A 114,168-nucleotide genomic window follows, 5' to 3' on the forward strand; every position below is an offset into this window, starting at 1 on the left:
CACCTGGATCTCCACGTGGCGCGGATTCTCCAGGAACTTCTCCATGTAGACCATGTCGTTGCCGAAGGCCGCCTTGGCTTCGGTCTTGGTGGTCTGGACCGCGGCGTTGAGGTGCGCTTCGGTATGCACCACGCGCATGCCGCGGCCGCCGCCGCCGCCGGCGGCCTTGACGATGACCGGGTAGCCGATCTCGCGCGCGATCTTGATGTTGGTCGCCGCGTCGTCGCCCAGCGGGCCGCCGCTGCCGGGCACGCAGGGCACGCCCGCGGCCTGCATGGCCTTGATCGCCTCGACCTTGTCGCCCATCAGGCGGATGGTGTCGGCCTTGGGGCCGATGAAGATGAAGCCGGACTGCTCCACGCGCTCGGCGAAGTCCGCGTTTTCGGACAGGAAGCCGTAGCCCGGGTGGATGGCCTGCGCGTCGGTGACCTCGGCGGCGGCGATGATCTGCGCCATGTTGAGGTAGCTGTCGGTGGACGGCGCGGGGCCGATGCACACCGATTCGTCGGCCATGGCGACGTGCTTGAGGTTGCGGTCGACGGTGGAATGCACCGCGACCGTCCGGATGCCCAACGCGTGGCACGCGCGCAGGATGCGCAGCGCGATTTCGCCGCGGTTGGCGATGACGACTTTATCGAGCATGGGGTGTTCTCAAAGGCGGGAACGGGAAACGGGGATACAGGGAAATGACACGGGGACAGGGTGGTGTGCCCTGAGCGCCGCTCCCTGCGCCGTTCACCCGATGACAAACAGCGGCTGATCGAACTCGATCGGCTGCCCGGTCTCGACCAGGACCTTGACGACCGTGCCGGCGACATCGGCCTCGATCGGGTTGAACATCTTCATGGCCTCGATGATGCCCAGGGTCTCGCCGGCCTTGACCGACTGGCCGACGGTGACGAAGGCCGGCTTGTCCGGTGCCGGGGATGCGTAGAACGTACCGACCATCGGCGCACGCACGACGTGGCCCGGCGGCAGGTCCGAGGCCGCCTTGGGCGAGCCACCGCTGGCCGCCTCGGTCGGACCGGCCATGGGCATCACCGGCGCCGGTGCGGCCACCGGGGCGGCCTGCATCATCGGCTGGGCGACCATCGTGCCCTTGGGCGTGCGGGCCAGGCGGACGGACTCTTCGCCTTCCTTGATCTCGATTTCGGCGAGGTTGGACTCTTCCAGCAGGTCGATGAGCTTCTTGATCTTGCGCAGGTCCATGGTGGGCCTCTGGCTAAAAGGAAAACGGTTGGCGAAAAAAGGCGGGCGGGCAGCCGGGCGGCGCGAGCGCCGCAGCCGGCTTCAGGCTGCCGGTGGAGACGCGGAAGGGAGGGACGGCGCCCTTGCGAGGCGGGCCAGTGCGGCGTCGAGCGCGTAGCGGTAACTGTCGGCGCCGAATCCGGCGATCACGCCGACGGCGAGGTCGCTGACGAAGCTGGTGTGCCGGAACGGTTCGCGGGCGTGCGGATTGGACAGGTGCACTTCGATGAAAGGCAGCGCGACCGCCGCCAGGGCATCGCGGATGGCCACGCTGGTGTGCGTGTAGGCCGCCGGATTGATCACGATGAAGGCGGTGCCGTCCTCGCGGGCGGCCTGGATGCGTTCGACCAGCGCGCTCTCGGCGTTGCTCTGGAACGAGGACAGCGCATGTCCGGCCTGCGTCGCCTGCACCTGCAGCTGGGCATCGATCTGCTCGAGCGTCGCGTGGCCATAGACCCCCGGCTCGCGTGTGCCGAGCAGGTTGAGGTTCGGGCCATGCAGGACCAGGAGCTGTGCCATTGCCACCAGGGCCGAAAGCGCGGAAGGCCGGCAGTGTCGCCCATGGCGGAACCGGTGTCCAGACGTTCGGCGCCGTATCGGCGAAGTTGGGAGGAATTACACAGTTGTTGGAGCGGCCGCTCTAAATTGCCGGCCGTTCAGTCCAGCCAGGCCTCGACTTCGCCGGCCTCGAACGGGCCAATCTTCTCCTTCACCAGCCGGCCCCGCGCGTCGATCAGCGCGGTGTAGGGAAGCACGCCGCTGGGGTTGCCCAGGCGGACGCCGGCGTCGCCGGGCCCGGGGGTGTCCAGCAGGATCGGGTAGCCCACGGGCGTGGACTCGAGGAAGCGCAGGACGGCCTCGCGCTCATCCAGCGCGATGCCGATCACCTGCACGCCGGTGGCGCCCTGGCGGGTGGCGAAGCGGTCCAGCTCCGGCATCTCCCGGATGCAGGGGCCGCACCAGCTGGCCCAGAGATTCACCAGCACCGGCCGGCCGGACCATGCGGCGGGCACGCTGACGTTGCGGCCGGCCAGGTCGGGCAGGGAGAAAGACGGCACGAGCCCGCCGCGTTCGGCCACCGGCACCCCCGCCGGTGGGGCGGGCGCGGAGGCCTCGAGGACTTCGTGGAGCGCCCGCTGGCCGAGTTCGCTGCGCAGCAGGGGCCCGGGGCCGTTGAACCACAGGCCCGCCGCAGCCCCCAGGACGCCGGCTGCGACCGCGACCAGCAACACCTTCACCGTCGGCTTCATCGTGCCGGCGTCACGGAGGTGCTGCTCCGCTGACGCGGCCGGCACGTTCGACGAACTTGTCCGCCGGTTCGAAGCCGAACAGCCGCAGCTCCCGCCGTTCGCGACCCTCGACGAAGTACAGCGTCGCGGGCGGGCCGTGGATGCCCAGCCGCTTCATCAAGGCCTGGTCGGTGGCGTCGTTGGCGGTGACATCGGCCTTGAGCAGGCGGAATCCGGCGAGCGCGTCGCGCACGGCCGGCACCGGGAAGGTGTCGCGCTCCATTTCCTTGCAGGCGACGCACCAGTCGGCATAGAAGTCGAGCAGGACCGGCTGGCCCACCGCTGCGGCCTGGGCCAGTTCGCGGTCGAGGTCGGCACTGGACTTGATCGGGGTGAACGCCAGCGCCCGCGGCGGCGCCGAGCCGCGCTTGAGTCCCGCCAGCGGTTGCAGCGGGTCGTGGCTGCCGGCCAGCGCGCCGGCGAACTGCGCGGTGCCGGCAATGGCGAGCATCGCCACCACCACCCAGCCGACCGTGCGCGCGCCGTCGCGTGCGCCGGGACGCGCCACCATCAGCCCCAGCATCGCCGCGGCGCCCAGCAGCAGGGCGCCCCACAGGGCGAGCGAAATCGCGCCGGGCAGGATCCGCGACAGCATCCACACCGCCACACCGAGGAAGACGAAGCCGAACACGCGCTGCACGGCCACCATCCACGGGCCGCTGGTGGGCATGCCCTTGCCGACGGCGACGCCGAAGAACAGCAGCGGGACGCCCATGCCCAACCCCAGCAGCAGCAGCGCCGCGCCGCCCAGCACCGGGTCCTGGGTCTGGCCGATATAGAGCACGGCGGCCGCCAGCGGCGGCGCGACGCAGGGGCCGACGATCAGGGCCGACAGCGCGCCCATCGTGGCCACGCCCAGCCAGGAGCCGCCGCGCTGGCGATCGCTCACCTCGCCCAGGCGTGCCCGCAGGGCGTTGGGCATCTGCAGTTCGTACAGGCCGAAACTGGACATCGCCAAGGCGGCGAACAGCGCCGCGAACAGCACGATCACCCAGGGCTTCTGGAAGATCACCTGCAGGTTGGCGCCCAGCAGACCGGCGATGACCCCGGCCGCGGTGAACACCAGCGCATTGGCAAGCACGTACACGAAGGACATCGCGAGCGCGCGACCGGCGCCGAGCCCGGGGCCGTGGCCGGCGATCAGGCCCGACAGGATCGGGATCATCGGGTACACGCAGGGCGTGAACGACAGGCCCAGGCCCATCGCGAAGAACACCAGCAGCGTCCATAGCGGATGCTTGCCTGCCAGTTCGGCGGCCAGGCGGCTGTCTTCGGCCAGGGCGGGCGGGGCCTCGGCCGGTGATGACATTTGACCGCCGGCGTTCGGAGCGGCGCTGGTTGTCGACGCAGACGCGGCCGACGGCGTGGTCGCGGCGATCGACGTGCCGCTGCCGGAGGTGCCGTCGACGGGCGTGCCTTCTACAGACGTGCTCTCTACAGACGTGCTCTCGACAGACGCGGTGCCGCCCGGCAGCTCGGCGGCCGCCGACCCCGCGGCGGCCGTCAGCGTGCCCGCCGGCAGCGACAGTGCCACCGTGCGCGTCATCGGCGGGTAGCAGATCCCGTCGGTCTGGCAACCCTCGAAATTCGCGGTCAGCGTGACCCGCGCGGCGCCAGTGCCGGTGCGCACCAGGGGGAGCGGCAGCTCGATCGGCTGGAAGTACACGACCACCTGGCCGAAATGTTCGTCGCGGTGCGCCGCGCCGCGCGGCCAGGGCGCGCGCCCCGCCGTGATGCCCGCCTTCGCCGCGGCGGCGTCGAGCTTCAGCGAGGTCTTGTCGCGATACAGGTAGTAGCCGGGCGCGGGACTGAAGCGAAGCAGGAGCGTGTTGCCGTCGCCGACGATGGCTTCGAATCCGAAGGCCTGCTCGGGGGGCAGGGGCGCGGCGTCCACCGCTCCGGGCCCGGCGGGCGGCAGCAGGCCGCGGCCCACGGGCGGGCCCGACGCGCGGCCGAACAGGTTGGGGAATGCAGGCGAATCCGCCGCCGCGGCCGCGCCGGCGAGTGGGACGGTCAGGGTGCGGGTCTGCGGCGGATAGCAGATGCCGGCATCGGCGCAGCCCTGGTAGCGCACGCGCAGGGTGGCGGTCGCGCCGGTGGCCTTGCCGGGCAGCATCGCGACCAGTTCGTTGCGGTAGGTCTCCACCCGCCCGAAAAACTCGTCCTGGTGCACTTCGCCGGCCGGCAGCTGCAGCGCCTGTGCGTCGAATCCCTTCTCGGCCTGCACCTTGATCTGGTGGCGATACAGATAGCAGCCGGGCGCGACCTTCCAGGCCAGCCGGATCGCTCCATCGGACGGAGCGCTGGCCTGCAGGACGAAGGCCTCCTCGACCGCCATCAGGTCCTGGTCATCGGTGCAGCTACCCGCGCGCGCCGGCGTCGGCAGCAGCAGGCTGCAGGCGCTGAGGACGAAGGCGAAAGCGGCGGACAGGCGCCGGCCGGAGGTGGAGGAAACAGGCATCAGGTCAAGGTGTCGTCGTCGCGGGGGGAGGTCTGCGCCGCCACCCACGCCAGGTAATCGGGCAGGCCGGCGCGCACTTCGACCGCGACCAGCTCCGGCAGTTCATACGGATGCAGCTGGCGCAGGCGCGCGGTCAGCGCCTCCATACGTTCGCCCGTGGTCTTGATCAGCAGAAGTACTTCGCTGGCGGTTTCGACCGCGCCCTGCCAGCGGTAGGTGGATGCCACGCCGGGCAGCTGGTTGACGCAGGCCGCCAGGCCTTCCTCGACCAGCGTCCGTGCGATCGCGGCCGCGGTTTCGGCGTCGGGGCAGGTGCTGCAGGCGAGCAGGACGGTCATGGGTTGCAATTGTACGGGGATGGTCCGGGGGCGACCCGACGTGGCCATCGTGACCGCCAGTCGGCCGGAGCCGGCACCCGGCGGGGGGCGCCGGGGCCGTCATGGACGCAACCCGATCCGGGCCGAGGGTCCGCCGCCTCGCATCGGCGGATGGGGGGCCGCACCGGCGAGGGGCGGTGGCCCGGCCGGTGCGGTTCGCGTCGCGTCAGTTGAGCTGGCAACTGGCTGGTTTGGCCGAATTGAACAGCGCCGCCGTCGCCCACTCCGGGTGGTCGATGAAGGGGTTGCGGTTGCCCTGGAAGCTGTACACCACCTCGTTGCGTTCGCGCTCGTGCGCATCCGGCGGGTCCGCCTGGTGCCAGGGCCAGCAGGGTCGAGAGCAGGCCCATGTACGCCGGCGAGGCTGAGGTGATCACGATCCGGCTGCGGTCGTCGGTCAGTTCCAGATCCGGTTCGGACTGGTTGGTGTTGGGATCGCGGCCGCCTTCGTAGCGGATGGCCATGTAGAGCACGCCGCGCGCGATGTCGCCCTTGCGGTGGCCCCAGGCCTGGAACGATCCGCCGTTGCCGTCGGGCCCCTTCACCCAGTTGGAATTGCCCGGATACACGCCGCTGCCGCCGCCGAAACCGCCGTTGGCTTCGGTCACCCGCTCGCCGCAGCCCGCGGCAACGGCGCAGTCCGCATAGGGCTTGTTGCCGCGATCGGCATTCCAGGTCGTGTCGCTGAGGTAGAGCATGTGGGTGTCGGTGTACGGCGCGTACGGCAGCCCCATGTCGCCGGTCGTGCTGCCAAAGCCCAGCGAGTTGGGCCAGGTGTGTTCGCGGTTGTAGGTCAGCCCGGTACCGGTGCCGGCGCGTTCGCTGCCCTTGAGATAGCTGCGGTTGCGGTACACATCCAGGACGCGGCCCGCGTTGGCCGGATCCTCGTCGGCGATCTCCAGGATGCTCCAGGTGTTGGTGGTGCCGCCGCTGTAAGGGTAGGCGGTATGGCCGCGGATCGTGGCGTGCAGGGAGCAGCGCAGCTGGCCCGCGCTGGAGGTGTTGACGTGCGCGTAGTAGCCGGTGCCGCCACTGCTGGCGACGGTGAAGCCCACGACCCGGTCCTGCGCGAGCTTCGCGCCGCCGCTGTCGGTGACCTGCAGCGCGCGCACGGTAAACGTGCAGCTCTCGTTGCCGGCCAGCGTGGCGCCCGTGCTGATCGCGAAGCTGCTGCCGCTGGCCGGGTGGCTCAGAGGGACAGTTCCCGACTGCGTGCACTGCAGCGCGAACGCGCCGCTGGACAAGGTCACCGGCTCGCTGAAACTCACGGCCAGGTCGCTGGCCGGCGCGACACCCGTCGCCCCATCGGTGGGCGTCGTGGCGGTGATGGTCGGGGGTGGATTGGGCGCAATGAAGCCCTGGTTGCGGTTGCAGGTGCCAAACGTATGCGCCGTCGAAGCCTGCCATGCGAATTGCGCGTAACGGTTGCCGCTGCCGCCCAGTTGCAGCGACGTGCCCGCCGGCGTAGAGCCGGTTTCGGAGACGGCCAGGTTGGTGCTGGTGCGACCCGCGGCCGGGCCGCTGGCGGCCGTCACCGGGCCTTCGTAGCTGAGGAACTGCACCAGCCCGCCGGCGGCGTCGACCAGCGCGACGGCATCGTTGGCGCCGTTCTGGATGCCGTTGGCGGGGTAGCTGACGGTGGCCACCCGCACCGGCGCGCCGCAGGTCACCAGGCTGCCGGTGGGCACCGGGTCATTGTCGTAGGCCACCGCGGCCGACGGCGTGCTGCCGTTGTACAGATGGACGCGGTAGCCGGCCAGGCTTTCGCCGGCGGTGGCCACGATCTCGATGCGTTCGCCGACGTCGCCGCTGGCGGTGGCATCGTCGTAGTGGATCTCGTTGATGAAGACTTCGGCCAGGGCGCGGCCCGGCGTGGTGAGGAGAACGACGGCGCATGCGCCGGCGGCAATGCTGCGAACGATCCTGGACGACATCCCTGTAGCTCCCGTGCGGCGGAACGGGCGACTCTAGCCAGCGCGTATGACAACCCGCACGCGGCGGTGCGGCAACGCCATGGCCGCCGCCTCAGGCGCGCGTGCCGCCCGCGCGACGGCCGGTCCGCAGCGAGGCCAGCTGCTCGATAACTTCCACCAGCGGTGCCCGCGACCGGGTGGGCGCGTCGCGGAAGGCCAGGATCAGCCGCAGCTCGATGGGATCCTCGATGAGGAGTGCATCCGCCGCGGCCACCGAGTCCAGGGCCGTGTCCTCCGACAGGCTCATCTTGCCGCGTCCCGTGGCGAGCCACTCGAACTGCACGCCGCAGGCCATGGCCAGCTCGCGCATGTGGGTCACGCTGGGGTGCTTGCCGTTGTTGGCTTCCCAGTGGCTCACCGCGCTGCGCTGGACCCCGACGGCGGTCGCCAGCGCGGCCTGGGACAGCCCGGCATGGCGGCGGGCGAGGCGGATGCGTTGTTGCGAAGTCATGCCCTGGATCCCCTCCTTGAGGCCGGCACCGCAGCCAAAAGCGGCCAGAACCGGCAAATGTTACCTAAATTCACCTCGTTACCAAAAGACACCATACGACGTGCGCTCTTGGTCACCCTCGTCCAGTGTGAATCGACGCGGAATCCACAAATCATGTGGTATTGGAGGCCGCCCGATACCCAAAGTCAACAAATGAGACGTGCCTCACAGTAGACATCGCCGGGGGATCGGCGGAGATTGGACTCGTCCGGCAAGGATGTCGGCGTCGACAAGAGGTCAGGTAAGGAGACGCGGCGCAGGAGCGCGCCGAGCTGAGGACGGCCCTCTCCAAGCCAGAAAGAGCGCGAACCCCTGTCCGCGCTCTTTCTTTTTTTTGAGGGCCCCGGAAACCGCCGATTTCGGGACCCAAGGACGCCCACACGGGCCGAATAAACAGGACCGGCAAGACATTGATGTCGCCAGGCTCGGGGAAAGCGGCGCAGGACGGCGCCAGGCTGACGAGCCCTCCAGGCCAGAAAGGGCGCGAACTCCGGTTCGCGCCCTTTCTTTTTGCGCGCGCGGCCACACCTTCGGGGCTGGCCGCAGTCGCGTGGCCCCCCGGATAGCCCTTCCCGACGGCAATTTCGCCTCGGGCCCTTGAAACGCTGAACGCCGCCCCCCATCTGCTGCCAGTCCCGGCTCGCCGGGTCTTTCTACGCCCCGTTTCTGGCACTCCCTTGGGGCGAGTGCCAATTGCGGAGCATTTTTCCCGCCTTTCCAAAGACTTATGTGAGGGTTGCCATGAATATCAAGCCGCTGTTCGACCGCGTGGTCATCAAGCGCATGGAAGAAGAGAAGCTGTCCGCGGGCGGCATCGTGATCCCGGATTCGGCCACCGAGAAGCCGATCAAGGGTGAAGTCGTCGCCGTCGGCGACGGCAAGGTGTTCGACAACGGCAACGTCCGCGCGCCGAAGGTCAAGGTCGGCGACAAGGTCCTGTTCGGCAAGTACAGCGGCACGGAAGTGAAGCTGGACGGCAACGAATACCTGGTGGTGAAGGAAGACGACATCTTCGCCCTCATCGGCTGATGTCACGGGCGCAGGCGCCCGCCGGGGCCGGCACGAGCGTACCGCCGCTTGCCCGCCCCGAAGGGCTCTCCGCCGCCGCTTCGCACCTGCCTCCCCATTCCCATTTCCGCTTCTGAGGTAAACACCCCATGGCTGCAAAAGAAATCCGCTTCGGCGAAGACGCGCGCACCAAGATGCTGCGCGGCGTGAACGTGCTCGCCAACGCCGTCAAGGCCACGCTGGGCCCGAAGGGCCGCAATGTCGTGCTCGAGAAGAGCTACGGCGCCCCGACCATCACCAAGGACGGCGTCTCCGTCGCCAAGGAAATCGAACTGTCCGACAAGTTCGAGAACATGGGCGCGCAGATGGTCAAGGAAGTGGCTTCCAAGACCTCCGACAACGCTGGTGACGGCACCACCACCGCCACCGTGCTGGCGCAGGCGCTGATCCGCGAGGGCATGAAGGCCGTCGCCGCGGGCATGAACCCGATGGATCTCAAGCGCGGCATCGACAAGGCCGTCGTGTCGGCCGTCGAAGAGCTGAAGAAGATCTCCAAGCCGTCCTCGACCAGCAAGGAAATCGCCCAGGTCGGCACCATCTCGGCCAACTCCGACGCCAACATCGGCGACCTGATCGCCCAGGCGATGGACAAGGTCGGCAAGGAAGGCGTGATCACCGTCGAAGACGGCTCGGGCCTGGACAACGAACTCGACGTCGTCGAGGGCATGCAGTTCGACCGCGGCTACCTGTCGCCGTACTTCATCAACAACCAGCAGTCGATGCAGGCCGAACTGGAAGATCCGTTCATCCTGCTGCACGACAAGAAGATCTCCAACGTGCGCGAGCTGCTGCCGGTGCTGGAAGGCGTCGCCAAGGCGGGCAAGCCGCTGCTGATCGTCGCCGAGGAAGTCGAAGGCGAGGCGCTGGCCACCCTGGTGGTCAACACCATCCGCGGCATCGTCAAGGTCTGCGCCGTCAAGGCCCCGGGCTTCGGCGACCGTCGCAAGGCGATGCTGGAAGACATGGCCGTGCTGACCGGCGGCACCGTGATCTCCGAGGAAGTGGGCCTGCAGCTGGAAAAGGCCACGATCAAGGATCTGGGCCGCGCGAAGAAGGTGCAGGTCTCCAAGGAGAACACCACCATCATCGACGGCGCCGGCGAACACGTCGGCATCGAAGCGCGCATCAAGCAGATCAAGGCGCAGATCGAGGAAACCTCCTCGGACTACGACCGCGAGAAGCTGCAGGAGCGCGTGGCCAAGCTGGCCGGCGGCGTGGCCGTGATCAAGGTGGGCGCCGCGACCGAAGTCGAGATGAAGGAAAAGAAGGCCCGCGTCGAAGACGCGCTTCACGCCACCCGCGCTGCCGTGGAAGAAGGCATCGTCCCGGGCGGCGGCGTGGCGCTGCTGCGTGCCAAGGCCGCCATCAAGAACCTCAAGGGCATCAACGAAGACCAGAACCACGGCATCCAGATCGCCCTGCGCGCGATGGAAGCCCCGCTTCGCGAGATCGTCACCAACGCCGGTGACGAGCCGTCGGTGATCCTCAACAAGGTGATGGAAGGCACGGGCGCGTTCGGCTACAACGCCGCCAATGGCGAGTTCGGCGACATGATCGAGTTCGGCATCCTGGATCCGACCAAGGTCACGCGTACTGCACTGCAGAACGCGGCATCGATCGCCGGCCTGATGATCACGACCGAAGCCATGGTCGCCGAACAGCCGAAGAAGGATGAACCGGCGATGCCGGGCGGCGGTGGCATGGGCGGCATGGGCGGCATGGATTTCTGATTCCGCTCCCGCGCATTCGCGCAGTTGGAAGAGCCCCGCAGCGATGCGGGGCTTTTCTTTTGTTGGCCGCACGGCATGGGCCGTTTGTCGCGTCCGGCTCGACCGTGCGGGCCGCCATGAAACGCAGGGTTTGGCGCCTGCGCACACATCCGGCATGGAACATGCAGCGCATGGGCGCGCACGTGGATCCTGTTGGCGCGCGGACGCGCGATCATTGTCGTGAAGGCGATGTATTCGCATAAGGCCTGCCACCTGATGCGTGAAACATGCGTCGCGTTGCACCGTTCGTCGCGCGATGACGAAAGTCATGCCACTTCCGGCACTGCCTTGCATCGTTTCGCGGGCGCATAACGTCCCTGCCGATCCAAACACATCGGCTGCCCGCGACACTTCGATCATGCAGCGGGCGACGAACGTGCAATGCCGCAATGCGGCGCCCTCTTGCGATGCGCATTTCGCATCCGACGGGCATGCACACACTCAGTCGCGGACGCACAGCGTCCACCCAAACGAGGACACGCAGATGAAAAGAAAGACAACGTTGAGCCTGCTGCTCGTGCTGGCCGCTGCGGCCGCACCGGGTATCGCAATGGCGGGCAACGCCCAGGCAAAGGCGCTGGCCAAGGCTGTGGGCATCAGTGAAACCGAAGTTCGCCAGCTGATGGGCTGGTCGCCCCTCACGTACTACCAGTTCCGCCAGGACCATTCGCGCACGTCGGCGAAGGTCATTCGCGCGCTGGGCCAGGACCGCTATGACCGGCTGATGGCCGGACAGCCGATCCTGATTGAAGGCGAGATGGACGGCCGCCGGGTGGCGTTCGAAGTGCAACTGGGCCGTTGAGAGCCCCCAGGCAACGCGCACGAGCCCGCGGATGCGGATGGCGGTGACGCCCGCATCCGCGAGGCAGTGCGGAGTGAAAGACAACGAGTGAGACAAGCCCGCCACGCGCCTGGCAACCAGGACGCGTGGATCAGGCGCGCACGATGACGGGTAAGGCGCACGCTGCAGGCTTGCGGCGATCGGGGATTGGGCGCTGAGGAGTGATGGTCAGCCGGGGTGCGCAATTGCGGCTGCACCGCGTACAGCGGGCGGTCGTGTGCGAGATCGCTTCACTCCGCGTGCATCCCCTGCGTGGGTGACCCCCGCCAAAAAGATTATCGTCGGATGGCCACCCGTGTGTCGGCGCCTTCGGACCTGACCCATGGCAACACCGCGGCCGAGACACCATCGCGCCCGGATTTCTCGCTGACATCCCGTCGCCAATTGGCGTCCGTCGTCCACGCCGTGGTGCTGGTGGCGGCCCCTGCGGCGATCCCATCTTCGCGTGGCGTTGTCGATCGCACGTCGGGATCGCCCGAGGGAGTTGACTCCGAAGTGCGTCTACGTGTCCGCGATGCACCGGTCCGACCTCGTTGAATCGCCTCCTCTCTGCCGCGGCCACGCGCCGAGTACCGGTGCAGTCGCGCCATGGGTCAGGCTCGCGCCCGCGCGACCAGCAGGCACGGCCATGACCTGGCTTCATCGCCGCCTGCGCTTGGGAAGGGGGCGGTCTTCCCGGTATCCCGCCGACGGGGACATGGCGTCGCTGCGCCACCGGGGATGGCCAGCCGGTCGCGCGGTGCCCCCCGGATGGAGTTCAATGCGGCTTCCGCACCGGTGAAGGACAACCCATGGCACGCACCCCGCTTTTCAGCCTGCTCCAGCGCGCAGCCCGCATTGCCCGCGCCTCGACCCGCGTCGAAGCGCCGCTCGACGAGTTCCTGGATCGCGGCCGGCAGCTGCGGGTCGATGCCACCCGCCGGCGATTCCTGCAGGGCGCTGGCGCGGGCCTGGTGCTGACCGGTTGCGCGCAGTTGCCGCGACCCGCGGCCCCGACAGGCGACGAGGTTGTGATCGTGGGCGCCGGCATCGCAGGCCTCACCGCCGCGTGGCGCCTGCGCCAGGCCGGTGTTCGCGTGCGCGTGTTCGAGGCCAGCACGCGCGTGGGCGGCCGCATGCTCAGCCTGCGCAATCACTTTCCCGACGGCCAGGTAGTGGAACTGGGCGGCGAGCTGATCGACACCGGCCACATGCGCATGCGCACGCTGGCCAGGGAACTGGACCTGGTGCTGGACGATCTGCTCGAGGGCGACTCCGGCCACGATGCCTGGCATTTCGACGGGCGCGCGGTGGGCGAGGATGAAATCGTGCGCGCCTTCGTCCCGGTCGCGCGCGCGATCGAGCTCGACGTGGCCACGCTGGGCGACGGCGATCTGGACTATCGCGACACAAACCCGGCATTCCGGGCGCTGGACGGGATCTCGATCACGCAGTGGCTGGAGCGCAACGGTGTCAGTGGCTGGCTGCGCGAACTGATCGAGGTGGCGTACACGACCGAGATGGGCCTCGAAGCCGACGAGCAGTCGGCCTTGAACCTGCTGACCTTCGCCGGCACGGACGACCCGGACGCGTTCCGCATCTTCGGCGAGAGCGACGAGCGTTTCCACGTGCGCGGCGGCAATGACCTGGTGGTGCAGGCGATCGGGCAGCGGATGAGCGACGCGATCACGACGGGCGAGGTACTGGAATCGGTCACCGCGCGCGGAGATGGCTACGCGCTGTCGTTCCGGACCGGCACGGCATCGCGTGAAGTACAGGCGCGACAGGTGATCCTCGCGATGCCCTTCACGCTGCTGCGCGACGTGCGCATCGATGCGACACTGCCGGCACACAAGCGCCACGCGATCACGCAGCTGGCCTATGGCACCAATGCCAAGCTGATGATCGGGTACACGCGGCGGCCCTGGCGCGATCGCGGCGCCAACGGCGCGTCGATGAGCGACCTGTCGTACCAGACCACGTGGGAAACCTCGCGCAAGCAGGCCGGGGCCTCCGGCATCCTCACCAACTTCACGGGCGGACGCCACGGCCTGGAGCTTGGGAAGGGCACGGCGCGCCAACAGGCCGACGCCGCCAGCGCCGCGTTGGAGCACGTGTTTCCCGGCGCGCTCGCCGCGCGCGAGGGCGCGCGCGAAGTGCGCATGCATTGGCCCACCCAGCCCTGGGCGCGCGGCAGCTACGCCTGTTTCCGGCCCGGCGACTGGTCGAGCCTGCGTGGCGTGATGGGCGAGGCGGTTGGCGGCCTGCACTTCGCCGGTGAGCATTGCGCCCTGGAAACGCAGGGCTTCATGGAAGGAGGTTGCGAATCGGGCGAGATCGCGGCCAAGGAAGTGCTCGCGCAACGGGGCGTCGCGGTGCGAGCGTTCCCGCGCCTGCGTCGCGCGGCGGCCTGAGTAACCCCGGCAGCGCCGCGGCGCCGGGCCGCGCCGTCACGATAAGGCGACCGACAGCGCCAGCAGCACCTTGCCGAGGTAGTACAGTGGCAAGCCCCAGATCTTGTTGGCTGGGCTGGCGACGACAAAGCGTTCGCGTGCGACTGCCACGTCGGAAGCGGCGAAGGCGAGTGCGCCCGCGGCAATCCCGGCGTGGCCCGTGGCCGCGGCCGTTCCCATCGCCGTGGCCACCATCGCGCCTATGGCCAGCACGTAGGCCGGCACCGCGAGCTGGTAAACGCTGCGCAGTCGCGCCCACAGCCAGCGCAGGACGATCACCGCGACGACGGCCATGGCGATCGCGCCGCCGATCAGCCATGCCAGGTCCTGTGGCTGCAACGCGAACGCGATCGCGTACACCGCATGCGCCACCAGGAAGGTGCCCAGCCCGGCCAGGAACAGGGGACTGCGGCGCGAGAGCAGCAGTGCGTCGCCGACCGCCCCCAGGCCCAGGGCGACGAGCACGAGGCGGCCGTAGTCGCTGTCGAGCGCGCCCGCCGCCAGTGCGACGACGAGAAAGGCCGCGCTCGCTGCCAGCTTCAGCGGCGGCTGCGCGCGCGCATGGGACCGTGCATGCGCCCAGGCCAGGGCCAACGACAATGCGAGGCAGATTACGGCGGCGCTGTGGGCGGCAGGCATGGGCTGGTAGCCGTGGCAGGGGACGGGAGTATGGCCGCTTGCGTGCCGTGTCTGGAGGGGCGCGCGGCTCATGAAGCCGGCCTTTCTATACCGACAAGTATCGTTTTGCAGTGCAGCGTGCAAAAGTGATAACGGTTCCTTCACGATCGGCTCGCATCCCGACGTGGGGGAGGGAGCAAAGCCCGCTACCGGTTACGGCCGATAGCGGGCTTTTTTATGCGCGCGACATTCATGCGCGCCAACTTGGGTCGCCGTCGCCCTGCGGCCTCCCCGGCCCCCGCATGTGGACGGTGGTCCGATGCGGCAGCCCTCCGGAATGTGACGGAGTAGGCGAAGTGCCCGCTCTGCCCCTAGACTCGGCCCGGCGTGATTGGGCCCACGCATCCCGGGGACAACCAAAGGATCCAAGAACTCATGAGTAAGCTTTCCTGTGCCATCGCGATGGCACTCGCTGGTTTTGCCTGCGCCTCTTCCGCTCATGCGGCCACCTATGTGGTCCAGTCGAGGGGCAACACGTTCGACGCCCAGCTGGCGCGCAAGATCGAAGCCGCCGGCGGCACCATCACTTCCCGTCTGCCGCAGATCGGCGTCGCCTTCGTGCAGTCCAGCGACACCGCGTTCCGTGGCCGCGCCGCCAAGGTCGCGGGCGTGCGTTCGGTGGTCCCCGACATCGCCTTCCAGGCGCAGCTGCCGGAAACCGTCGACGAAATCGGCGAAGACTTCGCCAACCCGCCCAATGCAGGCGGCGAGAACGATTTCCTCTTCAACCTGCAGTGGGGCCACGCGGCGATCGATGCCGCCGGTGCCTGGAACGCCGGCTATCGCGGCGCCGGCGTGCGCGTGGCGGTGCTCGACGCGGGCATCCGTTGCAACCACCCGGACCTTGCCGGCAACCTGCTCGCGGCCGATTCGATTTCCTTCGTGCCGACCGAGCCCAGCTACTGCAACACCTCCGGCAGCAGCCACGGCACGCACACCTCCGGCACGATCCTGGGTGCCGACAACGGCACCGGCATCATCGGCGTGGCGCCTGAAGCCAAGCTCATCGCGGTCAAGGTGCTCAGCGCCGCGACCGGTGGCGGCAGCTTCGAAGGCATCATCAGCGGCATCGTCCACGCGGCCGACCACGGCGCCGACGTGATCAACATGAGCCTGGGCGTGCGCGGCGGGCTCGAGGTCGGCGGCAAGGACACCGCCGAACTGATCAACGCCACCAAGCGCGCCGTCGCCTACGCGCGGTCGCAGAATGCGATCACGATCGTGTCGGCGGGCAACGATGGACGCGACCTCGATCACGACGCGGGCGTTGCCGTGTGCGACACGGACGGCACGTGCTTCCGGGCCAACCTGCGCGCCTTCCCGGCCCAGGTGCCGGGCGTCATCTCGGTGTCGGCGCTGGCGCCGGCCGGCTGGGCGCTCAACCCGGGCGTGTCGCTGGATCCGCTGGCCAGCTACAGCAACTACGGCCAGTCGGCGATCTCGTTCGGCGCTCCGGGTGGTGACGGGCGCCTGCCGGGCACGGCCAACTGCGTGGTCGCCGGCGTCGGCGCACCCTGCTGGGCCTTCGACATGGTGCTCAGTTCGACCCTGACCGGCTGGGGCTGGTCGGCGGGCACGAGCATGGCGGCGCCGCACGTGTCGGGCGTGGCCGCGCTGGTCATCGGCAAGCACGGTGGCGAACTGGCCCCGACCGAAGTCGAGCGCATCCTGCGCGCATCCGCCGACGACCTGGGCAAGCCGGGCAACGACGACGCCTACGGCGCCGGTCGCGTCAACGCCGCCAAGGCCATGCAGTACTGATCCGGCACCATCGGTGAGTCCAGCGGCCGCCTTCGGGCGGCCGCTTTTGTTTTGCGTGCCAGAATCACCTCCATGATGGATGCCCAGTCCCTATCCAGTACGGCGATGCAGCGTCTGCATTCGATTCCCTCCTGCGCGGCGCTGCTCGAGGATGCTGACGCGGCTGAACGCGTGCGCCGGGTCGCACTGGCGAGCGACTTCGCCATCGACACCCTGCTTCGCCAGCCGGAGTTGCTGCCCCGGCTGCTGGCCGGCGCACCCGCGACGTCGCCGCCCGAACTGGGTGCGGAGAACCGCGGCGACTGGCCGGCCCTGCTGCGGCGCTATCGTGCCGCCGAATCAACCCGCCTGGTGTGGCGCGATGTGCTGGGCCTGGATACGGTGGCTGACACACTGGCCGGCACCACCGCGCTGGCCGAACACTGCCTGCAGCGCGCGCTGGACGTGCTGGAAGCCGACTTCGCGCAACGCCACGGCGTCGTGCGCGACGGCGATGGCCGGGCACAACGCATGGTCGTGTTCGGCCTGGGCAAGCTCGGCGGCGGTGAACTGAACTTCAGTTCAGACGTCGACCTGGTCTACGCCTACGAGGCCGACGGTGAGTCCGACGGCGCGCGTCCGCTGGCCGCCGAGACCTACTACGCCCGCCTGGGCCAGCAGCTGGCCAAACTGCTCGACGAGGTGACCGCCGACGGCTTCTGCCATCGTGTCGACCTGCGCCTGCGCCCCTACGGCAACGTCGGGCGCGTGGCGTGGTCGTTCCCGGCCATGGAGCAGTACTTCCAGCACGAAGGCCGCGACTGGGAGCGCTACGCGTGGCAGAAGGCCCGTCCCGTGGCCGGCGATGCGGAGGCCGGCGAACGCTTCCTCGCCACGCTGCGTCCGTTCGTGTACCGGCGTTACCTCGACTACGGCGCACTCGACGGCCTGCGGGCGATGAAGGCGGCGATCAGCGCCGAGGTTGCGCGCAAGGAGCTGGCCGACGACATCAAGCGGGGTCCCGGCGGCATCCGCGAGATCGAGTTCCTCGTGCAGGCGTTGCAGCTGATCCGCGGCGGACGGGAAGCCGAGCTGCGCGAGCGACGCCTGTTGCCGGCGCTGCAGGCGCTCGTGGCGGCCGGGCACGTGTCTGGGGAAACCGGCGAGGCGCTCGCGGCGTCGTACCTGTCGCTGCGAAAGCTGGAGAACCGCCTGCAGATGCTGCGCGATGCGCAGACCCACGCCCTACCGGACCGCGAGACCGATCGCCTGCGCGTGGCGCTCGGACTGGGCCATCCGGACTGGACGGCTCTGCGCGGGGAGCTCGATACGGTGCGCGCGCGCGTCACCGGCGAATTCGACGCCCTGCTGGCGCCGCGACGGGCTACGACAGCGCCCGACGCCCTGGCCACGTACTGGCGCGCATTGCCCGAGGCAGGCGATGTCACGGCGCTGGCGCAGGCCGGGTTCGCCGACCTGGAGACCGCCGACACCCTGCTCCGCGACCTGGCCCGCAGCCCCGGCGTCAAGGGCCTGTCCGACGCCACGCGCGCGCGCATGGATCGGGTACTGCCCGCGTTGCTGCAGGCAGCGGCCGGCGCGCGCGATCCGATGCTCGCCCTGCGGCGCCTGCTGGCGCTGCTGCAGAACATCCTGCGCCGCAGTGCCTACCTGGCGCTGCTCGACGAACAACCCGTCGCGCTGCAGCGGCTGGTGGACGCCGTCGCCCACAGCGCGCTGCTCGCCGAGCGCCTGGCCGCCTATCCGCTGCTGCTCGACGAGCTGCTCGATGCGCGCATCGCCGGCACGCTGCCCGGGCGCGACGCACTGCACGCCGCCTGCGCCCAGGTGCCGGTCGATGACGACACCGAGTCGGTGCTGCAGGCGCTCAACGAAGTACGGCAGGCCCTGAGCTTCCGCATCGCACTGGCCGCGCGTGACCGCCGGCAGAGCGCGGTCGATTCGGCGCGGCAGTTGGCGTGGCTGGCCGATGCGGTGGTCCAGAGCGTGCTGCGGGTGGCCGAGCACGAGGTCACCGGTACGCATGGCAGCATCGACGGCGCGCGGTTCGCGGTGCTGGGTTACGGCAGCCTCGGGGGCGAGGAGCTGGGCTTCGGTTCGGATCTCGACCTGGTGTTCCTGTACGACGCGCCGGCGCAGGCGCATTCCGACGGCGCGCGTCCGCTGGACGCGGCGCGCTGGTTCGCGCGCCTGGCGCAGAAGATCGTCGGCCTGCTCGGCGCGGTGACCGGTGCCGGTCGCCTGTACGAAGTGGACGTGCGGCTGCGGCCGGACGGAGCGAAAGGCCTGCTGGTGTCCTCGCTGGCCAGCTTCAGCGACTACCAGCGCGAACGCGCCTGGACCTGGGAGCACCAGGCCCTGGTGCGCGCCCGCTACATCGCCGGTGACCCCGGCCTGTGCGAGGACTACGAACAGGTGCGCGCGCAGACGCTGGCGCGGCCGCGTGAACCGGCGCGCGTTCGCGAAGACGTCGCCGCGATGCGCCAGCGCATGCGCGCGGAGCTCGATCGCAGCGATGCCTCCGCGTTCGACCTCAAGCAGGGCGAAGGCGGCCTGGTGGACCTGGAGTTCCTGCTGCAGGCGCTGGTGCTGATGCATGCGCATGCGCACCCCGGCCTGACCGGGCCGCGCAACACGCTGGCCCTGATCGACGCACTCACCGACGCCGGCCTTCTGCCGGTCGATATCGCGCACGCGCTGCGCCAGGCCCATGCCACGCTGCTCGCGCGAGGGCTGGACTGCACGCTGGATCGGCGTTCGCGGCGCGTGCCGCTCGATGCGGACGTGGAGGCCGCTCGCGCGGCAATCAAAGCGGCGCTGCGCGAGCTCGATCTGGTGCTGGCACCGGCGGCCTGAGGCCGTGGCGCGCAGCGCTGGATCTAACCGGGGGCGGGCATGCCCAGGCGACGACACACTTCGGCGGCCACGCGCGGGGTCTCGCGCAGCGGTGCAACCGCATAGGGCGCCAGGTCACTGGCAAAGGGCCGCGCACGGCCGCTGTCCAGCAGGGCATCGACGAAACGCCGGGGACGGCCGGCGACGCGATCGATGCCGGCAACGAACAGGGGCACGCGGGTGGCGGCCGCTTCGCTCAGCAGGTTGACCGACTCGGCGGTGCAGACAATGCGGTCCGCCCATCCCAGCAGGCCTGCGTAGGGATTGCGGCCGTCCTGCTCGCCGCGCCAGAACTGCCCCGGCCAGCTCGCCAATTGCCCGTGGATGGTGTCCAGCGGGGCCACGGGCGTGCGCCGTGACGCCGTCGCCAGCAGGCTGCCTCCCTGCCCGTGGAGGATGTCGCACAGGTCTCGCGCCAGTTGCAGGAAGAAGGCCTCGTCCAGGCGCGCGTGCGCGCTGGGCCCGCCCAGCAGCAGCGCCGTGCGTGGGCCGGGCAACTGCCCGAAAACGGGGAAGGCCTGGCGGCCCGCCGCCAGCCACTCATCGTCTACCGGGTGCAGGCTTCCCTGCAGCGTGATGACGTTGTCGCCGCGCAGCGCGTCGTGCGCGGGCGCGATCACCAGGTCCCAGTGCCGAGCGTCGATCCGCGGATCGAGAATCTGCACCGCCCGCGAACCGCGCTCGCGCATGAGGCGGGTCGCGAGCGCGCCCTGGCGGCCACAGCCGATCGCGACCACGTCGCGCAGGTCCGCCGTCCTCAGCACCTGGCTGAATGCGTCGTCGAACGCGCCGTCCGCGCCAGGGACGATCCGCGGCGCGAACCAGCGCCACGGAGCGCGCGTGCGCACGATCCATTCCTGCGCGGGCCAGCCGGCGGCGTGCGCGAGGGCCTGGACCTGCCGCAGGTTGCCGGCATGTCCGTCGCTCAGGAGCCAGGCGTCGAGGCGTTGTTCCGTCAAGGGTTCGATCCGTTCCGGCGCCGTCGCGCGCTGATTGACGCGGCAGACTCTACACTTCCCCGTCTTGGCCCACAGGCCTGCACGGAGATCATCGATGGCCCCCACCCCGCCGGCGCAGCCCTTGCCCGGACCTTCGCTCGACCGGCTGTTCCGCACCGCGCGCACCCACAACGAGATCCTGGGCGAGGTGAGCGACGCACAGCTGCATGCGCTGTACGACCTGCTCAAGTGGGGGCCCACCACGGCCAACTCCTGTCCCGCGCGCTTCGTCTTCGTGAAGTCGGCCGAAGCCAAGGCGCGCTTGAGCCCGGCGATGGACGAGGGCAACCGCGCCAAGACCCTGGCCGCGCCGGTGACCGTGATCGTGGCCTACGACATGGCCTTCTACGAGAAGATGCCCTACCTGTTCCCGCACACCGATGCGCGTTCCTGGTTCGACGGCAAGTCGCAGGAGGACCTGCGCACGATCTGCCTGCGCAATGGCAGCCTGCAGGGCGCCTACCTGATCCTGGCCGCGCGCGCGCTGGGCCTGGATTGCGGCCCGATGTCCGGCTTCAACAACGCGATGGTCGATGAAGCCTTCTTCGCCGGCACGTCCTGGAAATCCAACTTCCTGGTCAATCTGGGCCACGCCGATCCGGCGAAGATCTTCCCCCGCTCGCCGCGGCTGGCCTTCGACGAAGTGGCCCACATCGCCTGATCGCAGACGCATGCACCTACGCCGGCGCGACCGCGCCTGCCCTACACACACGGAGCCCCCCATGTTCAACAAGCTGATCCTCACCGCCGCACTGGCGCTCGCCGCCGGCCAAGCCTTCGCGGCGCCGGTGTCGTACAAGATCGATCCGAACCACACCAACGTCATCGCCACCTGGGACCACTTCGGCTTCTCCAAGCCGTCCGCGCACTTCGGCAAGGCCGACGGCACGATCGTGTACGACGCGGACAACGTCGGCCAGTCGTCGGTCAAGGTGACCCTGCCGCTGACCGGCATGACCGGCTTCGTCGCTGATTTCGACGAGCACCTGCGCAGCAAGGATTTCTTCAAGACCGATGAATTCCCCGATGCGACGTTCGCCAGCACGAAGGTGGAGGCCGCCGGCGACAACAAGTTGCGTGTGACCGGTGACCTGACGCTGCGTGGTGTGACCAAGCCTGTCGTGCTTGATGTGACGCTCAACAAGGCCGCCGCCGGCCGCGACGGCCAGCCGCGCATCGGCTTCGACGCCGCCGCGACCATCAAGCGCAGTGACTTCGGCCTGGGCCTGTTCGCCCCGAAGGTCAGCGACGAGGTCGCCCTGCGCATCACCACGGAAGCCGGCGTGCCCAAGGCCGAAGCGGCCCCCGCGAAGTAAGCGTCGTGATCCTCGACCGCCCGGCCGGCGCGCGCGGTGAAAGCCGCGCCGACTGGCTCGAAAGCCGCCACGCCTTCTCGTTCTCGCGCTACTACGACCCGGCGTGGATGGGCTTCGGCCCGCTGCGCGTGATCAACGAAGACGTGGTGGCGCCCGGCGCGGGCTTCGAACCACACCGGCACGCGAACATGGAGATCCTCAGCTACGTGCTGGACGGCGAACTGTCGCACCGCGACGACAGCGGCGGCGGCGGTGTGATCCGCGCCGGCGAACTGCAATGGATGGGCGCCGGCCACGGCATCGAGCACAGCGAGTTCAACGCCAGCCCGACGCGGCCGGTGCACTTCCTGCAGGTGTGGATCCAGCCCGACCGCCTCAACGCCACGCCGGCCTATGCACAGCGTGCGGCCGCGTCGACGCCGGGCTGGACGCTGATGGCCTCGCCCGATGGCGCGCAGGAGAGCCTGGCGATCCGCCAGGACGCGTGCCTGTGGCTGGCGCGTCCTTGCCCGGGCGAAGTCATGGGCGTTCAGTTGCTACCCACGCGCCGGTACTGGTTGCAGGTCGCGCGCGGCCGGGTGCGGTTCGCGGGGCGCGAGCTGAACGCGGGCGACGCGGTCGGCCTGGTGGAGGAGTCGGGCGAACCCGAGCTGCGGGCGCTCCAGGACAGCGAAGTCCTGTTCTTCGACCTGCCGCTGTAACGCTGCCGGGCAGACCCGGCGCCCGGCGGCTTCTGCCCCGGCCGCGCCGCGCCTACAATGGCGGCCCCGCGCCCGCATCGGCGCCCGTCGCCGCTTCCGCGCCCCGAGTACCCGCGCCATGACCGCAGCATCCGAGCATCCCACCCAGGCCAACGCCGAACGCCGCTACACCGTGACGCGCGCGGACCTGCCGCTGAGCTGCCCGCTGCCGTCGATGGCCCTGTGGAACTCGCATCCCCGCGTGTACCTGCCCATCGAAGCCGAGGGCCAGTGCCAGTGCCCGTACTGCGGCGCGCAGTTCGTGCTGGAAGACTGACGGATCGCCGCCCTTGAGGCGCCCGGACCGTCGCGATCGCGCGCGCCGATGCGCCGCCTGACCGTCGTCCAGTTGCTGCCCGCCCTCGAGTCGGGCGGCGTGGAGCGTTCCACGCTCGAGATTGCGCAGGCCCTGGTCGAAGCCGGGCACCGCGCCATCGTCGTCTCCGCCGGGGGGCGGCTCGTGCCGCGCCTGCTGGCCCTGGGCGCCGAACACGTCGCGCTCGACATCGGCCGCAAATCCCTGCTGACGCTGCGCCATGCGGGCCCGCTGCGCGCGCTGTTCGCGCGCGAAGGAGCGGCCATCGTCCACGCGCGTTCCCGGCTGCCTGCGTGGCTTGCGGTCCGCGCGCTGCGCGCCATGCCCGCGGCGAGACGTCCCCGTCTGGTGACCACCGTGCACGGCTTGAACTCGCCCTCGCGCTACAGCGCGGTGATGACCCGCGGGGAGCGGGTGATCTGCGTGTCGCAGACCGTGCGCGATTACGTGTGCGCGCACTATCCAAAGGTCGACCGCGAACGGCTGCGTGTCATCCCGCGGGGCATCGATCCGGCGGCTTTCCCGCGTTCCCCGCATCCGGACGCCGATGCGCGCGCCTGGGCCGCGCAGCAGCATCCGGCCATCGCCGGCGACGGCCCGCTGTTGCTGCTGCCGGGCCGCGGCAGGCGACTGAAGGGGCATGCCGATGCCCTGAAGCTGCTGGCGAACCTGCAGCGCGAAGGCGTGCGCGCGCGCCTGTGGCTGCCCGGCGCACGTGAGGCCGGCCGCGAGGCCTACATCGCCGAACTCGAACGCGAGGCCGCGCAGCTGGGCATCGCCCAGGCCATTGCATTCACCCCGCCCACCGACCAGATCGCGCGCGCCTACGCGGCCAGCGACCTTGTCCTGCAGCTTTCGCGCAAGCCAGAGTCCTTCGGCCGCACGGTGATCGAGGCGTTGTCGGTCGGGCGGCCGGTGCTGGGCTGGGCGCATGGTGGCGTGGGCGAACTGCTGGCGCAGCTGCAGCCGCGCGGCGCGGTGCCGCTCGGCGACCACGAACGGCTGCTCGACGCCGCGCGCGACATGCTGGCGCAGCCGCCGGAGCCTGCGGCTACCATTGCCTACACACTGCGCGCGATGCAGGAGGCCACACTTGCCGTCTACGCCGAACTTGTCGACTGAGCCGCAGGCCGCGGTCCCCGCCATGACGCCGGTCGCGGGCTGGCGTTGGGCGCCAGCCTGGGTGCTGGCCTACGTCGCGCTGTGGCCGGCGCCGGGGATCGCCGAAGGCGTGCTGGTGCTGGGCGCGCTGATCGCGCTGGGCAAGCTGGTGTTCTCGCGTTTCCGTGGCGGCGGGCAGCTCCTGAGCCACCAGGCCTGGGCGTTGACCAGCGTGCTGTTCTGCGCCTACTGGGTGCCGGAACTGGTCTCGGCGCTGGACGCCGTGGACAGTGCCCGCGCCCTCAAGGAAGCCGCCGGCGACCTGCGCTACCTGCCGTTCCTGTGGCTGGCTGCGGCGGCGGTCGGCGATGCGCGCGGACGGCGGGTCACCTTCATCGGCCTGGCGGTCATCGTCGGCGTGTGGACGCTGGACGCGCTGTTGCAGGCAGTCGCGGGCACCAGCCCGCTGTTCTTCGGCCTGGACGCGGTCAAGCAGGCGATCAGCCACCGCCCGATCTGCCCGCCCGAGGAGATTCTTGAAGCCAATCGCCTCAGCGGCATTCTGGGGCCCTGCAATCCCAAGCTCGGCCAGGTGCTGGCCAGCCTTTCGCCGTTTGCGCTCTACGCCGTCGCCCGTCGTTTCGACGGACTCGGCTGGGTGCTTACGGCTGCCGCGATCGGCGTGGTGATCCTGCTGACCGGCTCACGCGCGTCATGGATCACCTACGCGCTGGTGCTCGCGGTGTCGGGATGGCGCCTGCTCGGCGGCAAGCGGCTGCTGGCGGTATTCGCGGCGGGTGCGGTGGTGCTGGTGGTGCTGGGCCTGACTTCCGCGCAGGTGCGCGAGCGCCTGCAACGCACCACGCATGCCCTGAGCGCCGACACCCAGGGCGTCGACGCCGCGCTGTCGGGTCGTGCGCGCATCTGGGGTGCGGCCCTGTGCATGGCGAAGGAGCATCCGGTCAATGGCGTGGGCGCACGCGGCTTCCGCCATGCCTTCGCGGCCTGCGACCCGGATCCCACGCAGCCGCCGGCCTGGGGCGCGGGACCGGCGCTGCACGCACACCAGATCCTGCTCGAGATCCTCAGCGAGACCGGCGCGTTCGGCTTGCTGCTGTGGCTCGCAGGGGCAGCGCTGGCGTGGCGCGCCTGGCGCTACGCCGACGAGGCATCGCGCGAACAGGCCAAGCCCGCCATGCTGGCGCTCGCCGTCACCGTGTTTCCGTTCAACACGCACCTGGCGTTCTATTCGACCTTCTGGGGCGGCCTGACCCTCCTGCTGGCCGCGCTGTACGCCGGCAGCCTGCTGGCGCGCCGGCATGTCTGAGCCGGGCCGCGTGCCCTCGACCGGGGCGCGCTGCTGGCTGTTGGGCCCGGCAAACGTGCTGGCCGCCGGCGTCGCGCGCCTGCCGCAACGTGCGCTGCTGGCGGCGGGCACGCTGCTGCATGCGCTGGCCGCGCCGGTACTGGCCGGCCGACGGCGCATCGCCGCGCGCAACATCGCCCTGTGCTTTCCCGCGCTCGACGCCGCGGCGCAGTCGCGCCTGCTGCAGTCGACGATGCGCGACAACGTCACCGGCCTGCTCGAGTCGCTGCGCGGCTGGTTCGGCCGCGATGCCGACCTGCACGATCTGGTCGCGATCGAAGGCCTGGAACACCTGCGCGCGGCACGCGCGGGCGGCCGCGGTGCGCTGCTGGTCACCGGTCACATGCCGCACCTGGAGCTCGGCGGCCGCATGCTGGGACTGGCGCTGCGCGAGCCGCTGGCGATCGTCGCGCGACGCAACAACCGCGGCTGCCTGCAGCGCTTCCTCGAGGGCGCGCGGGCGCGTGCCTTCCACCAGGTCATCGACAAGAAGGACGCACGCGGACTGCTGCGCACGCTGTCGCGCGGCGGCGTCGTGGCGTGGGCGGGCGACCAGGACTTCAACTACCAGAGTGCGTTCGTGCCGTTCTTCGGCGTGCCCGCCGCCACCATCAGCGTGATGTCCCAGCTCGGGCGCCGCGCCGATGCGGCGGTGCTGCCGTACGGCTTCCAGCGCGAGGCCGACGGCCGCTATCGGCTGTGGATCGAACCGGCGTGGGAACCCCTGCCGCCGGCGCAGGATGCCGCGCGCTACATGGCCTGGCTGGAGCGCGTCGTGCGCCGCCATCCGTCGCAGTACCTGTGGGTGCACCGGCGCTTCAAGACCCGGCCGCCCGGCGGGCCGGATCTCTACTCCGGACAATGAACCCCGTCAGCGGTATAGCTCGCCGCGTCCGTCGGGCTGCCGCTTGAAGCGGCGATGGATCCACAGGTACTGCGCCGGCGCCGCGCGCACCATCGTCTCGATCGCGGCCATGACGCGCGCGGTGTCGGTGGTGGCGTCGTCGCTGGGGAACCCTTCGAACGCTGGCATCAGCCGCAGCGTGTAGCCGCCGTCGTCGCGCCGCTCGTGCGCGAACGCGAGCACCGCCGCGCCCGACAGGCGCGCCAGCTGGTGCGTCGAAGTCAGGCTGTAGGCGGGGCGGCCGAAGAAGGGCACGAACACGCTGTCGCCGCGTCGGGTGTCCTGGTCCGGAGCGAACCAGAGCAGGCCGCCCTGCTTGAGGTGGCGCAGTGCCGGGCGCAGTTCCTCGCGGCCGAACATCGCCGTGGCGTAGCGCAGGCGGCCGCGCTTGACTGCCCATTCCATCGCGCCCTGGTCGTGCGGCCGGTACATGCCGGCCAGCGGTGCGTAATCGCACATCAGGCGCGCAGCGATCTCCAGCGTGGTGAAGTGCCCGGAAACCACGATCACGCCCCGGCCGCCGGCGCGCGCTGTCTCCATGTGTTCCAGGCCTTCCACGCGCAGGCCTGCGCGCAGCGGCCCCACTTCGCCCCACCACGCGCGCGCGAACTCGAACAGCCCGATGCCCAGCTGCGAGAAGCTTTCGCGCAGCAGGGCCTGGCGCGCGCGGTCATCCAGTTCGGGAAAGCACAGCTCCAGGTTGCGGGCGGCGACCCGTCGCCGGGCGGGCAGCGCGACCCGCAGCAGCGTGCCCACGGCCCGTCCGAGCACGCGTTGTGCCGGCCATGGCAGTCGCGCCAGCAGCCACGCACAGCCGATCCCCAGCCACGCCGGCCACTGGCGCACGCCACGCGGCGGCGGGCCGGGGTCGGGCGGACTGGAGGCAGCGGGGGAGGCGTCGCGGGGCGTGCTCGACATGGCGGAATTCTAGCCGGCGCCGGCATGCTGGCCGCGCGACGGGGAGGAAGTCGTCAACTTCGTTATCCTTTGCCCATGCCACCCACGCCACGGATCGACGTCTTCGAGCGCCTGTTGCGCGGCCTGTACTCGGCGGCGCTGTACGCCCTGGCGCCGATCACGATCTACCACCTGATCTGGCGCGGGTTCCGCCAGCCGGCGTATTTCCAGCGCTGGCACGAGCGCTACGCGATGTACCGGGACGCGCCGCAGACGCGCACGCTGTGGGTGCACGCCGTCTCGGTGGGCGAGGTCAACGCCGCCCTGCCGCTGGTGCAGGCGCTGCGCCGTGGCCGCCCGGACCTGCGCCTGCTGGTGACCACCATCACGCCGACGGGCTCCGAGCGCGTGCGCAGCCTGTGGAAGGACGAGATCGAGCACGTCTACCTGCCGTACGACCTGCCCGGCGCGGTGGGTCGTTTCCTCGATCACTACCAGCCGATGGCCGCGCTGATCATGGAAACCGAGTTGTGGCCGAACCTGCTGTTCGGGTGCCGCGACCGCGGCGTGCCCAGCTTCATCCTCAATGCGCGGTTGTCCGCTCGCTCGCTGCGCGGCTATCAGGTCCTGGCGCCGCTGATCTCGCGGGCCCTGCGCACGGTGCGCACGGTCGCCGCGCAGAGCCATGCCGATGCGCGGCGGTTCATCCGGCTGGGCGCGCGCGCCGGGCAGACGGTGGAGACCGGCAACCTGAAGTACGACGTCAGCGTGCCCGAGGCCCTGCCGGAATTTGCCGCACAGTGCCGCCTGCACGCGGCGGGACGGCCGGTCTGGATCGCGGCCAGCACGCACGAGGACGAGGAGGCGGCCGTGATCTCGATCCACCGCCACCTGCGTGCGGCGCATCCCGACCTGCTGCTGCTGTGGGCCCCGCGTCATCCCGAGCGCTTCCGCGCGGTGGCCGAGCATGCGCGCAGCGCCGGCTGGCCGGTGTCGACCCGTTCGCGCGCGCGATGGCCGCAGCCCAGCGACGCGGTGTTCGTGATCGACACGCTCGGCGAGCTGATGAACTTCTACGCCTGCGCCGACGTTGCCTTCGTGGGCGGCAGCCTGCAGCCGGTCGGCGGCCATAACCTGCTCGAGCCCGCGGCCACCGGGACGGCGATCGTCACCGGCCCGCACCTGCACAACTTCGCCGAGATCGCCCACCGTCTCGAGCACGCCGGCGCGCTGCGCGTGGGTGCCGACGCGGACGCGGTGGAACGGGACCTCGCACAGCTGCTCGCCGATCCGGCGGCGCGCCAGCGCATGGTCGAGGCCGGGCAAGCCCTTGTGGAAACCGGGCGTGGCGCCCTGGCGCGCACGATGGCGCTGCTGGAGCCGGTGCTGACCGGACGCGCGGAATTGCGGTCGCCCTAGCTGCCGCGGCGCGCTCCGGGTTGCAGCGGGGAGTGCCAAAAACAAGGGCGGCCCGGAGGCCGCCCTGTCTGGGACCGCATACCGGCGTTCGGTCAGCGCTTGGGCGCCACGCTGGCTTCGGCGTTGACAGTGAGCAGGCGATTGATGTCCTGCACGTCGTTGACGTCCAGCGTCCCGGCGGCCTGTTCCAGCAGCAGCCGCGCCTGCAGGAAGTTGTAACGGGCCAGGGCGTACTGCTGCGATGCGGTGAACAGGTTGCGCTGGTTGGTCAGTACGTCGAGCACGGTGCGCGTGCCCACTTCCAGCCCGACCTGGGAAGCGTCGTACGCGGCCTGCGCCGACACGACGGCCAGGCGGCGGGCTTCGACTTCGCTGATGCCGGCGACCAGGTTCTGGTAGGCGTTGCGGGTATTGCGTTCCAGCGCGCGCTTCTGCTGCTCGTACTCGTCCTGTTCCAGGTCGCGGCGGGCCAGCGCTTCGCGCACGCCCGACTGGATCGCACCACCGGAGAAGATCGGCACCGAAAGGGTCACGCCCAGCTGCGGGCCGCGGCCGTGTTCCTCGCCGTCACCGGGGATGTCGATGCCGGCGAATTCACTGGAGCCCCAGCGCTTGGTGTCGCCGTAGCCGCCGTTGAGGTACAGGGTCGGCAGGTGGCCGGCGCGCGCCGTCGAGACGTTGGCCTCGGCCGACTGCACCTGGAACTCCTTCGCCTTCAGGTTCGGGTTGTTCGCGATGGCGGCCTGCACCCACTGCTCGACGCCGTTGGACTCGGGCAGCTGCGGCTGGAAGTCCACCGGCAGGCCCTGGATGTTGGTCACCGGGGTGCCGGTGATCTCGCGCAGGGCCTCGTAGGCATCCTCCACCGTGGTCCGGCTCAGGATGACGCCGGCGCGCGCGCTTTCGTAGGTGGCGCGTGCTTCGTGCACGTCGGTGATCGGCGCCAGGCCGACCTCCAGCCGCTTGGAGGCGAAGTCGAACTGCTTCTTCAGCGCGGACTCGGCGGCCTCGGCGGCGGCCAGGGTCTCCAGCTGCACCAGCACGTTGAAGTACGCGGCCGACGTGCGGGTGATCAGGGTGTCGCTGGCCGACTCGAGCTGGAAGTCGCTCGCGCGGCTCAGTGCATTGGCGCTGCGAAGGCGGGTGATGTTGCTGTGGTCGTAGATCATCTGGCGCACGCTGACGCCCATGTCGCGGGTCGTCGATTCGCTCTCCAGCGATCCGTTGATGGCGCCCGAGGGGCCGCCGGCGCCGTCGGGATCGAACAGCGTGTCGTGCACGCTTTCGTTGCGCGAACGGGTCAGCGTGGCTTCGCCGGCGATCTGCGGCAACAGCGCCGCGCGCGCCTGCACGGAACCCTCACGGATGGCCAGTCGTGCTGCTTCGGCGCCCGACAGCTGCGGATCGCCGGTGCGCGCCAGCTCGTAGGTCTGCAGCAGGTCTTCGGCCTGGGCGACCGCCGGCATCAGGGCGGACGTCGCGATCGCTGCGGCGAGGGCAACGACGAGGGGATGGCGGCTCATGCAAAGTCCTTTGATTACAGCTCGAAGGTAGGCGCCGGCGCAGCGCCGGCGAGGTAGGGGAGGTCGGTCTCGAACAGGGATTCGATGCGCGCCGTGCCCGAAGGGTTGCGTACCAGCACGGCTTCCATTGCCGGCGAGCGGCCGCGAACGATGAACATGCGGCCGTCGGGCTGCAGCCATTCCAGGAAACGCGGCGGAATGGCGCTGACCGCGCCGGTCACGCAGATGGCGGCGAAGCGGCGCGTGTTCTGCCAGTCGAACGCATCGGCGTGGATGACGTTGACATTGCCGCTGGCGCGCGCGGCCAGCCGGGCGCGGGCGGTGTCGGCCAAGTCGCCATGGCGTTCCAGGCTCACCACTTCGCGGGCCAGGCCGGCCAGGCAGGCCGTCAGGAAGCCGCTGCCGGTGCCGATTTCCAGCACGTCGTCGCCGGGGGCCAGTTCCAGCGCCTGCAGGGCGCGGCCTTCCACGACCGGCTTCATCATCTGCTCGCCGTGGGGCAGGGGCAGGGGCAGGTCGGTGTAGGCCAGGTTGCGGTGCTCGTGAGGCACGAAGGCCTCGCGCGGCGTGGCCGCCAGCACGCTCAGCACGCGCGGGTCGAGCACGTCCCAGGGTCGAATCTGCTGTTCGACCATCAGTTCACGGGCCTTGGCGTAATCGAGCGTGCTCATGGTGTCGGTGTCTTGGAGTTGCGCGGGGCGCCAATTCTACCGGGCCGGACGGGCTCTGGCCCGGGGCTCCGGCCGTGACGGCCGCGGCGGCAAGGATCGCCGCGGGGCCTGTTTCAACTGAGTGCCAGAAGTAACCGAGACTGACGTCGCCGGCCCGGGCGTTCGCCCGGACCGCCGTGATTCATCGCCGTCGCGAGCGCGCCGGCGCCACTGCGGCAGGCGGATCGCCCGGGCGGGCGTACGCGCGCAGGAACATGTCGATCGTCCCCTGTACGTGCGCTTCCACTTCCTCGGCGGCGAAGCCTGCGTTGCAGCCGCACAGCAGGCGCATGTGCAGCTCGCCCTTGAGCAGGCAGAAGAACTGCGAAGCGGCGCGGTGGACGTCCGGGACCTCCAGCGCACCGGCGGCGACTTCCTCGCGCAGGAAGCCCTCGAAGGCCTCCTGCACGCGCCGCGGGCCCGCGTCCCAGAACAGCTGGCCCAGCTTGGCCGGTGGCGGCTGGGTGGTCACCACGCGGTGGATGGCCAGCGCTTCCTCGCTGGCGATCAGCGCGAAAAAGCCGCGGCCGATCTCCAGCAGGCGCTCGCGCAGGGGCGTGTCCGCGTCGATCGCGAACAGCCCGGTAGAAAGCTGCTCTTCGCACTTGGCGCTGATGGCCTCCGAGAACAGGGCCTCCTTGTCGCCAAAATGGCTGTACACCGTCAGCTTGGAGACCCCGGCCTCGGCGGCAATCTGGTCCATGCTCACGCCTTCGAAGCCGTGGCTGACGAACATGCGCTTGGCGGCCTCCAGGATCGCGGCACGCTTGCCCAGGTCCTTGGGCCGGCCGGGGCCGGACGGGCGGGGGGGCGGAGGGGTCTTGGAAGGGGTGGAGCTCATGTCGGGGAATACTAGACTAACCGGTTCGATAAATATACAGTACCCGCTGGTTCATTAATGACAGCCCCCATGGCGGTCCCCATGCGCACTCATCCCCGCACCTTTTTCCGGCCCGCCGTGCAGACGTCGGCCCTCCTCGCAACCACGGCGCTCGTGCTGGCGCTGGCCGGCTGCGGCGCCGAGGCGACCCCGCCCGAGCCGGCGCGCCCGGTGCTGGTCACCCGGCCCGGCGGTGGCGCCGAAGCGGCCCTGGCCGCCTATGCCGGCGAGATCCGCGCCCGCGAGGAAAGCCCGCTGTCGTTCCGCGTCGGCGGCAAGCTGCTGCGGCGCGAGGTGGACGTCGGCGCACACGTGCGCCAGGGCGACCTGCTCGCAGTGCTGGACGCCGGAGACCTGAGCGCCCAGGCGCGCGCCGTGCAGGCCCAGCTGGCCGCCGCGCAGGCCGAGCTGGCCCGCGCCAGCGGCGACCAGGCCCGCTACGCCAAGCTCGCCGCGCAGCAGCTGGTCAGCCGGTCCGTGCTCGATGCGCAGAACGCCGCCGTCGCCGCCGCACGCGGGCAGGTCAACGCCGCCCGCGCCAACCTCGATGTCGCGCGCAACCAGACCGCCTACACCCAGCTGCGCGCGCCGCGCGACGGCATGATCGCCACCCGTTCGGCCGAAGCCGGACAGGTGGTGGGCGCCGGCCAGCCGGTGTTCTCCATCGCGGCCGATGGCGGCCGCGAAGTCGCCATCGCCCTGCCGGAAAGCCGGATCCGCGAGTTCACCGTGGGCCAGCCGGTCCTGGTCGAACTGTGGAGCGCCCCCGACCGTCACCTGCCCGGCACCATCCGCGAGATCTCCCCTGCCGCCGATCCGCAGGCACGCACCTACGCGGCGCGGGTCAGCCTGGTCGGCGCGGCCGCGGAGGCTGTCGACCTGGGCCAGAGCGCGCGCGTGTACGTGCAGGACAATGGACAGCGGGCCGCGCTGACGGTGCCGTTGTCGGCATTGCAGCGATCGCCGACAGGCGAGGCGGCGGTATGGGTGGTTGATCCGGCCACGCAGACGCTGCACCTGGCCCCGGTCAGGCTGGGTGCCTTCCGCCAGACGACGGCGCCCCTGCTGTCGGGTGTCGCGCCCGATGCCTGGATCGTCGCTGCCGGCGGCCACCTGCTGCGCGAGGGCCAGAAGGTGTCGCCAGTGGACCGGCAGAACCGGCCGATCGAGAAAATGCCCGGCAACCCCGTCGCCGCAAACGCGCCCTGACCGGCGCTGGCCAGCGCGCCCCGACCGGCGCGCCTGGATCGCCGATCCGCGTCCTGCCGCTTCCCGTTTCCTGAACTCCCCGCCCGCGCGTCGATCGCCGACGCCCGGCGCGGCCTGGCATCCCCTTCCACGCCTCCCGGCAGCGGGCAGGCGCCGCGCATGAAAGGCCACCAATGCGTCGTTTCAATCTCTCCGAGTGGGCGCTCAACAACCGGTCCCTGGTCGTCTACGCCATGCTGATGCTGGCGCTGATCGGCGCCTGGTCCTACCGGCACCTCGGCCAGTCCGAGGATCCGCCCTTCACCTTCAAGGCGATGGTCGTGCGCACGCTGTGGCCGGGCGCCACCGCCGACGAGGTCGCGCGCCAGGTCACCGAGCGCATCGAGAAACAGCTGATGCAGACCGGCAAGTACGAGTTCATCCGCTCGTACTCGCGGCCCGGCGAATCGCAGGTGATCTTCATCGCCCGCGACTCCCTGCGCAGCAAGGAGATCCCGGACGTCTGGTACCAGGTGCGCAAGAAAATCGGCGACATCCGGCCCAACCTGCCGCAGGGCGTCGTCGGGCCGTTCTTCAACGACGAGTTCGGCGACACCTTCGGCAACATCTACGCGCTGACCGGCAAGGGCTTCGACTACGCGGTGCTCAAGGACTACGCCGAGCGCGTGGAACTGGAGCTGCAGCGCGCGCCCGACGTGGGCAAGATCGAGCTGGTCGGCCTGCAGGACGAGAAGATCTGGATCGAGGTCAGCAACACCAAGCTGGCCACGCAGGGCATCCCTCTTTCCGCGGTCAAGGACGCGCTGGAACAGCAGAACGCAGTCGTTCCCGCCGGCTTCTTCGAGGCGCCGACTGAGCGCGTGCAGCTGCGCATCACCGGCGCCTTCCAGTCGGTCGAGGACATCCGCAACTTCCCCATCCATTCCGGCGACCGCACGGTCCGCCTGGCCGACGTGGCGACGGTGACGCGCGGCTTCAGCGACCCGGCGGCGCCGCGCATGCGGTTCATGGGCGAGGACGCGATCGGCATCGCCGTGGCGATGAAGGACGGTGGCGACATCCTCAAGCTGGGCCAGACGCTGGAGCAGGAGTTCAAGCGCCTGCAGCAGAGCCTGCCGGCCGGCATGGAGCTGCGCAAGGTGTCCGACCAGCCCGCGGCGGTGCACGAATCGGTGGGCGAGTTCATCCGCGTGCTCGCCGAGGCGGTGGTGATCGTGCTGCTGGTGAGCTTCTTCTCGCTGGGCTTCCGCACCGGCATGGTGGTCGCCGTGTCGATCCCGCTGGTGCTGGCGATGACCTTCGCCGTCATGCACTACTTCGGCATCGGCCTGCACAAGATCTCGCTGGGCGCGCTGGTGCTGGCGCTGGGCCTGCTGGTCGACGACGCGATCATCGCGGTCGAGATGATGGCCATCAAGATGGAGCAGGGCTTCTCGCGCCTGAAGGCCGCCAGCTTCGCCTATGAAACCACCGCATTCCCCATGTTGACCGGCACCCTGGTCACGGCCGCCGGCTTCCTGCCGATCGCGACCGCGGCGTCGAGCACCGGCGAGTACACGCGCTCACTGTTCCAGGTGGTGACCATCGCGCTGATCGTGTCGTGGATCGCGGCGGTGCTGTTCATCCCGTACCTGGGCGACCGCATGCTGCCGGACCTGCACCAGCCGCAAGCGCCCAAGCCCGGCTCGCCGGTGGCGCGCTGGCATGCGCTGCGCGCGCGCGCCGCCGACCGCTGGCCCGCCTTCGCCGGCCTGCTGGCACCGCCGGCGCACCACGATCATGCACACGATCCGTACGGAACCGGGTTCTACCTCGGTTTCCGCCGCGTGCTCGATGCCTGCCTGCGCCGCCGCTGGCTGGTGATCGGCATGACCGTGGCCGCGTTCGTGGCGTCGGTCCTGCTGTTCCGCTTCGTCCCGCAGCAGTTCTTCCCCGATTCCACGCGTGTCGAACTGATGGTCGACATGGAGCTGGCCGAAGGCGTCTCGCTGCGCCAGACCCAGGAGCAGGCGAAGAAGCTGGAGAAGCTGCTGCAGGGCCACGAGGGGATCGACAACTACGTGGCCTACGTCGGCACCGGTTCGCCGCGCTTCTACCTGCCGCTGGACCAGCAGCTGCCGCAGGCCAATTTCTCGCAGTTCGTGGTGCGGGCGAAGGACACGCAGGCGCGCGAGACGCTGCGTGAGTGGCTCATCGCGAAAGTCGCGCCGCAGTTCCCGGAGCTGCAGTTGCGCGTCACCCGCCTGGAGAATGGCCCGCCGGTCGGTTATCCGGTGCAGTTCCGCGTATCGGGCGAGCACATCGACCGCGTGCGCGCGCTGGCCAGGCAGGTCGAGGCGAAGGTGCGCGAGAACCCGAACGTCGCCAACGTGAACCTGGACTGGGACGAGCCGAGCAAGGTGGTGAAGCTGGTCGTCGACCAGGACCGCGCCCGCGCGATGGGCATCAGTTCGGCGCAGCTGGCCAGCTTCCTGTCCGGCTCGCTGTCGGGGCTGAGCGTGAGCACGTACCGCGAAGGCAACGAGCTGGTGCAGATGCTGCTGCGCGGGCCGGAAGACGAGCGCGCACGCATCGACCTGCTGGGCAGCCTGGCCGTGCCCACCGCGAGCGGCAAATCCGTGCCGCTGGCGCAGATCGCGCGGCTCGACTACGTGTTCGAGGATGGCGTGATCTGGCATCGCGACCGCCTGCCCACGGTCACCGTGCGCGCCGACATCCGCAACAAGCTCACCGCCCCGACCGTCGTGGCGCAGATCCTCCCCACGCTGGAGGACGTCCGCGCGCAGCTGCCCGAGGGCTACCTGCTCAGGACCGGCGGCACCGTGGAGGATTCGGCGCGCGGGCAGAACTCGATCAACGCCGGCATGCCGCTGTTCCTGCTGGTGGTGGTGACGCTGCTGATGCTGCAGCTGCGCAGTTTCTCGCGCACGATGCTGGTGCTGCTCACCGCGCCGCTGGGACTGATCGGCGTGACCTTGTTCCTGCTGGTGTTCCGCGTGCCGTTCGGCTTCGTCGCGATGCTCGGCACGATCGCGCTGGCCGGCATGATCATGCGCAACTCGGTGATTCTGGTGGACCAGATCGAGCACGATATCGCCGCCGGCGCCGACCGCTGGCACGCCATCATCGAAGCCACCGTGCGCCGCTTCCGGCCGATCGTGCTGACCGCGCTGGCGGCGGTGCTGGCGATGATCCCGCTCACCCGCTCGGCCTTCTTCGGACCCATGGCGGTGGCGATCATGGGCGGACTCATCGTCGCGACCGTGCTGACGCTGTTGTTCCTGCCGGCGCTCTATGCGGCGTGGTTCAAGGTGAAGCCGTCGCCGTCGCCGTCGGCACCGCCGCCGCACGCGTCGGCCGCGCATTGAGGCGCTACACGCCGACCATCTGACTTTCCCTTTTCGCGGCCGGGCCGACCTGCGGCTCCCTCCCCCCTCCCGGTTGCCCGGGCGGCCCGGTTCGCGAACCTCTCCGACCTGCGCGCCTGGCGCGCAGGTCCGTCCCGACAGGTCGTGTGATCCCCTCCGTCCCGGTTCCGGCGGTTGCGGCTAGTCGCGCAGTTCCGCCACCTGGCAGTCGCCCTGCAGCTGTTCCAGGACCGCGTGCGCGGCTGCCGTCGTGCCCAGTGGCGGGCGGTCATGGGCAAGGTCGGCGGTGAGCGCCCCGGCGTCGAGCGCCTGCGACACCGCAGTCTCCACGCAGCGCGCCTCGTCTTCCAGGCGCAGCGAATGGCGCAGCAGCAGCGCCGCGCTGAGGATGGTGGCGTACGGATTGGCGATGCCGCGGCCGGCAATGTCCGGGGCCGAGCCATGGATCGGTTCGTACAGGCCTACGGTGCCTTCGCCCAGTGACGCCGAGGGCAGCAGGCCGAGCGAGCCGGCCAGCATGGACGCTTCGTCGGTGAGGATGTCGCCGAACATGTTCTCGGTGACGATCACGTCGTACTCGCGCGGCCGGGCGATCAGGTGCATCGCCATGGAGTCGACCAGCTGGTGCTCCAGCCTCACGTCGGGGAACTCGTCGCGGACCACGCGCGTGGCTACTTCCCGCCACAGACGCGAGGTTTCCAGCACGTTGGCCTTGTCGACACTGGTCAGCCGGCCGCTGCGTGCGCGCGCCAACGCGCCCGCGCGACGCACCACGCGCTCCACTTCGGCGACGCTGTAGGTGCACACATCGCGGGCGAGGTCGGCTTCGCGTCGCTTCTCGCCGAAGTAGATCCCTCCGGTCAGTTCACGCACCACCATCAGGTCCACGCCCTGCAGCAGGTGCGGCTTGATCGGCGAGGCGCCGAGCGCGGCCGCGTGCGGGCGCACCGGGCGCAGGTTGGCGTACAGGCCGAGCGCCTTCCGGATCGCGAGCAGGCCCTGTTCCGGACGCACGCGCGCGCCGGGATCGGACCATTTCGGCCCGCCGACCGCGCCCAGCAGTACCGCGTCGGCGCCACGCGCGGCCGCCAACGTCTGCGCCGGCAGTGCATCACCGGTGGCGTCGATGGCGGCGCCGCCGATCAGGCCCTGGGTGAATGCGAACGTGTGGCCGTACCGCTGCGCGACCGCCCGCAGCACCTGCACCGCCGCGGCGGTGACTTCGGGCCCGATGCCGTCGCCGGGCAGGACAAGGATCTCAGCATGCATGGGTGGCGGGCTCCGGTTGCAGGTAGGTCAGGTGCCGGCGCGCGGCCTCGAAAGCGCTGATCGCGTCGGCCTGCCGCAGCAGGTAGCCGAACTGGTCCACGCCTTCGAGCAGGCAGGTGCGGGCGAATGCGTCGAGCTCGAACGCCACCGCCGCGCCGCCGGGCAGCGTGACCGTGCCGGCCGCAACATCGATGGCCAGTTCAATGCCGGGCCGCGCCAGCAGGTCGTCGACGACCGCCTGTTCCAGCACGATCGGAAGCAGGCCATTCTTGAGCGAATTGCTGCGGAAGATATCGGCGATCTGACTGCTGATCACCGCGCGCAGGCCCAGGTCGAGCAACGCCCAGGGCGCGTGCTCGCGCGAGGAGCCGCAACCGAAATTGCGCCCCGCGACCAGGATGCGTGCACCGGCGTTGCCGGCCTGGTTGAAGGGAAAGGCCGGGTCGGGGGTACCGTCGGGCAGCCGTCGCCAGTCGCTGAAGGCGTACTGGCCCAGGCCCCTGCGCTCGGTAGTGGTGAGAAAGCGCGCGGGGATTATCTGGTCGGTGTCGATGTTGCGCTCGGGCAGCACGACAGTGCGCGATACCAGGGAAGTCAGGCCGGACATGTTCAGGGTCTCCGGTGGCGGGAAGTCAGTGGCGCGCGGCTCATGCCGCCGCCGTCGCGAGGAACGTGCGCGGGTCGGTGACCTCGCCGGTGACCGCGCACACGGCCGCGGTCAGCGGCGAGGCGAGCAGGGTGCGTGCGCCCGGACCCTGTCGCCCTTCGAAATTGCGGTTGCTGGTCGACACCGCCAGTTGCCCCGGCCCGACCAGGTCGCCGTTCATGGCGATGCACATCGAGCAGCCCGGTTCGCGCCATTCGGCGCCGGCCTCGCGCACGATGCGGTCGATGCCTTCGGCCTCCGCCTCCCGCTTGACCTGCTCGGAACCGGGCACCACCAGCATGCGCACGCGCGGGTGCACGCGACGGTCGCGCAACACGCCGGCCGCGGCGCGCAGGTCGCTCAGGCGCGAATTGGTACAGCTGCCGATGAACACCACGTCGACCAGGCGTCCGGCCAGCGCCGCGCCGGCCTCCCAGCCCATGTAATGGCGGGCCTTGGCGACGTCCTCGTCGCCGTCCGCCGGCACGCGGCCGTCGACCGGCACGACCTGGCCCGGATGCGTGCCCCAGCTGAGCGTGGGCGCCACGTCGCGCGCATCGATGTGGACTTCGCGGTCGAACTGCGCGCCGGGGTCGCTGTGGAACTGGCGCCAGTACGCCACCGCGCGCGCGAACGCGTCACCCCGTGGCGCGCGCGGCGTATGCGCGAGATAGTCGAAGGTGACCTGGTCGGGTGCGATCAGACCCGCGCGTGCGCCGGCCTCGATCGACATGTTGCACACCGTCATGCGTTCTTCCATCGACAGCGCGCGCACGGTGGAGCCGCGGTACTCGATCACGTGCCCGGTGCCGCCGTTGACGCCGATCACCCCGATCACGTGCAGGACCAGGTCCTTGGCCGTGACCCCTGGCCCCAGCGCGCCGTCGATGTTCACCGCCAGGGTGCGCGGCTTGCGCTGCAGGAGGCATTGCGTGGCGAGCACGTGCGCGACCTCGCTGGTGCCGATGCCGAAGGCCAGCGCGCCGAACGCGCCATGGGTGGCGGTGTGGCTGTCGCCGCAGACGATGGTCATGCCGGGCTGGGTGAGTCCCAGTTCCGGTCCGATGACGTGGACGATGCCGCGATGGGGGCTTTCGAAGTCGAACAGCTCGACACCGAAACGCGCGCAGTGGCCCCGCAGCGTCTGGACCTGCGCCCGCGCCTGTTCACTCGACCAGGACAGCCGGCCCGACGCATCGGCCGGCAGCGTGGGCGTGGCGTGGTCGAGCGTGGCCTTGGTGCGGGCAGGTTGGCGCACCGGCAGGCCGCGGGCGTCGAGTTCGGCGAAGGCCTGCGGCGAGGTCACTTCATGCACCAGGTGCAGGTCGACGTAGAGGACCGCGGGCGCGTCGGGGCGTTCGGGCGCGACCAGGTGCGCGTCCCAGAGCTTGTCGAGCAGGGTTCTGGCAGACATCGGGATGGTTCTCCAGGCAAGGCGAGTCCGCGCGCAGGCGCGGCGGGAAGGGATGGGGGTCAGGCCAGGGCCGCGACGGCCCGCGGCCGGCGTGCGCGCACGGCGCGGTTGGCCACGTCGAGCCAGGCGTGCGCGCTGGCCTCCAGGATGTCGGTGCTGGTGCCCGAGCCGGTGAATTCAACGCCGTCCACGCGGGCCGTGAGGCTGGCCTGGCCCTGCGCGTCGTCGCCGGTGGTGACGCTGGATACCTGGTAGCTCTCGATCTCCATCTCGAGTGCGGTGGCGCGGGCCAGGGCGGCGAACAAGGCATGCACGGGGCCATCGCCCACCGCGGCTTCGTCGATGCTGACGCCGCTGGTGTCGATCAGGCGCACGCTGGCGGTGGGCAGGCTTTCAGCGCCGACGCCGGTGCTCACATGCCAGCGCGCCAGGCGGTAGCCGCGCGTGGCCGCGGCATCGGCGCCCAGCACCAGTGCTTCCAGGTCGGCGTCGAAGATTTCGCGCTTCTTCTCGGCCAGCGCCTTGAAGCCGGCGAACACGCCGTTGAGCTGCGCCTCGTCCAGGGTGAAGCCGAGCGATTGCAGGCGATCGGCCAGCGCGGCCCGCCCGCTGTGGCGGCCCAGCACCATCTGCGACTGCTGCCAGCCCACATCCTGCGGCCGCATGATCTCGTAGGTGCCGCGGTGGCGCAGCATGCCGTGCTGGTGGATGCCGGACTCGTGCGCGAAGGCGTTCAGGCCGACGACTGCCTTGTTGCGTTGCACCTGCATGCCGGTGATGCGCGAGAGCAGGCGCGAGGTCGGCACCAGCCGCCGCGTGTCGATCCGCGTGCGCGCGCCGAACCAGCCGCGGCGGACGTTTAGCGCCATCACCAGCTCTTCCAGCGCGCAGTTGCCGGCGCGCTCGCCGATGCCGTTGATCGTGCATTCGACCTGGCCCGCGCCGCCCTCGATTGCCGCCAGCGAATTGGCCACCGCCAGGCCCAGGTCGTCATGGCAGTGCGCGCTGAACACCGCGCCTTCGGCGCCTGGCACCTGCGCGCGCAGATATTCGAACAGCGCGCGGATCTCGGCCGGCGTCGTGTAGCCGACGGTGTCGGGGATATTGAGGGTGCGCGCGCCTGCCGCCAGTGCGGCGCCGCAGACCTGCGCCAGGAAGTCGGGCTCGGTGCGCAGCGCGTCCTCCGCCGAGAACTCCACGTCGTCGGCATGCTGGCGCGCCAGCGCCACGCCCATCACCGCCCGTTCGATCACCTCGTCGCGGCTCAGGCCCAGCTTGTGCTCGCGGTGCAGGGGACTGGTGGAAATGAAGACGTGGATGCGCGGCGAATGGGCGTGTTCGAGCGCGCGGGCGCAGGCTTCGATGTCGCCGGCGTGGCAGCGGGCCAGCGTGGCGATCGTCGCGCCGCGCACGTCGCGCGCGATCGCGGCCGTGGCCTGGACGTCGGCGGTGGAACTGGCGGGGAAGCCCGCCTCGATGATGTCCACCCCCAGGTCGGCGAGCGAGTGGGCCAGGCGCAGCTTCTGCGAGGCGGTCATGCTGCAGCCGGGCGACTGTTCGCCGTCGCGCAGGGTGGTGTCGAAGATGCGGATCGGGCGCGCGGGCGTGGCTTCGGCCGCGGTCGGCGCCATGGCGCCGGAAGTCGGATCGTTCACGTCAGGCATTCCTTGGTTTGGCGTGGAGGCAGGGAGGAATCGCGTCGGGCGGCGGGCGGCTGCCCGGGTCATCCGCGGACGCGGACGCCACCGGGGCAGCGCGCGTAAGTCGGCCGCTCTCCATGACACGACGGTGGTTGCCGGACACCGCCGGCACGCGCGGGGATAGTTCGGGCCGCAGCGGCACGACCGTGGTTGCGACGGTCGGTACGGCGACGGCTTCACCGGGGGCGCCATCGCGGGTGCGGCGCCGCGGCTTGCGCGGGGCGCGCGGACGCTCGCTGCCCAGCAGCGCGGCCAGGACGTCCGCGTCGAGATTGCCGCCGGAAACCACCGCGCACTTGCGGCGCCCGGCAACGCGGCGGCCGGCCGCCAGCGCCAGCGCGCCGGCGCCCTCGGCGATGACATGTTCTTCCAGTGCCAGCCGCACCAGCGTCTCGCGCAGCTCCGCCTCGCGCACGATGACGATGTCGTCGAGCAGGCTGGCCAGCAGCCGACGGGTGATCTCACCGGGCTGCTTCACACGCACCCCATCGGCCAGCGTCGCGGCCGGTTCGCGCGGGCGCAGGTCGCCCCGCAGGGCGCGGGCCATCGCGTCTACGTTCTCGACCTGCGCGCCAACCACGCGCACGCCCTGCGACTTCAGCGCCAGGGCGACGCCAGCGGCCAGGCCGCCGCCGCCGATCGGCACGATCACCACGTCCGGCATCAGCGCGGCCAGTTCCAAGCCGACCGTGCCCTGGCCGGCGATGACATCCGGGTCGTCGAACGCGGGCAGCAGGCGATAGCCGTGCTGCACGGACAACTCGGTGGCGAAAGCGCGCGCTTCGTCGTAGCTGTCGCCGTGCAGGCGCACGGTCGCGCCCCAGTGCGCGACGCCGGCGATCTTGGTCTGCGGCGCACTGCGCGGCATCACGGTGATCGCCGGCAGGCCCAGCCGGTAGGCGGCCCAGGCCAGCCCCTGCGCGTGGTTGCCGGCGGAGGCAGCGATCGTCGGCCGCGTGTCGCCGCGCTCGCGCGCCGCGAGCAGTGCATTGAGCGCGCCGCGTACCTTGTACGAACCCGTGCGCTGCAGGTTCTCCAGCTTCAGCCAGCAGCCGAAGCGCTCGGCGTAGTGCAGCGGCGTGGGCAGCAGGTAGCGGCGCAGCCGCGCCTGCGCGGCCAGCAGGTCGCTGGCGCCCACCGTCACCCCGGCGTCCACATCGGGGACGGCGGGGGTCGGGTGCACGGGGGGCGGCGCTACGTCGCTGTCCATGGCTCAGACCTGCGTCAGCCAGTGCGCCCGCGCCGGGTCCTGCCCGCGCACGACGCGCCGGTAGGACTGGGCCAGTTCGCGCGTCACCGGGCCTTCGCCGAACACGCGGCCGTCGAGCTCGGTGATCGCCGTGACCTCGGCCGCCGTGCCGCACACGAAGACCTCGTCGGCGTCGAGCAGCTCCTCCAGGCTCACGGGCCGCGCGCGCGCGCCGGACAGGGCCATGACGGTGTCGCGGGTGATGCCAGGCAAGGCGTCGGCGTGCTCCACGGCCGTGATCGCGCCGTCGCGCACCAGGAACACGTTGGCGCCGGTGCACTCGACCACGCGGCCCTGCCCGTCGACGAACAGTGCCTCGTCGAATCCGCGCTGCCTGGCCTCGTGCTTGGCCAGGATCGAGTTGACGTAGGCGCCGCAGAGCTTCAGGGGCGGCAGCGACGTGGCCGGGTTGCGCCGCCAGGGGGAAGTGGTCAGCCGCACCCCCGCGCCGGCCAGGTGCACCGCGGTGGCGAAGGTCGCCACCATCAGGTGCTGGCTCACCGCGGCGACATCCAGCCCGATGGAACCGGCGCCGCACCAGGCCAGCGGCCGGATGTACGCGTCGCGCAGGTCATTGCGGCGCAGCACGGCCAGCGTCGCCTGCGTGCACCGGGCTTCGTCGAACGCGATGCCCAGCAGTTCGCAGCCGCGGCGCATGCGCGCCAAGTGCTCGGGCAGGCGGAACACCGCGCTGCCGCCGTCGGCGGTGGCGTACGCGCGGATGCCCTCGAACACGCCGCTGCCGTAGTGCATCGCGTGACTGGTCAGCGGCGCGCAGGGCGCATCGGCGTCGACGAAGCGGCCGTCGAACCACAGCTGTGGCGGCGCGTTGCGAACCACCGGCGCCGCCACCGGGCTGGCGGCGGGAGCCTCGGTCACCGACACGGCGACACCTCCACGGCGAGGCAGTCGTAGAGCTTGGCCAGCTGGCTGCGCAGGGTTTCGGGTTCGCGCTCGCTTTCCACGGTCATGCGCAGGTGCCAGCGGTCGCCGTCGGCCTGGGCTTCGCCATCGACGCTGATCGGCTGGAAGCCACGACGTTCGGCGGTGCCCAGTACCCGGGCCAGGGCGCCTTCGGCCTGGCGCAGGGTCAGTTCAAGCTGGTATCGCATCGGCGTCCTCCTTCTGGTCGTGGGCAGTGGGTGGGTGCGGCGCGACGCCGTCCGCAACCTGCGGATCGAGCATCTGCGCGTTGTTGTGGTTGGGCGGCACCAGTGGCCAGACGTTCGCCGCCTGGTCGATGGCCACGTGCAGCAGCGCAGGGCCCGGGATGGACAACAGCGCCTGCAGTGCGTCATCCACCTGGTCGGCGCGCGACACGTGCAGCGCGTGGACTCCGAACGCGGTGGCCAGCGCGCAGAAGTCCGGGTTGTCGGACAGGTCCACCTCGCTGTAGCGCCGTTCGAAAAACAGCTCCTGCCACTGCCGGACCATGCCCAGCGCCTGGTTGTCGAGCAGCACGATCTTGATCGGCAGCCGGTAGCGCGCGACGGTCGCCAGCTCCTGCACGTTCATCAGGAAAGAACCGTCGCCACTGACGCACACCACGCAGGCGTCCGGATCGGCCAGCTGCGCGCCGATCGCCGCGGGCAGGCCGAAGCCCATCGCGCCCAGTCCGCCGCTGGTGAGATGGCGGCGTGGATGGTCGAACTGCCAGTGCTGGGCCACCCACATCTGGTGCTGGCCGACGTCGCAGCTGACCACGGCCTGCGGCACTTGCTGCGACAGCCGGCGCAGCAGCGCGGGTGCGTAGACCGTGTCGCCCGGCGCGTCGTAACGCGGGGCGTGTTCGCGTGCGCGTTGCAGGCAGGCGTCGCGCCAGCGCCGGCGCGCGCCGCCGTTGCGGCCGCGCAGCTGCGCGCTGCACGCCGGCGCGAGCGCCTGCAGCGAAGCCCGCAGATCACCGACCACCGCGACGTCGGCGTGCCGCAGCTTGCCGACTTCGCACGCATCCAGGTCCAGATGGACCACGCGGGCGCCAGGCGCGAACTCGGCCAGCTTGCCGGTGGCGCGGTCGTCGAAACGGGCGCCGACCACCAGCAGCAGGTCGCATTCCTGCACCGCCAGGTTCGCCGCGCGCGTGCCGTGCATGCCCAGCATGCCCAGGTGCAGCGGGTGCCCGGCCGGCAGCGCGCCCAGGCCCTTGAGCGTGAGCACGGTGGGAATCTGCGTGCCCTCGACGAACGTCCGGAACGCCTCGACGGCATCGCCCAGCGCGATGCCGCCGCCGCCGTAGATCACCGGGCGGCGCGCGTGCGCGAGCAGGGCGGCGGCGGCGTGGTAGCCGCTGGGCGGCGCCCGCGGCACTTCGTCGACGGCGGCCGGCACGTGCGCCGGCAGTTGCGTCGCGTCGGCCAGCTGCACGTCCTTGGGCAGGTCGATCAGCACCGGTCCGGGACGGCCCGAACGGGCCAGCCGGAAGGCTTCGCGCGTCACGTGCGGCAGCTCGTCGACCCGTCGCACCAGGAAGCTGTGCTTCACCAGTGGCAGGGTCATGCCGTACACGTCGATTTCCTGGAAGGCATCGGTGCCCATCAGCGCGGTGCCGACCTGCCCGGTCAGCACCACCATCGGCACCGAGTCCAGCATGGCGTCGGCGATGCCGGTCACCAGGTTCGACGCGCCCGGTCCCGAAGTCGCCACGCAGACGCCCACCCGCCCGCTGGCGCGCGCATAACCGTTGGCCGCGAACGCAGCGCCCTGTTCGTGCCGCACCAGCACGTGCTTGAGGGTGGCGCCATGCAGGGCGTCGTAGAACGGCATGATCGCGCCGCCCGGATATCCGAACAGCGTGTCCACGCCCTCCGCGGCCAGTGCCTGCACCAGCCAGGCGGCGCCGTTCATGCGACGGCCTGCTCGGGCGTGGGCGCGGCGGGGGCCTTGGCGGCGGTGGCGCCGTCGAGCCATTTCATGCCGGCGCGCAGCTTGCGGCCCACCGCTTCGATCGGGTGGTCCAGGTCGCCCTGCTTGAGCGCCTTGTACTGCGCGTTGCCGGCCTGGTACTCGGCGATCCACTGGCGGGCGAAGGTGCCGTCCTGGATCTGCGCCAGCACCTGCTTCATCTGCGCCTTGGCATGGTCGTCGACCACCACCGGGCCGCGCGTGAGCGCGCCGTACTGGGCAGTCTCGCTGATGAATTCGTGCATGCGGGTGACGCCGCCTTCGTAGAACAGGTCGACGATCAGCTTCAGTTCGTGCAGGCATTCGTAATAGGCGACTTCAGGCTGGTAGCCGGCCTCGACCAGCGTTTCCCAGCCCAGTTGCACCAGCCTGGTCGCGCCGCCGCACAGCACGGCCTGCTCGCCGAACAGGTCGGTCTCGGTTTCCTCCTTGAAGGTGGTGCGGATCGCATTCTGGCGCGCGCCGCCGATGCCGCCGCAGTAGGTCAATGCATGCTGCTCGGCCCGCCCGCTGCGGTCCTGGTGCACCGCGTACACCGAAGGCACGCCGCGGCCGATCTCGTACTCGCGGCGCACCAGCGCGCCCGGGCCCTTGGGCGCGACCAGCACCACGTCGAGGTCGTCGCGCGGCGTGATCTGGCCGAAGTGCACGTTGAAGCCGTGCGCGAACAGCAGCACCGCGCCGGCGCGGATGTTGGGTTCGATGACGTCGCGGTACAGCTGCGCCTGCACCATGTCGGGCGTCAGCACCGCGACCAGGTCGGCGCCCTTGACCGCGTCGGCAGGCGCCTTCACCGCGAAGCCGTCGGCGCGGGCCTTCAGTTCGGTGGGGCCGCCCGGGCGCAGGCCGACGGTCACGTCGAAGCCGGAGTCGCGCAGGTTGAGCGCATGGGCGCGGCCCTCGCTGCCGTAGCCGAGCAGGGTGATGCGCAGCGAAGTGGGAGTAGTGCTCATCGGATAAGTCCTTTTGCAGGGGAGGGAAGCGCGACGACATTCGCCGGCGCGTGGAAGAGGTGGGCCGTCAGGCGATCAGGGCGGCCGCGATGGGGCGGGGTGCGGCGGGCGAGGCGACGTCGAGCGGCCCGGGTGCGGTGACCGCGCCGCGCGAGGCCGAGCCCACATCGCGCGCGTACTTGGCGAGCACCCCGGTGCGCACGCGGGCTTCGCGCCGTGCGGCCACGCGCGCGTCGAGGTCGGCGTCCACCTCCAGTCGGCGCGTGGCGACATCGATGCACACGCGGTCGCCTTCGCGCAGGCGCGCCAGCGGGCCGCCGCGCGCCGCTTCGGGTGCGATGTGCCCGACCATGAAACCGTGGGTGGCGCCGCTGAAACGTCCGTCGGTGATCAGCGCGACGTCGTTGCCCAGGCCCTGGCCGACCAGGGCGGCGGTGACGGCGAGCATCTCGCGCATGCCCGGCCCGCCGGCGGGGCCTTCGAAGCGGATCACGACCACGTCGCCGGCGCGGACCTGCCGCGCCTGCACGGCGAGGAAGGCGTCCTCCTCCGAATCGAACACGCGCGCCGGGCCTTCGAAATGCTCGCGGCCGTGGCCGGCGAGCTTGAGGATGCAGCCCTCCGGCGCGAGGTTGCCGTACAGGATCGAATAGCCACCGCGCGGCTTGATCGGATCGTCGATGCTGCGCACCACGTCCTGCGGCGGCACCGCTGGCAGCGCGTCGAGCCCGGCGAACAGGTGCGTGCCGGTGACGGTGGCGATGTCATGCAGCAGGCCGGCGCGGCGCAGCTCGTGGGCCACCAGCGCGCTGCCGCCGGCCAGGAACATCTCGGCCGCGGTGTAGCGGCCGCCGGGCTTGAGGTCGGCGATGACCGGCGTGCGCGCGGCTGCCTCGAATTCCTCCAGGTCGAAGGCGACACCGGCTTCGTGCGCGATCGCCAGCAGGTGCAGCGCGGCGTTCGTCGAACCGGCGGTGGCCGAGACGGCACGCGCGGCATTGCGCAGGGCCTCGAGGCTGAGGATGTCGCGCGGCGTCGGGCCACCGCGGCGCAAGGCCTCCATCACCAGCAGGCCGCAGTCGCGCGCCGCGCCGGCCTTGGCGGGATGGGTGGCGGGGATGTCGTTGAACTGCAGCGGCGACAGCCCGAGGAAGGTCAGCACCATCGCCATCGTGTTGGCGGTGAACTGGCCGCCGCACGCACCGGCGCCAGGACAGGCGTGCGCCTCGATGTCAGCCAGTTGCGCGTCGTCGATGCGGCCGGCGCCGTGGGCGCCCACCGCCTCGAACACGTCCTGCACGGTCAGCATGCGTTCGCGCATCTGGCCGTGCTCGTCGCGCACGTGGCATTGGCCGGGCTGGATGGTGCCGCCGTAGAGGATCACGGTCGGCAGGTCCAGGCGCGCGGCCGCCATCGCGGCGGCGGGGATGGTCTTGTCGCAGCCGACCAGCATCACCACCGCGTCCAGGCAGTGGCCGTCGACCGCCAGTTCGATGGAATCGGCGATCGTCTCGCGCGAGGCCAGCGACGCGCGCATGCCCGGCGAGCCCATGGCGATGCCGTCGGTGACCGCGATGGTGTTGAACTCGATCGGCGTGCCGCCGCCCTCGATCACGCCGGCTCGCACGTGCTGCGCCAGGTCGCGCAGGGTCAGGTTGCACGGCGACACGTCCGACCAGGTGTGCACCACCGCCACCAGCGGGCGGGCGATGGCCGCGTCGTCGAGTCCGGTGGCGCGCAGCATCGCGCGCGCCGGAGCGCGGGCGGGTCCGTGTTTGATCGCGTTGCTTCTCACGGTCTGGAAATCCCTGGTGGCGCGGCAATGGCCGCGCGGATCGGAAAAATTCCAGGTGCAAAAACAAAAACCCCGCGCCTTTTCGGGCGCGGGGTCCTGGATTGACCTGGGGGTGTGTGCTGCTACTTACACAAACCCGTACTCCGCGCTGAGTGGCCCGGTAATAAGTACGAGTACGGTAATAAGCGTGCTGATGGCGAGCGCGGTGACCAGCGCGTAACGCGACACAACCGGCGACGCAGCCGCGCGGGCCGCGGTGTGCGGCACGTGGGCGTTGCGGAGCTGGTTGTTGCGCTGCGTCATGACCTCAGGAAACCACGCACTTGCAAAGCGTGTCAACCGCGGATCCGTGCAGATAACCAATGGTCATCACACGCAGCGAAACGCCCCGGTTTCATGCCGTGAAGGCATGTCACCGCGGGTCTCGTCCCAGTTCATCAGTTGCTCGCGTAACCAACTCGCATCGGCGGGCATGGCCTCGGCATGAGCCGGACGCGACAGCCAGCGGGCGAGCCCGGGCGGCGGCACCACCGTGTGGCCCACCCGTGGTTCGACCACGGTGTCGAACTTCGCGGCGTGCGCGGTGGCAACCACGGCCCATGGTCGCCTGTCGCCCTGCGCGCGCAGCGTCTCCAGCACATGCAGCCCCACCGCGGTGTGCGGACACGGCACCACGCCATGGCGGGTGGGTGCCGAAGCGATGGTGCCGCCGATGGTGGCGTCGTCGACGCCGATGGCGCGCATCGACGCCCGCACCTGGCCGTCGTCCGCGTGCAGTGCGCGCAGCCGCTCGAAGTTGCTGGGCGCGCCGACGTCCATCGCGTTGGCCAGCGTGGCCACGCCCGCCGACGGCGCGTAGTCGCCACCGGCGAAGAAACGCGGCAGCACGTCGTTGGCGTTGCAGCCGAGCACGATCTCGCCGATCGGCAGCCCCATCCGCCGCGCCAGCCAGCACGCCAGCGCATTGCCCAGGTTGCCGGTGGGCACGATGAAGTTGAGCGCCTGGCCGTGCTGTTGGCGGTAGGCCAGCGCGGTGTGCGCGTAGTACGCCATCTGCGGCAGCAGCCTGCCCAGGCTGATGCTGTTGGCCGATCCCAGCGGCAGGCGGGCGCGCAGTGCGGCGTCGCCCAGCACCTGTTTCACGATCGCCTGGCAGTCGTCGAAGCTGCCCTCGACGCGGAAGCAGCGGACATTGCCGCCGAAGCAGGCCAGCCCGTGCGCCTGCCGCGGTGAGACACGGCCATCGGGGTACAGGATCGCCACGCGGAAACCCGGCCGGTTGTGGAAGGCCGCGCCCACCGCCGCGCCGGTATCGCCGGAGGTGGCTACCAGGATCGTGGTGGGCGGCTGTCCGTCGTCCTCGCGCAGGCCGGCCAGGCATTGGGCGAGGAAGCGCGCGGCATAGTCCTTGAAGGCCGCCGTGGGGCCGTGGAACAGCTCGAGCAGGTGGTCGCCCTCGCCGGCCAGCTCGCGCAACGGCGCCGGGAAGTCGAAGGCACTACGGCAGATGCGTGGCAGTTCCTGCCGCAGGCGGGAACCGGCGAAGTAGGGCGCAAGCAGCTGCTGCGCGGTGTCGGCCAGCGTCGGGCCGGGATGGGTGAGCGTGGCTGCGGGAATCGTGCGGGGAATGTAGAGGCCGCCGTCCGGCGCCAGGCCCGCGACCAGCGCGACATCGATGCCGACGGCGTCGCCGCCCCGGGTGCTGATGAAGTCCATCGATCAGCCCTCCACCAGCTCGGCGCGCGGCCCGTTCACCGGCGAGACGTGCATGTCGCTGGGAAGGTCCACCTGCGCGAACGCCGCCTGCATCGCCAGCGCGGCTTCGTGCGCCTGCGCTTGCGTGTCGAACCAGCCGAACACGGTCGGACCGGCGCCGGAAATGCTCGCCCCGAGGGCGCCATGGTCCAGCGCCGCCGCCTGTACCTGCGCGAAGCCCGGGATCAGCGGCGCGCGGCGCGGCTCGACCAGCACGTCGCGCAGGCCCTGCGCGATCAGCGTGCGGTCGCCGCGCGCCAGGCCGGTGAGGAACAGCGCGAGGTGCTCGCTCTGGCGGACGAACTGGGACAGCGCGTACGGCTCGCCCAGCGCGGCGCGCGCGCGCCGCGTCTCCAGCACGAAGTGCGGATGCACCGCCGCGCAGTACAGGTCGGGCGCCGAGAGCGGAATGGCCTGGGTGGCGGTCGCCAGCACCACGCCGCCGAACAGCATCGGGGCGACGTTGTCGCCATGCAGGCTGCCGCTGGCCACGGCTTCGCCGACCAGCGCCAGCGGATACAGCTGGGCGCGCGTCAGCGGCTGGTCCAGCAATGCGTTCGCGGCCACCAGCGCGGCCACGCAGGAGGCCGCCGATCCGCCCAGGCCCGATCCCAGCGGAATGCCCTTGCGCAGGCGCAGCGAGAAGCCGTGCGTGATGCCGTGGCGTTCGCGCAGTTCCATCAGGGCGCGCCCGGCGGTGTTGGCCGCGGCGTCCAGCGGCAGCAGCGCGACGCCATCGACGTCGCCTTCGATGGCCTCGATGCGCACGACGGGCGCATCCACGCGCGTCACCACGGCGTGGTCGCCCAGTCCCGCGAGCGTGTGCCCGAGCAGGTCGAAGCCCACGCCGATGTTGCCGACGCTGGCGGGTGCAAAGGCGGTGGCCCGTGCGGCGATCATCGAGATTCCGGTTCCCTGCGGGGTGTGCGCCACCGATCCTCGTGCATCGGCCGGGGGCGCGACAAGCGCGCCGTTCGCCTGGGCGACGTCGGACTGCAGGCTCGCCGCACCGTTCACAGGCGTGCTCCCAGGGCCTGTGCGATGGCCAGCACGTCGCCGAACACGCCGGCGGCGGTGACCTCCGGCCCGGCACCGGGCCCCTGCACCACCAGCGGATTGTCGGCGTAGCGCCGCGTGCGGAACTGGATGAGGTTGTCGGTCAGCGCGCCGTGCAGGCTGGCATGTCCCGGTTCGGGCGACACGAGCCCGACACGCGCGCGGCCCTGCGCATCGAGCTGCGCCAGGTAGCGCAGCGACCGGCCCTGGGCCTGGGCGGCCGACAGGCGCGCCTGCAGCGGGGCGTCGAGCTCGTCCAGGCGGGCGAGGAACTGCTCGCGGCTGACCGTGCGCAGCGCCGGTGGCACCAGGCTTTCGATCTCGACGTCCTCCATCGCCAGCTCGCGGCCGGCCTCGCGGGCCAGGATCACCAGCTTGCGCGCCACGTCGATGCCGGACAGGTCGTCGCGCGGATCCGGTTCGGTATAGCCGCGCTCGCTGGCCTCGCGCACCAGCTGGGAGAACGGCTGGCTGCCGTCGAAACGGTTGAACAGCCAGGCCAGGGTGCCCGACAGCACGCCGTCGACGTGGGTGAGTTCGTCGCCGGTGTCGAGCTGGCAGCGCAGCGTCTGGATCACTGGCAGCCCCGCGCCGACGGTGGCTTCGTAACGGAAATGCCCGCCGTGGCGCGTGGCGGCGCGGATCGCGCGGTAGCGCTCCAGCGGGCCACTGCCGGCGTGCTTGTTGGGGGTGACCACGTGGATGCCGGCGGCCAGCCATTGCGGGTAGTGCGCGGCGACCTCGTCGCTGCCGCTGCAGTCCACGATCAGCGCATGCGGCAGGTGTTCGGCGCGCACGTGCTGGGCGAAGCGGGTGAGATCCAGCGTCTGGCCCGCGTCGAGCCCGTCGAGTGCGCCGGCCGGGTCGAGCGCGCGTTCGGCCAAGTGCATCTGGCGGCTGTTGGCGATCGCGCGCAGGCGCAGGTCCAGGCCACCGCCATTGGAATAACGCGGCTGCAGCTGCGCCAGCTGGCCCAGCAGGGCGCGCCCCACCTTGCCCGGCCCGATCAGGCCGACCGATAGCGTCTGCGGCGACAGCCAGAACGCCGCGTGCGCCGCGCGCAGGCCGCGCACCGCGTCCTGCGCATCGACCACCACCGAGATGTTGCGTTCGCTCGCGCCCTGCGCGATCGCGCGGATGTTCACCCGCGCCTGCGCCAGGCCGTGGAACAGCCGCGCGGCGACGCCGTGCGTGCCAACCATGCCATCGCCCACCGCCGCCAGCACCGCGACATCGCGGTCCACGGTGACGCCTTCGACCTGGCCGTCGGCGATGGCTTCGGCGAAGGCCTGCGCCACCGCGACGCGCGCCGCTTCGGCTTCCTCGCCCCGCACCAGGCAGCAGATGGTGTGCTCGCTAGAGCCCTGGGTGATCATCGTCACCGAAACGCGCGCTTCGCGCAGCGCGGCGAACAGGCGCTCGGCGGTGCCGGGCACGCCGATCAGGCCGGCGCCGCTGAGTTCCAGCACCGCCATCGCGTGCACCAGGCTCAGTCCCTTCACCGGCGATGCCGCCGGGGCCGACTCGCGTGCGATGCGCGTGCCGGGCGCGGCGGGATTGAGCGTGTTGCGGATCAGGATCGGCAGCCCGGCCTGCATGGCCGGCGCCATCGTCTGCGGATGCAGCACCTTGGCGCCGAAATAGGCCAGTTCGCAGGCTTCCGCGTAGGACATCGACGCCAGGCAGACCGCGTCGGGCACCAGCCGCGGGTCCGCGCTGAGCACGCCGTCGACGTCGGTCCAGATGGTGAGTTCGCCCGCGCCGAACAGCACGGCGAAGATCGCCGCGGAATAATCGCTGCCATTGCGGCCGAGCGTGGCGATGCGGTCCTCGCCGTCGCGCGCGATGAAGCCGGTGATGACGACGTTCTCCTGCGGATGCGCGGCGCGCCACCGCGCGAGCCGGGCCTGGCTGCGGTCCCAGTCCACGGCCATGCCCAGTTCGCCCGCATGCACGACCAGCACGTCGCGGGCGTCCAGCCGCGCCCAGCCCGCCGGCTCAGCGCCCAGGACGGCATGCAGCAGATGCGAGGACAGCACTTCGCCCAGCCCCTGCACGGTGGCGTGCCAGTGCGGCTCGGGGGACGGGGCCTGCAGCAGGGCATGCAGGGTGTCGAGTTCCACCGCCAGGCACTGGCCGAGCACGCCGGCGGGGTCGAGCGACTGCGCCGTGGCCAAGTGCCGGTCCCGCAGCGCCTGGAAATCGGGGAGCCAGGCCTCGTCGGCCAGTGCGGCGTTCGCCAGGGCCGTCAGCGCATCGGTGATGCCCTGCATCGCCGAAACCACCACCACGCCCGGGCCCCCGGCGTCGGCCAGCAAAGTGGCTACGTTCCGGAAGCGGGCGGCGTCGGCCAGGCTGCTGCCGCCGAACTTGTGGGCACTGCGCAGGCGGAGGGAAGCAGGCGGGGCGGGCCGTTTTTCGGCCTGCGGCAGTGCGGGGGCGACGAGTGACATGGCAAGGCTCCTTGAGAGCCCCGCAGCGACCGGACCGGGAGCGCCCCGCATCCGGTTCGGATGCGGGACGGGGTGGTGGATTCCTAGTCCGACACGCCCAGCCGCATCCGCCACCTGGTGGTGGTCGTAGTGCGGGTGGTGGTAATCGCACGCGCGCCGGTCTGCGCGGGAGCGCAGCGGAAGTGGGCGGAGCGGGCGAAGGTGACGGGCATGGGCTAGTGATAGCGGGCGGCGCGGGGGGAAGTCAAATGACGATTTCGTGGCGCCCGCCCCCGGAACGCCGGCCGTGGAGCCCGGCGGACGTGCGCGCCGTCCATGTCCGAAGCAACGCGCGTGGCCCATGCGCCCGGCCATCGGAGAAGCCCGCCCGCGCCTTGTGGTCTAATGTGCCCCGAAGCGGGGGTACCGCGGGCGCCTGGCGCCGCGGTTGAGACAGACCCTTCGAACCTGATGCGGGTCACGCCGCCGTAGGGAGCTTCGCCGGACACGCCCCCGCGCCTGCAGGGCACGTCCGCGCGCCGCCGCTTCGTCGCGCCGCGATGATCTTCCGGCTGCCACAGATTCCACCGCGCCCCGGCGCGTCGGGAAGCTCCGCAGCCGGGATCGTCCGCAGTCCACACGCAACGAACCGGGACGAATGCCATGAATGCGGTGCCCCATCTCCTCCAGCAGGCCGAGCAGTTGTCGGCCGACGTCACCCGCCCGATCCCCGGTTCGCGCAAGATCCACGTCGAAGGCTCCCGCCCCGACCTGCGCGTGCCGATGCGCGAGATCGCGCTGGCGCGCACGCCCACCATGTTCGGCGGCGAGGAGAACGCGGCCCTGGCCGTGTACGACTGCTCCGGTCCCTACACCGATCCGGAAGCCACCATCCACCTCGCCCGCGGCCTGCCGCCGCTGCGCGCGCAGTGGATCGGCGAGCGCGGCGACACGCAGCTGCTCGACGGCCTGTCCTCGGCCTTCGGCCGCCAGCGCGAGGACGACCCGCGCCTGGACGCGGTGCGCTTCGGCCACCGCCCGCAGCCGCGCCGTGCACTGGCCGGCGCCAATGTCTCGCAGATGCACTACGCGAAGAACGGCATCGTCACCCCCGAGATGGAGTTCATCGCCATCCGCGAGAACCAGCGCATCGAGGCGATCCGCGAGGCGCACCTGCTGCGCCAGCACGCCGGCGAGACCTTCGGCGCCAACATCCAGAAGGTCATCACGCCCGAATTCGTGCGCGACGAGGTCGCCCGCGGCCGCGCCATCATCCCCAACAACATCAACCATCCCGAAAGCGAGCCGATGATCATCGGCCGCAACTTCCTGACCAAGGTCAACGCGAACATCGGCAACTCCGCGGTGTCCTCGGGCATCGCCGAGGAAGTGGAGAAGCTGGTGTGGGCGATCCGCTGGGGCGCCGACACGGTGATGGACCTGTCGACCGGCAAGCACATCCACGAGACGCGCGAGTGGATCCTGCGCAACTCGCCGGTGCCGATCGGCACGGTGCCGATCTACCAGGCCCTGGAGAAGGTCGACGGCCGCGCCGAGGAACTGACCTGGGAGATCTACCGCGACACGCTGATCGAGCAGGCCGAGCAGGGCGTGGACTATTTCACCATCCACGCCGGCGTGCTGCTGCGCTACGTGCCGCTGACCGCGCGGCGCGTCACCGGCATCGTCTCGCGCGGTGGCTCGATCCTGGCCAAGTGGTGCCTGGCGCACCACAAGGAAAATTTCCTCTACACGCACTTCGAGGAAATCTGCGAAATCATGAAGGCCTACGACGTGGCCTTCTCGCTGGGCGACGGCCTGCGCCCGGGCTCGATCGCCGACGCCAACGACGCGGCGCAGTTCGGTGAACTGGAAACCCTGGGCGAGCTGACGAAGATCGCCTGGAAGCATGACGTCCAGACCATGATCGAAGGCCCCGGCCACGTGCCGATGCAGCTGATCAAGGAGAACATGGACAAGCAGCTGCGCGAGTGCGGCGAAGCGCCGTTCTACACGCTCGGCCCGCTCACCACCGACATCGCGCCCGGCTACGACCACATCACCTCGGCCATCGGCGCGGCCATGATCGGCTGGTTCGGCACCGCGATGCTGTGCTACGTCACGCCCAAGGAACACCTGGGCCTGCCCAACAAGCAGGACGTGCGCGAAGGCCTGATGGCATACAAGATCGCCGCGCACGCCGCCGACCTGGCCAAGGGCCATCCGGGCGCGCAGGCGCGCGACAACGCGATGAGCAAGGCGCGCTTCGAGTTCCGCTGGGAGGACCAGTTCAACCTCGGCCTGGACCCGGAGCGGGCGCGCGAGTACCACGACGAGACGCTGCCCAAGGACGCGCACAAGACGGCGCACTTCTGCTCGATGTGCGGTCCGCACTTCTGTTCGATGAAGATCACCCAGGACGTGCGTGACTACGCCGCCGAACACGGCATGAGCGAAGAAGCCGCGCTGAGCGAGGGCATGGCGGAGAAGTCCAAGGAGTTCCTGGAGCAGGGCGCGCAGGTCTACCACAAGGCCTGAGCCTGATCCGTCCACGCACGGTCGCCAGCCGGATCCCACTGGCGGCCGTGGGGCCATCGCGCACGGGGCGCACCTTCCGGGGGGCGCCCGGCGCCGTCCGCGGTCGTACACTGGCGCCTCGATGACCACAACGCCCGACCTCCCCCGCGAACGATGGAGCGCCCGCGCGCGCCGCCACCCTTCCGCGTTCCTGCTGGCCGCGCAGCTGCTGAGCCTGCTGCTGTTCCCGGTGCTCGACGGGCACGAAGGCCGGGTGGTCTTCGGAGGCTTCAGCGTGCTGGTGCTGGTGCTGGCCGTGTGGGTGGTGAACCGCACGCCCTCGGTGAACTGGATCGCCTGGCTGCTGGCCGCGCCGGCCTGCGTGCTGTCGCTGCTGTCGGTGCTGTTCGACAGCCAGACCCTGCTGGTGTGGTCGTCCGCCTTCGAGGCCGCGGTGTACTTCTACGCGGCGGTCAGCCTGATCGTCTACATGATGAGCGACCATCGCGTCACCACGGACGAACTGCTCGCCGCCGGCGCGACGTTCACGCTGCTGGCCTGGGGCTTCGCCTACCTGTTCGTGGTGTGCCAGCACTGGTATCCGGACAGCTTCGCCGGCGCGGTGATGCCCGAGCGTCCCCGCACCTGGCTGGAGCTGCTCTTCTTCAGTTTCACCAATCTCTCGGCGACCGGCCTGGGCGACATCGTGCCGCTGTCGCCCGCCGCGCGCGTGCTGACCATGTTCGAGCAGCTGGCCGGCGTGGGCTACGTGGCGGTGGTGGTCTCGCGCCTGATCGGCTTGTCCATCCTGCGCGCATCCAAGCGCTAGGCCCGCTCAGCCCCTTCCCCGCTCCGCGGGTGAGAGGACGCGCTTGCGGACCACGGGGCCGCGGTCGAAGCCAGCTGGCTGTGCCTGCTGGCCGGGGCTGTGGGGATGGGGGACAACGATCGCCGGGCAGCCCTGGCGTGCCGCGATCAGTCCGTCCCGCGGCCTGCTCCTGAACCCGCGTTCATCCGTAAACACAGTCGCGGCGCCCCCTGCGCCTAGAATTCCCCCGCATCGACGGCGGTCCTGCGCTTCCGCCGCCCGTGATTCATCACCGCCGGCAGCCGGGACATCGCGGCCGGCGGCCCGCGTGCCCCGCGGGACGTCCACGTCCATTGGCACATCCGGCCGTCAGCGGTCGCAGTCCATCATTGCCGGCTCATGCAGACCAGTCCTCCGTCCACCGCCACGATGCCCGCCGGCCGGCTCCGCGTGGGCGAGTGCACGGTCGACTTCGCCCTGCGCGAGATCCTCGCGCCGTCGGCGCGGCGTCCGCGGCGCGTGACGCCCAAGGCGATCGCCGTGCTGGGCGTGCTGATCGAGCAGGGCGGACGCGTGGTGAGCCGCGACGCGCTGCTGGCCCAGGTCTGGCCCGGCACGCTGCCCACGAACGACGTGGTGACCCAGGCCGTTACCCAGCTGCGCAAGGCCTTCGACGACGAGCGCGGCAATCCCAGCTACATCGAGACCATCGCCAAGCATGGCTACCGCCTGCTGGCCGAAGTGGAAGCGCTGGAGGAACTGCCGCCCGCGCCGGTGCTGATGCCACGGGTGACGGGTGAAGTCGCCTCCCTGCCGGCGCAGGCGCCGGTGCCCCCGCTGCCGCCGCCGCCGCGCGTGCCGGTGCCGCCCACGCCGCCCGTCGTGCGCGGCTCCTGGCGCGCCATCGCGGCGGCGCTCGGGGTCGCGGTCGCGGTGGCGGCCGCGGTGCTGGGCTGGGCGACGCTGCGCGAGCCGTCGCCGCCCGCGCCCGTGCCGGCGCCATCGGCGGCCACGCGGTCGCTGGCGACGCCGGCGGTGCAGATGATCACCTCGGTCCCCGGCGCCGAGACCAGCCCCACGCTGTCGCCCGATTCGGCGCTGGTGGCCTACGTGGCGGTACCGGCGGGCGAGCGTCGGACCGCGATCCTGGTCCAGACGACCAGCCCCAGTCCGCCGCGCCAGCTCACCCATCCCGGTGACGACGCCGCCGACCAGTCCCCGGCGTGGTCCCCGGACGGGCGCGACATCGCCTTCCTGCGCGTGGTGCCTGATCGCGAATGCCGGGTGCTCGTGGTGCCGGCCAGCGGCGGCAACGAGCGCAACGTCGGCGTGTGCGATCCGCGCAACCCGCCCAGTTTCGACTGGACCCACGACGGTCGCGGCCTGGTCTTCGGCAGCCGCGGCGTCCCCGGGGGTACCGCCGGCCTGCGCGTGCTCGACCTGGCCAGCGGCGCCTGGCGCCCGATCGAGTACGGGGCGACCGCGCAGGATGTGGACTACGCCCCGCACTATTCGCCCGACGGGCGCTGGATCGTGTTCGTGCGCAATGCGCCGGCCGGTGACCTGTGGCGCATCCCGGCCACCGGCGGCACGCCGCAGCGGCTCACCCGCATGCACGGCGACATCCGCGGCTGGGACTGGACGCCGGACGGCCGCGGCATTGTCCTGGCGCGCTGGCACCACAGCGAAAGCCGCCTGCTGCGGCTGGACCTCGCCAGCGGCCTGCTGCAGGACCTGGGCCTGCCCGATTCGGTCGAGCCGGTGATGGCCGCCGCCGGCACGCAGGGCCTGGCCTTCGTCGAGGCGGTCAACTACTACGGCGTGCACCGCGCCCCGCTGGACGACCAGGAGGCCACCGGCGGCGAGCATCTGTTCGCCTCCTCAGGCCGGGACCGCCTGCCCGCCGTCGCGCCCGATGGCCAGCAGCTGGTGTTCACCTCCAGCCGCGCGGGCAGTTTCGGCCTGTGGTGGGCGGACCTGCGCGCACCCGAGTCGCTGCGGCTGATCGAAGGCCTCCAGCCGGAGTCCTGGCACCTGCCGGACTGGTCGCGCGACAGCCGGCGCCTGCTGGTGGTGGGCGAAGGCCCCGGCGGCCAGGGCGCCTTCGAAGTCACCCCCGCCAGCGGGCGGGTGGTGCGGCTGCCCATCCCGGCGGCGAACATCATCCAGGCGATGTACGTGCCCGACGCCCCGGGGCGCCTGCTCGTGCTGGCCGCCGGCGATACCGGCCGGCTGCGCCTGCACCTGTACGACCGCACCGTGACGCCCTGGCGGGAACTGGCCGGCCTGGACGGCGTCGCCGTGGCCCGCACCGACCCGCGCAACCTGCGCGTCCTGTTCACGAGGGCCGGCGAGCCCGGGCTGTGGCAGGGCGGCCTCGACCTCGCGCCGGCCAGCCTCCGCCAGCTCGACCCGCTGCGCCCCGAAGTCTCCCGTTTCCGGGCCTGGGGCGTGGGCGAGGACGGCAGCGTCCTGCTCCTGCAGCGCACCCGCGACTGCGCCAGCGCCATCCGCCGCCTGGGCGACGATTCGGCCCCGGTCTGCGTCGACCGGCAGCGCCGCGCAGGGCCCCAGGGATTCAGCGTGGCCCCGCGCGGCGATGCGATCTTCATCACGGTTTCCCTGTGGGACGGCGGCGACATCGGCTACCTCCCGCTGCCCAGTCCGCCCGAGGAAGCCGGCCCCGGCTGACCGCAACTCCTTGGCCGCAAAGGCAAAACGCCTTTCGTAACTCCATCGGAAAGGCTTTCGTGCCGATTTCGCACATTCCTCCGCCAAATTTCCTGAAGCCTGGGCCCGTCAAGGGCACAACCACCGGACACATCAGGCAAACGGTGGAGCAGACCAATGGAAGTCACGCAGTGGGCCGACCGCGGCCAGCAGATCCAGCCGCACGCGGCTGACGTTCTTCCGCAGGGCGCCACGGCCGGCTCGGCCGGCTGCATCGGCGTGGCCCGCCTGGGCAGCGTCCAGGTCGACGGCGGGTTCTCGATCTGGGTCCAGGTGCGCGGCACCGCCTGGGTGGAGGCGCGCGAAGGCCGCTTCCAGCTCCGCCGCGGCGAGTGGATCGCGTTCGAGAAGGACTCGCGCCCGCAGCTGCAGACCGACCGCCACGGCCTGTGCCTGGGTCTCCAGCTGGGCACCCAAGCGCTGCGCGCCCTCGCCAGCTTCGCCGACCTGGGCCTGTACGCCGGCCGCGGCCGGATGTCGCTACACGACCTGCGCCTGGCCATGCGCCTGTGGCGCGAGGCCGGCCTGCGCGCGGCCACCGCCGAGCCCGGTCCCGACGCCGCGGTGCTGCGCCCGCTGCTGATGCACCTGGCCAACGTGCAGAGCGCGCTGGACGAACACATCACCCGCTGCCCGGGCCGCTCGCGCAGCCGCAAGCGCCAGGTGTTCGGCCGCCTGCAGCGCGCGCGCCTGTACCTGGAAGGCAACAGCGACCGGGTCGTGCGCATCAGCGAGCTGGCCGAACTGACCAGCTTCTCCAACTGGTACTTCTCCAAGACCTTCCAGGGCCTGTTCGAGGAAAGCCCGCAGGCCGCGGCGGCGCGCCTGCGCGTGGAGCGCGCGGCGCACCTGCTGGACACCACCACCATGATGGTCGGCGAAGTCGCCGCCGCGTGCGGTTTCGACAACTGCTGCAGTTTCGCGCGTGCATTCCGCGCGCGCTTCGGCGTTTCGGCGACGCGCTACCGCAAGGCATCGGCAACCCAGGCGGTGACGCCGATCTCCGCAAAGGCATTGGAGGCGCCGGGCAAAGCGCCTCTGCGCACGGGGACGTAATGTGACCTTCACGTACTGAAGGGTTTCGACATCGGGCGCACGATGTTGCTGGAAGTACACGAGGTAGCAACGATCGCTCTGTGATCACGCGACAACACGGCCCCGCGAGGGGCCGTGTTTTTTTGTGCCCGTTGAGCGGATCGGCTCCTTCCCCCGCTTCGCGGGGGTGAGAGGACGCGCTTGCGGACCACTGGTCCGCGCGGCATCGAACGCCAGCAGGCTGTGCCTGTCAGCTCCTTCCCCCGCTTCGCGGGGGAAGGTTGGGATGGGGGAAGCAGGTCGCGAGGATCAGCCCCTTCCCCCGCTCCGCGGGGGAAGGTTGGGATGGGGGCCAACGATCGCCGCGACTCAGCTCCTTCCCCCGCTCCGCGGGGGAAGGTTGGGATGGGGGCCAACGATCGCCGCGACTCAGCTCCTTCCCCCGCTTCGCGGGGGAAGGTTGGGATGGGGGCCAACGATCGCCGCGACTCAGCTCCTTCCCCCGCTTCGCGGGGGAAGGTTGGGATGGGGGCCGCAGGTCGCCAGAGTGCCTGCTACCAGCAACTGCATTTGGAGAAGCACGCAGAGCGCAATTGCAGAGCGCAATTTACAGGCGCGAACTGTAGGCGCGGAGTGCAACACTGCAGCGCAATCGCCAAGCCGAAGCCGAAGCCGAAGCCGAAGCCGAAGCCGAAGCCGAAGCCGAAGCCGAAGCCGAAGCCGAAGCCAAAGCCAAAGCCAAAAGCGAAGCCGAAGGTCAAAGGCTTTCGCGCCTTTGGCGCGAGTTACTTTTCTTTGCTTGCCCAAAGAAAAGATAACCAAAAGAAAGGGCACCCCGGGGCTGCGCGCCCTGCACGCTGCGCGCGCAGGGTCCGCGAACGGGCCGGGACTTTTCGACAGTACATCCCTGTACTGTCGAAAAGCGGGCGGCATCCATGCCGCCCGCCCCTGCGGGGTCTGATCCGTCCCGCTCGCCGCTGCGCTACGGGGGCCCCGGAAGGTCAAACCCTGCAACGGCAACGGCAACGGCAACGGCAACGGCGACGGCAACTGCAACGGCAACTGCAACTGCAACTGCAACTGCAACTGCATCCGCATCCGCATCCGCATCCGCATCTGCATCTGCATCTGCATCTGCATCTGCCACCGCGACTGCATCACGCAGCGGCCGTCATCGCGTCGGTCGACGCGGCCCGCCAAAACAAAGAGCCGCCCGGAGGCGGCTCTTCATAGCCAAGCGCGATGCCCGAACTCAGAAGTTCGGCTTCTCGCTCTGCGCGTTGTAGCGTTCGATGGACTCGACCAGCACCTGCTTGGCTTCGGCGACGTCGCCCCAGCCGTCCAGCTTGACCCACTTGCCGGCTTCCAGGTCCTTGTAGTGCTCGAAGAAGTAGCCGATGCGGTCGCGCCAGTGCTGCGGCACGTCGGTGAGGTCCTGGATGTGGGCGTAGCCCGGATAGACCTTGGTGACCGGCACGGCGAGGATCTTCTCGTCGGCGCCGGCTTCGTCGCTCATGCGCAGCACGCCGACGGGGCGCACGCGGATCACCGAGCCGGGGATCAGCTGCAGCGGCATGAGCACCAGCACGTCGGCCGGGTCGCCGTCGCCGCACAGGGTGTGCGGGACGTAGCCGTAGTTGCACGGGTAGCGCATGGGCGTGGACAGCACGCGGTCGACGAAGATCGCGCCGGAGGCCTTGTCGACCTCGTACTTGACCGGCTCGGCGTCCTTCGGGATTTCGATGATGACGTTGATCTCTTCCGGCGGGTTCTTGCCGGTGGGGACGAGGTCCAGACCCATTGCACTGCTCCGAGGTTCTGCGCCCCGCGCGGAGGCGGCGGAGGCGGGTGGGGGATGAGGGCGCGCATTTTACGTGGTCGCGTGCTGCGGCGCAGCAGGACGGTCCTGCGCCTCTGCCCCTTCTCCGCCCGGCGGGGGAGAAAGGAGGTCGCACTTGCGAACCAGCCCCTTCCCCCGCTCGCGGGGGAAGGCTGGGATGGGGGCGGCAGGTCGCATCGCGGCTACGGCACGAAGGAGGCCTGGCTCCATTGCGCGGACCCGTGGTCCGCAAACGCGTCCTCGGACCCCCGCAAGCCCCGCCTGCCAGCGCCCTGCGCCTGGGCTTCTGATTCCGGTAGCGGGTGTCCGGGATCCAGACGCGAGCGGCCGAATTCCGGACGCGAGCGTCCAATTTTCGGTCTCGAGCGTCCAAATTCCGCCCGCGAGTTAGTGATTTTTGGACGCGCGCGTCCCGATTTCAGACGCCGCCGGGTGATTTTCGGACGCTCGCGTCCAAATTCTGGTCGTCGCCGGGTGATTTTTGGACGCTCGCGTCCAAATCCGGGACGTCGCCGAGTCTTTTTTGGACGCGCGCGTCTCTTTTTTGCCCGCCGCCGTGCAAAAAAGGGACGCTCGCGTCCCGTTTTTGGTAGCCGGGCCGATGTGTGCACGCTCGCACCCCCTCCCAGGGACGCCGGCGGGCAGTTTCGGGGGCGCTCGCGCCCTGCCTGGACGCTGGCCGGCGTGGTCCAGGCCGTCGCCGCGCCCAGCCCTGGCGGCACGCTCTGCGTCACCGCCTGCCGGCCCGCGCTGTCCATCGCCGGGCACCCTCCAACGAAAACGGCGGCCCGGAGGCCGCCGTCGTCGCTTGCTTTGGCACGGGTACGCGGAAGGATCGCCTTACAGCAGCGGCACCATCAGCAGCGCCACGATGTTGATGATCTTGATCAGCGGGTTCACGGCGGGGCCGGCGGTGTCCTTGTAGGGATCGCCCACGGTGTCGCCGGTGACGGCGGCCTTGTGCGCTTCCGAACCCTTGCCGCCGAAATTGCCGTCCTCGATGTACTTCTTCGCGTTGTCCCAGGCACCGCCGCCGGTGGTCATGGAAATCGCGACGAACAGGCCGGTGACGATCGTGCCGATCAGCACGCCGCCCAGCGCCTTCGGGCCCAGCAGCAGGCCGACCACGACCGGTACCGCGACCGGCAGCAGCGAGGGCACGATCATTTCCTTGATCGCCGACTTGGTCAGCATGTCGACCGCGCGCGAGTAGTCCGGCTTGCCGGTGCCTTCCATGATCCCCGGGATCTCGCGGAACTGGCGGCGCACTTCCTCCACCACTGCGCCCGCGGCGCGGCCCACGGCTTCCATCGCCATCGCGCCGAACAGGTAGGGGATCAGGCCGCCGATGAGCAGGCCGATGATCACCATGTGGTCGGACAGGTCGAAGGCGTAGGTCACGCCCGGATTGTTGGCCTGCAGGTTGTGCGTGTAGTCGGCGAACAGCACCAGCGCGGCCAGGGCGGCCGAACCGATCGCGTAGCCCTTGGTCACCGCCTTGGTCGTGTTGCCCACCGCGTCCAGCGGGTCGGTGATGTTGCGCACCTCCGGCGGCAGGCCGGCCATCTCGGCGATGCCGCCGGCGTTGTCGGTGATCGGGCCGTACGCGTCCAGCGCCACGATCATGCCGGCCATCGAGAGCATCGAGGTCGCCGCGATCGCGATGCCGTACAGGCCGCCGAGCGCGTGGGCCGTCCAGATCGCGGCGCACACCGCGATCACCGGCAGCGCGGTCGACTTCATCGACACGCCCAGGCCGGCGATGATGTTGGTGCCGTGGCCGGTGGTGGAGGCCTGCGCGACGTGGCGCACCGGCTTGAACTGCGTGCCGGTGTAGTACTCGGTGATCCAGACGATCGCGCCGGTCAGCACCAGTCCGATCAGCGCGCACCAGTACAGATTCATCGCGCCCAGGCTGCTGTCGGCCATCAGCTGGGTGGTGATCGGGTAGAACGCGATCGCCGCGATCACGGCCGAGACGATCACGCCCCGGTACAGCGCGCCCATGATCGAGCCGCCTGCCTTCACCTTGACGAAGAACGCGCCGATGATCGAGGCGATGATCGACACGCCGCCGAGCACCAGCGGGAAGAGCACGGCGTTGTGGCCGGCTTCCGTCAGCATCATGCCGCCCAGCAGCATCGTGGCGATGATCGTCACCGCGTAGGTCTCGAACAGGTCGGCCGCCATGCCGGCGCAGTCGCCGACGTTGTCGCCCACGTTGTCCGCGATCACGGCCGGGTTGCGCGGGTCATCCTCGGGGATGCCGGCTTCGACCTTGCCCACCAGGTCCGCGCCGACGTCGGCGCCCTTGGTGAAGATGCCGCCGCCCAGTCGCGCGAAGATCGAGATCAGCGACGAACCGAAGGCCAGGCCGACCAGGGCGTGCAGCGCCTCATCCATGGGCAGGCCCAGGTGGCGATAGAGGATCACCCAGTAGCCGGCCACGCCGAGCAGGCCCAGGCCGACCACCAGCATGCCGGTGATGGCACCACCGCGGAACGCGACGTCCATCGCCTTGCCGATGCCGCTGCGCGCGGCCTCGGCGGTGCGCACGTTGGCGCGCACCGACACGTTCATGCCGATGTAGCCGGCCGCACCCGACAGCACCGCGCCGATCAGGAAGCCGATCGCGGTATGCCAGCTGAGGAAGAAGCCGATCACCAGGAACAGCACAACGCCCGCCACGCCGATCGTCGTGTACTGGCGATTGAGATAGGCGCGCGCGCCTTCCTGGATCGCGCCGGCGATCTGTTGCATGCGTTCGTTGCCGGCGGGTTGCGCGCTGATCCAGCGCGCGGAAACGACCCCGTAAAGGATCGCGATGACGGCGCAGACCAGCGCCAAGGCCAAACCGTACTGCTCCAGCATGAACCCTCCCCCGAGTGGACAATTATGGAATTTCTGGGAAAACCGCAGGTTTTTTTGCAGGTGCGCCCGCGAGGCTTCCACGGGCGCAACGGCCCGACTATGGCACATTTCGGCGGCCGCAACGGCGCGGGGCCGTGACTGCGATCACGCGGCCGCGCGTCGCGCCGGGGTGGCCGCAGCGGCCCGTGCCAGGCCCCGATGGCGTGTCGTGAAAGCGGGATTCAGCCCGCGCATGCCAGCCTGCATCGGCTGCCGCGCGTGGTCCCGGCGGCACCCATGGCCACGCGAACCGCGCGTGGCGTCCACGCCGGGCCCGGTGGCCCGAGCCTGTCACCACGGAGTCGCCCCATGCTTCGATCGTTGCTTGCGCTGTCACTGCTGCCCGCCTTCGCGCTGGCCGCGGCACCCCAACCCGAGATCACCCGCCAGGCCGGCAAGCCGCAGGCCGTCGGCGTGGTCCACACCGTGCGCGGGATTCCCGAGGCGTGCGCCCGTTTCGAAGGCGTGTTCACCGGGCAGGCCGCCGACCCCTACCGGATGACACCGGTCAAGACGCACCCGCAATGCCAGCCGCGCGCGCGCCTGGTGTCGTTCGAGAAGGCCAGGCCGTCGGTGGAGAAAGGCTGGAAGTTGAACGAGCGCATTGTCGTCACGCGCGAGGGATGTCCCGCGCAGCAGGCGGTGGTGCAGGTGTGGCGCCGCACCGGCGCCGCGGCGCCGCCCAAGCTCGATGCGCAGGGGCGTTCGCGCATCTACCTGGAAGAGGCCAAGGCGCAGATCCAGGCCGGCGCCACGCCGGATGTCACCGTGTTCGCGGTCGGCATCGACGTGGCCAAGGGCGCCTGCCCGTAGTCCGCGCGCAACGCTCGTGCGGTCCGCCTTGCCGGGATGGCGAGCCGGTCGCCGACCGACAAGACGCTGCGAAAAACGAAGGCCGCGCAAGCGGCCTTCGTCATTGATTCGGGTGCGGCAGGCGATTCACTGCGCTGGCGGCACCGGCGGCAGCTTGCCGGGCGGGACGTGCAGCACGCTTTGCGCGATCTCGCGCGCGCAGTGCCACGCCAGCTGGTCCGATGCCACGCGGATCACGCGGGCCTGGTCGGCACCGAGGCGTTCCAGCGTGGGCGCATCCGCCTGCAGCCGCGTGTCCGGATGGCAGCGCTGTTCGGCGATCACCCGCCGGTCGCTGCTGCGCACGACCTTGATCTCGACGCCCTGGTGCACGTAGTAGCGTCCCGGCATGCGCGCGTTCGGCGCGAAGCCCCAGCGGTAGGTCTGCAAATGGAATTCGTAGTCCCGCTCCGTGCCCCGGACGGCGACCGCGCCCTGCGTGGCGGCGAGGATGTCGACCAGGCGGGAGGCGACCACGACGGCTGGATCGGCCAGCGGGGGCAGCGGGGGCTGGTCCTTGGCCAGCAGGTAGCCGAAGGGCTTGCCGTCGACACCCAGCTGCACCTTGTCGTCGACGTTCTCGCGGAATGCGGCCGGCGCGCGCACATACACGTAGATGCGCTTGCCCGCGAAAATCGCGGGGTCGATCTCGTCGACCGCAGTGGCGCGGGCGGGCACCATCGCCGCCAGCAGCGCGCAGAACAGGATCAGTGGCTTCAAGGCATTCCCCGTCGTGAAGTGCGCCCGCACCAGCCTGCGGGCGTGCCGGCGAGTATAAGGGCGCGTTCGGCAGGGCTGGCAATGCAACGCGCGCCATCGCGGTCCCCGCCGGCCCTCGCGCGCAGCAGGCGCCGGCGCCGGCGCGGCATCGGGGAGAGGACGAGAATGAAGCCGCACAGATGCGACGAAGGCCGCTTGCGCGGCCTTCGTCACCTGCGCGCCGGCGCCGCGTGTCGCGGTCGCCGGACGACATGGGCGGATTACTCCGCCTTCTTGAGCTTCTTCGACAGCGACATGAAGGTCGCTTCGTCGGACGGGCCCAGGTTCGGACGGCCTGCGACGATGCCCATGCCCAGCGTGCCCTGCACGTAGTAGGTTTCGCCGGCTTCGACTTCCATGGTCAGCTCGTCCTTGGTTTCGCCGTGCACGTTGTAGACGTGCGTGCCGGGCTCGACCACGGCCACGAAGTACTTGCCGCTGCGCAGCTTGCCCAGCTCGGTCTCGCCTTCGCGAACCTTGAAGCCGATGGCGGCGCCCATCATCTTCGACGGACGGAAGAACACGATCTGGCCCTTGTCGGCCGGAGCGGCGGCGATGATGCCGTTGGCGGCCGGCGCGGCGGCGACGGTGGCGGCGGCCGGGGCCGTGGCTTCCTGGGCGGCGGCGGTGGCGCCGGAAATCATGAGAAGGGCGAACAGCGCGGTGCGGTACGACAGGGACATCGACTTACTCCTGGTGATGGGTGGTGCCTTGGGTGGATCCGGAGACGTCGGACGCGTTGCTGTCCGCCGTCGGGGATGGGGTGGTCGGTGCGCTGGCATCGACCGCTGCCGACACCGGCGACTCGGCCGGCTTGGTGGCCGCCGACGCCGCTGCCGCGGCAAGGGCCTGCGCATCGAACTGCGTGTCCTGGGCCAGCTTGGCGTCGACCGCGGTGCCGGCCGGCACTTCGATCTCATGGCCGCGCACGAACATCGCGAACGGGCCCACGGCGTAGGCCAGGCCCAGCGAAAGGCCATAGGTGTCACGGCCACTGGTGCTGACCTTCAGGCCACGCAGGGGCAGCTGCTGGCCCGCGAACTCCAGATAACGGCCGGCCAGGAGCAGCTCGCCCGGCTTGCCGCCGCCGCGTGCCGGCATCGCATGCACGATCTCGCCCACACCGGTCGTGCCGGCGGGGACCACGACCACATCGCCCACCTTGATCGGCGAGCGCAGGCGCAGCGGGAACTTGTCGCCGCGCTTGTGGCGCGCGGAGTTGATGATCTCGCCGATCTCCAGTTCGACCAGCGTGCCCTGCGGCAGGCGGCAGCAGGGAGCCTCCGGCGCGACGGCTGCGGCGGGCGCGGCCTGCGGCGCCGTGGCATCGGCCGGCGGGATCGCCGCTTCGGACGGAGCGGCCGGTGCGGCAGCGTCGCCGGGCGACTGTGCCCAGGCGGGCGACAGCGCCAGCACGCCGGCCAGCACGGACAGGCGGAGAGTGATGTTCATCGGTGGCCTCGATCGCGGGAAAGGTGCGGGGCAGGAAGGTGCGGGCACGCGTCCGCGCCGGACGAGGCCATGGCGGTCGTGGCGTGCGGGCATGACGTGCGGGTCACCAGCCGGTGCCCGGCATGCCGCGGCGACAAGCGCGCGGCCCATTGCAGATGTTGCAAGCAGATCCCCGAAACGTTCCGCGGGACAGCGTGGCAATCCCCATCGCCAGGCTGTCGGGTGGTGTAGCGCAGCACTCCGGCCGACCCGGGAAGTATATCGGCTGCGGCACCGGGTTCCATGCGCCGTCGCATGGGCCGCGCTGGCACGCGCCTTGCAGAATTCATTCTGTGATTGTCACTGGCCGATCGCGCCGGGCACCCGCCCGCCGGCGGCGCCCACGCGTCCGCTGCGCGGGTCAGCCCTCGAAAGCGGGCAGGCGCGCCGGCACCAGGATGTTCTTGAGCGTCACGTAGCGGGGCAGGCCGTCGCGGCCATACGGCGGCGGGGCCTCGCCGCGGATCAGCGGCTCCAGGTACTGGCGCGCGGCGTCGGTGATGCCGTAGCCATCCTTGCGGATGAAGGCCTTGGGCATCTTCTTCTCGTGGTTGGCGATCCGGTCCAGCGGCGCGGCTTCGACCTTCCAGCGATAGGGCGCGTCGCTGGTGCGCGTGATCACCGGCATCACCGCGTTCATGCCCTTGAGCGCGTAGTCGACCGCGGCCTTGCCCACGGCCAGCGCCTGCGCCAAGTCGGTCTTCGAGGCCAGGTGGCGGGCCGAGCGCTGCAGGTAGTCGGGCAGGGTCCAGTGGACCTTGAGCTTGAGTTCGTCCTTGACCCGCCCGGCCAGGAAGGACGCGACGCCGCCCAGCTGGGTATGCCCGAACGAGTCCTTGCCGCCGCCGGCGTCGGCGACGAAACGCCCGTCGGCGGTCTGGATGCCCTCGCTGGCCACGACCACGCAGTAGCCCACGCGGTCGACCACCGCCTGCACGCGGCGCAGGAAGTCGGCCTCCACGTAGGGACGTTCGGGAAACAGGATCAGGTGCGGCGCGGCATCGGGGCCATTGCCGGCCAGGCCGCCGGCGGCGGCCAGCCAGCCGGCGTGGCGACCCATGGCCTCGTAGACGAAGACCTTGGTCGAGGTGTCGGCCATCGCCGCCACGTCCAGCGCACATTCGCGCACGCTCACCGCGGTGTACTTGGCGGCCGAGCCGAACCCGGGGCAGCAGTCGGTGACGGCCAGGTCGTTGTCCACCGTCTTGGGCACGCCCACGCAGGTCAGCGGATAGCCGTATTCGTCGGCCAGCTGGGAGACCTTGAGCGCGGTGTCGGCCGAATCGTTGCCGCCGTTGTAGAGGAACCAGCGCACGTCGTGCGCGCGCAGGACGTCGAGCAGGCGCTCGTAGCGCGGCCGGTCGGCATCGAGGGACTTGAGCTTCACCCGGCAGGAGCCGAAGGCGCCCCCCGGGGTATGGGCCAGCGCGGCGATGGCCGCGGCCGACTCGCGGGAGGTGTCGATGAGCTCCTCGCGCAGGGCGCCCAGGATGCCGTTGCGGGCGGCCAGGACCTTGACCTTGCGGGCCCGGGCGGTCTGGATCACGGCCGAGGCGGTGGCGTTGATGACGGCGGTGACACCGCCGGACTGCGCGTAGAGCAGGGTTCCCGAGGCCATGCGAATCAATGCTCCAGACTGGATGCGGTAAGCTGGCCGCCCCGTCCGGGCCGGGCGCGCAGACCTCTCTGGTCGGGTCCGGCCGCCGGGTGGCGTGCCGGGGCAGTGTAGCGCCGCGAGGCGCCAGGTCCTGTCATCCCGAGCGCGGTTCGGTCGGGGGTGTCCAGTCGGATGCGTCCATCGGGCACGTCCAGCGGGACTCCCGTCGGGCACGATCCAGTCGGGCAGTCGGGCACGATCCCGTGCACGATCCAGCCGGTGTACTGCACCGGTGTCCGGCGCCCCCCTGCGGAGCGCGCTGGGGATGACATAACCCAGGAGTGACGTTGATGCGATTGGTATTGCTCGGTGCCCCCGGTTCCGGCAAGGGCACGCAGGCCGCGAGGCTGAAGGACCACCTGCAGGTGCCGCACATTTCCACGGGCGACCTGCTGCGCGCCGAAGTGGCCGCCGGCAGCCGGCTGGGCCTGGAGGCCAAGGAAGTGATGGCGCGGGGCGAACTGGTCAGCGACGCCATCCTGCTGGGCATGCTCGAGGACCGCTTCTCGCGGCCGGACACCCACGGCGGCTTCATCCTGGACGGCTACCCCCGCAACCTGGCCCAGGCCGACGCCATGGGCAAGCTGCTGGAGCGCATCGGCCAGCCGATGGACTACGCCGTGCAGCTGGACGTGCCCACCGACCTGCTGGTCGAGCGCATCGCCGGCCGCGCCAAGGCCGAAGGCCGCGCCGACGACACCCCGGAATCGGTGCGCACTCGCCTGCAGGTGTACGACACCCAGACCGCGCCGGTCATCGACTACTACCGCCAGCACGGCCAGCTGACGGTCGTGAACGGCGTGGGCTCGCTCGACGACGTGTTCGCCCGCATCGTCGAGGCGATCGTGCCGGCGCACGAGGTGGGCTGAAGTCGGCGCCCGGCGGGTCGTTTCCGCCTCCGCTGTCCTGCCGAAACACCAGCGCCCCGGAAATCCCGGGGCGTTGTGCATTCGGGCTTCGGGCGCCGGCCTGCGCATTGGCTTGATCGGTGCCATCGATCTCGACGTCCGGAGAGTTTCGGGCAACTGGCGAGTGAGACCCGCACCTGAAAACGCGGGATGGAACGACCTGGGATGAGAAATCCCCGGAGGAAATCGGGGACAATCGCGGGATGAGCAGACTCCATATCCTGGGTATCGCCGGCACCTTCATGGGCGGCGTGGCGGCGTTGGCGCGCGAGATGGGCTTCGAGGTCGAAGGCAGCGACCAGAACATCTACCCCCCCATGTCCACCCAGCTGGAGCAGCTGGGCATCGCGCTGCGCCAGGGCTATGCGCCGGAGCACATCTCGGCGGACTGCGTCGACATCGTGGTCGGCAACGCGCTCTCGCGCGGCAACGCCGCCGTCGAGCAGGTCCTCGACGACGGCCGGCGCTACACCTCCGGCGCGCAGTGGCTGGCCGAACACGTGCTGCCGGGCCGCGAGACGCTGGCCGTGGCGGGCACGCACGGCAAGACCACGACCACCACCATCCTCACCTGGCTGCTCGAATCGGCCGGCCGCGCGCCCGGTTTCCTGATCGGCGGCGTGGCCGAGGATTTCGGGGTGTCGGCGCGCCGCGGCCAGGGCCGCGAGTTCGTGGTCGAGGCCGACGAGTACGACACCGCCTTCTTCGACAAGCGCAGCAAGTTCGTCCATTACCGGCCGGTGGTGGCGATCCTGAACAACCTGGAGTACGACCACGCCGACATCTTCCCGGACGTGGCCGCGATCCAGCGCCAGTTCCACCACCTGGTGCGCACGGTCCCGCGCCGCGGCCGCCTGATCGTCAACGGCGAGGACCGGCACCTGGCCGAAGTGCTCGCGATGGGCTGCTGGACGCCGGTGGAAACCTTCGGCCTGGATGCCAGCCTGTTGCCGCAGGCCGCCCAGCAGGAACTGCACGGCGACCGCGCCGATGCCGGCGCCGCCGCGCGCGCGCGGCCTTCCACTGGACGGCGCGCATGCTGCACGAGGATGGCAGCGCGTTCGTCGTCGTCCATGACGGCGTCGAGGTGGGTGAGGTGCACTGGCCGCTGCTGGGGCGGCACAACGTGATGAATGCCCTGGCCGCGCTCGCGGCCGCGAACGCGGTGGGCGTCGACGTGCGCACGGTGCTGCCGGCGCTGGAGCGTTTCCGCAGCGTCAAGCGGCGCATGGAAGTGATCGGGCAGGCCGACGGGATCACCGTCTACGACGACTTCGCCCACCATCCCACCGCCATCGCGACCACGCTGGCGGGCCTGCGCGCGAAAGTGGGCGACGCCCGGATCGTGGTGGCGATGGAACCGCGCAGCAACTCGATGCGCCTGGGCGCGCATGCCGACGCGCTGGCCCCTTCGCTGGACGGCGCCGACGCCGTGGTGTTCCTGCACCGGCCGGAACTGGCCTGGGACGCGGGCAAGGTCGTGGGCGGACTACGCGGCGAAGGCGTGGCCGCACCCGATGTCGACCGGCTGATCGCGCTGCTGCGCGAGCGCGTGCGGGCGGGCGACCATGTCGTGTTCATGTCCAACGGTGGTTTCGACGGCGCGCCGCGGCGGTTCCTGGCCGTGCTGCAGGGCTGAGGTGGCCTGCCCATTTTCCCGTCCCGACGGGCGGATGCCGTTGACGCGCGCGGGGACACGGCCGCGCGTACCGGGCGGGTAGACTCCGGCCATGGCCGATGAAACCCTCGGACTGTTTCCCCTGCACACCGTCCTGCTGCCCGGTGCCGCGCTGTCGCTGCGCGTGTTCGAGGCGCGCTACCTGGACCTGGTGCGCGAGTGCAGCCACCACGGCCGCGGCTTCGGCGTCTGTGTGATCCTGCAGGGCGAGGAAGTCGGCGCGCCTGCAGGCGCCGCGGCCTTCGGCACCGAAGCGGTGATCGAGGATTTCGGCCAGACCGACCAGGGCCTGCTCACGCTGCGCGTGCGCGGCGCGCGTCGCTTCCATGTCGAGCGCACGCGCGTGCGCGACAACGGCCTGCAGGTCGCGCAGGTGCGCTGGTGCGCGCCCGACGCCAGCGACGCCGTCAGCCCCGAGCACGGCCTGCTGCCGGTGCTGCTGGAGGCGATGGTGGAGAAGATCGGCGGCGAGCACGCGCGCGCGCCGCGCGCGGCGTTCGACGACGCGGCCTGGGTCGGCTGGCGCCTGGCCGAACTGCTGCCGCTGCACGACACGCAACGGCAGGCGCTGCTGCAGCTCGACGATCCGCATGCGCGGCTGGACCGGCTGCTGGAACTGGTGTCGTAGGACAGCCGCACCCGGCGGTCATTTGTGCGCACGGGGAAACACCGTGCAACCGCGAGGCGGGTCATCCAGCGAAGTGCCTGCGAACCGATCCTGGCACCCGCCGGGCGCGAACCTAATGCGTCCTCAGCCGCAGCACCGGCGCGCCGCCGTCGGGATGCGCGTTCTCGCGCGGGGCGAATGACTGCAGCGCCGCCCGGACCTGGGCATGCGCGTGGCCGTCGTCGGCCACCGGCAGCCACAGCGACGCGGTGTGCAGCGGCTTCTCGTACTGCAGCGTCTGCGCCGTGCCGATCCACAGCGGCGTGCCATCGGACAGGCGCGCCGGCGCGGGCCACAGGCGCAGGACCACCTGCTGGTTCGGGCGTCGCCCGGAGCGCAGGAACAGCAGGGCCTCCGGATGCGCGTCCAGGGTGGCCGGCAACACCACCTGGGTGATCGGCGGGGCGCTGACGTCGAGCAGGCCCAGGGTGTGCACCCAGTCCGCCTGCGGCTGGACGCGCCAGCCCTCGCCCTCCAGCGCACGCCGCAGCGGCGCCAGCGGGCCCGCCACCTGCACATCCAGCGCCCAGCGTCGACGGATGTCGCGTTCGTTGCGCTGCGGCGGGAGCGTGGCCCAGTCATGCTCCCACCACGCCTGCGCGGCGAGGGTCGTGGTCGGCGCGGCGGCGTGGAACTTGGCCAGCAGCCGGTCGGCGTGGCGCGGCGCGTGCCACAGCGCGGCGGCGACGAAGGTGGTGTAGAAGGCCCAGGCCAGCGGCCGCATCCAGAACGAGCGCACGAAGTGGCGGCGGTAGGCCAGGCCCAGCACCAGCAGCCACAGGATGCCGAACAAAGTCCCGCCGATGAGGTCGCTCGGCCAGTGCGCGCCCAAGTACAGGCGCGCGAAACCCACCACCGTGGTCAGCACGCCGGCGACCAGGTACGGCCACACGCGGTTGCGCCCCGGCAGTTCGCGCGCGATCAGCACCGCGAAGAATCCGAACACGATCGTCATCATGGTGACCGCCACCGACGGGAAGCCGAAGCCCTCCGGCGCGGTCGGCGGGCGTGGCATGTCGATGACCGCTTCCAGCAGCGAGGTGAACACCAGGCCGAACACGATCGCGCCGATCCAGTGCGCGGCGGCCATCCAGCGCTTGCGCCACAGCAGGTAAGCCAGCGCGACCAGGGCCGCGGGCCCCAGCACCTCGGCTTCGCCCAGGGTGGCCAGGCCCGCCATGAGCCGGTCGGCCAGCGGGTTGCGCACGCTCCACATGAACTCATGGACCGTGTGGTCCAGCGCCAGCGGGCCGCCATTGGCCAGCAACGAGGCCAGCAGGGTGAACCACAGCCAGCTGATGCCCAGCAGGCACACCGCCAGCACGACCAGCGACGGCGACTCGGGCCGGTTCGGGTCCACCAGCGCGATCACGTAGCGGCCCAGGCGCGGATGCGCGCGGGTCCAGCGCAGTGCGCGCGCCAGCAGGTTGTCGGCATGGCCGGCGAACCAGCGCCAGGTGTACATCACGCCGAGGAACACCAGCGCCACCGCCGCCACCAGTCCGCCCAGCACCAGCGCCAGCCGGTCGGCAACCGCGGCCACCGCGTCGTAGGACGCACCCAGGGCCCAGCCCGGCGCGAGGAACACCGCCGACCACAGCAGGCACGCCACCATGCTCGGCGGGATGTAGCGGCGCAGCGGCATGTGCACCATGCCGGCGATGGCGGGCACGAAGGGCCGCACGGCACCGATGAAGCGGGCAATGAAGATGCTCTGCATGCCCTTGCGGCGGAACAGCGCCTCGCTGCGATCCAGCCATTGCGGATACCGCGAGAACGGCCAGCGCTGGCGCAGCTGCACGCCCCAGCGGCGTCCCACCCAGAAGCTCACCGCATCCCCGCAGAACGCGCCCAGCGTGGCGGCGGCCAGCGCGTAGGGCCCGTTGACGTGCCCCAGTCCGATCATCGCGCCGATGGCGAACAACAGCGGCAAGGCGGGCACGAAGAAGCCCAGGATCACCACCGCGTCGCAGAACGCGATCAGGAACGTGACGGCACCGGCGGCGAAGGGATGCGCGTTGAGCCACGCAACGGCGCTGTCGATCCAGGTCGGTTCCATCGGCCGATTATGGGGGCGGTCCCGGAAAAACGAATGGCCCCGGCGACGTTTTTTCCCGCCGCCGGCGGCCGCGCGCGGCCCACCGCGTACACTGGCCCGATGTCGACGCACGCGCCCCCGGTCGCCACCACACCGCAGGAAGTCGCCGCGCTCAAGGCCGACAGCTTTGGCCGGATCGCCCTGATGCGCGGGCCCAAGGGCCTGTTCGTGCGACGGGACCTGGCGCACGTGCCGCCGTGGCTGCGCTTGCCAGCCTGGTGGCTGGCCCGCCGCGAGGCGCTGGCCCTGCGCCGCATCCATGGCATGCCGGCCACGCCGCAGTTGCTGGCCTGGACGGGCCGCGTGCTGGACCGCAGCTACCTGGAAGGTGCGGCGATGCACCTGCGTCCTCCGCGCGGCGATGTCGCCTATTTCCACCAGGCCCGCCGCCTGTTGCAGGAACTCCACCGCCGCGGGCTGGCCCACAACGACCTGGCCAAGGAAGCCAACTGGATGGTGCTGCCCGACGGCCGTCCCGCCCTGATCGACTTCCAGCTCGCCACCCGGGGCCACCCGCGCGCGCGCTGGATGCGGCTGCTGGCGCGCGAGGACCTGCGCCACCTGCTCAAGCACAAGCGCACCTACTGTCCACAGGCATTGACCGCGACCGACCGTCGCGTGCTCAAGCGCCATTCGTGGGTGCGCGAGGCCTGGTTCGCCACCGGCAAGCCGGTCTACCGGTTCATTACGCGCCGGGTGCTGAAGTGGGAAGACAACGAAGGACAGGGGCCGAAGGCCTGAAGGGCGAAGTGATGAAATACCTCCACACCATGCTTCGCGTCCGCGATCTCGACGCTTCGCTGCGCTTCTACTGCCAGGGGCTGGGCCTGATCGAGAAGCGGCGGATCGACAATCCGCAGGGCCGGTTCACCCTGGTCTTCCTGGCGGCGCCCGAGTCGCCCGACGCCGAGATCGAGCTGACCTGGAACTACGACGACGAGGACTACGGGAGCGCCCGCAATTTCGGCCACCTCGCCTTCCGCGTCGAGGACATCTACGCGACGTGCGCCCACCTGCAGGCGATGGGCTACACGATCAACCGGCCGCCCCGCGACGGGCACATGGCCTTCGTGCTCTCGCCCGACCTGGCCTCGGTGGAACTGCTGCAGGACGGCCACCTGCCGCCGGCGGAACCGTGGGCGTCCATGCCCAACACGGGTCGCTGGTAACCGCGCGCGGCGCACGCCGGGCGGGCCCAGACTCGCCCCTTGCCCGCACCGCTGCGACTCACGCGGCAAGGTGCGGCCGCCGTCGATGGGCGACAATGCGCGTCCCCCAGGAACGTCCATGTCCATGAGCCCCGCGCCCACGCCATCCGATCCCGCCGACCCTGCCAGCTCCGGTCCTGCCGGCTCCGGCTCTGGAGTGACTGCGTCCGCCGGCCTGTTCGCGCTGGGCGAACGCTATTACCTGCCGGTGTACCGGCCCCGGCGCGCCATCCTGGCGCGCGGCGAAGGCTCGCGGGTATGGGACCTGGACGGCCACGAATACGTGGATTTCGGCGCCGGCATCGCGGTCAACGCCTTGGGGCACGCGCATCCGGCGCTGGTGGCGGCGCTGACCGAGCAGGCCGGCCGGCTGTGGCACACCAGCAACGTCTTCGTCAGCGAACCGCCGCTGCGGCTCGCACAGGAACTGGTCGAAGCCTCGCGTTTCGCCGAACGCGTATTCCTGTGCAATTCCGGCACCGAAGCCAACGAGGCGGCGATCAAGCTCGTGCGCAAGTGGGCCAGCGCGCAGGGGCGCGAACCCGCGCGGCGCGTGGTGCTGAGCTTCGAAGGCAGTTTCCACGGCCGCACCCTGGCGGCAGTCACGGCCACCGCGCAACCCAAGTACCACGAGGGATTCGAACCGCTGCCGCCGGGTTTCCGCTACAGCCGCTTCAACGATCTCGACGCGGCGCGCGAAGCGATGGCGGCGGGCGACGTCTGCGCGGTGCTGGTCGAACCGGTCCAGGGCGAGGGCGGGGTGACCCCGGCCACGCGCGAGTTCCTGCAGGGCCTGCGCGCGCTGTGCGACGCCCACGGCGCGCTGCTGGTGTTCGACGAGATCCAGTGCGGCATGGGCCGCACGGGACAGTTGTTTGCCTGGCACGGCGACGAGTCCATGCCAGACGAGGTCAGGCCGGACGTGGTCACGCTGGCCAAGGCGCTGGGCGGCGGCTTTCCGATCGGGGCGATGCTGGTGGGCGAGAAGGCCGCGCAGACGCTGCAGTTCGGCGCGCATGGCACCACCTTCGGCGGCAACCCGCTGGCCGCCGCCGTGGCGCGTGCCGCGCTGCGCGAGCTGTCCTCGCCGGCCCTGCTGGCCAACGTGGCGCGGCAGTCAGCGGCGCTGCGTGCGGCGCTCGCCGGTATCGATGCGGAGCTGGGCCTGTTCGCGGAAGTGCGCGGTCGCGGGCTGATGCTCGGCGCGCAGCTGCGGCCGCGGTTCGCCGGTCGCGCCGCTGAAATCCTGGATCTGTGCGTCGCGGAGGGGCTGCTGTTGCTGCAGGCCGGCCCGGACGTGCTGCGCTTCGTGCCGGCGCTCAACATCGGCGATGCGGACATCGCCGAAGGCCTGCAGCGCCTGCGTGCCGCGCTGGGACGCTTCGTCGCCGGCTGAAAACGACCCGGCTGGCAGCAGTTTCCTGCTCGAAGCAGGCGCGCCGGGAGCGGCGCGCCCGCACCACCCTGCCTCAGCCGCGCACGAGCGCGAACGACTGCCGGGCGGCCTCGAGGGTGTGGGCGATTTCCGCCTCGCCATGCGCGCTGGACATGAAGCCGGCCTCGAATGCCGACGGCGCCAGGTACACGCCGCGTTCCAGCATCGCGTGGAAGAAGCGGTTGAAGCGCGCGGTGTCGGACTGCTTGGCCTGCTCGAAGGTTTCCACCGGCCCTTCGCGGAAGTACAGCCCGAACATGCCCGGCGCGCGCGTGGTGCTGAAGGCCACGCCCGCCTCGCGAGCCGCCGCTTCCAGTCCGTCGCACAGTGCGTGCGTGCTGCGTTCCAGCGCGTCGTGGAAGCCGGGGACGCGGATCAGGTCGAGCGTGGCCAGGCCGGCGGCCATCGCCACGGGATTGCCGCTGAGCGTGCCCGCCTGGTAGATCGGGCCGCTGGGCGCCACCTGGCTCATCAGGTCGCGGCGGCCGCCGTAGGCGCCCACCGGCATGCCACCGCCGATGATCTTGCCGAAGGTCGACAGGTCGGGCGTGATGCCGTAAAGCGCCTGCGCGCCGCCCAGGGCCACGCGGAAGCCGGTCATCACTTCGTCGAAGATCAGCACCGTTCCGTGCCGCGTGCACAGCGCGCGCAGGTGCTGCAGGTAGCCATCGCGCGGCAGGATGCAGTTGGCGTTGCCGACGATCGGTTCGATGATCAGGCCGGCGATGTCGCCACCGACTTCATCGAACAGCCTGGTGGCGGCGTCGAAGTCGTTGTAGGGCAGGGTGAGGGTAAGGTCGGCCAGTGCCGCCGGCACGCCGGGCGAATTGGGCAGGCCGAGTGTCATCACGCCACTGCCGGCCTTCACCAGGAAGCTGTCGCCGTGGCCGTGGTAGCAGCCCTCGAACTTCACGATGCGCGTGCGGCCGGTGGCGCCGCGTGCGACGCGGATCGCCGACAGCGTGGCCTCGGTGCCCGAGTTCACCATGCGCACCATCTCGCAGCTGGGCACGATGGTCGTGATGGCCTCGGCCATCGTCACTTCCAGCGCGTTGGGCACGCCGAAGCTCAGGCCGTCGCGCATGGTGCGCGCCACCGCGTCGAGCACTTCCGGGCGGGCGTGGCCGGCGATCATCGGGCCCCAGGAGCCGACGTAGTCCACGTACGCGTTGCCGTCGACGTCGAAGATGTGCGCGCCCAGCGCGCGCTGCGCGAAGAACGGCTCGCCGCCCACCGACTTGAACGCGCGCACGGGCGAATTGACCCCGCCGGGGATCAGTTCGCGGGCGCGGGTGAAGAGGTCGTGCGAGCGTGCATTGTTCATCGGGTCACTTCGGGAAGAGGGAAAGGTAGGCGCGGGTGGCCGCCGCCGGATCGGGGTCGTCGAACAGGCCGCTGATCACGGCGACCAGGTCGGCGCCGGCGGCGATCAGGGGCGCCGCATTGTCCGGGGTGATGCCGCCGATCGCCACCCGCGGCACGCCCAGCGCGGCGGCTTCGCCCAGGATGGAAACCGGCGCGGGTGGGGCGCCCGGCTTGGTCGTGGAGGGGTGGAACGCACCGAAGGCCACGTAGTCGGCGCCGGCGAACACGGCCTGGCGGGCCAGGCGCAGGTCGGCATAGCAGGAGGCGCCGATGATGGCCTCGGGGCCCAGTTCATGCCGCGCGAGCGCCACCTCGCCGTCGTCGCTGCCCAGGTGCACGCCGTCGGCGCCGATGGCGGCCGCCAGCGCCCAGTCGTCGTTGACGATGAGCGGGACGCCCAGGCCCCGGCACAACGCCTGCAGCGTGATGGCCTGCTCGGCGCGCAGATCCTCGTGGGCACTCTTGTTGCGGTATTGCAGCCAGGTCGCCCCGGCCCGGAGCACCGGCTCCACCCTTGCGAGCAGGCGGTGGGTGTCGGGTTCATCCGGGGTGATGGCGTACAAGCCGCGGCGAGGCCATCTCGCATTCATGCTTGAGCATCCTCCTTCCGAGCGGGACAATGCCGGTCCCGCAGTATGCGCACGAATCATTATCGACCCATGAGCGAAGTTGCCGCGACCACTGTCTACCGCACCTGGATGTGCGTTGTCTGCGGCTTTGTCTACGACGAGGCCAAGGGCCTGCCGGAAGAAGGCATCGCACCGGGCACGCGCTGGGACGACATCCCCGATACCTGGACCTGCCCGGACTGCGGCGTGACCAAGGACGACTTCGAGATGATGGAAGTCTGAGGTCGTATCAGGGGCCGCCGCCGATGCCCGGCCCCAGCGTGAGGACCATCCCTTCGCTGAGATTCATGCGCTCGGCCTGGCCGGCGTTGAGTTCCAGCACGTAGCGCGCCGGCGCATTGCTCGGGTATGGCGGGCAGCCGTTGCCCAGCGCGCAGGGCGGCACATCGCGCTGCTGCGAGACCAGCCGCAGCTGGCTGTCGAAGTACAGGATGTCCAGCGGGATGTGCGTGTTCTTCATCCAGTAGGCCTGCGGCTCCTCGCTTTCGTGCACGAACAGCATGCCGTGGTCGGCCGCCAGTTCGTCGCGGAACATCAGCCCACGCTCGCGTTCGCTCTCGTCGTCGGCCACTTCCACCGAATACCGCTGCCCGGCCAGTTCCACCCAGGACGCGGCGCTGGTGGCGCAACCGGCAAGCAGCCAGCAGGCGGCGAGGGCGAGACCGGAACGCGCGAACGACAGGGGCATCGTGTTTTTCTCCTTGGTGGCGGGGCGGGAGGACCATCGGCGAGGCCGCCGGCGGACGTCAAGTCGAAAAAATTTTCGCAGACCCCTTCCAAATCCGATTGTGCGTGTGCACAATGCGCGCCCCGCTGATCGGGACGCCCTGAGGGGCTGAACGGGAGGCGGGGGCGGCGGTAAGAAAGGGTGTTTGAAGGTGTTGACGGCCCTGAAAATCGCTGTATGATGTGCGGCTCCCTCGGGCACTTTGGTGCGGCGGGGTGGAGCGAAAAAGGGGTGAGGCGCTGAGGCCGATCCTGCAGATCTTTGACAGTGTGCGCAGGTAACTTGTGCGGACGTCTGGCCGGTGGAAACTGTCCATAAGCAGACGTTCGTAACAGAGCAACAAATGAATCAAATGCAGAAATGCAAGCGAGTAATTTGAGTTCTGGAACGGGCTCTGCATTCAAAAGATTGGATCTTCGGATCCTGTAATTTTAAGTGAAGAGTTTGATCCTGGCTCAGAGTGAACGCTGGCGGCAGGCCTAACACATGCAAGTCGAGCGGCAGCGCGGGGGCAACCCTGGCGGCGAGCGGCGGACGGGTGAGGAATGCGTCGGAATCTGCCTTTTTGTGGGGGATAACGTAGGGAAACTTACGCTAATACCGCATACGACCTACGGGTGAAAGTGGGGGACCTTCGGGCCTCACGCAGAGAGATGAGCCGACGCCGGATTAGCTAGTTGGCGGGGTAAAGGCCCACCAAGGCGACGATCCGTAGCTGGTCTGAGAGGATGATCAGCCACACTGGAACTGAGACACGGTCCAGACTCCTACGGGAGGCAGCAGTGGGGAATATTGGACAATGGGCGCAAGCCTGATCCAGCCATGCCGCGTGTGTGAAGAAGGCCTTCGGGTTGTAAAGCACTTTTGTCCGGAAAGAAAAGCCTAGGGTTAATACCCTTGGGTTATGACGGTACCGGAAGAATAAGCACCGGCTAACTTCGTGCCAGCAGCCGCGGTAATACGAAGGGTGCAAGCGTTACTCGGAATTACTGGGCGTAAAGCGTGCGTAGGTGGTTCGTTAAGTCTGATGTGAAAGCCCCGGCTCAACAGGAATGGCATTGGATACTGGCGACCTAGAGTGCGGTAGAGGGTGGCGGAATTCCCGGTGTAGCAGTGAAATGCGTAGATATCGGGAGGAACATCCGTGGCGAAGGCGGCCACCTGGACCAGCACTGACACTGAGGCACGAAAGCGTGGGGAGCAAACAGGATTAGATACCCTGGTAGTCCACGCCCTAAACGATGCGAACTGGATGTTGGGTGCAACTTGGCACTCAGTATCGAAGCTAACGCGTTAAGTTCGCCGCCTGGGAAGTACGGTCGCAAGACTGAAACTCAAAGGAATTGACGGGGGCCCGCACAAGCGGTGGAGTATGTGGTTTAATTCGATGCAACGCGAAGAACCTTACCTGGCCTTGACATGTCTGGAATCCTTTAGAGATAGAGGAGTGCCTTCGGGAACCAGAACACAGGTGCTGCATGGCTGTCGTCAGCTCGTGTCGTGAGATGTTGGGTTAAGTCCCGCAACGAGCGCAACCCTTGTCCTTAGTTGCCAGCACGTAATGGTGGGAACTCTAAGGAGACCGCCGGTGACAAACCGGAGGAAGGTGGGGATGACGTCAAGTCATCATGGCCCTTACGGCCAGGGCTACACACGTACTACAATGGGAAGGACAGAGGGCTGCAATCCCGCGAGGGTGAGCCAATCCCAGAAACCTTCTCTCAGTCCGGATTGGAGTCTGCAACTCGACTCCATGAAGTCGGAATCGCTAGTAATCGCAGATCAGCATTGCTGCGGTGAATACGTTCCCGGGCCTTGTACACACCGCCCGTCACACCATGGGAGTTTGTTGCACCAGAAGCAGGTAGCTTAACCTTCGGGAGGGCGCTTGCCACGGTGTGGCCGATGACTGGGGTGAAGTCGTAACAAGGTAGCCGTATCGGAAGGTGCGGCTGGATCACCTCCTTTAGAGACTAAAGACAGGCCAAGCCTGTCAGGCGTCCGCACAAGTGACCTGCATTCAAAGTTCCCGGTGGGGCATCTCACTGCGGGAGCGTCCCGTTTCGCGATGGGGCTTTAGCTCAGCTGGGAGAGCACCTGCTTTGCAAGCAGGGGTCGTCGGTTCGATCCCGACAAGCTCCACCACACCAGTTGGGCCCGATTTTTGGGTCTGTAGCTCAGGTGGTTAGAGCGCACCCCTGATAAGGGTGAGGCCGGTGGTTCGAGTCCTCCCAGACCCACCACTCCCGACGTGAACTTTGAACTGCGCACACATGAAGATTTGAAGCGGATGCGGCGTTGAGGCCGGATTCGCGTTCTTTGAAAATTGGGAATGTAGCGAGCGTTCTGAGACAATCGGTCTACAGACGTGTCGTGAGGCTAAGGCGGGACCCCGCGCGCAAGCGTGAGAGGTCCTAACATTTGAAATGTCGTTGATATTCGCGCCGGGGCTTTGTACCCCCTGGCACAAGACAAATCCCGAGGCGACTTGGGGTTATATGGTCAAGCGAATAAGCGCACACGGTGGATGCCTTGGCGGTCAGAGGCGATGAAGGACGTGGCAGCCTGCGAAAAGTGCGGGGGAGCTGGCAACAAGCATTGATCCCGCAATGTCCGAATGGGGAAACCCACCTCGCAAGAGGTATCTTCAGGTGAATACATAGCCTGTTGAAGCGAACCCGGAGAACTGAAATATCTAAGTACCCGGAGGAAAAGAAATCAACCGAGATTCCCCCAGTAGTGACGAGCGAACGGGGACCAGCCCTAAGCTGGGTAAGGTTTAGCAAAACGAGTTGGAAAGCTCGGCCATAGACGGTGACAGCCCGGTATGCGAAAGACCTCATCCAGTGAAATCGAGTAAGGCGGGGCACGAGAAACCCTGTCTGAATATGGGGACCATCCTCCAAGGCTAAATACTCCTGACCGACCGATAGTGAACCAGTACCGTGAGGGAAAGGCGAAAAGAACCCCGGGTGAAGGGAGTGAAATAGACCCTGAAACCGTGTGCGTACAAGCAGTAGGAGCCCTTCGGGGTGACTGCGTACCTTTTGTATAATGGGTCAGCGACTTACTGTTCGTGGCGAGCTTAACCGTATAGGGGAGGCGAAGGGAAACCGAGTCTGATAAGGGCGCATAGTCGCGGGCAGTAGACCCGAAACCGGGTGATCTAGTCATGCCCAGGGTGAAGGTTGAGTAACATCAACTGGAGGCCCGAACCCCTCCGTTGCAAAGGTAGGGGATGAGGTGTGATTAGGAGTGAAAAGCTAATCGAACCCGGAGATAGCTGGTTCTCCTCGAAAGCTATTTAGGTAGCGCCTCGCGTGAATCTTCTTGGGGGTAGAGCACTGTTATGGCTAGGGGGTCATTGCGACTTACCAAACCATGGCAAACTCCGAATACCAAGACAGACTGCGCGGGAGACACACGGCGGGTGCTAACGTCCGTCGTGAAAAAGGGAAACAACCCAGACCCACAGCTAAGGTCCCAAATTTATCGCTAAGTGGTGAACGATGTGGAAAGGCACAGACAGCCAGGAGGTTGGCTTAGAAGCAGCCACCCTTTAAAGAAAGCGTAATAGCTCACTGGTCGAGTCGGTCTGCGCGGAAGATTTAACGGGGCTAAGCGATAAACCGAAGCTTGGGGTGCATACTTTTAGTATGCGCGGTAGAGGAGCGTTCCGTACGCCGTTGAAGGTGGATTGAGAAGTCTGCTGGAGGTATCGGAAGTGCGAATGCTGACATGAGTAACGATAATGCGGGTGAAAAGCCCGCACGCCGAAAGCCCAAGGTTTCCTTGCGCAACGTTAATCGACGCAGGGTGAGTCGGCCCCTAAGGCGAGGCAGAAATGCGTAGTCGATGGGAAGCTGGTTAATATTCCAGCACCTCGCGTAAGTGCGATGGAGGGACGGAGAAGGTTAAGCAGGCGGGCGTTGGTTGTCTGGTGAGAGAGTTGAGGCGGTCCCCTTAGGCAAATCCGGGGGGCAACGTTGAGACTAAGGACCGGCCCATTAGGGCTAGGCTGCTGATATCACGCTTCGGGAAAATCTCCTAAGCTTCAGCTTACGCAGACCGTACCGTAAACCGACACAGGTGGGCAGGATGAGAATTCTCAGGCGCTTGAGAGAACTTAGGTGAAGGAACTAGGCAAAATAGTACCGTAACTTCGGGAGAAGGTACGCCCTCCATGGTTAATAGCTGAGGAGGGCCGCAGAAACCAGGCCGCTGCGACTGTTTATCAAAAACACAGCACTCTGCAAACACGAAAGTGGACGTATAGGGTGTGACGCCTGCCCGGTGCCGGAAGGTTAATTGATGGGGTCAGCCGCAAGGCAAAGCTCTTGATCGAAGCCCCGGTAAACGGCGGCCGTAACTATAACGGTCCTAAGGTAGCGAAATTCCTTGTCGGGTAAGTTCCGACCTGCACGAATGGCGTAACGACAGCGGCGCTGTCTCCACCTAAGACTCAGTGAAATTGAAATCGCTGTGAAGATGCAGCGTTCCCGCGGCAAGACGGAAAGACCCCGTGAACCTTTACTATAGCTTTACACTGAACGTTGAGTTCGTCTGTGTAGGATAGGTGGGAGCCTATGAAACCGAGGCGCTAGCTTCGGCGGAGGCAACCTTGAAATACCACCCTGATGTGCTTGACGTTCTAACCTAGGTCCGTAATCCGGATCGGGGACCGTGTATGGTGGGTAGTTTGACTGGGGCGGTCTCCTCCCAAAGTGTAACGGAGGAGCTCGAAGGTACGCTCAGCGCGGTCGGACATCGCGCACTGTGTGCAAAGGCATAAGCGTGCTTGACTGCAAGATCGACGGATCAAGCAGGTAGGAAACTAGGACTTAGTGATCCGGTGGTTCTGTATGGAAGGGCCATCGCTCAACGGATAAAAGGTACTCCGGGGATAACAGGCTGATACCGCCCAAGAGTTCATATCGACGGCGGTGTTTGGCACCTCGATGTCGGCTCATCACATCCTGGGGCTGTAGTCGGTCCCAAGGGTATGGCTGTTCGCCATTTAAAGTGGTACGCGAGCTGGGTTCAGAACGTCGTGAGACAGTTCGGTCCCTATCTGTCGTGGGCGTTGGAGATTTGAGAGGGGCTGCTCCTAGTACGAGAGGACCGGAGTGGACGAACCTCTGGTGTTCCGGTTGTCATGCCAATGGCACGGCCGGGTAGCTATGTTCGGAAGCGATAACCGCTGAAAGCATCTAAGCGGGAAGCGCGCCTCAAGATGAGATCTCCCGGGACTTCAAGTCCCCTAAAGGAACCATCAAGACCAGGTGGTTGATAGGCAGGGTGTGTAAGCACAGCAATGTGTTGAGCTAACCTGTACTAATGATCCGTGTGGCTTGACCATATAACCTCAAGTGGCCTTGGACTCGCGATTACGTCGCAGACCAACCAGGACCAACTCGCTACGTTCCCAAACCTTTACGCCCGCAGGGGGCATCCCCTTCGTGCAACAAGACGCAAGCAGGCGCCAAAAGCGCTGCTTCAACCAGCTTGCTCAGTGACAATAGCGTTGTGGAACCACCCGATCCCTTCCCGAACTCGGAAGTGAAACGCAACCGCGCCGATGGTAGTGTGCATCCGCATGCAAGAGTAGGTCATTGCTGAGCATTTACACCGAAGCCCCGACCCAAAAGGTCGGGGCTTCTTCTTTGCGCGAAACTAAATCCCAGACCCCTCGGAACTAAATGGACCGGCAGCGCCCGGCTGCATTGGACCGAGCACGTGTGAAATGGCGCCAGACCTGCCGCCGGCCGCGGATCGCGCGGCCAGATGGGGCCTCTGGAGGCACGGGTTCGCACGCGAAATCAGGCTCAGGCAGCGCAAATGCGCGTGACGGACTTCGATGCCGATGGCATCCCTTCGCCGACCAGGAAAAGCGGGCGCCGGCGGAGCATCCCGCCAGAAGCAGCGCCGCTCAGCCGCCGGCGCGGAAAGTCACCACCAGCACATCGCGCCAGGCCGGCAGCGCCGGATCGAGCGGGGCGACCGGGGTCACGCCGTGATGCACGCGCGCATCGTCCACCAGCGCGGCATCGAGTGCGGTGGCCAGGGTGAAGCTGCCGAGCAGGGTGCCGTCGGGCGAGTGAATGGTGGTCGTGCCGCTGGCGATATTGCGCCGCTCCACCATGAGCACAAGAACGTAATCGACGCCGTCCCGGTGGACGCCTTCCGGCGTGGGCTCACCGGGCTCGTCCGCGCGCGCCTCGATGCGGAACTGATGCACTTCGATGCGCCACGAGTCCACGGCAGGCGCGAGTCGCGTGAACAGTCCGTGGCAACACCGCAGGACTGTGCCCATCGTGGCGCCATTGCCCACCTCGGGAAGAATGGGCTCGAACCAGCGCTCGATGTCGCCCTGCAGCCGGTTGTAGTCGCTGGACTGATAGTGCGGCTGGTGTTCCGCCCGTTCGATGATTCCCTGCGCGCCTGCGCGATAGACGCCATGGCGCCGCAGCCTCCGGCGACCGGTCTGGGCCAGGTAGGGATCGGGCCCCAGTGCATTCCAGCTTCCTGCAAAAGCATCCCAGTCCTGGAGCGTGCCGCAGTGTTCCAGCAGTCCGCGCATAGTCTGCGCGTGAACGAATCCGAAGCCATCCCGGCGCAGCGCATCAATCGCGCTGCGAGTATCGGCGTCCAAGTCTGGCTCGAGCATCGCAGGCCGCGCCGGCTAGAGAACGATCGGCGGTTCACCGCCGACGATGACGACGTCAGCGGCGCGCCGGGCGAACAGCCCCACGCTCACCACGCCAGGAATCTGGTTGATCGCCGATTCCATGGCCACCGGATCGGTGATCGCCAGGCCGTGGATGTCGAGGATCCAGTTGCCGTTGTCGGTGGTGGTGCCCTGGCGCCACACCGGCTGGCCGCCGGTCATGGCCAGCAGTTCGCGCGCCACCAGGCTCCGCGCCATCGGCACGACTTCCACCGGCAACGGGAAGCGACCGAGTACGTCGACGCGCTTGGCCGGGTCCACGATGCAGATGAACCTGGCACTGGCTTCGGCAATGATTTTCTCGCGCGTCAGCGCCGCGCCCCCGCCTTTGATCAGGCGCTTGTGCGGGTCGCACTCGTCCGCGCCGTCGACGTAGAGCGAGAGCGGCCCGGTCGTGTTGAGGTCCATGACCTCGATGCCGTGCGACTGCAGGCGCTGCGTGCTCTGTTCGGAGCTCGAGACCGTGCCGGCGATACGGTGCTTGATGCGGGCCAGCGCATCGATGAAGAAGGCCACGGTCGAACCCGTGCCCACGCCCACGATCATGCCGTCCTCAACGTAATCGATGGCCTTCTCGCCGGCCAGACGCTTGGCTTCGCTCATCTGCATCATTCCAGGGAAAGGAGAAGTTTCCATTGCGCCGCGGTCACCGGAATGACGGACAGGCGCGATCCGCGCTGGATCAGCGAGAAGCCCTCGCCCAGCGCGTCGGCCTGGTCGCGGATTTCGTTGAGCGCGATGGTGCGCTTGAGCTTGCGCTCGAAGCTGACGTCCACCAGGTCCCAGCGAGGCTGTTCCTGCGTGGCTTTGGGGTCGTAGTAGTCGGACTTGCGGTCGAACTGGGTAGGGTCCGGGTAGGGTGCGCTGGCCACGGTCGCGACGCCGACGATGCCCGGCACGTCGCAACTGGAGTGGTAGAACAGCACGCCGTCGCCCACCTGCATTGCGCGCATGTGGTTGCGTGCCTGGTAGTTGCGCACGCCCGTCCACGGCTCGGTGCCGACACGCGCCAGGTCGTCGATGGAGAAGGCATCGGGCTCGGACTTCATGAGCCAGTAGCGTCGGCGCGAACTCATGCGGGCTCCGTCTTGGACAGGTGGGTGGTGGACTCCGTGCAGACGGCATCCATTCGCACGTCCCAGGCCTGCGCGCCCACTCCATCCACTTGCTGGATGTCGAACGCGGCGCCGACCAGGTGAGGCGGAGGCAGCCGCTCGTGGCGGAACGCGAGGGTGCGATCGTACCAGCCGCCTCCCATGCCGAGCCGATGCCCGCTTTGATCGAAGCCCACCAGGGGCAGCACGATCAGCGCCATGGCTTGGGCATCGAGCAACGACGTGGGCGCCAGGTCGGGTTCGGGAATGCCGAAACGATTCGTGACCAAGGGGTCGCCGGGACGCCAGGGGGCGAACCGCAGGCGCTGGTCTTCGCCGAGCACGGGCAGGCAGTAGCGGCAGTCGCCGGGAAGGCGCAACTGCCACGCATGCAGGGCGATTTCACCGTCGCTGGCCCAGTAACCGGCCACGTAGCCCGAGGTGGGAGCGAACGGCAGCGTCAGTAACTGCCCGGCCAGCGCGTCGGCGGCCTGGATGCGCCGCGCCGCGGGTAGTGCGCGACGCGCCTCGCGCAGGACCTGCCGCTGCGAGCGGCGCGAGATGGCGCTGTCGGTGCTCATGCGGCGACGCTCATGCGCAGCAATCCGGGCGAGGGGCCGCCAATTGTACGTGAGCGCCGGGGTGGCTTCCTGGCGCGGTGCGCGTCAGCCCATGGGGCGACGCGGGTGCGCCGGATTGCGAGAAAGAAAGTCCTCCGCCGTGTGCGATGCCTGCGAAACGACCTTGAACCCGGGGTTCAAGTGGGAACGCTTGGATGCCTTCGGGCTTCCCGCTACGAGGCGGACTTGCGCGCCTGGCTTCCGCTGCATCCCCATGGTCGTCTATAAGGGACAAGGCGAATGTTTGCGCACGCTGTCGCGCACAGCAGAGGACGTGGAAGAAGTATAGCGCGCACGATACGGTGACGGGGCCCGCTCGTCGGCACGAGTGACGTGCGATTCACGCGCGTTGCTGAAACTGCGACGGAGCGCGGCCTTACGCGCTGGTTCAGCGCCCGGCGGGATCGAACAGGCCGTCGAGCTTGCGATGCAGGTCACCGAGCGTGCGCGTGAGTTCGCGATCGCGTCCTTCGCTTTCCTGGCGTGCCTGCTGGAGTTCATGGGCAAAGTTGAGTGCCGCCAGCACCGCGACGCGATCAAGCGCAGCCATCCGGTTGTTGCCGCGGATCTCACGCATCTTCTGATCGAGCAGGCGGGCCGCGGCCATCAGGCTGTCGCGCTCGTCGGGCTCGCAACCGATGGTGTACTCGCGATCGAGCAGCCGGATGATGACCGGCTCGCTGGTGCTGGAACTCACGTGTGCTGCTCCAGCGACTTGAGCCTGGCGATCATGGCCTCGACCCGCGTCCGGGCCTGTTCGTTCTTGGCCAGCAGCGTGGAGCGCTCGGTCGCCAGTTGTTCCTGCTGCGCCCGCAGGCTCCGGTTCTCCTCGGAGAGCCGGCGCGCCTGCGCACCCAGGTCGTCCAGGCGCGCGGACAGGGTCTGCAGTTCGGCGATGAGCTGGTTGCGGTCCATGGCGCGATGGTGGGGGTCGGGCTGGGGCGGGTCAAGGAGGTGGCGACGGGCGAGGGCGCGCCCGGATGGGCGGCAAGGGCCGGTCAGAACGAGGTGGCGTGCCGGCTGGTCGCGGATGCCGCGACGGCCCAGCTGCGCAGGAAGTGCAGGCACTGGTCGGCGCCCATGGGCTGGGCCAGCCAGTAGCCCTGGATCTCGTCGCAGCCATGCTGGCGCAGGAACTGCACCTGCGCGTCGGTTTCAACGCCCTCGGCCACCACGGTCAGGTCCAGCGAGTGCGCCAGCGCGATGACCGCGCTGGTGATGGCCTCGTCGTCCGCGTCCCGGGTGAGGTCGCCGATGAACTCCTTGTCGATCTTCAGGGCATTGATCGGCAGGCGCTTGAGATAGGCCAGAGAGGAATAGCCGGTGCCGAAATCGTCCACCGCCAGGCCGACGCCCAGGTCCCGGATGGCCACCAGCGTGGCCGCCGTCTGCTCGGCGTTGGCCATGATCACGCTCTCGGTGAGCTCCAGTTCCAGCCGCTGCGGGGGGATCGTGCTGGCGGCCAGTGCGCGCTGGACCACGTCGGGCAGGTGGCCGCGCAGCAGCTGCAGCGCCGACACGTTGACCGCCATCGAAATCTCATCCAGCCCCTGCTCGCGCCAGTCGCGCAGGGTGAGGCAGGCCTCGTTCATGGCCCACTCGCCGATCTCCAGGATCAGGCCGCTTTCCTCGGCCAGCGGGATGAAACGGTCCGGCGGGATGTCGCCGTACTCCGAGCTGTGCCACCGCAACAGCGCCTCCACCCCCGTGACCTGCATGCGGGTCAGCGACAGGCGGGGCTGGAACATCAACTGCAGTTCGCCGCGGTCGAGCACCTTGCGCAATGCCGCAGAGATGTTGGCGCGCTCGCGGATCTCCACGTCCATCTCGTCGGTGTAGCGCATGAACGTGCGCCGGCCCGCCGCCTTGGCCTGGTACATCGCGGTGTCGGCGTGCTTGAGCAGATCGGTGGGGATCTGCGCGTGGTCCGGGTAGAGGCTGATGCCGATGGACGGCGAGATCGCCACGTCGTGGCGCTCGTCGATGTCCAGCGGCTGTTCGAAGGCGCCGATCACGTCGCGCGCGATCTGCTCGGCCTGCAGGGCGGTGTCGATGTCCTCGAGCACGACGGTGAATTCATCGCCCCCGAGCCGGGCCACCGTGTGCTGCGGGCCCACCGTCGCCTGCAGTCGCGTGGCGGCGGCGCGCAGGATCCGGTCACCGGCGGCGTGGCCGAGCGAATCGTTGATGTCCTTGAAACGGTCCAGGTCGAGGAACAGCACCGCGATCCGCTTGCCCTGCCGCCGCGCGCGGACGATCGCGCGCGACAGCCGTTCGGACAGCAGCGTGCGGTTGGGCAGGCTGGTCAGGGTGTCGTAGTTGGCGAGATAACGCAGCTCCTGCTCGGCCCGCTTCTGGTCGGTGATGTCGCTGAGCACCGCCACGTAATGGCTGCGCTGGTTGGTGGCGTCGAGCACCGCGCTGGCCTGCACCCAGCACAGGAATTCCTGGCCGTCCTTGCGTTGCTGCCACACCTCGCCGGACCAGCGGCCGTCGCGCTCCAGGCGCTGGCGCATCTGGCGGTAGAACTCCGGGTCGTGCTGCGCGCTGTCGAGCAGGTGCGTATCGCGGCCGATCACCTCCACGTCGCTGTAGCCCGTCATCCGGGTGAACGCCGGGTTGATCGAGATGAAGGAGAACTCGCGGTCGAACACGCACACCGCCTCGGCCATGCTGCGCAGGACCTCGCTGGCGATCCGGCGCTCGCGCTCGGCGTTGCGGGTGCCGGTCACGTCGCGGGCGGTCCCGGCGATGCGCAATGCGCGGCCGTGCGTGTCGCGTTCGACCACGCGGCCACGGGCGAGCATCCATGCCCAGTGCCCGTCGGGCAGGCGGACGCGGTGTTCGGACAGCAGCACGGGCGTGCGGCCCTTGAGGTGCTGGCGCAGCAGGTCCTCGACGCGCGGCCAGTCGTCGGGATGGACTTCGTGGCGGGTCACCTCGTCCATGTGGACGTAGCCGCCAGGGTCCTGCATGCCCTGCTCGTCGATGCGCATGGCGTGCATGCGCCCGCGCTTGAAGTCGTAATCCCAGAACACCTCGCCCGAGCCCCACAGCGCCAGCTTGAGGCGTTCCTCGCGTTCGCGGATGGCCTGGTTCAGACCCCGCTCGCGGCGGATGGCGCGGTGGCGGCGCCAGCCGAGCGTGAGCACCACCAGCAGTGCGGCCAGTACCTGGGCCGCGATGATCTGCGGATGCCGCCACCACGGGGGCGCGACATGCACGGGCAGGACGAGTTCGCCCGGGCTCCACACGCCGTCGCGGTTGGTGGCCTGCGCACGGAACGTGTACTGGCCCGGGGGCAGGCGGGTGTAGGTCACCTCGCGCTGGCGGCCGTTCTCGATCCAGCCCATGTCGAAACCGTCGAGCCGGTAGCGATACTGGATGTCCGCGGCAGGCGCGTAGTCCAGCGCGCCCACGCGCAGGCGCAACAGCTGCACGCCAGCGGGGATCTCCAGCGTCGCCGGCTGCCACCAGGCGGCCTGGGCATCGGGCGCTTCGCCGCCGGCCTGCGCCGACAGCAGGCGCAACGGGGGGCGGTAATCCGAATCGGCGATGGCGAGCGGATTGAAGAGGTTGAGCCCGCCCACGCCGCCGAACGCCAGCCGGCCGTCGGCAAGCCGCGCGACCGCGCCGCCGTTGAATTCCAGGTCCTGCAGGCCATCGGCCAGGCCGTAGAAGCGGTAGCGCCGCGGCTCGGGGTCGAAGCGCACGATGCCGCTGTCGGTGCCCAGCCACAGTCGTCCACGCGGCGACTCTCCGATCGTGAACACCACGGGCACGCTGCGGTTGCGCATGGCATCGGCCAGCGGATGGGCGAAGCCGATCCGGCCGTCCGCGCCCTCAACCACGCGACTCAGGCCGGCGTGGGTCCCGACCCAGATCGTGCCGTCGCTGCTTTCATGCAGCGCGCGCACCAGGTTGCCCGGCAGGCTGCCCGGCGCGTCGGTCGCATGGCGGAACTGGCGCAGCGTGCCGGTGACCGGATCGAGCAGCGCCAGCCCGTCGCCGGTCCCCAGCCAGATGCGGCCGCGCCGGTCCTGCAGCAGCGCGTGGACGGCCGGGTGCGGCAGGTGTCGCGTCGAACCGTCGCGGTAGGGGTAATGCACCACGCGGCTGGTTTTGGTCTGCAGGTGCAGGGCACCCTGTGCGCCCATGCCGAGCCAGATGTCGCCGGACCGGTCGACAAGGACGCTGCGCATCGAGCTGAGTGTGTGTGGCCCGAGCGCGACCAGCGTGGTTGCCCGGGTGCGCGGATCCAGCCGCAGCAGCCCGTGACTGGTGGCCAGCAGCAGCGTGCCGCCGGCCTCGCGCGTCAGCGCAAGCACGCGGCGGCGCGGTGGGCCGCCCGCGGGCGGCGGCGGCAGCGCCGCGGTCACGTCTTCGAAGTGATCGCGTGCCAGTTCGTAGCGGAGCAGGCGTGAATCGTCCGTCGCCAGCCAAAGCACGCCCTGCGTGTCCTGGACCATGCCGCGCACACTGTTGTCCAGCGAGGGGTTGTGCCCGCTGTCCAGGTCGAGCGCGTAGGTGAATCGCGTGCCGCGCGGGTCGGTCACCGCCACGCCGCGGAACTGCCCGCCCAGCCACAGCATCCCGCCGCGGTCGACCATCAGCGTGTTGATGCCGTCCTCGGGCAGGGCCGAGAGCACGCCGGGCTGATGGTGGATGACGCGCGTGCGTTGCGTGGACGGATCCAGCCGCACCACGCCATGCGAGCCCAGGGACAACCACAGCTGGTGGTCGGGGGTCTCCACGATCGAGCGGATGTCGGCCGCCGGCTGGTCCGGCGCGGGCCATACCCGCAGCAGGGAGTGATCGTCGGTCGCCAGGCGGTAGAGGCCGCTGCTGGCGCCGATCCACAACTGGCCGCGATGGTCGCGCATGAGGCTGCGCACCGACAGCGCCGGCCGCATGCGTTCCACGCCGCCGCGCGGGCCAACCCGGTACAGCCCCGCGGCGTTGCCGTACCAGACCGCGCCGTCGTTGCCGGCCGCCAGTGCCTGCCACGGGCTGGCGCGCAGCAGCTGCGGATCCTGCGTGATCACCGCATCGCGGGTGCCGGTGCGCGGGTCCAGTCGTTCCAGGCCGGCGACCGTGCCGACCCAGACCGTGCCGGCATGCGAAAGCAGGGCCATCACCTGGCGCTGCGCCTCGCCCCCGCCGGACACCTCGTAGCGACGGATCCCGCCATTGGTCAGGTCGACGCGGGCGACGTACTGGGAGTAGGAGCCGACCCACAGGGCCTGTTCCCCGTCCAGTGCCAGCGCGGTGATGTAGCTGTCGGGCAGGCTGGCCGGATCGCGCGGGTCGTGGCGGTACTGCGCGTAGCGCTGACCGTCGTACCGGTGCAGTCCCCCTTGGGTGCCCACCCAGACGAAGCCCTGTCCATCCTGGGCCAGAGCGTTGACCGTGTTCTGCGCCAGCCCGCGCTCGCCGCCGAGCCGCTCGAAATAGAAATCACGCGTGGCGGCGCCAGCACTACCCGCGAAGGCGAGGCAGGAGGCGACGACGACACCGAAAAATCGGGCTGGGAAAATTGGGGAAGGGCGCACGGACCCCGATCCGTATTGCTCCGGGCCAGTGTACGGCACCGCGCGTCTGCCGCCACCGGCGGGCCAGCCGCTAAACTGCGGTCACCCCCCGTCTGGCCGATCCCCGTGTCCGAAACGCCCCTGCCCCCTCAATCCGCCGTCGAGGCCGAAATCCGCCGCCTGGGCCTGTCGATGTCCCCTTCAGAATTCCACGGCAGCGTCTGCGGCTGGCTGGCCGGCGGTGGCGAGGCGGGGCCGGACTGGCTGGCCCGGGTCATGGCGGACGATGCCTTGCAGGCCGTCCCCGCCGACAGTCCCCTGGACCTGCTGCGTGCGGCCAGCGCGGCGCAACTGGCGCATCGCAGCTTCGAATTCGAGCTGCTGATGCCGGGCGCCGATGCCGGCTTGGCCGAGCGCAGCGGCGCGCTGTTCGACTGGTGCCGCGGCTTCGTCGGCGCCTTCGGCCTGGCCGCGGGCGACAAGGCGCTGCTCTCCGAGGACAGCCGCGAGGCCCTGGCCGACCTGGTCCGCCTCGCCGGCGCGCAGGCGCAGGACGAGGGCGACGAAGAGGACGAGGAAGCCCTGATGGAAATCGAGGAGTTCGTGAGGGTCGCGGTCATGCTGCTGCACGGCGATTGCGTGCTCGCGCCGCGCCACCGGCAGCAGTTCAACTGACGGCCACCGCCCGCTCATGTCCCTGCACAAGCCGCTCGCGATTCCCGCCCGCAACCACGTCCGCCGCCGCCGCCAGCTCATGCGCATGGCAGGCAACGACGCGATCCTGATCCTGCCCGCCGCCAAGGAAGTCGTGCGCAGCCGCGACACCCACTACCCGTACCGGCAGGACTCCGATTTCAACTACCTCACCGGCTTCCCCGAGCCCGAGGCGGTGCTGGTGCTGGTGCCGGGCCGCGCGCACGGCGAGACCCTGCTGTTCTGCCGCGAGCGCGATCCCGAGCGCGAAGGCTGGGACGGGCCGCGCTACGGGCCGGAGGGCGCGGTGGATGCGTTCGGACTGGACGATGCGTATCCGATCACCGACCTGGACGACATCCTGCCGGGCCTCCTGGAAGGCCGCTCCAGGGTCTACTACCACTTCGGTCGCGACCAGGAGTTCGACCTCAAGCTCATCGGCTGGCTGAACCGTGTGCGCGCGATGGTCCGCATGGGCGCGCAGCCGCCCCACGAATTCCTCGAACTGGGCCACCTCCTGGACGAAATGCGGTTGTTCAAGGATCGCGACGAACTGCGGCTCATGCAGCGCGCCGCCGACATCAGCGTGCGCGCCCACGAGGCCGCCATGCGCGCGGTGCGCGCGGGGATGCACGAGTACGAACTGCACGCGCAGGTCGAACGCGTGTTCCGCGAGCACGACGCCGAGCCGGCCTACGGCAGCATCGTCGGCGCAGGCGCCAACGCCTGCATCCTGCATTACCGGGCCAACAACGCGCGCGTCCGCGACGGCGACCTGGTGCTGCTGGACGCCGGCGCCGAATACCGCGGCTACGCGGCCGACATCACCCGCACCTTTCCGGCCAACGGCCGCTTCAGTCGCGAGCAGCGGGCCCTGCACGACCTGGTGCTGTCCGCGCAGCAGGCGGCGCTGGCGCAGGCGCGCCCGGGGGTGGCTTACGAAGAGGGGCACACGGCTGCAGTGGCCACGCTCACCGAAGGCCTGCTGCGGCTCGGCCTGCTCAAGGGCAAGCTCGAACGCAACATCGCCGACGGCCACTACCGGCGCTTCTATCGTCACAAGACCGGCCACTGGCTGGGCCTGGACGTGCATGACGTCGGCGAGTACCGCTTCGATGGCGACTCGCGCCTGCTCGAGCCGGGCATGGTGTTCACCATCGAACCGGGGCTCTACATCTCGCCGGACGACACCAGTGTCGAGGCCCGGTGGCGCGGCATCGGCATCCGCATCGAGGACGACGTGTGCATCACCCGCGACGGCCACGCCGTGCTGACCGACGCCCTGGCCCGCAGTGCCGACGAGATCGAATCGCTGATGGCCGCGTGATGCCGGACGGTCAGCCGCTCCGCCGGAGCCGGTGAGGGCGGCAGGCGCAGCGACGCCTGGCCCAGCACGTAGCGCCATCCATCCTGCTGGCGCACCCAGGTGTCGCTGAACCACAGCATGTAATCGAAGCGCTCGCCCTCGCGCGTCGAGCCCTTGAGCCACAGCTTGGCCGTCACGACCGCCGTGTCGCCCCACACGCGCACATCGCGGGCCAGTTCGTCCTGGCGCTCGTACGTACGCGAGGCGCGGCGCGCTTCGGCCAGCAGCGCCTCGCGGTCGAAAGTGCGGCCGTCGCCCAGGACGAGCACGAAGTCGTCCGCCAGCAGTCGGCCCATGGTGTCGGCATCGTTGGCTTTCACCGCGGCCTGGTAGCGGCTGTCGAGGGCGGCGACCTCGGCGGCGGCCGCAGGGGAGCCCGGCGGCACGGTCGCGCCAGCCAGGATGAAGAGCAGGGTGAACGGAGCCAGCACGGCCATCTGGGCACTCCATGGGACGGGGAGGCCACCATCAACGTCCCGCGGCCCCGCTGCTCGCCGGAATCGGCCATCGTTCCCCGGCCGCCGATGGTGGGTAAACCATCCGCACATCCCGCACTAACGCCGGATGCCTAGACTGGCGCCCATGTCCGCGCCCCGCGTCCTCGCCGTCCTGGTCCTGCTGCTGAGCATTGCGCTGCCCGCGCAGGCGCGCACGGTGTACCGCTGCGTGCGCGACGGCACGGTCAGCCTCGCCACCGCGCCCGAACCGGGTTCACGCTGCCAGGCCAGACAGATCGCTGACGACGCGGTGAAGCTGCCCAACCTGTGGGGCGCTCTGGGCGTGGTGAATGGCACGCTGTACGAACGACAGCAGGATGGCAAGACCGTCTACAGCACCCGCAACCTGCCCGGTTCGGTGAAGGTGCTGTCCTTTACCGTGCAGACGCCGCCCGGCGAGCCGGCGCATACCGGGCTGGGCGACGTCGGCAAGCCGCGGCTGGACCGCTTCGCGAAGCAGTTCCAGGCCGCGGCCCGCAGTACCGGGCTCGACGATGCCTGGCTGCGCGCGATCGCGCACGCCGAAAGCGGCTTCGACGAAAAGGCGTTGTCGCCGAAGGGCGCACAGGGCGTGATGCAGCTGATGCCGCAGACCTCGCGCGAGTACGGCGTGAGCGAGCCTTTCGCCGCCGGACAATCCATCGATGCGGGCGCGCGGCATCTGCGCACCCTGCTGCGCCGCTACAAGGGCGATCTGACCCTCGCGGCTGCCGCGTACAACGCCGGCATCGGCGCGGTCGCGCGCTACGGCGGCGTGCCGCCTTACCGCGAAACCCAGGCCTACATCGCCAAGGTTCAGGCCCTTCACGCCAGGTACCGCGAAGCGCTTGCGGCGGCCGCGCCGCGCAAGGGCCGGAGCATCGCCCGCTGAGGCGGTTCACGTGCTTGCCGCGCGATCACCGCGGCGCACGATGCGTGCAGGCAGCGTCGATCGCGACGTTGCCGAATCATTCAAGCAATGAACAGGCGATTCGTTGCGTCGCAGCCGACACAGCGTGAAAGCAGCGTTACCGCGCCCCTTCTCCTCACGACGCATACAGGCCGCAAGCGGCAGGGTTCGCCTGTCCCGCAGACACGTGCTGAAGCAGGTGCCGCCGCGGGCTTCGTCTTTGCACCCACAGGAGAAACACATGAAGACCCGTAATCGAAACCTGCTGACCATTGCCCTCGCCACCGCGCTGCTGTCGCCGGCCGCGTGGGCCGAGAAGGGTGGCAACCAGGGCGCGGGACAGGTGGTACGTGATACCGCGCGCACGACCGGATCGACCGTGAGTGACACGGTGCGCGATACCGACCAGGCGGCCCGCGATAGCGCGAACCAGGCGGGCAAGACCGTCAGCGAAACCGCGCGCGAAGCCAACGCGACGACCCAGGACACGACCACTCGCACGATGAATGATGCGAGCACCGACGAGCCCAAGACCAAGCCGGAACGCACCGCGAGCGAGCGCATGGTCAACAATCCGACCAATACCGAAACCGAGGACATGGAAAAGCCCACCTCGCCGGTGCCGCCCACCCAGTCGCAGGGTGCGGCCAATGCCCAGGCGCATGCCTCGGTCACGCAGCGCGAACTGTGGGGGCGTCTGGATACCGACCACGACGGCCAGATCAGCGCCGCCGAGAGCCAGGTCGACGCGGAGTTCAACGCCGGCTTCCAGGCGATGGATACCAATGACGATGGCCTGCTGACCGACGCCGAATACCAGGTCGCCGCCCGTGCCGACATCGGCGGCGCCGCGCAGGGCGGCGTCAATGCCGCATCGCATTCTGCGGTTTCGGTGCGTGACCTGATGGGACGTCTGGATGCCAACGCCGACGGTTCCATCAGCGCGACGGAGGGCCAGGCGGACGCTGGCTTCACCAGCAGCTTCTCGACCATCGATGCCAACAGCGACGGGATGGTCAGCAGCGACGAGTACCGTGCCTGGTCGAAGGACCAGCGCAAGTAAGCGCCGCTGCGGCAAGTCCGCGACAGCGCAGACCGGAAGGACGCCCTCGGGCGTCCTTCCTTTTTACGTCGTGGCGGAAGCCGCTAGCGGATCAGCGCGGTCGGCGCATCGAAAGGCAGCGACGACGCGCCGGTGCGGGTCACGGCGACTTCGACGGCGGGCAGCAGTTCGGCCGCGCCGTCCACCAGGACGAGGATCCGGCCGGCCTTGATCTCGCCGTCGAATTTCTGCCGCACCGGGTCGGGCAGGGAGGAGCCCACCAGGGAAGAAGCGAACATGCCCACCAGGGCGCCGGCGAGCGCCACCAGCCCGGTGCCGGCCCAGCTCATGCCCACCGAGGGGAACACCAGCACGGTGATCGCGCCGGCCAGCAGACCTGCCAGCCCACCGAACAGCGCGCCGCGCATCGCCGCGGGTACGAAGTCGCTGTCGGCTTCCTTGCGCTTGTTCGGGATATGGCCGACCTCGATGTCCGAACGCGCGACCAGCGAAATGTCGTCGTCGTGGATACCGGCTTCGCGCGCGGCCTGCATGGCGGCGCGGGCGGTGACAAGGTCAGGGGTGCTGAAGACTCGGCGGGTTTTCATTGACGCGCTCCTGCCTGCTACGACCGCGAACGGGCGTTTCCAAGCGCGCTACGCGGTCCCCAGCGCGACAGGGCCAGCTTTGCTCCGGAAAGGTTAGAGGCGCGTGATGGCTCGGCTGTGCGTCTCCGTGACGGGCCGCGCGCTACCTTGGGGTCTCCATTCCGCAGGCCCCCGCCATGCTGACCACGGTCCGAGTGCATTGTCCCTATTGCGGTGAACCGCTCGACCTGGGCGTTGATCAGTCCGTCGACCAGCAGCACTACGTCGAAGACTGCGGGGTGTGCTGCCAGCCGATCGAAGTGTCCGTCGCCATCGATGCCGCGGGTGAAGTGCTGATCAGCGTGATGCGCGACAGCGACGCTTGACGCATCCGAGGGCGAAATCTCCGCGCATTCGTAAACGTTGTGTTGCATTCAGGAATCTGCGCGGTGCGTGATGCGAACTGAATCACGGTTTTTGCCGATGCAGCGTGAGGGCCTAGTCGCAAACGTGTTGGCGTTGGTTAAGGCCGTGTCGACACGCGTGACAGCGACCGTCCCTCCGTTCATCCACACAGCGGCAAGGTGCTCGGCGTGCGGCATCCCCCGACATCCCCCGATGTTCGCCGCGCATATCACCTTAAGGAGATCAACCGATGAATCAGCTGTCCCGCAAGTCGCTGCTGGGGTCTTTCGCCCTCGTCGCCATGCTGTCCGCCCCGCTGGCCTTCGCTCAGGAAACCTCCACCACCACCGATCCGGCGCAGCCGCCGGCGGCCGACGCCCAGGCGCAGCCGACGACCACGTCCAACGATGCGTCCGCCGCGACGACTGCGGGCGACCCGGCCGCCAAGAAGAGCTGGGCCGACGTCGATGCCGACAAGGACGGCAAGCTGAGCAAGGCCGAGGCTGACAGCGTGCCCGCGCTTGCCACGGTGTTCGGCCAGGCCGACGCCGATGCCGACGGCACGCTCACCGCCGACGAATACAAGGCCTACGTCGCCAAGAACCAGGAAGGCGCCGAGAAGAAGGACGCCAAGCAGTAAGCTGCCCGGCACGCGATCGCAAAGAGTAGTACCGCCGGCTCCTGACCTCGCCGGCATCCCGCCACGCGGCCTCCGCGTTGCGGTCCCCCACCAACGGGCGGCCCTAGGGCCGCCCGTTGTCTTTGGGTCCGGACGCAGCTGTCCTGCAGGATTTCGCGCCGATTCATTCGCCCGGACGGGGCTTGGGCCCACCCACTGCCGCGGGCGATACTGTGCGCATGAATCGCATCTCGACCCGATCCACTTCCCCTATCGCGCTGGTCGGCTTCGACGGTGACGACACGCTGTGGCGCAGCGAGGACTACTACCGCACGGCGCAGAAGGATTTCGAGGCGATCCTGCAGGACTACGTCGACCTGGGCGATGCCAGCACCCACGATCGCCTGTACGCGGTGGAGCTGCGAAATCTCGCCCTGTTCGGCTATGGGGTCAAGAGCATGACCCTGTCGATGGTCGAAGCGGCGGTCGAAATCACCGACGCCCGCATCAGCGCTACCGACCTGCACCGCATCGTCACCCTGGGCAAGGAACTGCTGACCCATCCGGTGGATCTGCTGCCCGGCATCCGCGAAGCGGTGGAGGCGATCGCCGCCGACCACGACATCGTGCTGATCACCAAGGGCGACCTCTTCCACCAGGAGCGCAAGGTCCAGCAATCCGGCCTGGCCGACCTTTTCCAGCGGATCGAGATCGTCAGCGAAAAGGACGCCGGCACCTACGCCCGCGTGCTGTCGGAGTTCAACCTGCCGCCCGAGCGCTTCGCGATGATCGGAAACTCCCTGCGCTCGGACATCGCGCCCGTCCTGGAACTGGGCGGCTGGGGTGTCTACATGCCCTACCACGTGACCTGGGCCCACGAGACCGAAGCGCATGTGGACGTCGCCGAGCCCCGCCTGCGGCAGGTGGCCACGCCCTCGGAGCTGCCGGCCGCCGTGCGCTCGCTCACTGAAGCGCAACCGGCCTGAGCGCAGGGACCAGGGCGGCGCGTGCGTCCGGCCGCCTGATTGACGATTGACGACGATCTGGGCGGTGGCCGCGCATCCCGCAGCCCTTCGAACTCGCCGCCAAGGGCGCCCGGAGTGCCGTGAGTGCGGTTGTCTCTCCGTGGGGTCGGACATGGCAAACGGCGCCTGAGCGGCCTGGGTGGTTCACGCAAAAATTACGACGGCATTCACCCTCCCGATCGCATCGTCGCACCGTGCCCGCCACGGTGGCGGGTCCAGAGGAGAGAACAAGATGGCCACTCTGCTTCGATGGCTCGCGTCGGCGGCCCTGGCGGCCGGACTGGGGATGGCGGCGATGACCCCGGCTCCGGCGCACGCGCAGGACGGCTACCAGCTTGCGCGCGTCGTGGTTGACGTCGCCGACGTCATCTTCCGTGGCGGGTATCCGTACTACCGGTACGGCAACGGTTACGGCTACGACGATCGCCTGATCGTCGCGCGCGACCGCTACGGCCGCCCGGTCTATTACCGCCAGGTGGCGCGCGACTACCGCGGCGGTCCTCCGTACGGCAATGCCTACGGCTACCACCGCAACCGCAGTGGTTACAACAACGGCTACAACTACGGTTACGGAAATGGTTACAGCAACCGCTACAGCAACCAGTACAGCCAGCGTCGCGTGACCTGCGACCGAGCCGGCCGTTGCGTCACCCGGTACTACGATCCGCGCTACGACCGCCGCTACAACAGTGGCTATGGCGACCGCTATTACAGCGACCGCTACGACCGCTACGACCGCGCCGAGCGCTACTGGGATGGTTACCGCTGGCGGATTCGCAACGACTGACGCGCGGGCGGCGCGCGTGGGCGGGAAGGCGGCGCTGTCACGACAGCGCCGCCTTTTTTGTCGCCAGATGTCCTCGGCGCCGACGACATTGCACTGCGCCGCCAGGTGCTAGCCTTGGCCCATCCGGACGGAGATCCCCTATGACCAGACGCTTCACTACCACCTTCCTCGCCCTGCTCGTCGGCGCCTGGGCGCCGGTTGCCCTGGCCGCCGGACCCATCGACTGCCGCATGCAGTTCGACCTGTCGGGCTGGTCGCTTTTCTACAAGACCGCTTCGGGCGCGGGCACCGTCAGTTGCGACAACGGCCAGAGCATGCCGGTGAGGATCCGCGCCAAGGGCGGCGGCATCACGGTTGGCAAGTCGAGCATCCGCGACGGCACCGGCGAATTCTCCGGCGTCTACAGCATCGACGACGTGCTGGGTACCTACGCCAGCAGCGAGGCCCACGCCGGCGCTTCGCGTTCGAGCAAGGCCATGGCGATGACCAAGGGCAGCGTCTCGCTGGGCCTGGCCGGCAAGGGCGAGGGCTGGGACCTGGGCGTCGCCTTCGGCAAGTTCGTCATCGAACGCTGAGGTCACGGCGGGCCGGAGGCCCTCCGCGCGGCCTCCGGTCGGCCCGCCCGCGCCGTTGACGCCGCCACGGCTGGTGGAATCCGCAACCGCAGGTAAGTGTTCGATCGCCTGAGGCCCCGGCCTCACAAGTGATTCATCGCCCCGCGGCGAGCATCCAGTCGTTCCGCGGGGCGCCTGTCGTAGCGCGCCGGTGCATCCCACGTTTTTTCCAGGAGTCGCTGCATGTCTGCCACACGATCCAACCTGAAGTCTGGCGCGCTGGTGCTGATGCTGGCCCTGGCGGCCGCATCGCCCGCCGTCGGCGCCCAGGACCTCACCGTGTCCTGGAACCCCCGCAGCGGCGACGTCTGGGTCGACACCTTGCTCAACGACGTGAACCGTTACGGGTATGAATACCGCGAGCCGTTCATCGACGAAATGGTGCGCTACCACGCCGCGCCCCGTCCGCTCGTGGTCGAGCTCATCGAGCGTCGGCGCTGGGCGCCCGGTGATGTGTATTACGCCTGCTCGATCGCCGCGATCATCGGACGTCCGTGCCGGCACGTGGTCGACATGTACGAAGCCGACCGGGGCCAGGGCTGGGGCGTGATCGCGCAACGCCTGGGCATCAAGCCCGGTTCGCCCGAGTTCCACCAGCTTAAGAAGGGTTTCGTGCCCACCTATGACCGCTGGGCGCGTCCCATCGACCTGGATGACGACCTGCGCCGCGCCTTCCCGGGCCGGGCCAAGGGCGGCAAGGGACCGGGTGGCGGCGTGGTCCATGCCGGCGACCACGGCAAGTCCGGCGCCAAAGGGGCCGCCCACGGCGGATCCAAGAGCGCGGGCCACGGCAAGGGCGGTGGCAAGCCGGCCGGCCAGGCCACCCACAAGGGCGGCAGCGGCAAGTCCGCCAGCCACGGCGGCGGCAAGGGCGGCGGTGGCAAGAGCGGTGGTGGCAAGGGCGGCGGTGGCAAGAGCGGTGGCGGCCAGAAGGGCGGCAACAAGGGCGGCGGCAAGCACTGAGCCCGTGCGCGGGAGCGGCATACTGAGCGGATGAACTCCGCTCCCTCGCTCATCGTCCACAGTGGCGGCTGCCATTGCCGCCGCGTGCGTTTCCAGGTGCAGGCGCCCGCCGAGCTGGATGTGCTCGACTGCAACTGCTCGGTCTGCCGGATGACCGGCTTCCTCCACCTCATCGTGCCGGGCAGCCGGTTCGAGCTGCTCAGCGGCCGCGAGGACCTGACCGAATACACCTTCAACACCGGCACTGCCCGGCACCTGTTCTGCCGCCACTGCGGCATCAAGAGCTTCTACGTGCCGCGGAGCCATCCGGACGGCTTCGACGTCAACGCGCGGTGCCTGGACGCCGGCACGGTGACAGCGCTCCACGTCACGCCCTTCGACGACAACGACCGCGAGGCCCAGACCGCGGCCATCGCCCACCTGACCGACGACGCGTCCACGGCGCCTGCGTCCGGAACCCATCGTTCCACCCTGGGCGGGTCCTCGCCGCCCGAACCGGGGCAGGCTGCGGCCATGGACACCCCCCGCCTGCGCGTCACCGATTTCGATCCGCGCTGGCGCGGGGATTTCGCCCGCCTCAACATCGAGTGGCTCGAGCGCTGGTTCACCGTCGAGCCCATTGACCGGGAAGTGCTGGGCGATCCGGAATCGCACATCCTGGCCCAGGGCGGCCGCGTGCTCTTTGCCGTGCTCGACGACGGCGTCGCGCCGGCGCGGGCCGTGGGCACCGTGGCGCTCAAGCACGAAGGCCAGGGCGTGTACGAGCTGACCAAGATGGCGGTGGAGGAAGGCCACCGCGGCGCCGGCATCGGTCGCGCCCTGATGGAAGGCGCGCTGCGGGCGTACGGGGAAATGGACGGACGCGAACTGTTCCTCGAATCCAGCCTCAAGCTGGCGCCGGCGCTGGCGCTGTACGAAAGCGTCGGCTTCCGCCACCACCCGGCTCCGCGGCCGGGTTCGCATTACGCGCGCGCTGACGTGTACATGGTCTGGGAGCCCGACGGCGACGCCTGAGCGTGCGCACCGCGCGACCGGACGACGAACGTCGCGAGCGCCTGTGTCGCCGGGCCGCCGCTGGTCGCGGTGCCCAGGCCACCACCGCCGCCCACAGCAGGACCAGGCTGACCGCAAAGCCGCGGCGCGTGGGCGGGTGGGGCAAGTCGCTCATCGTTCGGATTTCAGGGCGGGAACACCTGTGCGTCGCTCTTTGTCACGGACGCCATCCCGGGCGCGGCTCCCCATAGGAAACAACGCGGCGCATGCGCGATCACGGACAGGCACCACGCGGCCGCACCCGCCGCGCGGACGTACAATCGGCGCCGATGAGCATCCCGCCCGCCATTCCGCCTTCCCAGCTGCGCCTGTCGGTCGCCCCGATGATGGACTGGACGGATACGCACTGCCGCGCGTTCCACCGCGTGCTCGCGCCGCATGCGCGCCTGTACACGGAAATGGTCCACGCCAACGCGGTGATCCACGGCGACCGCGCGAAGCTGCTGGCAATGGATCCGGCCGAGCATCCCGTGGCACTGCAACTGGGCGGAAGCGAGCCTGACCTGCTCGCGCAGGCCGCGGCGATCGGCGCGGCGCATGGTTTCGACGAGATCAACCTCAATTGCGGCTGCCCGTCGGACCGGGTGCAGGCCGGCCGTTTTGGCGCCTGCCTGATGCGCGAACCCACGCTGGTGGCCGCATCGGTGGCCGCGATGGTGGCCGCCTGCAACGTGCCGGTTACGGTCAAATGCCGGCTGGGCGTCGACGACGACCACGACTGGGACCACTTCCTGGCCTTCATCGACACGGTGGCCGCCGGTGGCTGCAGGATGTTCGTCGTGCATGCGCGCAACGCCTGGCTCAAGGGCCTGTCGCCGAAGGAAAACCGCGAAGTCCCGCCGCTGCGCTACGACTGGGCCTGGCGCCTGAAGCAGGAACGTCCGCAGCTGCAGGTGATCGTGAACGGCGGCATCGCCACGAGTGAAGAGGCCACCGCGCACCTGGCGCACGCCGACGGCGCGATGCTGGGCCGCGCGGCGTACCACGATCCCTATCTGCTGCACGCACTCGACGCCGCCTGGTTCGGCGGGCCCACGCGCACCCGCGCGCAGCTGCTGCAGGCCTATCGGCCCTACGTGGAGGCGCAGCTCGCGCGCGGCGTCTCCCTCAAGCACATCACGCGGCACATCCTGGGCCTGTTCGCCGGCGAACGGGGAGGCCGGGCCTTCCGCCAGGTGCTCAGCGAAGGTGCGCACAAGCCCGGCGCCGACTGGTCACTGGTCGAGCGCGCGCTGGCGCTGACCGAATCGTTCTCCACCTCCGATCCGCAGGCCGCATGATCACGCGCGACATCAACGCCTTCATGGACTTCGCGCGCGGCTGTCCGGCCGATTTCGGCCCGGCGACGGCGCGTGCCGCCTTCCTCGTCGCCCCGGATGGCTTTGCCCTCGCGCACGAGTCGGCACAGGACAACCGCTACATGGCGCAGGCCGACGGTTTCGATGCCGCGCGCGCCAGCGCGCAGCACCGCGCGCTGCACCGCGCGTTCGCCGCCACGCTGCCCACGATCTGCTTCGCCGGCGACCCGGCCACGCCCGACGCGCTGTTCCCCAACAATGTCTTCGGCACGGCCGCGGGACGCTACGTGGTGGGGCGCATGCGCCATCCCGTGCGCCAGCGGGAAGCGGACCGCGCCGACATCCGCGGCTTCTTCGCCGGCGTGCTCGACTACGCGGAGATCGACCTGTCCGGCCAGCCGCACGCGTGTGAACTCACCGGCGCGCTGGTGATCGACCGCGCCCGCGGCCTGGGCTTCGTGGGCCTGTCCGAGCGCTGTGACGAGGAAGGCGCGCGCCTGATGCACGAGGCCTTCGGCCTGCGGGCCAGCCTGCTGTTCGACCTGGCGCCCGGCGAATACCACACCAATGTCGTCCTGGCCGTGCTCGCGGGCCGCGCGGCCATCGTGTGCCCGCAGGGCTTTGCCGATTCCGCCGTCCCCGAGGCCATTGCCGGGTTGTACGCGCCCCATGGCGTGCGATGTTCGGCCGCCGAGCACGCCGCCTTCGTGGGCAATGCGATCGCGCTGACGCCGGACACGGTGTGGATGAGCGCGCAGGCCGGCCGCGCGCTGCAGCCGGCGCATCGCGGCATCCTGGAGGCCGCCGGTTTCACCGTGGCGACGGTCGAACTGGACGCGATCGAGGCGGGTGGCGGCTCGCTGCGCTGCTGCGTGGGCGAGGTGTTCTGAGGCGGCGCGCTGAACGACGACCGCGATGTGAAGGAAAAGTTCAGACCGGATTCACCGCTACGTTCCAAGAATTGCTCCCACACCGATACTCCCCGCCCGCCTCACCAGGCCAGCCAAGAACTTCGCGTCCCCCATGATTGCTTCCCTGCCCCGCCTCGCCTCGCTGCTCCTGCTGTCCGCGCTCGCCGCGACGGCGGGCACGGCGGTGGCGAAGGACCCGCGCGGGCAGGTGGGCCGGCCGGAGATGGGCCGTCCCGAGATGGGCCGCCCGGAGCCGGGCAACCAGGGTCGCGGTGGTGTGGAGCGTATGGACGGCGCGCGTGGCGGCAACCGCCACGACCGCGGCCAGGACCACCGCGAGCTGTCCGACGCGGTCCGCCGCGTGGAGCGCAGCACCGGCGGGCAGGTCCTCAGCGCCGAGCGCGTGCCGTTCGACGGTCGCGACGTCAACCGGGTCAAGGTGATCGATTCCAGCGGCCGCGTCCGGGTGTACATGGACGACCCGCAGCGCGCCTCGCGCAAGGCCCGCGAATCCGTGCCGGCGACGCCGCCCCCGGCGGAGTAGTTCGTCGCTCGGGAGCTCCCGGCGCGAAGCTGAACGGATGGGCCCCCCGGGCACCTCCTACACGCGCCGCCCACAACCTGAACGACTAACCTGAATGCACCCGGCCGCCAGGGCCACATGTTCAGGAGCCCGCCCATGCGCATTCTTCTCGTCGAAGACGAAGCCCCCCTGCGCGAGACCCTCGCCGCCCGCCTGAAGCGCGAAGGCTTCGCCGTGGACGCCGCCCAGGACGGCGAAGAAGGCCTGTACATGGGGCGCGAGGTGCCGTTCGACCTGGGCATCATCGACCTTGGCCTGCCCAAGATGTCCGGCATGGACCTCATCAAGGCGCTGCGCGAGGAAGGCAAGAAGTTTCCCGTCCTCATCCTTACCGCGCGGTCGAGTTGGCAGGACAAGGTCGAAGGCCTCAAGCAGGGCGCCGACGACTACCTGGTCAAGCCGTTCCACGTCGAGGAACTGCTCGCCCGCATCAATGCGCTCGTCCGGCGCGCGGCCGGCTGGAGCAAGCCCTCGCTGGAGTGCGGCCCGGTAACGCTGGACCTGGCGGCTCAGACCGTCAGCGTCAGCGGCGGCAATGTCGACCTCACCAGCTACGAATACAAAGTGCTCGAATACCTGATGATGCACGCGGGCGAGCTGGTCTCGAAGGCCGACCTCACCGAGCACATCTACCAGCAGGATTTCGATCGCGACTCCAACGTGCTGGAAGTCTTCATCGGCCGCCTGCGCAAGAAGCTGGACCCCGATGGCGCGCTCAAGCCGATCGAAACGGTGCGCGGCCGCGGTTACCGCTTCGCGATCCCGCGCAGCGGCGACTGACCCGCGGGCGCGATGCCCCCGGGGACAACGCAACCGGCGCGCAGGCCACGCCTCCGCGACCGGTTATCCTCGCGCATCCCCATGATCCACGCGCCCGTGCCCCAAGCCCTGCCGAGACCTGACCGGTGAGTTGGGGCCAGCCGCGTTCGCTGCAGATCCGCCAGTTGATGGCGGCCAGCCTAGGCCTGGTGGCTTTCCTGGCGCTGGCCGGTTACGCGCTGGACCGCGCGTTCCTGCAGACGGCCGAGAGCAGCCTGCGCCAGCGCCTGGAGAACTACGCGCTGGCCTACGCCGACAAGAGCGACTTCGCGCGCAATGGCGAGTTCATTCCCCCGTTCGATTCGATCGAACCGCGGTTCGAGCGCCCCGGCAGCGGCCTGTATGCCGAGGTCGTGCTGCCCAACGCGCACTGGGACTCGCATTCGGCGCAGGGCCCGGTGCTGCCCGCGGATGCGCCGCTGCTGGCGCCGAACGAAGAACGCTTCGAGGGCCCCTTGCCGCTGACCCAGATCAAGGGCATGCCGGGCGAGGTGTATCGCTACGGACGCGGCTTCATCTACAGCGTGGCCGGCGACCGCCGCGCGGAGTTCCCGTACACCATCTACATCCTGGAAGACACCACCGCGCTCAGCCAGCAGGTGACGGTGTTCCGCGCCGCGCTGTGGCGCTACCTGGGTGGCGCCGGCGTCATCCTGCTGCTGCTGCAGATGGTCATCCTGCGCTGGAGCCTGCGCCCGCTGCGCAACGTCATCGATGAACTCAAGCGCGTGCAGCGGGGCATCGCGTCGCGGATGAGCGAGCGCCACCCGCGCGAGCTCGAACCGCTGACCGAGAGCATCAACGCCTTCATCGAGAGCGAGCGCGAGAACCTGGACCGGCAGCGCAACACGCTGGCCGACCTGGCGCACAGCCTGAAGACGCCGCTGGCCGTGCTGCGCGCCCGCCTGGAGCATCCGGGGCACGAACACGAACCGCGCGAGCACGAACTGCGCGAGGAAGTCGACCACCAGCTGCGGCGCATGAGCGACCTGGTGTCCTACCAGCTCGCCCGCGCCGCGCGTTCGGGCCACCAGCTGTTCGCCGCGCCGATCGCGATCGAACCGCATGCCGAGCAGATCGTGCGCGGGCTGGAAAAGGTCTACGTGGGCAAGGGCGTGCTGTGCGAGTTCGAGATCGAACCCGGCGCCCAGTTCCACGGCGAGCCCGGCGACCTGCAGGAGCTGCTGGGCAACCTGCTGGAGAACGCCTTCAAGTGGGCGCGCTCTCGCGTGCTGCTGACCGTCGCGCCGGGCGAACGCACGGAAAACCGCCGGCCGGGCCTGCTGATCGCCGTCGACGACGACGGCCCGGGCATCCCGCCGGAAAAGGTCGCGCTGATCCTCCAGCGCGGCGTGCGCGGGGACGAGCGCGTGCAGGGACACGGCATCGGGCTGGCGATCGTGCAGGACCTGGTGCGCGGTTACCGCGGCACGCTCGACGTGGGTGCTTCGAAGGAACTGGGCGGCGCCCGCTTCGAGGTGAAGCTGCCGCCGGGCCTGTAGTCAGCCCGCCAGGCCCGCGAACGGCGACACGCCGTAGAAGCGCTCCAAGTGCGCGGCCACCTTCGGCATGGCCTCGCGCAGGACCGCCGGCGCGCTGAAGTGGTACTCGCTGGCGACGGCGAAGAATTCCTCCGGCGAGTCCGCGGCGTAGGTATCCATCGTCATCGCCTCGCCCCGGTCCACGCGCGCCGCGAAGGCGTCGTATGCGGCCTGGAAATCCCGCGCCCACCCGCGCTGCCACGCCGGCGGCAGCAGGGGCGTGCCGTCGAGCTCGCCATCGAGGATGTCGAGCTTGTGGGCCATCTCGTGCACCGCCACGCAGAAGCCGGCGTCGGGGTCCTCGCATTCGGCCAGCACGTCGGCCCACGACAGGATCAGCGGGTGGCCGGCTTCGCCGATCACTTCCTCCTCCCATTCGTGCAGCACGCCGGCGGCGTCTATGTGCGACTGGTTCACCCGGAAGGCGGCGGGGTAGACGATCAGCTGCGACCAGCCATGCAGCCCATTGGGGCCGTACTCCAGCAGCGGCAGGCAGCAGGCGGCGGCCAGCAGCGTGCGCTGGCTGTCGTCGAGCGACAGGCCCTGGACCGGGGTGATGGTCTTGTCGTGCAGGAACCGCGCCGACAGTGCGGCCAGGCGGGCATCGCGCGCGGCGTCGAGGGCGGCCAGCCACGGCAACTGGCCGCGCACGGCGGCCCACAGGTCGGGATCGATCGTGGCCGGCGTACGGCGCCGGCGCAGCCAGCCGAACAAGGCGTGGCTTAGCGGAACATGCCCGGCAGGAAGCGATGCCAGCGCACCGAGGGCACGCGGCCCGGCGCTACGTCGGAATCACCACCGCCTCGCGGCGACACCTTGGTCTTGTTGGCCGGCGGCAGCGAGGGCGCCGCCTCGCGCGCGGTCGCGCGCTCCGTGGTCTGGCGCGGGTTGTGGCCCGGGCAACCACCGTCGTCGGCCGCGCTCAACTTGCTTTCGCGCGCGACAGCGCCAGTACTGGCGATGGCGATCAGCAGGCAAAGTGCGGTGCGGCGCATGGACAGGGTCCTCACCCGGGAGTCCGGGCAACGCCAGACTATAGCCTAAAGAGGCAAGCTGCGAGCCCGGCTGGAGCTGGCGTCTTGTGGTGCGCCGCAGCAGCCGGGGCCCGCATAATCAGCTGAATATGGACGACCGCGCCCTGCTCGAGCACCTCCTCCGTGGCCCCGCGACCGGCGATGCGCTGGCCCGCGCGGCCGGCCAGACCCGCGCGGCCGTCTGGAAGCGCATCCAGGCCCTGCGGCAGGCCGGCGTGGAGATCGCCGCCCAGCCCGGCCGCGGCTACGCCCTCGCCCAGCCGCTGGACCTGCTCGACGCCGACATCATCCTGAAGAATTTACCGACGCCCGCGCGCGCCATGCTGGCCGGCCTGGAAGTGGCCTGGACCCTGGATTCCACCAACAGCGAGCTGCTGCGCCGCCCGCCGGCGGCCCACGGCGCCCAAGTGCTGCTGGCCGAGCGCCAGACCGGGGGCCGCGGCCGGCAGGGCCGGGTCTGGGCCTCGCCGCTGGCCGCCCACGTCTATCTGTCGGTGGCCCGCGGCTTCGCCGGCGGCCTGGCGCGGCTGGGCGGGCTGAGCCTGGTCAGCGGCGTGGCCGTGGCCGAGGCGCTGCACGCGCTGGGCATCGGGGCGGTGCGCCTGAAATGGCCCAACGATCTGGTGGTCGTGGAGACCCAGGGCCTGCGCAAGCTTGGGGGATTGCTGGTGGAAGGCGCCGGTGAACACGCCGGCCCCGCGCGGGCGGTGATCGGCCTGGGCCTCAACGTGCGGATGCCGCCGGCCGCCGCGGCCGCCATCGACCAGCCCTGGTGCGACGTCGCCGGCCTTTCCGGCACCCACGTCCCGGCCCGCAATGAAATCGTCAGCGCGCTGCTCGCGCACCTGCTGCCCGCGCTGGAGGTCTTCGACGAACACGGGCTGGCGCCCTTCCTGGCCCGCTACGCCGCGCTCGACGCGCTGCAGGGGCAGGCCGTCACCCTGGTCTCGGGATCGCAACGGCAGGACGGCCGCGCGCTGGGCGTCGCCGACGACGGCGCGCTGCGCCTGCAGTTGCCCGACGGACGCGAGCAGCACGTGCATGCCGGCGAAGTCAGCGTGCGCCGCGCCGCGGTGCCCGCATGACGGCCTGGCTGTTCGACCTGGGCAACACGCGGCTCAAATGCGCCGCCCTCGTGCAAGGCGACGCGGGTGCCGCGGTCGGCGAAGTCTTCGCGCTGCCGCACGCCGAACACGACCTCGCGCAGGCGCTGGCGGGCGTGCTGCCGTCCGGGCGCATCGAGGTCGCCCACGTGGCGAGCGTGGCCGATCCGGCGCTGCGGGTCGCGCTGCTGACCGCCTTGGCCCCGCGCTGCCGTCGCATCTCGTTGGCCCGCACGCAGCCGCGCCTGGCCGGCGTGCGGATTGCCTACGCGCAACCGCACAAGCTCGGCGTCGACCGCTTCCTGGCCCTGGTCGCGGCGCACGCCAGCAGCCCGGCGCCGGTGCTGGTCTGCGGCGTCGGCACGGCCCTCACGCTCGACCTGGTGGAAGCCGACGGCCGCCACGTCGGCGGACGCATCGCCCCGTCGCCGACCCTGATGCGCGAAGCCCTGCACGCGCGCGCCGCGCAGCTGCCCGAGGAAGGCGGCGCCTACGAGGTCTTCGCGCAGGACACCGAAGACGCCCTCGCCTCGGGCTGCCTGGGCAGCGCCGTGGCGCTGGTCGAACAGACGCAGCGCGAGGCCCGTGCCCGATGCGGCGCCGAGCCCGTACTGCTGCTGCATGGCGGTGGCGCGCAGGCGCTGGCACCGCACCTGCCGAGCGCGACGCTGCGGCCCTCGCTGGTGCTCGAAGGTCTCGCCCTCTGGGCGGCCGACGACCGGGGCCATTAAGATCGGCCCATGCTTGTCCGCGCCCTGCTTGTCCTGATGATCGTGCTCAACGCCGGCGCCGCCGCCTGGTGGATCGCACGCGACCCGACGCCGCCACCGGCGCCGGTCGAACCGCCGCCGGGCGTGGCCCGCCTGCAGCTGGTCAGCGAACGCGCGGCGTCGCCGGTGTCCGCGGCGGCCACGCCGGCGCCCGCACCCACCGCGCCCGTCGCATCCCAGGCCGCCACCGCCGATGCCGCGACGCCGCCGCAATGCTTCAGCCTGGGGCCCTTCGCCACGCGCGCGGCCGCCGACGCCGCCCTGGCCAAGGTGCGTCCGCTTGCGCAACGCGCGGCGGTGCGCACGCCGGTGACGCAGGCGCCCGCGCGCGGGTGGCGCGTGGTGATGCCGCCGCAGGCGTCCACCGCCGAGGCCGAAGCGCTGGTCGCCCGCATCACCGCGGCCGGCTTCAGCGACCTGCTGGTCGTCCGCGAGGGCGCGCAGGCCAATTCCATCGCCCTGGGCCTGTATCGAAACGAAGACGGCGCACGCAGCCGCGCGCAGGCGCTCAACGCCGCCGGCTTCGCCGCCCAGGTCGAACCCATCGACGGCGAGGCGACCGGCCCGCTGTGGCTGGAAGTCCGCGCCGACGCCGCACTGCCGCCGGCACGCGCGCAATCGGTCGCCGGTGCGAACCAGCACCGCCCGCTGGACTGCGCTTCGGTGCGCTGACGCTGCAGGACACGCAGGCTAGAATGGCCCCGCGCGTCGCCGACGCCCCTTCTCCACGCCGGCTTAGCTCAGTTGGTAGAGCAACCGCCTTGTAAGCGGTAGGTCGTCAGTTCGATTCTGACAGCCGGCACCAGAGCCCTCGATCACGACTTGCGGACCGGCCATTTCGGCTAAATGCGATCGCTCCGGACCGCGAACGGCGCCTCGCGCCCTCCCGACCAGCGCCATGGGATCTAGGTCCCATTCCAACGCCGTCAAGTCGAACCTAGGCTCGGCAGATCCGGCCATGCCGGTGTAGTCGACGGGAGTGGGCCATGCGCGCGATCCATTGGCTGTCAGGGCTTGCTTTGCTCACGGTCGCGTTGCACGCGCAGGCTGCCGTGGGACAGCAGGTGTATCCGGCAAAGGGGCA

The 114,168-nt window shown here is 69.7% G+C and carries 94 protein-coding genes, 3 tRNA genes, 3 rRNA genes, 1 other RNA gene, 4 pseudogenes and 1 riboswitch (2 of these 106 running past the window's edge); of the genes and pseudogenes, 55 read left to right on the forward strand and 50 right to left on the reverse strand.

Annotated features, from left to right (window positions below; genetic code table 11):
- The 8 genes and pseudogenes from accC to I8J32_RS06325 all read right to left on the reverse strand — a co-directional run.
- Positions 1-642 carry the 5' portion of an acetyl-CoA carboxylase biotin carboxylase subunit gene (gene accC, locus I8J32_RS06290; protein WP_200616122.1) on the reverse strand. Its footprint begins 726 nt before the window's first position, so the window shows 642 of its 1,368 coding nt (coding positions 1-642); its start codon is at positions 640-642; the stop codon falls past the left edge of the window.
- Between the two features lie 93 nt (positions 643-735).
- Positions 736-1,209, reverse strand: coding sequence for an acetyl-CoA carboxylase biotin carboxyl carrier protein (accB, locus tag I8J32_RS06295; RefSeq protein WP_200616121.1), 474 nt, complete (start codon positions 1,207-1,209; stop codon positions 736-738).
- A gap of 81 nt (positions 1,210-1,290) precedes the next feature.
- Complete coding sequence (gene aroQ, locus I8J32_RS06300) at positions 1,291-1,767, reverse strand: type II 3-dehydroquinate dehydratase (RefSeq protein WP_200616120.1); 477 nt, start codon at positions 1,765-1,767, stop codon at positions 1,291-1,293.
- Between the two features lie 137 nt (positions 1,768-1,904).
- A complete protein-coding gene (locus tag I8J32_RS06305) occupies positions 1,905-2,498 on the reverse strand; it encodes a TlpA family protein disulfide reductase (RefSeq protein ID WP_200616118.1) in 594 nt (197 codons plus the stop codon).
- Positions 2,499-2,508: 10 nt separating this feature from the next.
- On the reverse strand, positions 2,509-4,998 hold the full coding sequence (dsbD, locus tag I8J32_RS06310) for a protein-disulfide reductase DsbD (protein WP_207526828.1): 2,490 nt from the start codon (positions 4,996-4,998) through the stop codon (positions 2,509-2,511).
- Positions 4,998-5,336, reverse strand: coding sequence for a divalent-cation tolerance protein CutA (gene cutA / locus I8J32_RS06315; protein ID WP_207526829.1), 339 nt, complete (start codon positions 5,334-5,336; stop codon positions 4,998-5,000). The genes dsbD and cutA overlap by 1 nt, the downstream gene beginning before the upstream one ends.
- A 205-nt stretch (positions 5,337-5,541) precedes the next feature.
- Positions 5,542-7,309 (reverse strand): annotated as a pseudogene (locus I8J32_RS06320) (endonuclease).
- Positions 7,310-7,400: 91 nt separating this feature from the next.
- Entirely contained in the window at positions 7,401-7,799 is a 399-nt protein-coding gene (locus tag I8J32_RS06325) for a helix-turn-helix transcriptional regulator (protein ID WP_200616112.1), read from the reverse strand.
- A 780-nt stretch (positions 7,800-8,579) separates the two neighbouring features.
- Here I8J32_RS06325 and groES point away from each other — a divergent pair.
- The 4 genes from groES to I8J32_RS06345 all read left to right on the forward strand — a co-directional run bounded on the left by groES (position 8,580) and on the right by I8J32_RS06345 (position 13,909).
- A complete protein-coding gene (gene groES / locus I8J32_RS06330; RefSeq protein ID WP_200616111.1) occupies positions 8,580-8,867 on the forward strand; it encodes a co-chaperone GroES in 288 nt (95 codons plus the stop codon).
- 128 nt (positions 8,868-8,995) lie between these two features.
- Positions 8,996-10,636: a chaperonin GroEL gene (gene groL, locus I8J32_RS06335; RefSeq protein WP_200616109.1), complete on the forward strand. Its 1,641-nt coding sequence runs from the start codon at positions 8,996-8,998 to the stop codon at positions 10,634-10,636.
- A gap of 541 nt (positions 10,637-11,177) precedes the next feature.
- Entirely contained in the window at positions 11,178-11,477 is a 300-nt protein-coding gene (locus I8J32_RS06340; RefSeq protein ID WP_200616108.1) for a hypothetical protein, read from the forward strand.
- Between the two features lie 830 nt (positions 11,478-12,307).
- Complete coding sequence (locus I8J32_RS06345; protein WP_200616106.1) at positions 12,308-13,909, forward strand: flavin monoamine oxidase family protein; 1,602 nt, start codon at positions 12,308-12,310, stop codon at positions 13,907-13,909.
- A gap of 36 nt (positions 13,910-13,945) precedes the next feature.
- Here I8J32_RS06345 and I8J32_RS06350 read toward each other — a convergent pair whose 3' ends face one another.
- Positions 13,946-14,587 (reverse strand): lysoplasmalogenase, encoded by a 642-nt coding sequence (locus I8J32_RS06350; protein ID WP_207526830.1) that lies wholly within the window; start codon positions 14,585-14,587, stop codon positions 13,946-13,948.
- 414 nt (positions 14,588-15,001) lie between these two features.
- Here I8J32_RS06350 and I8J32_RS06355 point away from each other — a divergent pair, with 414 nt between their 5' ends.
- Positions 15,002-16,387: a S8 family peptidase gene (locus I8J32_RS06355; protein WP_200616103.1), complete on the forward strand. Its 1,386-nt coding sequence runs from the start codon at positions 15,002-15,004 to the stop codon at positions 16,385-16,387.
- Between the two features lie 105 nt (positions 16,388-16,492).
- Positions 16,493-19,243: a bifunctional [glutamate--ammonia ligase]-adenylyl-L-tyrosine phosphorylase/[glutamate--ammonia-ligase] adenylyltransferase gene (glnE, locus tag I8J32_RS06360; protein ID WP_245156436.1), complete on the forward strand. Its 2,751-nt coding sequence runs from the start codon at positions 16,493-16,495 to the stop codon at positions 19,241-19,243.
- A gap of 23 nt (positions 19,244-19,266) precedes the next feature.
- On the opposite strand, the gene I8J32_RS06365 is transcribed toward glnE, so the two are convergent.
- Positions 19,267-20,241 carry a mitochondrial fission ELM1 family protein gene (locus tag I8J32_RS06365; protein ID WP_200616100.1) on the reverse strand — a complete coding sequence of 325 codons (975 nt, stop codon included), beginning with the start codon at positions 20,239-20,241 and terminating at the stop codon, positions 19,267-19,269.
- Between the two features lie 94 nt (positions 20,242-20,335).
- On the opposite strand from I8J32_RS06365, the gene I8J32_RS06370 reads away from it, so the two are divergent.
- The 7 genes from I8J32_RS06370 to I8J32_RS06400 all read left to right on the forward strand — a co-directional run bounded on the left by I8J32_RS06370 (position 20,336) and on the right by I8J32_RS06400 (position 25,984).
- Positions 20,336-20,941 carry a malonic semialdehyde reductase gene (locus I8J32_RS06370; protein ID WP_200616099.1) on the forward strand — a complete coding sequence of 202 codons (606 nt, stop codon included), beginning with the start codon at positions 20,336-20,338 and terminating at the stop codon, positions 20,939-20,941.
- Between the two features lie 61 nt (positions 20,942-21,002).
- Entirely contained in the window at positions 21,003-21,596 is a 594-nt protein-coding gene (locus tag I8J32_RS06375) for a YceI family protein (RefSeq protein ID WP_245156437.1), read from the forward strand.
- 5 nt (positions 21,597-21,601) lie between these two features.
- Positions 21,602-22,297: a pirin family protein gene (locus I8J32_RS06380; protein ID WP_245156438.1), complete on the forward strand. Its 696-nt coding sequence runs from the start codon at positions 21,602-21,604 to the stop codon at positions 22,295-22,297.
- 118 nt (positions 22,298-22,415) lie between these two features.
- Positions 22,416-22,613: a zinc-finger domain-containing protein gene (locus I8J32_RS06385; protein WP_200616096.1), complete on the forward strand. Its 198-nt coding sequence runs from the start codon at positions 22,416-22,418 to the stop codon at positions 22,611-22,613.
- Positions 22,614-22,661: 48 nt separating this feature from the next.
- Entirely contained in the window at positions 22,662-23,774 is a 1,113-nt protein-coding gene (locus I8J32_RS06390; RefSeq protein WP_200616094.1) for a glycosyltransferase family 4 protein, read from the forward strand.
- Between the two features lie 22 nt (positions 23,775-23,796).
- Positions 23,797-25,080: an O-antigen ligase family protein gene (locus I8J32_RS06395; protein ID WP_207526831.1), complete on the forward strand. Its 1,284-nt coding sequence runs from the start codon at positions 23,797-23,799 to the stop codon at positions 25,078-25,080.
- Positions 25,073-25,984, forward strand: a complete 912-nt coding sequence (locus I8J32_RS06400; RefSeq protein ID WP_200616091.1) for a lysophospholipid acyltransferase family protein — start codon at positions 25,073-25,075, stop codon at positions 25,982-25,984. Before I8J32_RS06395 ends, I8J32_RS06400 begins: the two co-directional genes overlap by 8 nt.
- 6 nt (positions 25,985-25,990) lie before the next feature.
- Here the strand turns inward: I8J32_RS06400 and lpxL are convergent, their stop codons facing one another.
- On the reverse strand, positions 25,991-26,941 hold the full coding sequence (gene lpxL, locus I8J32_RS06405; protein WP_200616089.1) for an LpxL/LpxP family Kdo(2)-lipid IV(A) lauroyl/palmitoleoyl acyltransferase: 951 nt from the start codon (positions 26,939-26,941) through the stop codon (positions 25,991-25,993).
- Positions 26,942-27,016: 75 nt separating this feature from the next.
- Here lpxL and waaA point away from each other — a divergent pair, with 75 nt between their 5' ends.
- Entirely contained in the window at positions 27,017-28,339 is a 1,323-nt protein-coding gene (gene waaA / locus I8J32_RS06410) for a lipid IV(A) 3-deoxy-D-manno-octulosonic acid transferase (RefSeq protein ID WP_200616088.1), read from the forward strand.
- A 92-nt stretch (positions 28,340-28,431) separates the two neighbouring features.
- On the opposite strand, the gene I8J32_RS06415 is transcribed toward waaA, so the two are convergent.
- From I8J32_RS06415 to I8J32_RS06425, 3 genes are all read right to left on the reverse strand, one after another.
- Positions 28,432-29,862: a TolC family outer membrane protein gene (locus I8J32_RS06415; protein WP_200616086.1), complete on the reverse strand. Its 1,431-nt coding sequence runs from the start codon at positions 29,860-29,862 to the stop codon at positions 28,432-28,434.
- Between the two features lie 14 nt (positions 29,863-29,876).
- Positions 29,877-30,533 carry a protein-L-isoaspartate O-methyltransferase family protein gene (locus I8J32_RS06420; protein WP_200616084.1) on the reverse strand — a complete coding sequence of 219 codons (657 nt, stop codon included), beginning with the start codon at positions 30,531-30,533 and terminating at the stop codon, positions 29,877-29,879.
- Positions 30,534-30,714: 181 nt separating this feature from the next.
- On the reverse strand, positions 30,715-31,413 hold the full coding sequence (locus I8J32_RS06425) for a TetR/AcrR family transcriptional regulator (RefSeq protein WP_200616082.1): 699 nt from the start codon (positions 31,411-31,413) through the stop codon (positions 30,715-30,717).
- A gap of 81 nt (positions 31,414-31,494) precedes the next feature.
- Between I8J32_RS06425 and I8J32_RS06430 the strand changes: the two genes are divergently transcribed.
- Positions 31,495-32,661, forward strand: a complete 1,167-nt coding sequence (locus I8J32_RS06430) for an efflux RND transporter periplasmic adaptor subunit (RefSeq protein WP_200616081.1) — start codon at positions 31,495-31,497, stop codon at positions 32,659-32,661.
- A gap of 173 nt (positions 32,662-32,834) precedes the next feature.
- Positions 32,835-36,029 carry an efflux RND transporter permease subunit gene (locus tag I8J32_RS06435; protein ID WP_200616079.1) on the forward strand — a complete coding sequence of 1,065 codons (3,195 nt, stop codon included), beginning with the start codon at positions 32,835-32,837 and terminating at the stop codon, positions 36,027-36,029.
- 180 nt (positions 36,030-36,209) lie between these two features.
- Here the strand turns inward: I8J32_RS06435 and leuB are convergent, their stop codons facing one another.
- From leuB to thrA, 14 genes and pseudogenes are all read right to left on the reverse strand, one after another.
- Positions 36,210-37,298 (reverse strand): 3-isopropylmalate dehydrogenase, encoded by a 1,089-nt coding sequence (gene leuB, locus I8J32_RS06440; protein ID WP_200616078.1) that lies wholly within the window; start codon positions 37,296-37,298, stop codon positions 36,210-36,212.
- Positions 37,288-37,905 carry a 3-isopropylmalate dehydratase small subunit gene (gene leuD / locus I8J32_RS06445; RefSeq protein WP_200616077.1) on the reverse strand — a complete coding sequence of 206 codons (618 nt, stop codon included), beginning with the start codon at positions 37,903-37,905 and terminating at the stop codon, positions 37,288-37,290. The genes leuB and leuD overlap by 11 nt, the downstream gene beginning before the upstream one ends.
- 40 nt (positions 37,906-37,945) lie before the next feature.
- Positions 37,946-39,364: a 3-isopropylmalate dehydratase large subunit gene (leuC, locus tag I8J32_RS06450; protein WP_200616263.1), complete on the reverse strand. Its 1,419-nt coding sequence runs from the start codon at positions 39,362-39,364 to the stop codon at positions 37,946-37,948.
- A gap of 53 nt (positions 39,365-39,417) precedes the next feature.
- Complete coding sequence (locus I8J32_RS06455) at positions 39,418-40,989, reverse strand: 2-isopropylmalate synthase (protein ID WP_200616264.1); 1,572 nt, start codon at positions 40,987-40,989, stop codon at positions 39,418-39,420.
- Positions 40,990-41,155: 166 nt separating this feature from the next.
- Positions 41,156-42,268 (reverse strand): annotated as a pseudogene (locus I8J32_RS06460) (threonine dehydratase); the annotation flags it as partial.
- Between the two features lie 3 nt (positions 42,269-42,271).
- Positions 42,272-43,186 carry a branched-chain-amino-acid transaminase gene (gene ilvE, locus I8J32_RS06465; protein ID WP_200616075.1) on the reverse strand — a complete coding sequence of 305 codons (915 nt, stop codon included), beginning with the start codon at positions 43,184-43,186 and terminating at the stop codon, positions 42,272-42,274.
- A complete protein-coding gene (locus I8J32_RS06470) occupies positions 43,183-43,419 on the reverse strand; it encodes an ACT domain-containing protein (RefSeq protein ID WP_200616074.1) in 237 nt (78 codons plus the stop codon). Before I8J32_RS06470 ends, ilvE begins: the two co-directional genes overlap by 4 nt.
- Positions 43,403-45,151 (reverse strand): acetolactate synthase 2 catalytic subunit, encoded by a 1,749-nt coding sequence (gene ilvG, locus I8J32_RS06475; RefSeq protein WP_245156439.1) that lies wholly within the window; start codon positions 45,149-45,151, stop codon positions 43,403-43,405. The genes I8J32_RS06470 and ilvG overlap by 17 nt, the downstream gene beginning before the upstream one ends.
- Complete coding sequence (gene ilvC, locus I8J32_RS06480; protein WP_207526832.1) at positions 45,148-46,161, reverse strand: ketol-acid reductoisomerase; 1,014 nt, start codon at positions 46,159-46,161, stop codon at positions 45,148-45,150. The genes ilvG and ilvC overlap by 4 nt, the downstream gene beginning before the upstream one ends.
- A gap of 67 nt (positions 46,162-46,228) precedes the next feature.
- Complete coding sequence (gene ilvD / locus I8J32_RS06485; RefSeq protein ID WP_245156440.1) at positions 46,229-47,905, reverse strand: dihydroxy-acid dehydratase; 1,677 nt, start codon at positions 47,903-47,905, stop codon at positions 46,229-46,231.
- Between the two features lie 177 nt (positions 47,906-48,082).
- Positions 48,083-48,259, reverse strand: a complete 177-nt coding sequence (locus I8J32_RS06490) for a hypothetical protein (protein ID WP_200616070.1) — start codon at positions 48,257-48,259, stop codon at positions 48,083-48,085.
- A 66-nt stretch (positions 48,260-48,325) separates the two neighbouring features.
- The gene (gene thrC, locus I8J32_RS06495) at positions 48,326-49,672 is read right to left on the reverse strand and encodes a threonine synthase (RefSeq protein WP_200616069.1); all 1,347 of its coding nucleotides are present in this window, start codon (positions 49,670-49,672) and stop codon (positions 48,326-48,328) included.
- Between the two features lie 3 nt (positions 49,673-49,675).
- Positions 49,676-50,611 carry a homoserine kinase gene (locus I8J32_RS06500; protein WP_200616068.1) on the reverse strand — a complete coding sequence of 312 codons (936 nt, stop codon included), beginning with the start codon at positions 50,609-50,611 and terminating at the stop codon, positions 49,676-49,678.
- 113 nt (positions 50,612-50,724) lie between these two features.
- Positions 50,725-53,220, reverse strand: a complete 2,496-nt coding sequence (thrA, locus tag I8J32_RS06505) for a bifunctional aspartate kinase/homoserine dehydrogenase I (RefSeq protein ID WP_200616067.1) — start codon at positions 53,218-53,220, stop codon at positions 50,725-50,727.
- A 393-nt stretch (positions 53,221-53,613) separates the two neighbouring features.
- Positions 53,614-53,699: riboswitch (TPP riboswitch) on the forward strand.
- Positions 53,700-53,862: 163 nt separating this feature from the next.
- Here thrA and thiC point away from each other — a divergent pair.
- From thiC to I8J32_RS06530, 5 genes are all read left to right on the forward strand, one after another.
- Positions 53,863-55,737 carry a phosphomethylpyrimidine synthase ThiC gene (thiC, locus tag I8J32_RS06510; RefSeq protein ID WP_200616066.1) on the forward strand — a complete coding sequence of 625 codons (1,875 nt, stop codon included), beginning with the start codon at positions 53,863-53,865 and terminating at the stop codon, positions 55,735-55,737.
- A 121-nt stretch (positions 55,738-55,858) separates the two neighbouring features.
- Positions 55,859-56,545 carry a potassium channel family protein gene (locus I8J32_RS06515; RefSeq protein ID WP_200616065.1) on the forward strand — a complete coding sequence of 229 codons (687 nt, stop codon included), beginning with the start codon at positions 55,859-55,861 and terminating at the stop codon, positions 56,543-56,545.
- A 378-nt stretch (positions 56,546-56,923) separates the two neighbouring features.
- Positions 56,924-59,215, forward strand: coding sequence for a winged helix-turn-helix domain-containing protein (locus I8J32_RS06520; protein WP_200616064.1), 2,292 nt, complete (start codon positions 56,924-56,926; stop codon positions 59,213-59,215).
- A 156-nt stretch (positions 59,216-59,371) separates the two neighbouring features.
- Positions 59,372-60,310: an AraC family transcriptional regulator gene (locus tag I8J32_RS06525; RefSeq protein WP_200616063.1), complete on the forward strand. Its 939-nt coding sequence runs from the start codon at positions 59,372-59,374 to the stop codon at positions 60,308-60,310.
- A gap of 612 nt (positions 60,311-60,922) precedes the next feature.
- Positions 60,923-61,522 (forward strand): hypothetical protein, encoded by a 600-nt coding sequence (locus tag I8J32_RS06530; RefSeq protein WP_200616062.1) that lies wholly within the window; start codon positions 60,923-60,925, stop codon positions 61,520-61,522.
- Positions 61,523-61,541: 19 nt separating this feature from the next.
- Here I8J32_RS06530 and ppa read toward each other — a convergent pair whose 3' ends face one another.
- Both ppa and I8J32_RS06540 read right to left on the reverse strand, forming a co-directional pair.
- On the reverse strand, positions 61,542-62,090 hold the full coding sequence (gene ppa / locus I8J32_RS06535) for an inorganic diphosphatase (protein WP_200616061.1): 549 nt from the start codon (positions 62,088-62,090) through the stop codon (positions 61,542-61,544).
- An 879-nt stretch (positions 62,091-62,969) separates the two neighbouring features.
- Positions 62,970-65,000 (reverse strand): sodium-translocating pyrophosphatase, encoded by a 2,031-nt coding sequence (locus tag I8J32_RS06540; protein WP_200616060.1) that lies wholly within the window; start codon positions 64,998-65,000, stop codon positions 62,970-62,972.
- Between the two features lie 348 nt (positions 65,001-65,348).
- On the opposite strand from I8J32_RS06540, the gene I8J32_RS06545 reads away from it, so the two are divergent.
- Positions 65,349-65,852 carry a hypothetical protein gene (locus I8J32_RS06545; RefSeq protein ID WP_200616059.1) on the forward strand — a complete coding sequence of 168 codons (504 nt, stop codon included), beginning with the start codon at positions 65,349-65,351 and terminating at the stop codon, positions 65,850-65,852.
- Between the two features lie 126 nt (positions 65,853-65,978).
- On the opposite strand, the gene I8J32_RS06550 is transcribed toward I8J32_RS06545, so the two are convergent.
- The 4 genes from I8J32_RS06550 to I8J32_RS06565 form a co-directional block, all read right to left on the reverse strand.
- Positions 65,979-66,611 carry a hypothetical protein gene (locus I8J32_RS06550; protein WP_200616058.1) on the reverse strand — a complete coding sequence of 211 codons (633 nt, stop codon included), beginning with the start codon at positions 66,609-66,611 and terminating at the stop codon, positions 65,979-65,981.
- A gap of 260 nt (positions 66,612-66,871) precedes the next feature.
- The gene (locus tag I8J32_RS06555; protein WP_200616057.1) at positions 66,872-67,333 is read right to left on the reverse strand and encodes a DUF2846 domain-containing protein; all 462 of its coding nucleotides are present in this window, start codon (positions 67,331-67,333) and stop codon (positions 66,872-66,874) included.
- Between the two features lie 4 nt (positions 67,334-67,337).
- Positions 67,338-68,102, reverse strand: a complete 765-nt coding sequence (locus tag I8J32_RS06560) for a cupin domain-containing protein (RefSeq protein WP_200616056.1) — start codon at positions 68,100-68,102, stop codon at positions 67,338-67,340.
- Positions 68,103-68,502: 400 nt separating this feature from the next.
- Entirely contained in the window at positions 68,503-69,759 is a 1,257-nt protein-coding gene (locus tag I8J32_RS06565) for a 6-phosphofructokinase (protein ID WP_200616055.1), read from the reverse strand.
- Between the two features lie 329 nt (positions 69,760-70,088).
- Between I8J32_RS06565 and I8J32_RS06570 the strand changes: the two genes are divergently transcribed.
- The 3 genes and pseudogenes from I8J32_RS06570 to I8J32_RS06580 all read left to right on the forward strand — a co-directional run bounded on the left by I8J32_RS06570 (position 70,089) and on the right by I8J32_RS06580 (position 73,012).
- Positions 70,089-70,667 carry an adenylate kinase gene (locus tag I8J32_RS06570; protein ID WP_200616054.1) on the forward strand — a complete coding sequence of 193 codons (579 nt, stop codon included), beginning with the start codon at positions 70,089-70,091 and terminating at the stop codon, positions 70,665-70,667.
- A 242-nt stretch (positions 70,668-70,909) separates the two neighbouring features.
- Positions 70,910-72,345: pseudogene (locus I8J32_RS06575) on the forward strand (Mur ligase family protein).
- A 91-nt stretch (positions 72,346-72,436) separates the two neighbouring features.
- Positions 72,437-73,012 (forward strand): LON peptidase substrate-binding domain-containing protein, encoded by a 576-nt coding sequence (locus tag I8J32_RS06580; RefSeq protein ID WP_200616052.1) that lies wholly within the window; start codon positions 72,437-72,439, stop codon positions 73,010-73,012.
- Between the two features lie 112 nt (positions 73,013-73,124).
- On the opposite strand, the gene I8J32_RS06585 is transcribed toward I8J32_RS06580, so the two are convergent.
- Positions 73,125-75,110, reverse strand: coding sequence for a bifunctional DedA family/phosphatase PAP2 family protein (locus I8J32_RS06585; protein WP_207526833.1), 1,986 nt, complete (start codon positions 75,108-75,110; stop codon positions 73,125-73,127).
- A gap of 99 nt (positions 75,111-75,209) precedes the next feature.
- On the opposite strand from I8J32_RS06585, the gene I8J32_RS06590 reads away from it, so the two are divergent.
- From I8J32_RS06590 to I8J32_RS06600, 3 genes are all read left to right on the forward strand, one after another.
- Positions 75,210-75,890 (forward strand): protein kinase family protein, encoded by a 681-nt coding sequence (locus I8J32_RS06590; RefSeq protein WP_200616050.1) that lies wholly within the window; start codon positions 75,210-75,212, stop codon positions 75,888-75,890.
- Between the two features lie 11 nt (positions 75,891-75,901).
- Complete coding sequence (locus I8J32_RS06595; RefSeq protein WP_200616049.1) at positions 75,902-76,318, forward strand: VOC family protein; 417 nt, start codon at positions 75,902-75,904, stop codon at positions 76,316-76,318.
- A 196-nt stretch (positions 76,319-76,514) separates the two neighbouring features.
- A complete protein-coding gene (locus tag I8J32_RS06600) occupies positions 76,515-77,753 on the forward strand; it encodes an acetylornithine/succinylornithine family transaminase (RefSeq protein WP_245156441.1) in 1,239 nt (412 codons plus the stop codon).
- Between the two features lie 73 nt (positions 77,754-77,826).
- Here the strand turns inward: I8J32_RS06600 and hemL are convergent, their stop codons facing one another.
- Positions 77,827-79,116: a glutamate-1-semialdehyde 2,1-aminomutase gene (gene hemL, locus I8J32_RS06605; RefSeq protein ID WP_200616048.1), complete on the reverse strand. Its 1,290-nt coding sequence runs from the start codon at positions 79,114-79,116 to the stop codon at positions 77,827-77,829.
- Positions 79,117-79,120: 4 nt separating this feature from the next.
- Positions 79,121-79,747 carry a thiamine phosphate synthase gene (gene thiE / locus I8J32_RS06610; RefSeq protein ID WP_200616047.1) on the reverse strand — a complete coding sequence of 209 codons (627 nt, stop codon included), beginning with the start codon at positions 79,745-79,747 and terminating at the stop codon, positions 79,121-79,123.
- Positions 79,748-79,792: 45 nt separating this feature from the next.
- On the opposite strand from thiE, the gene I8J32_RS06615 reads away from it, so the two are divergent.
- Positions 79,793-80,008: a rubredoxin gene (locus I8J32_RS06615; RefSeq protein ID WP_245156442.1), complete on the forward strand. Its 216-nt coding sequence runs from the start codon at positions 79,793-79,795 to the stop codon at positions 80,006-80,008.
- Between the two features lie 7 nt (positions 80,009-80,015).
- Here the strand turns inward: I8J32_RS06615 and I8J32_RS06620 are convergent, their stop codons facing one another.
- Complete coding sequence (locus I8J32_RS06620) at positions 80,016-80,468, reverse strand: DUF192 domain-containing protein (protein ID WP_407061018.1); 453 nt, start codon at positions 80,466-80,468, stop codon at positions 80,016-80,018.
- 477 nt (positions 80,469-80,945) lie between these two features.
- On the opposite strand from I8J32_RS06620, the gene I8J32_RS06625 reads away from it, so the two are divergent.
- The 5 genes from I8J32_RS06625 (at position 80,946) to rrf (ending at position 86,134) form a co-directional block, all read left to right on the forward strand.
- Positions 80,946-82,481 (forward strand): 16S ribosomal RNA (locus I8J32_RS06625).
- A 102-nt stretch (positions 82,482-82,583) separates the two neighbouring features.
- Positions 82,584-82,658, forward strand: a tRNA-Ala gene (locus tag I8J32_RS06630).
- A gap of 21 nt (positions 82,659-82,679) precedes the next feature.
- Positions 82,680-82,756: transfer RNA gene (locus tag I8J32_RS06635), tRNA-Ile, on the forward strand.
- Positions 82,757-83,013: 257 nt separating this feature from the next.
- Positions 83,014-85,872 (forward strand): 23S ribosomal RNA (locus I8J32_RS06640).
- A 149-nt stretch (positions 85,873-86,021) separates the two neighbouring features.
- A 5S ribosomal RNA gene (rrf, locus tag I8J32_RS06645) occupies positions 86,022-86,134 on the forward strand.
- The 16S, 23S and 5S rRNA genes sit together here with 2 tRNA genes alongside, the layout of an rRNA operon.
- Positions 86,135-86,442: 308 nt before the next feature.
- On the opposite strand, the gene I8J32_RS06650 is transcribed toward rrf, so the two are convergent.
- From I8J32_RS06650 to I8J32_RS06685, 8 genes are all read right to left on the reverse strand, one after another.
- Positions 86,443-87,165: a 2OG-Fe dioxygenase family protein gene (locus I8J32_RS06650; protein ID WP_407060994.1), complete on the reverse strand. Its 723-nt coding sequence runs from the start codon at positions 87,163-87,165 to the stop codon at positions 86,443-86,445.
- 30 nt (positions 87,166-87,195) lie between these two features.
- On the reverse strand, positions 87,196-87,843 hold the full coding sequence (rpiA, locus tag I8J32_RS06655; RefSeq protein WP_200616378.1) for a ribose-5-phosphate isomerase RpiA: 648 nt from the start codon (positions 87,841-87,843) through the stop codon (positions 87,196-87,198).
- 5 nt (positions 87,844-87,848) lie between these two features.
- Positions 87,849-88,316, reverse strand: a complete 468-nt coding sequence (locus I8J32_RS06660; RefSeq protein WP_200616376.1) for an EVE domain-containing protein — start codon at positions 88,314-88,316, stop codon at positions 87,849-87,851.
- Complete coding sequence (locus I8J32_RS06665; RefSeq protein WP_200616375.1) at positions 88,313-88,915, reverse strand: 5-formyltetrahydrofolate cyclo-ligase; 603 nt, start codon at positions 88,913-88,915, stop codon at positions 88,313-88,315. Before I8J32_RS06665 ends, I8J32_RS06660 begins: the two co-directional genes overlap by 4 nt.
- 127 nt (positions 88,916-89,042) lie before the next feature.
- Positions 89,043-89,229: non-coding RNA, 6S RNA (gene ssrS / locus I8J32_RS06670), on the reverse strand.
- 113 nt (positions 89,230-89,342) lie between these two features.
- On the reverse strand, positions 89,343-89,651 hold the full coding sequence (locus tag I8J32_RS06675; protein ID WP_200616374.1) for a cell division protein ZapA: 309 nt from the start codon (positions 89,649-89,651) through the stop codon (positions 89,343-89,345).
- Positions 89,648-89,869: a TIGR02449 family protein gene (locus tag I8J32_RS06680; protein ID WP_200616372.1), complete on the reverse strand. Its 222-nt coding sequence runs from the start codon at positions 89,867-89,869 to the stop codon at positions 89,648-89,650. Before I8J32_RS06680 ends, I8J32_RS06675 begins: the two co-directional genes overlap by 4 nt.
- Positions 89,870-89,952: 83 nt before the next feature.
- Positions 89,953-94,506, reverse strand: coding sequence for an EAL domain-containing protein (locus I8J32_RS06685; RefSeq protein ID WP_207526834.1), 4,554 nt, complete (start codon positions 94,504-94,506; stop codon positions 89,953-89,955).
- Positions 94,507-94,677: 171 nt separating this feature from the next.
- Here I8J32_RS06685 and I8J32_RS06690 point away from each other — a divergent pair, with 171 nt between their 5' ends.
- Both I8J32_RS06690 and I8J32_RS06695 read left to right on the forward strand, forming a co-directional pair.
- Positions 94,678-95,160, forward strand: coding sequence for a UPF0149 family protein (locus I8J32_RS06690; RefSeq protein ID WP_245156492.1), 483 nt, complete (start codon positions 94,678-94,680; stop codon positions 95,158-95,160).
- 16 nt (positions 95,161-95,176) lie between these two features.
- Positions 95,177-96,505 (forward strand): aminopeptidase P N-terminal domain-containing protein, encoded by a 1,329-nt coding sequence (locus I8J32_RS06695; protein WP_200616368.1) that lies wholly within the window; start codon positions 95,177-95,179, stop codon positions 96,503-96,505.
- Positions 96,506-96,612: 107 nt separating this feature from the next.
- Here I8J32_RS06695 and I8J32_RS17575 read toward each other — a convergent pair.
- Positions 96,613-97,092 (reverse strand): annotated as a pseudogene (locus I8J32_RS17575) (nuclear transport factor 2 family protein); the annotation flags it as partial.
- Positions 97,093-97,126: 34 nt separating this feature from the next.
- Between I8J32_RS17575 and I8J32_RS06700 the strand changes: the two are divergent.
- Together I8J32_RS06700 and I8J32_RS06705 are read left to right on the forward strand one after the other, a co-directional pair.
- A complete protein-coding gene (locus I8J32_RS06700; RefSeq protein ID WP_200616366.1) occupies positions 97,127-97,912 on the forward strand; it encodes a lytic transglycosylase domain-containing protein in 786 nt (261 codons plus the stop codon).
- A 259-nt stretch (positions 97,913-98,171) separates the two neighbouring features.
- Positions 98,172-98,993 carry an EF-hand domain-containing protein gene (locus I8J32_RS06705; RefSeq protein ID WP_200616364.1) on the forward strand — a complete coding sequence of 274 codons (822 nt, stop codon included), beginning with the start codon at positions 98,172-98,174 and terminating at the stop codon, positions 98,991-98,993.
- A gap of 83 nt (positions 98,994-99,076) precedes the next feature.
- On the opposite strand, the gene I8J32_RS06710 is transcribed toward I8J32_RS06705, so the two are convergent.
- A complete protein-coding gene (locus I8J32_RS06710; protein WP_200616363.1) occupies positions 99,077-99,580 on the reverse strand; it encodes a hypothetical protein in 504 nt (167 codons plus the stop codon).
- A gap of 176 nt (positions 99,581-99,756) precedes the next feature.
- On the opposite strand from I8J32_RS06710, the gene I8J32_RS06715 reads away from it, so the two are divergent.
- The 12 genes from I8J32_RS06715 to I8J32_RS06770 all read left to right on the forward strand — a co-directional run bounded on the left by I8J32_RS06715 (position 99,757) and on the right by I8J32_RS06770 (position 110,138).
- The gene (locus I8J32_RS06715) at positions 99,757-99,945 is read left to right on the forward strand and encodes a CPXCG motif-containing cysteine-rich protein (RefSeq protein WP_200616361.1); all 189 of its coding nucleotides are present in this window, start codon (positions 99,757-99,759) and stop codon (positions 99,943-99,945) included.
- 269 nt (positions 99,946-100,214) lie between these two features.
- Complete coding sequence (locus I8J32_RS06720) at positions 100,215-100,604, forward strand: EF-hand domain-containing protein (RefSeq protein ID WP_200616360.1); 390 nt, start codon at positions 100,215-100,217, stop codon at positions 100,602-100,604.
- A 218-nt stretch (positions 100,605-100,822) separates the two neighbouring features.
- Entirely contained in the window at positions 100,823-101,569 is a 747-nt protein-coding gene (locus I8J32_RS06725) for an HAD family hydrolase (RefSeq protein WP_200616359.1), read from the forward strand.
- Positions 101,570-101,840: 271 nt separating this feature from the next.
- Entirely contained in the window at positions 101,841-102,395 is a 555-nt protein-coding gene (locus I8J32_RS06730; protein ID WP_200616357.1) for a hypothetical protein, read from the forward strand.
- Between the two features lie 140 nt (positions 102,396-102,535).
- Positions 102,536-102,970, forward strand: coding sequence for a hypothetical protein (locus I8J32_RS06735; protein WP_200616355.1), 435 nt, complete (start codon positions 102,536-102,538; stop codon positions 102,968-102,970).
- 222 nt (positions 102,971-103,192) lie between these two features.
- Entirely contained in the window at positions 103,193-103,972 is a 780-nt protein-coding gene (locus I8J32_RS06740; protein WP_207526835.1) for a hypothetical protein, read from the forward strand.
- 30 nt (positions 103,973-104,002) lie between these two features.
- Positions 104,003-104,986 carry a GNAT family N-acetyltransferase gene (locus I8J32_RS06745; RefSeq protein WP_200616352.1) on the forward strand — a complete coding sequence of 328 codons (984 nt, stop codon included), beginning with the start codon at positions 104,003-104,005 and terminating at the stop codon, positions 104,984-104,986.
- A 308-nt stretch (positions 104,987-105,294) separates the two neighbouring features.
- The gene (gene dusA, locus I8J32_RS06750; protein ID WP_200616351.1) at positions 105,295-106,305 is read left to right on the forward strand and encodes a tRNA dihydrouridine(20/20a) synthase DusA; all 1,011 of its coding nucleotides are present in this window, start codon (positions 105,295-105,297) and stop codon (positions 106,303-106,305) included.
- Positions 106,302-107,213, forward strand: coding sequence for an arginine deiminase-related protein (locus tag I8J32_RS06755; protein WP_200616350.1), 912 nt, complete (start codon positions 106,302-106,304; stop codon positions 107,211-107,213). Before dusA ends, I8J32_RS06755 begins: the two co-directional genes overlap by 4 nt.
- 244 nt (positions 107,214-107,457) lie before the next feature.
- Positions 107,458-107,778: a hypothetical protein gene (locus I8J32_RS06760; RefSeq protein ID WP_407061019.1), complete on the forward strand. Its 321-nt coding sequence runs from the start codon at positions 107,458-107,460 to the stop codon at positions 107,776-107,778.
- A gap of 135 nt (positions 107,779-107,913) precedes the next feature.
- The gene (locus I8J32_RS06765) at positions 107,914-108,597 is read left to right on the forward strand and encodes a response regulator transcription factor (RefSeq protein WP_200616349.1); all 684 of its coding nucleotides are present in this window, start codon (positions 107,914-107,916) and stop codon (positions 108,595-108,597) included.
- 167 nt (positions 108,598-108,764) lie between these two features.
- The gene (locus tag I8J32_RS06770; RefSeq protein WP_200616385.1) at positions 108,765-110,138 is read left to right on the forward strand and encodes an ATP-binding protein; all 1,374 of its coding nucleotides are present in this window, start codon (positions 108,765-108,767) and stop codon (positions 110,136-110,138) included.
- Here the strand turns inward: I8J32_RS06770 and I8J32_RS06775 are convergent, their stop codons facing one another.
- Together I8J32_RS06775 and I8J32_RS06780 are read right to left on the reverse strand one after the other, a co-directional pair.
- Entirely contained in the window at positions 110,139-110,933 is a 795-nt protein-coding gene (locus I8J32_RS06775) for a M90 family metallopeptidase (RefSeq protein WP_200616384.1), read from the reverse strand.
- A complete protein-coding gene (locus I8J32_RS06780) occupies positions 110,900-111,172 on the reverse strand; it encodes a hypothetical protein (RefSeq protein ID WP_200616348.1) in 273 nt (90 codons plus the stop codon). Before I8J32_RS06780 ends, I8J32_RS06775 begins: the two co-directional genes overlap by 34 nt.
- A gap of 128 nt (positions 111,173-111,300) precedes the next feature.
- Here I8J32_RS06780 and birA point away from each other — a divergent pair, with 128 nt between their 5' ends.
- From birA to I8J32_RS06805, 5 genes are all read left to right on the forward strand, one after another.
- The gene (birA, locus tag I8J32_RS06785; RefSeq protein ID WP_200616347.1) at positions 111,301-112,296 is read left to right on the forward strand and encodes a bifunctional biotin--[acetyl-CoA-carboxylase] ligase/biotin operon repressor BirA; all 996 of its coding nucleotides are present in this window, start codon (positions 111,301-111,303) and stop codon (positions 112,294-112,296) included.
- Entirely contained in the window at positions 112,293-113,045 is a 753-nt protein-coding gene (locus tag I8J32_RS06790; protein WP_200616346.1) for a type III pantothenate kinase, read from the forward strand. The genes birA and I8J32_RS06790 overlap by 4 nt, the downstream gene beginning before the upstream one ends.
- A gap of 9 nt (positions 113,046-113,054) precedes the next feature.
- Complete coding sequence (locus I8J32_RS06795) at positions 113,055-113,756, forward strand: SPOR domain-containing protein (RefSeq protein ID WP_200616344.1); 702 nt, start codon at positions 113,055-113,057, stop codon at positions 113,754-113,756.
- Between the two features lie 57 nt (positions 113,757-113,813).
- Positions 113,814-113,889 (forward strand) — tRNA-Thr (locus I8J32_RS06800).
- 181 nt (positions 113,890-114,070) lie between these two features.
- On the forward strand, positions 114,071-114,168 hold the beginning of the coding sequence (locus tag I8J32_RS06805; protein ID WP_200616343.1) for a hypothetical protein. Its footprint extends 361 nt past the window's final position; only the first 98 of its 459 coding nucleotides appear in the window; its start codon is at positions 114,071-114,073; its stop codon lies beyond the right edge, outside the window.

Origin of the sequence: Lysobacter solisilvae (genome assembly GCF_016613535.2) — a bacterium.
Taxonomy (GTDB): Bacteria; Pseudomonadota; Gammaproteobacteria; order Xanthomonadales; family Xanthomonadaceae; genus Agrilutibacter; species Agrilutibacter solisilvae.

Bases quoted from the DNA above. Each gene is read 5' to 3' on its own strand.
- I8J32_RS06730 (WP_200616357.1), top strand. From the start codon at position 101,841: ATGGCCACTCTGCTTCGATGGCTCGCGTCGGCGGCCCTGGCGGCCGGA.
- leuD (WP_200616077.1), bottom strand. From the start codon at position 37,905: ATGTCCGGCCTGACTTCCCTGGTATCGCGCACTGTCGTGCTGCCCGAG.
- ilvD (WP_245156440.1), bottom strand. From the start codon at position 47,905: ATGCTGCGCGCCACCGGACTCGACGACGCGGCCATCGCCCGCCCGCTG.
- I8J32_RS06590 (WP_200616050.1), top strand. From the start codon at position 75,210: ATGTCGACGCACGCGCCCCCGGTCGCCACCACACCGCAGGAAGTCGCC.
- I8J32_RS06595 (WP_200616049.1), top strand. From the start codon at position 75,902: ATGAAATACCTCCACACCATGCTTCGCGTCCGCGATCTCGACGCTTCG.
- dusA (WP_200616351.1), top strand. From the start codon at position 105,295: ATGAGCATCCCGCCCGCCATTCCGCCTTCCCAGCTGCGCCTGTCGGTC.
- I8J32_RS06375 (WP_245156437.1), top strand. From the start codon at position 21,003: ATGTTCAACAAGCTGATCCTCACCGCCGCACTGGCGCTCGCCGCCGGC.
- I8J32_RS06705 (WP_200616364.1), top strand. From the start codon at position 98,172: ATGAAGACCCGTAATCGAAACCTGCTGACCATTGCCCTCGCCACCGCG.
- I8J32_RS06755 (WP_200616350.1), top strand. From the start codon at position 106,302: ATGATCACGCGCGACATCAACGCCTTCATGGACTTCGCGCGCGGCTGT.
- I8J32_RS06395 (WP_207526831.1), top strand. From the start codon at position 23,797: ATGACGCCGGTCGCGGGCTGGCGTTGGGCGCCAGCCTGGGTGCTGGCC.
- I8J32_RS06355 (WP_200616103.1), top strand. From the start codon at position 15,002: ATGAGTAAGCTTTCCTGTGCCATCGCGATGGCACTCGCTGGTTTTGCC.
- waaA (WP_200616088.1), top strand. From the start codon at position 27,017: ATGCCACCCACGCCACGGATCGACGTCTTCGAGCGCCTGTTGCGCGGC.
- I8J32_RS06680 (WP_200616372.1), bottom strand. From the start codon at position 89,869: ATGGACCGCAACCAGCTCATCGCCGAACTGCAGACCCTGTCCGCGCGC.
- I8J32_RS06500 (WP_200616068.1), bottom strand. From the start codon at position 50,611: ATGATCGCCGCACGGGCCACCGCCTTTGCACCCGCCAGCGTCGGCAAC.
- I8J32_RS06415 (WP_200616086.1), bottom strand. From the start codon at position 29,862: ATGAGCCGCCATCCCCTCGTCGTTGCCCTCGCCGCAGCGATCGCGACG.
- I8J32_RS06525 (WP_200616063.1), top strand. From the start codon at position 59,372: ATGGAAGTCACGCAGTGGGCCGACCGCGGCCAGCAGATCCAGCCGCAC.
- I8J32_RS06720 (WP_200616360.1), top strand. From the start codon at position 100,215: ATGAATCAGCTGTCCCGCAAGTCGCTGCTGGGGTCTTTCGCCCTCGTC.
- I8J32_RS06580 (WP_200616052.1), top strand. From the start codon at position 72,437: ATGGCCGATGAAACCCTCGGACTGTTTCCCCTGCACACCGTCCTGCTG.
- I8J32_RS06345 (WP_200616106.1), top strand. From the start codon at position 12,308: ATGGCACGCACCCCGCTTTTCAGCCTGCTCCAGCGCGCAGCCCGCATT.
- I8J32_RS06740 (WP_207526835.1), top strand. From the start codon at position 103,193: ATGTCTGCCACACGATCCAACCTGAAGTCTGGCGCGCTGGTGCTGATG.
- groES (WP_200616111.1), top strand. From the start codon at position 8,580: ATGAATATCAAGCCGCTGTTCGACCGCGTGGTCATCAAGCGCATGGAA.
- thiE (WP_200616047.1), bottom strand. From the start codon at position 79,747: ATGAATGCGAGATGGCCTCGCCGCGGCTTGTACGCCATCACCCCGGAT.
- hemL (WP_200616048.1), bottom strand. From the start codon at position 79,116: ATGAACAATGCACGCTCGCACGACCTCTTCACCCGCGCCCGCGAACTG.
- I8J32_RS06420 (WP_200616084.1), bottom strand. From the start codon at position 30,533: ATGAGCACGCTCGATTACGCCAAGGCCCGTGAACTGATGGTCGAACAG.
- I8J32_RS06305 (WP_200616118.1), bottom strand. From the start codon at position 2,498: ATGAAGCCGACGGTGAAGGTGTTGCTGGTCGCGGTCGCAGCCGGCGTC.
- I8J32_RS06370 (WP_200616099.1), top strand. From the start codon at position 20,336: ATGGCCCCCACCCCGCCGGCGCAGCCCTTGCCCGGACCTTCGCTCGAC.
- I8J32_RS06710 (WP_200616363.1), bottom strand. From the start codon at position 99,580: ATGAAAACCCGCCGAGTCTTCAGCACCCCTGACCTTGTCACCGCCCGC.
- birA (WP_200616347.1), top strand. From the start codon at position 111,301: ATGGACGACCGCGCCCTGCTCGAGCACCTCCTCCGTGGCCCCGCGACC.
- I8J32_RS06540 (WP_200616060.1), bottom strand. From the start codon at position 65,000: ATGCTGGAGCAGTACGGTTTGGCCTTGGCGCTGGTCTGCGCCGTCATC.
- I8J32_RS06760 (WP_407061019.1), top strand. From the start codon at position 107,458: ATGGGCCGTCCCGAGATGGGCCGCCCGGAGCCGGGCAACCAGGGTCGC.
- I8J32_RS06570 (WP_200616054.1), top strand. From the start codon at position 70,089: ATGCGATTGGTATTGCTCGGTGCCCCCGGTTCCGGCAAGGGCACGCAG.
- I8J32_RS06385 (WP_200616096.1), top strand. From the start codon at position 22,416: ATGACCGCAGCATCCGAGCATCCCACCCAGGCCAACGCCGAACGCCGC.
- I8J32_RS06690 (WP_245156492.1), top strand. From the start codon at position 94,678: ATGTCCCCTTCAGAATTCCACGGCAGCGTCTGCGGCTGGCTGGCCGGC.
- I8J32_RS06435 (WP_200616079.1), top strand. From the start codon at position 32,835: ATGCGTCGTTTCAATCTCTCCGAGTGGGCGCTCAACAACCGGTCCCTG.
- I8J32_RS06795 (WP_200616344.1), top strand. From the start codon at position 113,055: ATGCTTGTCCGCGCCCTGCTTGTCCTGATGATCGTGCTCAACGCCGGC.
- I8J32_RS06695 (WP_200616368.1), top strand. From the start codon at position 95,177: ATGTCCCTGCACAAGCCGCTCGCGATTCCCGCCCGCAACCACGTCCGC.
- ilvG (WP_245156439.1), bottom strand. From the start codon at position 45,151: ATGAACGGCGCCGCCTGGCTGGTGCAGGCACTGGCCGCGGAGGGCGTG.
- I8J32_RS06745 (WP_200616352.1), top strand. From the start codon at position 104,003: ATGAACTCCGCTCCCTCGCTCATCGTCCACAGTGGCGGCTGCCATTGC.
- I8J32_RS06615 (WP_245156442.1), top strand. From the start codon at position 79,793: ATGCGCACGAATCATTATCGACCCATGAGCGAAGTTGCCGCGACCACT.
- groL (WP_200616109.1), top strand. From the start codon at position 8,996: ATGGCTGCAAAAGAAATCCGCTTCGGCGAAGACGCGCGCACCAAGATG.
- I8J32_RS06455 (WP_200616264.1), bottom strand. From the start codon at position 40,989: ATGGCGCCGACCGCGGCCGAAGCCACGCCCGCGCGCCCGATCCGCATC.
- I8J32_RS06660 (WP_200616376.1), bottom strand. From the start codon at position 88,316: ATGAGTTCGCGCCGACGCTACTGGCTCATGAAGTCCGAGCCCGATGCC.
- ilvC (WP_207526832.1), bottom strand. From the start codon at position 46,161: ATGAGCACTACTCCCACTTCGCTGCGCATCACCCTGCTCGGCTACGGC.
- I8J32_RS06400 (WP_200616091.1), top strand. From the start codon at position 25,073: ATGTCTGAGCCGGGCCGCGTGCCCTCGACCGGGGCGCGCTGCTGGCTG.
- I8J32_RS06490 (WP_200616070.1), bottom strand. From the start codon at position 48,259: ATGACGCAGCGCAACAACCAGCTCCGCAACGCCCACGTGCCGCACACC.
- I8J32_RS06430 (WP_200616081.1), top strand. From the start codon at position 31,495: ATGCGCACTCATCCCCGCACCTTTTTCCGGCCCGCCGTGCAGACGTCG.
- I8J32_RS06390 (WP_200616094.1), top strand. From the start codon at position 22,662: ATGCGCCGCCTGACCGTCGTCCAGTTGCTGCCCGCCCTCGAGTCGGGC.
- thrA (WP_200616067.1), bottom strand. From the start codon at position 53,220: ATGTCACTCGTCGCCCCCGCACTGCCGCAGGCCGAAAAACGGCCCGCC.
- I8J32_RS06665 (WP_200616375.1), bottom strand. From the start codon at position 88,915: ATGAGCACCGACAGCGCCATCTCGCGCCGCTCGCAGCGGCAGGTCCTG.
- rpiA (WP_200616378.1), bottom strand. From the start codon at position 87,843: ATGAGCGAAGCCAAGCGTCTGGCCGGCGAGAAGGCCATCGATTACGTT.
- I8J32_RS06425 (WP_200616082.1), bottom strand. From the start codon at position 31,413: ATGAGCTCCACCCCTTCCAAGACCCCTCCGCCCCCCCGCCCGTCCGGC.
- ppa (WP_200616061.1), bottom strand. From the start codon at position 62,090: ATGGGTCTGGACCTCGTCCCCACCGGCAAGAACCCGCCGGAAGAGATC.
- thiC (WP_200616066.1), top strand. From the start codon at position 53,863: ATGAATGCGGTGCCCCATCTCCTCCAGCAGGCCGAGCAGTTGTCGGCC.
- I8J32_RS06515 (WP_200616065.1), top strand. From the start codon at position 55,859: ATGACCACAACGCCCGACCTCCCCCGCGAACGATGGAGCGCCCGCGCG.
- I8J32_RS06770 (WP_200616385.1), top strand. From the start codon at position 108,765: ATGGCGGCCAGCCTAGGCCTGGTGGCTTTCCTGGCGCTGGCCGGTTAC.
- I8J32_RS06725 (WP_200616359.1), top strand. From the start codon at position 100,823: ATGAATCGCATCTCGACCCGATCCACTTCCCCTATCGCGCTGGTCGGC.
- I8J32_RS06585 (WP_207526833.1), bottom strand. From the start codon at position 75,110: ATGGAACCGACCTGGATCGACAGCGCCGTTGCGTGGCTCAACGCGCAT.
- I8J32_RS06325 (WP_200616112.1), bottom strand. From the start codon at position 7,799: ATGACTTCGCAACAACGCATCCGCCTCGCCCGCCGCCATGCCGGGCTG.
- I8J32_RS06545 (WP_200616059.1), top strand. From the start codon at position 65,349: ATGCTTCGATCGTTGCTTGCGCTGTCACTGCTGCCCGCCTTCGCGCTG.
- I8J32_RS06565 (WP_200616055.1), bottom strand. From the start codon at position 69,759: ATGGCCTCGGGAACCCTGCTCTACGCGCAGTCCGGCGGTGTCACCGCC.
- lpxL (WP_200616089.1), bottom strand. From the start codon at position 26,941: ATGTCGAGCACGCCCCGCGACGCCTCCCCCGCTGCCTCCAGTCCGCCC.
- I8J32_RS06765 (WP_200616349.1), top strand. From the start codon at position 107,914: ATGCGCATTCTTCTCGTCGAAGACGAAGCCCCCCTGCGCGAGACCCTC.
- I8J32_RS06520 (WP_200616064.1), top strand. From the start codon at position 56,924: ATGCAGACCAGTCCTCCGTCCACCGCCACGATGCCCGCCGGCCGGCTC.
- I8J32_RS06560 (WP_200616056.1), bottom strand. From the start codon at position 68,102: ATGAACATCACTCTCCGCCTGTCCGTGCTGGCCGGCGTGCTGGCGCTG.
- leuB (WP_200616078.1), bottom strand. From the start codon at position 37,298: ATGCATGCTGAGATCCTTGTCCTGCCCGGCGACGGCATCGGGCCCGAA.
- dsbD (WP_207526828.1), bottom strand. From the start codon at position 4,998: ATGCCTGTTTCCTCCACCTCCGGCCGGCGCCTGTCCGCCGCTTTCGCC.
- I8J32_RS06780 (WP_200616348.1), bottom strand. From the start codon at position 111,172: ATGCGCCGCACCGCACTTTGCCTGCTGATCGCCATCGCCAGTACTGGC.
- thrC (WP_200616069.1), bottom strand. From the start codon at position 49,672: ATGGACTTCATCAGCACCCGGGGCGGCGACGCCGTCGGCATCGATGTC.
- I8J32_RS06715 (WP_200616361.1), top strand. From the start codon at position 99,757: ATGCTGACCACGGTCCGAGTGCATTGTCCCTATTGCGGTGAACCGCTC.
- glnE (WP_245156436.1), top strand. From the start codon at position 16,493: ATGCAGCGTCTGCATTCGATTCCCTCCTGCGCGGCGCTGCTCGAGGAT.
- accB (WP_200616121.1), bottom strand. From the start codon at position 1,209: ATGGACCTGCGCAAGATCAAGAAGCTCATCGACCTGCTGGAAGAGTCC.
- aroQ (WP_200616120.1), bottom strand. From the start codon at position 1,767: ATGGCACAGCTCCTGGTCCTGCATGGCCCGAACCTCAACCTGCTCGGC.
- cutA (WP_207526829.1), bottom strand. From the start codon at position 5,336: ATGACCGTCCTGCTCGCCTGCAGCACCTGCCCCGACGCCGAAACCGCG.
- I8J32_RS06555 (WP_200616057.1), bottom strand. From the start codon at position 67,333: ATGTCCCTGTCGTACCGCACCGCGCTGTTCGCCCTTCTCATGATTTCC.
- I8J32_RS06700 (WP_200616366.1), top strand. From the start codon at position 97,127: ATGTCCGCGCCCCGCGTCCTCGCCGTCCTGGTCCTGCTGCTGAGCATT.
- I8J32_RS06350 (WP_207526830.1), bottom strand. From the start codon at position 14,587: ATGCCTGCCGCCCACAGCGCCGCCGTAATCTGCCTCGCATTGTCGTTG.
- I8J32_RS06790 (WP_200616346.1), top strand. From the start codon at position 112,293: ATGACGGCCTGGCTGTTCGACCTGGGCAACACGCGGCTCAAATGCGCC.
- I8J32_RS06735 (WP_200616355.1), top strand. From the start codon at position 102,536: ATGACCAGACGCTTCACTACCACCTTCCTCGCCCTGCTCGTCGGCGCC.
- I8J32_RS06470 (WP_200616074.1), bottom strand. From the start codon at position 43,419: ATGCGATACCAGCTTGAACTGACCCTGCGCCAGGCCGAAGGCGCCCTG.